The following is a 115343-nucleotide window of genomic DNA, read 5'->3' on the forward strand; positions in this document are numbered from 1 at the left end:
CGACGATTTCCGCGGCGCAACTGGTGAACAGTTCTTTACCGACTTTGACCCGGCACAATTTCGGGTCCAACTGGTCGGCCAGCTTCAGTGCGGCGTCACGGGTAGGAAAATCCAGGGCGACGATGATAGGCGTCTGGCAGGCGGACATGAGTAGGCTCTCAGGCAAGTCGAAATCGGCGCGCATTGTAGCGGAACACAAGCCCCTCCGGGACCCGATGATCGATAAATCATCGCCAACCCTGGCAATTGAGCCGACCGGTGGGGCGATTGTGGCGCATCCGCTGCACTCACGTCCCGCCCACCTTACGCCCTCGCCTACCGCACGCCGATCAGCGTTTGTCTTCCACTTTCGCCTGGCTGTTGCTCCAGTCGTTCAGCAGGCTGTAGGCCACCGCGAGCAGGGTCGGGCCGATGAACAAGCCGATAAAGCCGAAAGCCAGCAATCCACCGAACACCCCCAACAGCACGATCACCAACGGCAAGTTGCCGCCTCGGCTGATCAGGTACGGCTTGAGCACGTTGTCCACGCCACTGATGATGAACGTGCCCCACATGCCGAGAAACACCGCCAGGCCATATTCGCCTTTCCAGACCAGCCAGGCGGTGGCCGGAATCCACACCAGCGGCGGGCCCATGGGAATCAGGCTGAGCAGGAAGGTGACAATACTGAGCACCAGCGCCCCCGGCACACCGGCAATCAGGAAGCCGATCAAGGCCAGGATCGCCTGCGCCGCCGCCGTGCCAATCACGCCGTTGACCACCCGCTGCACGGTGCCGGCCACCAGGTCGATGTAGTAACCGGCGCGCTCACCGATCAGCCGCTCCAGCAGGCGATGGACGAACATCGCCAGGCGCGGGCCATCGCGATAGAAAAAGAACACGAAGACGATGCTCAGGGTCAGCTCAAGCATGCCGCCGCCGATCTGCGCACTGCGCGCCAGCAACCAGTTGCCGACTTGCCCCAGGTACGGTTTGACCGCCAGCATCAGCGCCGCGCCTTGTTCATCGATGCTGTCCCAAAGCCCGACCAGGCGCTCGCCGACCAGCGGCACCCCGGCCAACCATTGCGGTGCTTCGGGCAAGCCATCGACCTGCACATCTTTGATCAGCCCGGTGGCATCGCGCACATGGTCGGCCAGGTTGAACCCCAGCCACACCAGCGGCACCGCCACCAGAATCATCCAGCCCAGGGTCAGGAGCCCGGCGGCCAGGGTTTCGCGACCGTTGAGCACGCGGGTCAGCAAACGCATCAAGGGCCAACTGGCAAACGCCAGTACCGCGCCCCAGAACAGCGCGGACCAGAACGGTGCCATCACCCAGAAGCTGGCACCGAACAACACCAGCAGCAGGATCTGCACCAACAGGCGATCGTTATTGAGCATGTAGAGTCTCGAACAGGGTGTATCGACAAAAAGCATAGGCGAACGGCCAAGGGCACGTTCGCCTGCGGGGGGGGGCGAGTTTAACGCAACCGTTCGATATGCAGGCCCTGGGCCTGCGCACTGCCCAGCTCAATGCGCGCAGCCCGCACGCCCTGGCCGATCAGCGCCTGGCGCCAGGCGTCGGCGTCAGGCCCGGAGATACTGACACGCAAGGTGGTGTCCAGGTTCAGGCCGCGGGACAACAACGTCAGCCACGTCGGCGACGGCGTGCCGCCAAGGCGTGGCAGGTCGAGCACGCCGGTGTCCTTGAGTTGGCGCAGCAAGGTGGCGGAGGTCGGCAACACGTCGCCCAGCGGGGCACTGGCCTGGAACTGTTCGACATGCAAATACGCCTTGCGATTGCCGCGGGTGATGCCGTACAGCGCCACCAACGTGTTGTCCTGTGGTGCCGCGAGTCGCAACAGCAGGTACGCCTGTTGATCGTCGGCACCATAGAGCTTGGCGTTACCGAACACTTCATTGGCCCACAGGCTGCTTTCGCCGCAATCACGGGCCTGGCACCAGAACAGCAGCTCGGCGCCCTGCTTCTGCAACGCTTCGCGGGCAGCGGTGAAGGCTTCTGTGGATGAATGCTCGGGCGGCAACTCGTAGGTCACCGAGGTCACTTGCCCACGGGCAGCGACCTGTCCGTCAAATCGCAACTGCCCGCTGATCTTGCGAATCGAGCCCATGGGGTAGATCCGCTCAAGCTCGGCGGCCGGCCGATAGTCGACGATCTGCGCATCGGCCAGACGCGGCACCAGCGGCAAGTCGTGACTGCCCGGGACGTCGGCAGCGAACACCAGCGGGGAGCACAGACCCAGGACAACGGCGCTTTTGATGAAGCCAGAAAATAGGCTCATCGGATCAGCATGGCCTGGGCACCCTTGACGACATTGGCATCGTCGTTGGGCGGTGGTACCTGCATACCGCGCTGCACGGCCGCGCGGGCCGCCATGGCGGCCATCCAGCGCTGCAAGGCCGGCAAGCCGTCGACCGATACGCCCGCCCACTCATGCTTGCTGACCCATGGGTAGGTGGCGATGTCGGCGATGCTGTAGTCATCGGCCAGAAACGGCACGCTGCCCAGGCGTGTGTCCAGCACCTCGTACAAGCGACGGGTTTCGTGCTGGTAACGGTCGATGGCGCCCTGGAGCTTTTCCGGGAAGTAGCGATAAAACACGTTGGCCTGGCCCTGCATCGGGCCAATGCCGCCCATCTGGAACATCAGCCATTGCATGACGACCGAGCGCCCCTTGGGGTCCTTGGGCAACAGTTGCCCGCTCAGCTCAGCCAGGTAGATGAGGATGGCGCCGGACTCGAACACGACGAAATCATCATTGCCACGGTCGACGATGGCCGGGATCCGGCCATTGGGATTGATCTTGAGAAACGCGGGAGCCTTTTGTTCCTTTTTGTCGAAACTCAGCGCATGCACGGTGTAGGGCATGCCGAGCTCTTCGAGCACGATAGAGACCTTGTGGCCATTCGGGGTCGCAGCGGTGTAGAGATCTATCATGGTTGTCTCCAATTTCAACCCGCCCAGCCTCGACAGTTGCCCGCCTCAAGTCAAGGAATGGCGAAGAAGCGATTGAAACAGTCTGCAACAAGGACCGCGCCGGACTCGTCATTCAAGTGCAGGTGATGGCCGCCAGGCAGTGTTTCGTACTTAAAGGGTAGATTCGCCATCCTCTCGGGACTCTTGGCGAGCATGCCCTCGGCCGCGACCACCAACTGCGCCGGGCACTGGATGCGCTGCACGAACGACAGCGCCTGCTCATCCGACAGGCGCAAAGGCGAGGGCAATGTCAGTCGATTATCGGTGCGCCAGGTGTAGCCGCCCGCCACCGGCATCAAGCCGCGCTGGCCCAGCCGTTCGGCCGCCTGGCGACTGACCGCCACCAGGCCGTGCATACGCGCTTCGATGGCTCGGTCCAGCGTGCTGTAGACCGGCTTGCGCTTTACCCGCAGGTCCAGTTGCGCCTGCAGGGCCTGGCCCATGCGCTCGGCGGCGTTGTCGTGGCTGGCCGTCGGCGGGATCATCCCGTCGATCAACGCCAGGTGCGTCACGCGCTCGGGCATGGCGCCGGCCAGCACCACCGAGACAATCGCGCCCAGGGAATGGCCCAGCAGCGCAAAACGCTCCCAGCCCAGTTGTTCAGCCACTTGCAACACATCATGGGCGTAATCCCACAGCGCATAGCCGGCCCCCGGCGGGCGATGATCGGAATGGCCGTGACCGGCCATGTCCAGGGCAACGATGCGCAGGCCGTGCAGCTTGGGCGCCAGCAACGCGAAGCTATTGGCGTTGTCCAGCCAGCCATGCAGGGCGATGACCGGCAGGCCGTCTTCGGGGCCGAACAAGTGCGCCGCCAGCTCGATGTGCGGCAGGCTCAGGCGGACCTCTTCGACGCCGCTCACGCGCAACTCCGGACGCTGCGCTGCTGCCACTTGTCGAACAGGTCCTTCAACAGGCTGGCCGTGTCCTGCGGGCGCTCCAGCGGAAACATATGCCCGCCCGGCATGCTCAGCGACTCACCGTGCGGCATGCGCCCCACGGCGCTGGTGTGATGGCGCATGACCACCCGGCTTTGCTGGCCGCGCACCACCGCCAGCGGGACTTTCAACTGCCGTACGGGGCCGGGGCTCAAATGCGGAACACCGCGATAGATGCTGATCTCGGTGGCAGGATCAAAGCGCAGTCGCAGGCGGTCACCCACCTGCTGCAAGCCGTGCTGCAGGTAGGCATCGAAGCATTCCGGGTCGAAGCCACGAAACAGGGTCTTGCCGGCGAAGTAGCTGCGCGCCGACTCCAGGTCGGCAAACTCTTCGCGCCGGCCCAGGGTGCGGCCGGCCGGGGTCAAGCGGTCGATGAAGCCAAACTGCTTGGCGGCGCGGATCACCCATCGGTCGGTGCGGGTCAGCACCGGCGAGTCGAGCATCACCACGCCGCGGTACAGCTGCGGGCAACGCAGGGCTGCGTGCAGGTGCAAGACACCGCCGAGCGAATGCCCCACGCCCCATACCGGCTCGGGCTGCTGCTCCAGGTGGTGGATCAGTTCGTCCACCAGGTTGTGCCAGTTATCGTCCGCCGGAAACCGTGGATCGTGGGCATGCTGCTGCAGATGCGCGACCTGATACTCCGGCGCCAGCGCGGCGAACAACTTGCCGTAGGTACCGGAAGGAAAGCCATTGGCATGGGCGAAAAAAATCTGCTGCGACATAACGGCACGTCTCTATACGAAATCAGGTGTTGATTGTCCGTAAGACGCGCACCAACAGCAATGACCGAAACCGCCAGGAAGGGTGACAGTCAGGCCACGGCCGTGCAGAGACTCAGCGCCCCGGCGGGGTCTGCCCCAGCGGCACCACCGCCATGGTCAGTCGTGACACGCAACTGGCCTTGCCTTCATCGCTGCTTAGGCGAATGTCCCAGACGTGGGTGGTACGGCCGATGTGAATCGGCTTGGCGACCGCCGTCACCCGCCCGCTGCGCAGGCCGCGCAGGTGGTTGGCGTTGATTTCCAGGCCCACGCAGTAGAACTGGCTGGCATCGATGCACAGGTAGCTGGCCATCGAGCCGACGCTTTCGGCCAGCACCACCGAGGCGCCGCCGTGCAGCAAGCCATAGGGCTGGTGGGTGCGATGGTCGATCACCATGCTGGCGGTCAGCGACTCGTCGTCGAAGGACTCGAAGCGGATATCCAGCACTTCGCCAATGGTGTTCTTCTGAATCGCGTTCAACTGGTCAATATTCGGTGCGGTACGCCACAGACTCATCGCTTGGTCCTTTGTTGGAGGTGTTCGGGGTCAATCCTGCCACAACACGCCTTCGCTGCGCGCACTCCACTCTTCGAACAGGGCGCCATAAGTCGCCTCGATCACGTTGCGCTTGATCTTCAGGGTCGGGGTCAGGAAGCCGTTTTCCACCGCCCAACTGTCCTTGACCACCACCAACTGGCGCAGGCGCTCGTGCTTATCAAGGGCGCCGTTGACTTCCTGACGCAGGCTTTCCAGGCTCGACTGCAAGGCCTGGCGCGTCGCGCTGCTGGTGTCCTGTGCGCCCACCGTCGACAGCACACACAGCCCTAGCGGCGCGCCGAGGCCATCGCCGACCACACACACCTGTTCGATGCGCGAATGCACCGCCAGGCGATTTTCAATGGGCGCCGGGGCCACGTACTTGCCCTTGCTGGTCTTGAAGATTTCCTTGAGACGCCCGGTCAGGCGCAAATAGCCCTCGGCGTTCTGCTCGCCCTTGTCGCCGGTGCGCAGGAAGCCGTCTTCGGTCAGGGTCTCGGCGGTCTTGCCCGGCTCCTTGAAATAGCCCTGCATGTTCGCGCCACTGCGCACCAGCACCTCACCGGTGTCCTCGATGCGCACCTCGACGGCCGGGCATGGCTTCCCGATCCAGCCAACCCGCTGCTGCCCCGGCAGGGAGACATGGGAGTAGCCGCAACTTTCGGTCATGCCATACACCTCCAGCACGTCCAGGCCCAGTCGCTGATACCAGCGCAACAAGGCCTGGGGCACCGGCGCGGCGCCGGACAGGGCAATGCGCAAGGCATCCAGCCCCAGGCCGGCGAGCACCTTGCGCGCGACCACCTTGCCGATGATGGGCAGGCCAAGCAGCCGGTCCAGGCGCTTGGCCGGGATCTTGGCGTACACGCCCATCTGGAACTTGGTCCAGATCCGCGGCACCCCAAACAATGCGGTCGGCCGGGCACGCTGCAAGTCGGTGAGGAAGGTCTCCAGGCTCTCGGCAAAGAACACCGTCTGGCCGCAATAGATCGAGGCCAGTTCGACGAACATGCGCTCGGCAACGTGGCACAAGGGCAAGTACGACAGCAATCGGTCCGACTCGTTGAGGCCGAACAACTGGCTGCCACTGTTCGCGGCGAACCCGAGGTTGGCGAAGCTGTGCATCACCCCCTTGGGCAAGCCGGTGGTGCCGGAGGTATAGATGATGGTGGCCAAGTCATCGGCACCGGGGGTGGGATTGTCCTGGATCGGCGAGCTGCGCTGCAGGTCGGCCCAAGTGAAATCGAACGTCCCTGGCGGACACAGCGGCAGGCTGATGGTCGGTAGATCCGCCCTGACGCCCCTGGACATGCCCGGCCAGTCGTCCAGCTTGCCGATGAACGCCAGCGCCGCCTCTGAGTGGTCAAGGACCTGGGCCACGGAATCGGCCGTCAGATTGGGGTACAGCGGGACAGACACATGCCCCGCCATCCAGATCGCCAGGTCGGCGATGATCCAGTGCGCGCAGTTCTTCGAGATCAGGGCGATGTGGCTGCCCTGGGGCAACTCGCGGGCACGCAACCAATGGGCAGCGCACCGTGCCTGATGGCCAACATCCGCCCAGGTCAGCGTTTCAACCTGGCCTGCGCCCACAGGCTGAACCAGAAATCGCTGGCGTGGATGGCGAGCTTCTCGCTCATAGAACGCTTGCAGCGGCAAACGAAAAGCGGCGGACATGGGAGGCGCTCCTTCTGGTTCGATATGCCGGCAAGCGTAGACCAACCAAGCGATTGCTTGGTTGGTTATTTCACACAAACAACCGATCCAACTGGGGAGATGAATACACACCCGGCGAACACCACATTGCCTTGTAGGCGCGAGGCTTTCCCGCGAAGCACGACAGCGCGATTCGCCTGCAGGACCGTGGCGCTGGGTTCGCGGGCAAGCCTTAATGCCAGTCAGTTAAGCGAAACCCACGTGGGAGCGAGCCTGCTCGCGATAGCAGTAGGTCAGTCAACGGAGATGTTGGCTGTGTTGCCGTCTTCGCGAGCAGGCTCGCTCCCACAGGTTTGGCGCCTTAACTGACTGGCATTAGGGCAAGCCTCGCTCCTGCAATGGATATAACCGGGCTACGGGTGCTTCACGCTCACCAGCGTCATGGCGCCCGCCAGTGGCAGGTCTGCCTCAAGCTCGGCCAGGCTGGCGGTGCCCATCGGTTGGGGGGCGCGCAAATGGCCGTGCTGCAAGTAGCCGATCAGATTGCCCACCAACGGTTGATGGCTGACCAGCAGCAGATTGTCGACCGAGTCCAGGTGCCGGGCTGCCTCTTGCGGGTCGCTGTCGGGTGTCAGCCACGGCACGGTGCGGATTTGCGGCTCGAAACCCAGGGCCTCGCGCACCAACTGTGCGGTCTGCTGCGCCCGCACATAAGGGCTGGCGAGGATCGCCTGGATCGGTTGGCCGATCAGCTCGGCGGCACTGCGCAACACCTCTTCACGGCCGTGGGCGGTCAACTCTCGTTCGGCGTCGCTGCGGGCATGGGCCTGGGCTTCACCGTGGCGCAACACCCAGAGTTTCATAACTTGGGCTCTTCATCACGCGTCGGGTGTGGCGCCGGCGGTACCGTATGCGGGGCTTCGCCTTCGGGGGCACGGGGCGTCGGCCAGTCGGCGAACGGCCAGGGTTTCTGGTCGCTGTGGAAGCTGCCGAAGCGGCCGATCTGCGCCAGGAACTGGCTGAGGCTGTCACCGAAGTTCATCAAGCTGGCGTTGGGCGCGCCGTAGATCAAGCGATACACCAGCTGCACCAACACCAACGCGCCCAGGATGAACTGCGCGACCTGCCACACCAACACATACACCACCATCCACAGCACGCGCAGAAGGATGGACTCGTATTTGGCTTCTACTTTCGGGTCGTTCATGTCTTGCTCCCTGCCCCTGTCAATTGAGGGCTCAGTTGAATCCGCTGGTGGAGATGAAGTCGACATCGGTTTTCGGCTCACCGCGCATCAAGCGCTCGATCACCTGCTCCAGCGTGCGCCCCTCGAACAGGATGGCGTGCAGGCCGGCGACCAGCGGCATATAGACCTCGACTTCCTCGGCCTTGGCCTTGAGCACCTTGAGCGTGTTGACACCCTCGGCCACTTCACCCAGGCGGGTGACCGCATCTTCCAGGCTCAAGCCCTGGCCCAAGGCAAAGCCGACCTGGTAGTTGCGGCTCTTGGACGAGGAACAGGTGACGATCAAATCGCCCACGCCGGCAAGCCCCAGGAACGTCATCGGGTTGGCACCCTGGTTGACCGCAAAGCGGGTCATTTCCGCCAGGGCCCGGGTGATCAACATGCTTTTGGTGTTCTCCCCCATGCCCAGCGCCACCGCCATGCCGGCGATGATTGCGTAGACGTTCTTCAACGCCCCGCCCAGTTCCACGCCAAAGCGGTCGGCGCTGGCATATACACGGAACGTGCGGCCGTGCAGGACGGCTTGTACGCGCTGGCACAGCGCTTCGTCTTCACTGGCCACCACCGTCGCCGTGAGAGCGTGCTCGGCCACTTCGCGGGCCAGGTTCGGCCCGGACAGCACGCCAATGCGCGCCTGCGGGGCGATCTCTTCGAGGATTTGGCTCATCAACTTGAACGTGTGGGCTTCGATGCCCTTAGTCAAGCTCACCAGCAACTTGCCGCTCAAGCGCGTCGCGTGGGGGGCCAACACCGAGCGCAGCGCGCTGGAAGGCAGCGCAACAAAACACAGGTCGCAATCGGTCAGGGTCGCGAGCAGGTCGGTGACCGGCGTAACACCTGGGTGAACCTTGATGCCCTTGAGGTAGCGCGGATTTTCGCGATTGACCCGGATGGCCTCGGCCTGCTCGGGGTCACGCATCCACTGCCGGACCTGGTGCCCGTTCTCGGCCAGCAGGTTAGCCACGGCGGTTCCAAAACTACCGCCCCCCAGGACCGCAATCGGGCGTTGTTCAGTCATATGCAATCCGTTAATCCATACCAATGGCGATGCCCGCATTATACGGAGCGGCCCCGCCTCGACCAGCCCCCGCGACAATTACCGGCATCGATGCAAAGCCTGGGTACACATTCGTGGAAAATGCACACATCGTGCATGGAAAACCCCACCCGCTCGGTTAACATGCGCGCCAACCAAACTCGATCATGGATGTCCAGTGTCCGCAGGCCCTTCACCTTTAAGCGCTTCGCTCGCCCTGGCGCTGTTGTCCAGCGACCAACTGCTGGCTGACGATCTGTTTCTGGACAACACCCAACTGCCACAAGTGCTAACCGCCACCCGACTCAAACAGTCGCCGGCAGCAGTGCCCGGCAGCATGACGGTGATCGACAGTGAGCTGATCAAGGCCAGCGGCGCCCGGGACATCAGCGAGCTGCTGCGCCTGGTGCCGGGGATGATGGTCGGCAACCTCAGCGGCAATCAGGCCGCGGTGAACTATCACGGCACCAGTGCCGACGAAGCACGGCGCATGCAGGTGTTGATCGATGGCCGCTCGGTGTATCGCGCCGCCCTGGCGACCGTGAACTGGGGCGACATCCCGGTGGCCATGGAAGATATCGCCCGCATCGAGGTGTTCCGCGGACCGAACACGGTCAGCTACGGCGCCAACGCGCTGATGGCGGTGATCAACATCATTACCCGCCCCCCCGCCGACAGCCATGGCACACGCCTCAAAGTCACCCGCGGCCAGCGCGGCATCAACGATTGGTACGCCAGCCACGGCAGCGGCTGGGAAGGTGGCGACCTGCGCCTGTCACTGGCCGGCCAGGAAGACGATGGCTTCGACAGCCACCGCAACGGCGCAGACCTGCGCGACAGCCGGCGCCTGAACCGCTTCAACCTGAGCATGAGCCAGGTCCTGGACGAGCAGCAAAGCATCGACTGGCAGCTCAATGCCAAAGACGGCACCAACCAGCGGCCCTACGCCTACCGCCCGGTCTTCAGCGGCACCACCGCAGGCGGCGACAACGCCGACGTGATCGCCAAGAACTACGCCGGCTCCCTGCGCTGGAACCTGGAGTTCAACCCCGAGCACAGCCTTTATGTGCAGGGCTCGGCACAACACTGGGACCGCCAGCAAACCTGGCGCGCGTGTGACGCCGAGGCGTCATTCAGCCCCCAACTCGGCGAGCTCTGGCAACTTGCCCCGCACTACGCCGAGCGCTTGGTGCGCAACATGGACAGCTTCAGCCAACCCGGGGCGCCGAGCGGCCAACCGGCGCACATGGCCCTGGCCAACCAAGTGCTGGAGCAGTGGAAAGGCGGCGCCCACCAGACCGTCTGCGGTGATATCGACCAAAGTACCCGTGAGACGCGCTATGACCTGGAGCTGCAGGACACCCTGAGCCTCTCGGAGAGCCTGCGCCTGGTCAGCGGCATGAACTATCGTTACGACCGGGCCGACTCCCAGACCTATTTCAATGGCACCCTCGACGACACCATGTGGCGACTGTTTGGCCAGTTGGAGTGGCGCGCCACCGAGCACTGGCTACTGCAAGCCGGGGCCATGTATGAACACACTCGATTGATTGGCGACTCACTCACCCCACGGCTGGCGATCAATTACCTGATCACCCCGCGTCATGGCCTGCGCGCGGTGTATTCGGAAGCGATCCGTTCCCCGGACATGTTCGAAAACAACGTCAGTTGGCGTTACCAGGTCAGCGATCTGCGCCCCAACGCCTACGGCAAGCCCAACGCCCGCTACTTTGTCACCACCCGGGGCCCGGGCAATCTCGATCAGGAACACATGCGCTCGCGGGAACTGGGCTACAACGGTTTCTTTGCCGAGGCCGGCGTCAATGTCGACATCAAGCTGTTCTACGACGAAATCACCGGCCTGATCAGCGAGCCGCTGCGCAACAACCAGTACATCGCCAGCAACGCCAATCACGCCCGCTTCAGTGGCACGGAAACCCAGTTGGACTGGCGCCTGAGCACCGCCGATCGGCTGCGCCTGACGTACGCCTATATCGATGCCCAGGCCAGCAACCCCGATGATCAGCGCTTCACCGCCCGCAACAGTGGCTCGGCGGGCTGGCTGCGTGACTGGGGCCGCGGCTGGAACAGCGCGCTGTTCTACTACGGCGACGACGCACTCAACGGCTACCGTTTCGAACGTATCGACACTCGTATCGCCAAGCGCATCGCCCTGGGCAAGGCCAGCCTGGAGGTGGCCGGCATCCTGCAACAACGCCTCGACCGTCAGCCCACCACCTTCATCGACAACAACTATGACTCGCGCCACGTGCTGTACTTCAGCGCCGAGCTAGCGTTCTGACATGGGCGCACTCCTGACGCGGATCCGTGTCCTGCGAACGCTACCGCCCCGGCTCTGCCTGCTTCTGCTTGTCAGCCTGCTCAGCCTGCCCCTCCACGCCGCTGAAATAGTGCTGACCGCCGCCGAGGACAGTGCCGGCGTACAGGCCTTTACCCGCGCCCTGGCCGAACGCAGGCCAGGCGACAGCGTACGTTTTGTCATGCTGCACACCCTGCCCACACCGTCGGCGCTGGTCGGCGGCACCCGGCTGATCCTGCTGGATCTGCCGAGCCTGGACTGGCGCCTGCAAGATGACCAGGGTCCGTCAACGCTGGTGCTGCGCGTCAGCCGCCTGCAAGCCCACCAGCGCCTGGGCAACCGGCAGCCGGCGCACCTGAGTCTGCTGTGGAGCGACCCCTCCTTGGACCGGCAACTGCGCCTGACCCACGCCCTGCTGCCGCAAGCCAAGCGCGTCGGCGTGCTCTACGGCAAGCACAGCGAGTTTCTGCTCAAGGAATTACTCCCGGCCGCACACCGCCTGGGCCTGCAGATCAACGCTCAACGCTGGGACGACACCCACGACAGCCGGCCACTGCAAGCACTGCTGAGCGTCAGCGATGTCCTGCTCGGCCTCAACGACCCCGCCCTGTATAACCCCATGACGGTCAAGAACCTGCTGCTCAGTAGCTACGGCCAACAACTCGCGCTCATTGGCCCCAACGCCGGGTTCGTCAAGGCCGGCAGCCTGGCCAGCACCTACAGCGACCAGGACGACTGGCTGGCGGTGCTCGACCGCCTGCTGGACCTGCCGCAGGCCAGTTGGCCGCGCAGCCTCTACCCGAGTCGCTTCAAGGTCACCAGTAACCCGCAAGTCGCGCGCTCGCTGGGTATCGAACAGATGGCCCCCGCCGCAGTGGCCGCGCAGTTGGCCGCAGGAGAAGAGCCCTTATGAACTTGCGTCGACACTGGGGCATCAATACCCGCACCCAAGTGATCAGCCTGGGCCCTGCCCTGCTGCTGACATTGCTGTTGATCGGCTTTTTTACCTTCGTGCGGATCCAGGACCTGCGCCAGGAGCTGAACCACACCGGCCAGTTGATCGCCAACCAACTGGCCCCCGCGACCGAGTACGGGGTGATTTCCGGCAACAAGGACGTGCTCGAAAGCCTGATGAGGGCCAGCTTGTCCACGCCCCATGTGCGCTTTCTGCAGGTGCAGGACAATGCCAACAATGTGCTGATGTATGTCGAGCAACCCATGCCGGCCCGAGGCAAGGCGCAACAGATAGAAGTGTTCCAGGCCCCGGTGCGCCTGCAACGGATTCAACTGGGCGATGACTTCCTACAGGGCTCGCCTGCGACGGATAAGACCTCCGAGGACTACTTGGGGCGGGTGGTGGTCGGCATGTCCAGCGATGCCTTCAGCCAGCGCCAGACCGAGATTGTGTTCAAGGCCGCGATCCTCGCGTTGTTCGCCCTGGTCTTCACCTTCCTGCTCGCCCGACGCCTGGCCGCCAGCCTGTCGGAGCCCATCAGCGCGATGGGCAATGCGGTCAAGGCGATCCAGCAAGGCGACTACAACACACCGCTGCCGATCGTCGATGATGCCGAACTGGGCAACCTGTCACGCCATATCAACAACCTGGCCGATGGCCTGGAGCAAGCCAGTCGCGAACAGCAACAGGCCATGGCCCAACTGATCCAGACCCGCGAAGAGGCCGAGAAGGCCAACAGCGCCAAGTCCGACTTCCTGGCCATGATGAGCCACGAACTGCGCACGCCGATGAATGGGGTGCTGGGCATGCTGCAGTTGCTGGAAACCACCGAGATGACCGCCGAGCAGGAGGAGTACGCGGCGCTGGCCTGCGAGTCGACCGAACACCTGCTCAAGGTGATCAACGACATTCTCGACTTCTCGCGCATCGAACGCTCTGCCCTGGACATGGAGCACATCCCGTTCAACCTCGCCGAACTGATCAACAGCTGCGCCCAGGCCTTCGCCCACAGCGCCGTGCAGCGTGGCCTGAACCTGAGCCTGAACATTCCAGAGAGCATGCAGGCGCTGTACGTCAAGGGCGATCCGACGCGCATCCGACAGGTCCTGGTCAACCTGATCGGCAATGCCCTGAAGTTCACCGACCAGGGCCGGGTGTCTATCCAGGCGCAGTGGCAAGCCCTGGACCACGAACTGCTGTGGTTTACCTGCACCGTGCGTGACAGCGGGATCGGCATTGCCGCCGACAGCCTGGAGTTGATGTTCAACGCCTTCCAGCAGGCCGACAGCTCGATCTCCCGGCGCTACGGCGGTACCGGGCTGGGCCTGCCGATTGCCCGCACACTGGCCGAACGCATGGGCGGCACGCTACGGGCGCAAAGCGAGGAAGGCGTCGGGTCGGTGTTCACCCTGGAGATCCCCCTGGCGCTGTCATCGCACACACTGCCGGCCACGGCGGCGAGCCTGGCACTGGGCAACGGCGATGGCGAGGGACGCAACGTGCTGCTGGTCGAGGACAACCCGGTCAACCAGACGGTGGTCGAGGCCATGTTGCGCAGCCTGGGCTTTACCGTGAGCGTCGCCAGCGATGGTGCACAGGCGGTACATCGCGCCAAAAGCCAGATGTTCGAAGCCATCCTGATGGATTGTCGTTTGCCGATCCTCGACGGTTACGAGGCCACCCGGCAGATCCGCCGTCTGCCCGACTGCGCCAATGTGCCCATCATTGCCCTGACGGCCAACGCCCTGCAGGGCGACCGCGAGGCGTGCCTGTCGGCGGGCATGAGCGATTACCTGGCCAAGCCTTTCAAACGTACTGATCTACAGCAAATTCTCCAGCGTTGGGTGAGTTAGTACAGGGCAATCAAGCATCTGCGACTGGCGTGAAAGGCGAAAGTGCGGCAGTCTTAGACACCTCAACAAGCGCGAAATCGGGCTTGAATAATAATTTCAGTGCACAAGTGTACATTCATGTCCCTTGTGCTGTGACTTTCACCACAACGCAATAGTCTATGAGTAGGCTGCTGGTTCAAGGCATGAATGCCTGGATCGGCCGGGAAGATCTACCCCCACCTGCCGCATGGGACTATTGAGGAGCTCGCATGACCAAACAAAACGCCTTTACCCGGGAAGACCTGCTGCGCTGCAGTCGCGGTGAGCTGTTCGGCCCAGGTAACGCGCAACTGCCCGCCCCGAACATGCTGATGGTGGATCGCATCACCCATATCAGCGAAGAGGGTGGCAAGTACGGCAAAGGTGAATTGGTCGCCGAGCTGGATATCACTCCGGACCTGTGGTTCTTCGCCTGCCACTTCGAGGGCGACCCGGTGATGCCAGGCTGCCTGGGCCTTGATGCCATGTGGCAACTGGTCGGTTTCTTCCTCGGCTGGCAAGGCTTGCCGGGCCGTGGCCGCGCCCTGGGTTCGGGCGAAGTGAAATTCTTCGGCCAGGTCCTGCCGACCGCCAAGAAAGTTACCTATAACATCCAGATCAAGCGCGTACTCAAAGGCAAACTGAACCTGGCCATCGCCGACGGTTCGGTCAGCGTTGACGGCCGCGAGATCTACACCGCCGAAGGCCTTCGGGTCGGCGTTTTTACCTCCACTGACAACTTCTAAGGGTTATCCGCATGCGCCGCGTCGTTATCACAGGTCTTGGCATCGTATCGTGCCTGGGCAATGACAAAGAGACCGTCTCCGCCAACCTGCGTGCTAGCCGCCCTGGCATCCGGTTCAACCCGGAATATGCCGAAATGGGTCTGCGCAGCCAGGTTTCCGGCTCCATTGACCTCCCCCTCGAAGAACTGATCGATCGCAAGATCTATCGCTTCGTCGGCCATGCGGCAGCCTACGCCTACCTGGCCATGAAAGACGCCATCACTGACTCCGGCCTGACCGATGAGCAAGTGTCCAACCCGCGTACCGGCCTGATCGCCGGCTCCGGCGGCGCCTCGACCCTGAACCAGATGGAAGCGCTGGATATCCTGCGCGAAAAAGGCGTCAAGCGCGTCGGCCCATACCGCGTCACGCGGACCATGAGCAGCACCGTTTCCGCTTGCCTGGCCACGCCGTTCAAGATCAAGGGCCTGAACTACTCCATCGCCTCTGCCTGCGCCACCAGTGCTCACTGCATCGGTACCGCCATGGAACAGATTCAGATGGGCAAGCAGGACATCGTGTTCGCCGGCGGCGGTGAAGAAGAGCATTGGAGCCAATCGTTCCTGTTCGACGCCATGGGCGCCCTGTCCAGCCAGTACAACGAAACCCCGGAAAAAGCCTCCCGCGCCTACGACGCCAAGCGTGACGGTTTTGTCATCGCCGGCGGTGGCGGCATGGTGGTGGTCGAGGAGCTGGAGCACGCTCTGGCTCGCGGCGCGAAGATCTACGCGGAAATCGTCGGCTACGGCGCGACTTCCGACGGCTACGACATGGTTGCGCCAAGCGGTGAAGGCGCCATTCGCTGCATGCAGATGGCCATGTCCACCGTTGACGCACCGATCGACTACCTGAACACCCACGGCACCTCGACTCCGGTCGGTGACGTTGCGGAAATGAAAGGTGTGCGTGAAGTGTTCGGCGCCAACGCTCCGGCCATCAGCTCCACCAAGAGCCTGTCGGGTCACTCCCTGGGCGCCGCTGGCGTTCACGAAGCGATCTACTGCATGCTGATGATGGAAGGCAACTTCATGGCCGGCTCGGCCAACATCGACGAACTGGACCCGGAAGTGGCTGACATGCCAATCCTGACCAAGACTCGCGAAAACGCCACCATCAACACCGTGATGAGCAACAGCTTCGGCTTCGGCGGCACTAACGCCACCCTGGTCCTGAAGCGCTGGCAGGGCAAGTAACACCCAGCCCTGGCGACACATGAAAAACGCCCCGACTGGTTCGGGGCGTTTTTTATTGGGCGGGGTTTAATCCGCGACCGAGTTGCCTTCAATCGCGAGCAGGCTCGCTCCCACGCTCCGACTGGATGAATGCAGTCAGATGTGGGAGCGAGCCTGCTCGCGAATGGCCCCCCGGTCTACACCGAAAACTTCGCCACCATGCTGTTCAAGTCCACCGCCAGGCGCGACAGTTCCTGGCTCGCCGCGCTGGTCTGGTTCGCCCCAGCCGAGGTCTGCAACGCCAGGTCACGGATGTTCATCAGGTTGCGGTCCACTTCCCGCGCCACCGCCGCCTGCTCTTGCGACGCACTGGCGATGACCAGGTTGCGCTCATTGATCACCGTAAAGGCCGAGGCGATTTCCTCCAGTGCCGTACCAGCGGCCTTGGCCACTTCCAGGGTCGAACGGGCCCGGGTGTTGCTCAACTGCATCGAACTGACGGCCTGATCAGTCCCCTGCTGGATACCGCCAATCATTTGCTCGATCTCCTGGGTTGATTGCTGTGTCCGATGCGCCAGCGCCCGGACTTCATCGGCCACCACCGCAAAACCGCGCCCGGCATCCCCCGCCCTGGCCGCTTCAATGGCCGCGTTGAGCGCCAGCAGGTTGGTTTGCTCGGCAATCGCGCGAATCACATCCAGCACCTTGCTGATGCCATAGACCTTCTGTGCCAGGTCCTCGACCTGGGCCGCGTTCGCCGTCACGTCATCGGCCAGGGACTCGATGGAGGCCACCGTTTGATGCACCTGCTCACGGCCATGCTGGGCGATCCGGTCAGACTCACGCGACGCATCGGAGGTCGCCACCGCGTTGCTTGCCACCTCCTCCACGGCTGCCGTCATCTGGTTGACCGCCGTGGCCGCCTGATCAATCTCCAGGCTCTGCTGATGCAGGCCTCGCGTGGCGTCCTCCGTGACGCTGCTCAACTCCTCCGAAGCCGACGCCAACTGAGTGGAAGAATCGGAGATCCGCCGGATGGTCTCGCGCAGGTTCTGCTGCATGCTTTTAAGGGCCTGCAGCAACCGGGCAGGCTCATCCTTGCCAGTGATCGCAATCTCGCCTGTCAGGTCGCCCCCCGCCACCACCTCGGCCACCTTCAGCGACTGGCTCAGCGGGATCACGATGCTGCGGGTCAGCAGCAGCGCCAGGGCGACGGTAATCAGCGCGGTGACGGCGATCATTCCGATCACCCACACCCGGGCACTGCTGAACGCCGAGCGGGCATGCTCGGTCGCCAGGTTGGCGTTCATACGGTTCAGCTCGATCAGCTCATGCAGGGTGACAGAGAGCTGATCGGCAATCGGACTCATCTCGCCATTGACCAACTTCGTCGCCTCCTCGACCCGGTTCTGGGTCGAAAACGCCATGACTTGCCCCTGGTAATCGAGGTACTTTTTTTCACCGGCCTGAAAGCGCTCGAACAACACTCGCTCCTCGGGCAGGACAATCAGCTTGTCATAGCTGTCCTGCGCAACGCGCAAACCGTCCTTGAGCGCGTTGAGCTTGGTTTCGTTCTGCGCCAGCGACTGGGGGTTGCGGTCGATCAACAAACGCAGCGTCAGGGCACGGATGCGCAACAAGTCCTGATTCATCGTGCCGACATCCATCACACTGGGTAGCCAGTTACTGTCGACCTCCTCAGCCTGCTGGCGCATGTTGGCCATCTGCATCAAGGCAAAACCACCCAGGCAGAACACCATCAATGCCAACAGGCCAAACCCCAAGCCGGCACGCGGGGCAATATTGATACCTCTGAGACTCATTATCCGGTTCCTTCCATAAAGCGCTGCATCGAACGTGCAGCTAGCTGTCTAGACGGTATCGGCCCTGCGGGATTTTGCGTAAGAAGAAAAAGTGATATCAAATTGCCCAAGCAGTCCAAAACCTGAAAACAATCGATTCAGCGAACCGTGAAGCGCTGCTGCGTCAGCAGACGATCGCCTTGAAAGACCATGAAACGCCACTCCCCGGGCACCACTTCGTGGCTCTCGGTGAACTCGTAGGCCATCACATCCTGGGGCGCGCCAGGCACCAGCTTTTGCGTGACCTCAAACTTGTCGTGACGCACACCGTCCGGGGTACGCAGGCCGGGGGTGAGGTACAACAGGGTCAGCGGCTGCCCATCGGCGACCTTGCCCACCAACTGATAGCGCATGCCGAACTTGGTGCCGAGCTTGGCCGGCACCACGTCGGTCTGCTGGATCGCTTCGTTACTGCGGCGCAGTACCCGTTCGCCCGCTTGCAGATCGGCCTTGGGCCCGTCGAACACGCCATACTCCACCGCACCTTCGACATGCACTTCGGCACGGGCCAGGCCGCTGATCAACATCAGTGCCGCCAATGCACTTAAACGAGTGAGGGACATACTGCGCTCCTTGATTGAGATGAGCGCGAGGGTATGACGCCGGGGTGACAGACTGATGACAATCTGCCGCGCACCCCGACAAAGAAAGTGGAACACCCCGCTCGCCGGATGCTCTATAACATCAAGGTCTTTGCCTGACGTTCCTTACCCACTGCCCAAGAGGTTTGCCATGACTATTACCGTCAATACCGAATCCAGCGAAGGTTTGCGTCACACCGTACAGATCGATGACCACCAACTGTTTACCGATGCTCCGGTGGCCGCCGGAGGCGAAGGTTCGGCCCCCGAGCCCCACGACTACTTCGACGCCGCCCTCGGGACCTGCAAGGCGCTGACCCTCAAGCTGTACGCCAGGAAGAAAGGCATCCCGCTGACCGGTGTCAGCGTCGAGGTCACGCGCGACAACAGCCAAGAGCAAAAAGGCCAATACACCCTGCACGTCAACCTGACCCTCAAGGGCGTGCTCACCGATGCCCAGCGCGAGGAGCTGCATCGGGTCGCCGACCGCTGCCCCATCCACAAGCTGATGACCACCAGCGACGTCACCATCGAAACCCACCTGCGCGAAGGCGACGACAGCCAATAGCAGCAAGCCCGGGCGGTGCGAGTTATGCTCTGGAGCATCATTCGTACCGCCTGGAATGCCCCATGAACGATCCGCTCGTCATCCGCCCACGCACCGAAGCTGTCGAAGGCCAACCGATCCTGCGCCCGCTGCCGTCGGCGCAATGCCGCAGCGTCGGGCCTTTTGTGTTCTTTGACCACATGCTTGAGACCCGCTACCCGCCGGGGCGCGGCATGAACATCCGGCAACACCCGCATATCGGCCTGTCGACCCTGACCTACCTGTTCAAGGGCCAGATCCTGCATAAGGACAGCCTGGGTTCCGAGCAGGTGGTGAAGGCCGGCGACGTCAGCTGGATGACTGCGGGCAGCGCCATCGCCCATGTCGAGCGCACACCCGAGGCGTTGTGGGACACCGACTTCACGATGCACGGCCTGCAGATCTGGCTGGCCTCCCCCAAGGCACACGAACAGGGCCCCGGCCATTACAGCCATCACCCGGCCGCCAGCCTGCCGGTCAGTGACAACCTGGGGGTGAAGATCCGCATGATCGCCGGGAATGGCTTTTGCCTGGCGTCACCGGTACCGGTGCTCTCTCCTACGCTGTACGCGGAGCTGGAGCTACAGACTGCCACGACCCTGCTGATCCCGAGCGAACACGATGAGCGTGCGCTGTACGTGCTGGAGGGCGATGCCCAGCTCAATGGTGAGCCCGTCGAGCCCCTGACGCTGGTGGTGTTGCCTTCGGGAGAGGACATGAGCCTGTTCGCTGAAAGCGACTGCCATGCCATGTTGTTCGGCGGCGCCCCGCTGGATGGACCACGGCGGATCAACTGGAACTTCGTCGCCAGCGACCCGGCCACCATCGATCAAGCACGGCGCAAATGGGCGGCCGGGGATTGGCCGACGGTGCCGGGGGAACGTGAGCGGATCGAGTTACCCTGAAATCTTGCGCCCGCCTTCGCGGGCAAGCCCGCTCCCACAAGGGGTTGAGCCCGGACACCGGACTTGTGTTCACCATCGATCAGCGTAGGAGCGAGGCTTGCCCGCGAAAGCGGTCTGTCAGTTGACCTGGATGTTGGCTGACCCACCGCCTTCGCGGGCAAGCCTCGCGCCTACAGGCCTATGTCGTTCTCCTGTAGAACAGACCAGACCCGCCAGCGATAAAGCCTGATCAGGCGCTGAACACTTCTTCCAGCAAGTTGTGCATCGACTTGAACGCCCGGGCCGCGGTCTTGGCGTCGTACATCATCTTGCCAGGCAGGTTGGCGTGGGTATCGGTGAACGAATGCACCGCGCCGCCGTAGCTGAGCAACTGCCAGTCCACACCCGCTGCGTCCATCTCGGCTTCGAAGGCGGGTAGCTGCTCCTTGGGTACAAACGGATCGGCCGCGCCATGCAGCACCAGCACCGAACCCTTGATGTGCTTCGCATCGTTGACGTTGGGGGTGTCCAGCGTGCCGTGGAACGACACCGCGGCTTTCACCGGCACGCCGCTGCGCGCCAGCTCCAGTGCGCAGCAACCGCCGAAGCAGAAACCGAACGTGGCGAGCCTGGTGGTATCGACGTTCGCCTCGGTCTGCGCCTGCAACTGCTCGAACGCCGCCTGCATGCGCTTGCGCAGCAAGGCGCGGTCGTTCTTGAGCGGCATCATCGCCGCGCCCGCCTGGTCATTGTCCTGTGGACGAATGGCCTGGCCGTAGATATCGGCGATCAGCACGACGTAACCCTTGGCAGCCACGTCCTGGGCGATTTTTTCGGCCCCGGCGCTGACCCCCATCCAATTCGGCGCCATCAACAGGCCCGGGCGCGGGCCCGTGTGGCTGGCGTCAAAGGCCACGCGACTCTCGTAAGTCTGGCCATCAAGCTGATAGGTAACGGAACGTACAGTGACTTGGCTCATGGGTGACTCCTAATGTTTAAACAGCAGAATGAAAAAAACCCGCCGAAGCGGGTTTTTCTACAACGCGGTTAAACCGACAGTTCAACCAACAGCTTGTTCAGCCGGCGCACATAGGCCGCCGGGTCCTTCAAGCTGTCGCCGGCCGCCAGGGCCGCCTGATCGAAGAGGATGTGCGACAGGTCGCCAAAACGCTCTTCGCTCTGCTCGCTGTCGAGTTTCTCGATCAGCGGGTGAGCCGGGTTGAATTCGAAGATCGGCTTGGAGTCCGGCACCTTCTGACCGCTGGCTTCCAGGATCTGGCGCATCTGCAGGCCCAAGTCCTGCTCACCGATGGCCAGGATCGCCGGGGAATCGGTCAGGCGGTGGGAAACCCGCACTTGCGCAACCGAATCACCCAGGGCCGCCTTCAGACGCTCAACCAGGCCTTCTTTGGACTTGGCGACTTCTTCTGCGACCTTCTTGTCCTCTTCCGAGTCCAGGTTGCCCAGGTCCAGGTCACCCCGTGCCACATCGACAAAGCTCTTGCCGTCGAACTCGCTGAGGTAGCTCATCAGCCACTCATCGATACGGTCGGTCAGCAGCAGCACTTCGATGCCTTTCTTGCGGAAGACTTCCAGGTGCGGGCTGTTCTTGACCTGAGCGTAGGTTTCGCCAGTCAGGTAGTAGATCTTGTCCTGACCTTCCTTGGCGCGAGCCAGGTACTCGGCCAGCGACACCACTTGCTCGCCCTCTTCACCCTGGGTGGAAGCAAAGCGCAGCAGGCCGGCGATTTTTTCTTTGTTGGCGAAGTCTTCAGCCGGGCCTTCTTTCATGACCTGGCCAAAGTTCTTCCAGAAGCCCTTGTATTGCTCAGGCTCGTTCTTCGCCAGCTTCTCCAGCATGTCCAGGACACGCTTGGTCAGCGCCGACTTCATCGAGTCGATGATCGGATCCTTCTGCAGGATCTCCCGCGACACGTTCAGCGACAGGTCGTTGGAGTCAACCACACCCTTGATGAAGCGCAGGTACAGGGGCAGGAACGACTCGGCCTGGTCCATGACGAACACGCGCTGCACATACAGCTTCAGGCCTTTTGGCGCTTCACGCTGATACAGGTCGAACGGCGCGCGAGCCGGGACGTACAACAGCGAGCTGTATTCCAGCTTGCCTTCGACCTTGTTGTGGCTCCAGGCGAGCGGGTTCTCGAAATCGTGGGCGATGTGTTTGTAGAACTCCTGGTACTCCTCGTCCTTGACTTCAGTACGAGGGCGAGTCCACAGGGCGCTGGCGCGGTTGACGGTTTCCCACTCAACGGCTGGCGTGTCTTCGCCTTCGGCCGCCGTGACCTCCTTGGGCAACTCGATCGGCAGCGCGATATGGTCCGAATACTTCTTGATGATGTTGCGCAGGCGCCAGCCATCGGCGAATTCGTCTTCACCGGACTTCAGGTGCAGGACGATGCGCGTGCCACGGTCAGCCTTGTCGATGGTGGCGATTTCAAACTCGCCCTCGCCTTGGGACGACCAGTGCACGCCTTCGCTTGCTGCGAGGCCGGCACGGCGGCTGAATACTTCAACTTTGTCGGCGACGATGAACGCGGAGTAGAAACCCACGCCAAACTGGCCGATCAGGTGGGAATCTTTCTTTTGATCGCCCGACAGGTTCTTCATGAAGTCGGCAGTGCCGGACTTGGCGATGGTCCCCAGGTGGGTGATCGCATCTTCCCGGCTCATGCCGATGCCGTTGTCTTCGAGGGTGACGGTCTTGGCGTCTTTGTCGAAGCTCACACGGATCTTCAGTTCGGCGCCACCTTCCAGCAACTCAGGCTTGGACAGGGCTTCGAAACGTAATTTGTCGACAGCGTCGGAGGCGTTGGAGATCAGTTCGCGAAGGAAAATTTCCTTGTTGGAGTACAGCGAATGGATCATCAGGTGCAGCAGTTGCTTTACCTCGGTCTGGAAGCCCAGGGTTTCCTTTTGAGTTTCCACGGTCATGGTCATCAAACTCCAATTGGATGGCAGGTGGCCGCGCCCGGAAGGGACGGCGGCGGGATGTCATCAAAGTTGGGGGCGCTGCCGGGGATTTCAAGGGCTGGGGGTCTCTTCAATCTTGAAGTGCCCACGCGCCGTCGCAATCGGCTCGTCCCGCACGCTCTGCCACGCGGTTATCGCCACGTTCGCCACGCGTCGACCCTGACGACACACCTGGCAGGTGGCGTAGGTGTCGCGAAACTGTCCGGCGCGCAGGTAGTCGAGGGAGAAGTCGATAATCTTCGGCACCCCCGGGGACCCGGTAAACACCAGTAAATGCAGGGCCGCCGCCAACTCCATGAAGCCTGCAATCACCCCACCGTGGATCGCCGGCAATATCGGGTTGCCAATGTTGTCCTTGTTGGCGGGCAGGCGAAAAAGCAGTTCGTCGCCCACCCGCGAACACTCGATACCAATCAACTTGGCGTACGGAATCAGGTGCAACACCGAGGCGTAGTCCCCGCGCTCATGGGCTTGCTGCAGTTGCTCTTTGAAGTTGTCGGTCATTTCGCACCACCGCTGATCACACCGCCAAAACCCTTGGTGCCCTTGATGCCCTTGCCCATGCGCATGAAGGTGCCCACCACATGGGCGATGGGTTGCTCGGGGTCATCCTGATAGGCGAAGCCGCGAGTGAAGATCACGTCCGTCGTGACCCGGTAGCACTGGGCAAATCCATGCACGTCCTTGTGGGGTTCAGCCGGGTGCATGTAGTCGATACGCAGGTCCAGGGTCGGGCAGACCTCGAACTCCGGCAGCACGCACAGCGTGGCCATGCCACAGGCGGAATCCATCAACGAGGTGATCGCGCCGCCGTGAATCACCCCTGTCTGCGGGTTACCGACAATCTGCGGGCTGTAGGGCAACGTAATGGTCAGGCCCTCGGCATTGGCGCTGTGTACGCGCAGGCCCAGTACCTGACAGTGGCGCAGCGCCGAGAGAAACCGCACCGCGCGCTCAAAAACAAGGTTGTCCGTCATTGGCTCCAGGCTCTGTTGAGTAACACTGCTTAGCAGTTGTAGGAGTAAGGAAAAGTTCCCATAGGAACAAACTTATATATATGAAAGAAACTTTGAACTTAATCATCAAGACTACGCTCGAAAGGCCAAGTAGATATTTCCACCAGGAGAAACACCCCATGCGTAAGACTTTAGCTATTGCCTTGATGTTGACCGCTTCCCTCGGTCTCGCTGCCTGCGATAAAAAATCCGAGGACAAAGCTCAAGATGCCAACCAACATGCTGAGCAAGCCCAGCAAAAAATGAATGAAGCTCAGGATAAAGTGAACGAGGCCGCCAAGGAAAACGCCGAAGCTGCCAAAGATCAGGTTGAATCGAACAAAGCTGCTGCTGAAGAAGGCGCACCTAAAACCAACTAATGGTTTTCCGTGCTTAAACAATAAAGCCCGCCAAGTGCGGGCTTTATTGTGTCTGCTAGAGCAGTACTGTCCTGAACGTCGGACTCACCATCAACAACAACGAGCACAGTAGGCCGATAAACCACACCAGGCTTCTCTGCCACGCCAAGTCCGCCCAGTAGCACAACAAGAAGATGACCCGCGCAATCACAAAGACGATTGCCAGCCCATCCACCAGCCACCCTGCCGTTTGCGTGGTATGCGCCATCAACACGCCCACCGAGAACAGGATGAAGGCCTCGAAACTGTTCTGGTGCGCCGCCAGCGCCCGGGCCCCGAACCCCGTCAACTGGGCTTGCTGCGCCCGGGGCAAATGATTGTTATAGCCGCCCTGCTCTTTCATGGCCTTGGCCACCGGCATCCGCGCCACAAAAATCAACAACGCACTGATAAACACACACCAGAACGCAATACTCATCAACTGACCTCCTTGTTGGCCTCGGGCAATGGCGCCTCGGTAGGGGTATAGACCATAACCTCCAGCACGTCGGAATGAAACTCGCGGCGATACAACACGAACACCACGCCCGCACTCATCAACATGAACAGCCACGGGCTGACAAACCAGGCGAGCATGGTCATGCCGAAATAGTAAGACCGCAGGCCAAAGTTGAACTGGTTGGCCGCCATGGAAATCACCCGCGCTGCGCGGGCGGCAAAGGCTTTGCGCTCCAACTCGGAAACATGGCGTTCACCGACCATCGGTGCCGAGCCCATCAGGATCGCCGCGAAGTTGTACTGGCGCATGCACCAACTGAACGTAAAGAAGGCATAGACGAACACCATGGCCAGGCACAACAACTTGATCTCCGACATGCCCTGGGACGCCTGCTGCACCATGGGAATGTCCGCCAACAGCGACACCGCCCGCTCCGACGCACCCAACACCGTGAGAATACCGGCCAGGATGATCAACGTGCTGGAGGCAAAGAACGATGCGTTGCGCTCCAGGTTGCCAATCACGCTGGCATCGGCGATGCGGTTGTCGCGCAGCAGCATGCGGCGCATCCAGTCTTCGCGGTACAGGTGCAACACACTGGCCAGGCACGCGGTGTCGCGGCCCTTCCAACTGGCATAACGGGTGTAGCCGCCCCAGCAGATGACGAACCACAGGGCTGCGACGAGATGGATCAGGTTGGCTTGGATAAAGGACATGCGATGGCCGATGGGAAGTTGACGTACTGCTTCGACGTCAACTCAACGCAAAAGGCACGGTATTGACCTCGCGGAAACAAAAATGCCCCGTATCGATTGATACGGGGCATTTCCATTTATTCCGTCAGGCTCGCTTGTGGCGAGCCCGGGAACCTTACGCCAGGGCTGCGCTGCGCTTGCCCAGCACGCGGTCACACACCACCGCGACAACCAGGGTGAACACGCACGGCACCAGCCAGGCCAGGCCTTGCTCGGCCAGCGGCAGATGCGCCAACTGCGTTGGCATCCAGTCACCCAGGCCTGCGCCCTTGAGCGCGTCGATCAGGCCAAACACGAACGACACCAGCATCACTGGGCCAACGATACGTCGCTGATCAATCCAGAAGTCTTTGCAGAAGCTCAGCGCTACCAGCACGATGCACGGCGGGTAAATCGCCGTCAGCACCGGGATCGAGAACGCGATCAGCTTGGTCAGCCCCAGGTTGGATACCAGCAACGAGAAGGCTGCCAGGATCACCACCAGGGTCTTGTAGGACAGTGGCAGGACACGGCTGAAATACTCGGCGCACGCACAGGTCAGGCCTACTGCCGTCACCAGGCAAGCCAGGGAAATCAGCACCGCCAGGAAACCGCTGCCCAGGGAGCCGAACGTGTGTTGCACGTAGGCATGCAGCACCGCCGCGCCGTTGGTCGCACCGGCGGCCACTTCATGGCTGCTGGAGCCCAGGCGGAACAGGCTGATGTACACCAGCGCCAAGCCGACACCGGCAATCAGCCCGGCGATGATCGCGTAGCGGGTGATCAACGCCGGGGACTCGACCCCACGGGAGCGAATCGCATTGACGATGACAATGCCGAACACCAGAGCGCCCAGGGTATCCATGGTCAGGTAGCCATTGATGAACCCTTGGGAGAACGGTGCGGCCACATACTCAGGGGTGGCCTGGCCGATATCGCCAGCCGGCAGGGCAAACGCGGCAATCGCCAGTACCGCCAGCGCGATGATCTTCAGCGGTGCCAGGAAACGCCCCACGGTGTCCAGCAGGCGCCCCGGGTACAGCGAGATGAAGAACACCAGCAGGAAGTACACCGAACTGTAGAGGAACAGTGCCAGCGGGCTCTCACCGGTCAGCGGCGCCAGGCCCACTTCGAAGGACACGGTCGCGGTGCGCGGCGTGGCGAACAACGGCCCGACCGCCAGGTAGGCCGCCGCGGCCAGCACGCCACCGGCGATCTTGCCGATGGGGCTGCTCAACGCGTCCATGCCACCACCGACCTTGGCCAGTGCAACCACGGTGATCACCGGCAAACCGACGGCGGTGATCAGAAAGCCTAGTGCCGCCATCCAGACATGAGGCCCGGACTGCAAGCCGACGATAGGCGGAAAGATGATGTTACCGGCCCCGACAAACAGGGCAAACGTCATAAAACCAAGTGCCAGGATGTCCTGGCCTTTCAACACTTTCATTAAGGAAATACCACACTACTGAATCGGAATTTAGAGGGGAATTGCCCTGTTGGATTAGGGAAATGCTGTCGATCCGTATGGGACTGACCCGTATAACGCGTTGCATGCCTTGTGGGCGGCAGACGCAAAATGGCGGTTAGCCTAACGAATCCGGGCGGCTAGCGCACTGTTACGGGGCGAACTATCCGATATACGACGCTTCCATGTCGCGTTTGTGCATCTAAATGGTTGTCCTCTATAACTCCGCCTTCGCGAGCAGGCTCGCTCCCACCGTTTTGTGAGCACCTGATATCCCGCGTGGGAGCGAGCCTGCTCGCGATGAGGCCCTCATCGCCCGCCTCAAACCCCAGAAACAACAAAGGCCACCCGAAGGTGGCCTTTGTTTGGTGAAGCGTCAGCTAAGCGCGAGGCTTACTTGACAGCCCAACCGGTCAGCTCGGACAAAGCCTTGCCGATGTCTGCCAGCGAACGCACGGTTTTCACGCCTGCGTCTTCCAGGGCAGCGAACTTCTCGTCTGCAGTGCCCTTGCCGCCAGAGATGATTGCGCCAGCATGGCCCATGCGCTTGCCCGCAGGGGCAGTCACACCAGCGATGTAGGAAACAACCGGCTTGGTCACGTGTGCCTTGATGTAGGCAGCCGCTTCTTCTTCAGCCGAACCGCCGATCTCACCGATCATGACGATCGCTTCGGTCTTCGGGTCTTCCTGGAACAGCTTCAGGATGTCGATGAAGTTCGAGCCTGGGATCGGGTCACCGCCGATGCCGACGCACGTCGACTGACCGAAACCGGCGTCAGTGGTCTGCTTGACCGCTTCGTAGGTCAGGGTGCCGGAACGGGAAACGATACCGACCTTGCCTGGCAAGTGAATGTGACCTGGCATGATGCCGATCTTGCATTCGCCTGGAGTGATCACGCCTGGGCAGTTAGGGCCGATCAGGGTGACACCCAGCTCGTCGCACTTAACTTTAGCGTCCAGCATGTCCAGGGTAGGAATGCCTTCGGTGATGCACACGATCAGCTTGATGCCGCCGAATGCCGCTTCCAGGATCGAGTCCTTGCAGAAAGGAGCCGGAACGTAGATCACGCTGGCAGTAGCGCCAGTGGCTGCTACGGCGTCTTTCACGGTGTTGAACACGGGCAGGCCCAGGTGCTCGGTGCCGCCTTTACCAGGTGTTACGCCACCGACCATCTTGGTGCCGTACTCGATGGCTTGCTGGGTGTGGAAACTACCTTGCGAACCGGTAATACCCTGGCAGATAACTTTGGTGTCTTTATTGATCAGGACGCTCATTATTTGCCCTCCGCAGCTTTAACGACTTGTTGAGCAGCGTCGGTCAGGCTGGTAGCAGCGATGATGTTCAAACCGCTTTCTGCCAGTACTTTAGCGCCCAGCTCAGCGTTGTTGCCTTCAAGGCGAACAACAACCGGGATTTTCACGCCGACTTCTTTCACTGCACCGATGATGCCTTCGGCAATCATGTCGCAACGAACGATGCCGCCGAAGATGTTGACCAATACTGCAGCGACGTTAGTGTCGGACAGGATGATCTTGAACGCTTCGGTAACGCGTTCTTTGGTAGCACCGCCGCCCACGTCGAGGAAGTTGGCTGGTTTGCCGCCATGCAGGTTGACGATGTCCATGGTACCCATGGCCAGGCCAGCACCGTTGACCATGCAACCGATGTTGCCTTCCAGCGCTACGTAGTTCAGTTCGAACTTGGCAGCGTGCGCTTCGCGCGGATCGTCTTGCGACGGATCGTGGAAAGTCTTCAGCTTAGGCTGACGGTACATGGCGTTGGCGTCGATGTTGATCTTCGCGTCCAGGCAATGCAGATCGCCGTCAGCCTTGATCACCAGCGGGTTCACTTCCAGCAGAGCCAGGTCGTGATCCTTGAACAGCTTGGCCAGACCTACGAAGATCTTGGCGAACTGGGCAACTTGCTTGCCTTCCAGACCCAGCTGGAATGCCAGCTCGCGACCCTGGAATGGCTGAGCGCCAACCAGTGGATCGATAGTGGCCTTCAGGATTTTTTCTGGGGTTTCGTGAGCGATCTTCTCGATGTCCACGCCACCTTCGGTGGAAGCCATGAACACGATGCGACGGCTCGAACGGTCAACGACAGCGCCCAGGTACAGCTCTTTAGCGATATCAGTGCACGATTCAACCAGGATCTTGGTGACTGGTTGGCCATTGGCATCAGTCTGGTAAGTCACCAGACGCTTGCCCAGCCACTGCTGTGCGAAGGCCTTGGCGTCTTCTTTGCTGCGAACCAGCTTAACGCCGCCCGCTTTACCGCGACCACCGGCGTGAACCTGGGCTTTGACAACCCACTCGGTGCCGCCGATTTTGTCGCAAGCTTCTGCTGCTGCTTCCGGGGTGTCTACTGCGTAACCCTTGGATACTGGCAGGCCGTATTCAGCGAACAGCTGCTTACCCTGATACTCGTGAAGATTCATGCTTATTACCGTCTTCGTTAGGTACTGCGCATTCGGTGCTGCACTGTTGAGTGCCGCACCACCTGTGACTGCTGCTTGCGTCGCCTTACCGGGCATCCGGCTTGGCGACGCAAGACTGCGTCCGGCGGACATTCCGCGGTGAGTCTTGCAGGCAAGGCTCACGACGGGCCACTCCGCCGTGGTTTCTTATTGTCTTAACGCTTCTTGCGGTTGGCGATGTGAATGGCGCCGCCATTCACTGCCAAAGCTGCTTCGTGCAAGGCTTCGGACAGGGTCGGATGGGAGAAAACCATCATGCCCAGGTCTTCAGCGCTGGTGCCGAACTCCATGCCGATCGCGCCCTGCTGAACCAATTCTGCTGCGCTCGGGCCAATCACGTGGACGCCCAGTACGCGGTCAGTCTTGGCATCGGCGATAACTTTGACGAAACCGCCGGTATCGTTGGCTGCCATGGCACGGCCACTGGCGGCGAACGGGAAGGTGCCAACGTTAACTTCAACGCCTTCAGCCTTCAAGGCCTGCTCGGTTTTACCGACCCATGCGATTTCCGGGTGAGTATAAATAACCGAAGGGATCAAGTCATAGTTCATCTGGGCTTTGTGGCCCTTGATGCGCTCGACGACCATGATGCCCTCTTCCGAGGCCTTGTGAGCCAGCATCATGCCGCGAACCACGTCGCCAATGGCGTAGACGCCCGGCACAGTGGTGGCGCAGTGATCGTCAACGTGCACGAAACCGCGCTCGTCGAGGGTCACGCCGCAATCGGCAGCCAGCAGATCAGTGGTCACCGGACGGCGACCAACGGCTACGATCAGCTTGTCAAAGGTGATGGTCTGTTCGCCTTTGGCATCGGTGTAGGTCACGACGACTTCTTCGCCATTGACCTTGGAACCGGTGACGCGAGCGCCCAGCTTGATGTCCAGACCCTGTTTGGTCAGGGTTTTCAGCGCTTCCTTGGAAACGGCAGCGTCGGCAGCCATCAAGAACGTGTCCAGGGCTTCCAGGACAGTCACTTGTGCGCCCAGACGGGACCAGACCGAACCCAGTTCCAGACCGATCACGCCAGCGCCGATCACGCCCAGGCGCTTTGGCACGGACTGGAATTCCAGGGCGCCCGTCGAATCGACGATCACGTTCTGGTCAACCGGAGCCGGTGGAATGTCGATTGGACGCGAACCAGGTGCCAGGATCACGTTCTCGGCTTCGATCACTTCTACCGAACCGTCAGGCTTGGTCACTTCGACTTTCTTGCCAGCCAGCAGCTTGCCGTGGCCCTGGATCGACGTCACGCCGTTGGCCTTGAACAGGGTCGCAACGCCAGAGGTCAGGCCTTTGACGATGTTGGCCTTGCGGCCGACCATTGCTGGCACGTCCATGGTCACGCCAGCGTGGTTGATACCGTGGATCGCGAAGCCGTCCTGGGCTTCGTGGAACTTCCAGGAGCTGTCCAGCAGCGCCTTGGATGGAATGCAGCCGACGTTCAGGCAAGTGCCGCCGAGGGCCAGCTTGCCCTCTTTGTCGGTGTATTTCTCGATGCAGGCGGTGGTGAGGCCCAGTTGGGCAGCCTTGATGGCAGCTACATAGCCGCCAGGGCCAGCACCGATCACTACTACGTCAAATTTCTGCGACATTCGAAAATTCCTCTTTAGCGAAAAGCTTCAAGCCGCACGCCCCAAGCCAAACTGCCAACCTCTGCAGTGTGTAGCCTGGGGCCTGCCGCTGCTTCTATCAGATATCCAGCAACAGACGAGCCGGGTCTTCCAGCAGGTTCTTGATGGTCACCAGGAAGGTCACAGCTTCTTTGCCATCGATCAAACGGTGATCGTAGGACAGAGCCAGGTACATCATCGGACGGATAACCACTTGACCGTTGATCGCCATCGGACGCTGCAGAATGTTGTGCATGCCCAGGATTGCTGCTTGTGGCGGGTTGACGATCGGGGTCGACATCATCGAGCCGAAGGTACCACCGTTGGTGATGGTGAACGTACCGCCGGTCATTTCGTCCATCGACAGCTTGCCGTCGCGAGCTTTCTTGCCGAAAGCAGCGATGCCGCCTTCGATTTCAGCCAGGCTCATCAGTTCGGCGTTACGCAGGACCGGTACTACCAGGCCACGGTCGCTGGATACCGCAACACCCACGTCAGCGTAGCCGTGGTAAACAATGTCGGCGCCGTCGATCGATGCGTTGACTGCCGGGAAGCGTTTCAGCGCTTCGGTGGCAGCCTTGACGAAGAACGACATGAAGCCCAGGCGTACGCCGTTGTGGGACTTCTCGAACAGGTCCTTGTACTTCGAACGCAGGGCCATGACTTCGGTCATGTCGACTTCGTTGAAGGTGGTCAGCATCGCCATGTTCGATTGTGCTTCTACCAGGCGCTTGGCCACGGTAGCGCGAACGCGGGTCATCGGAACACGCTTCTCGATACGGTCGCCGGCAGCGAACACCGGCGCAGCAGCGGCAGGTGCCGCGGCCTTGGCCGGCGCGGCAGCAGGAGCGGCTTTCTTGGCAGCCACGGCAGCAACCACGTCTTCCTTGGTCACACGACCGCCTTTGCCCGTACCGGCAACGGATGCGATGTTGATGCCGTTCTCTTCAGCCAGCTTGCGAGCAGCCGGTGCAGCCACAGGATCGTCTTCGCCAGCAGCAGCCGGAGCAGCCGCTTGTGCAGCGCCAGCAGGTGCAGCGGCAGGTGCGGCAGCAGCGCCGCCCGCTTCGATGGAGCCCAGGACTTCGTCGGACAGAACGGTGTCGCCTTCGTTCTTGACGATAGCGCCCAGGACGCCGTCGGCGGTCGCCAACACTTCCAGTACAACTTTATCGGTTTCGATGTCGACGATCAGGTCGTCGCGCTTGACCGCATCGCCCGGTTGCTTGTGCCAGGTGGCAACGGTGCCATCGGCAACCGATTCCGGGAAAGTGGGGGCTTTGATCTCGATAGCCATTGTCTGTGGTTCCTTAAATTCGGTTTCAGGTGCGCGAAGGCGTTAAACAGTAAAGGCGTCTTGCAGCAGTTTTGCCTGCTGCTCAGCGTGCATCGATGCATAACCACACGCAGGTGCAGCAGAAGCGTCACGGCCCGCGTACTCAAGTACGAGGGATTTGTCGTGACCGCTGATGATGCGGCGCATGTGGTGTTGGCTGCAGTACCACGCCCCCTGGTTCATCGGCTCTTCCTGACACCAAACGATGTGTTTGAGGTTGGAATAAGGCGCCAGGACTTCAATCAAGTCGTCCTCAGGGAATGGATACAGCTGCTCAAGACGCACGATGGCGATGTCGTCACGACCTTCGGCACGGCGTTTTTCCAGCAGGTCGTAGTAGACCTTGCCGCTGCACAGAACGACGCGGCCGACCTTTTTCGGGTCTTGGACGTCGATTTCCGGGATAACGGTCTGGAACGAACCTTCGGCCAGATCTTCCAGGGTCGAGATGGCCAGCTTGTGACGCAACAGCGACTTCGGCGTCAGCACGATCAACGGCTTGCGCAACGGGCGAATCACCTGGCGACGCAGCAAGTGGTAGATCTGCGCCGGTGTCGTCGGTACGGCTACCTGAATGTTGTGCTCGGCGCACAGTTGCAGGTAACGCTCCAGGCGAGCCGAGGAGTGCTCCGGGCCCTGACCTTCATAACCGTGTGGCAGCAACATGGTCAGACCGCACAGACGGCCCCACTTGTGCTCGCCGCTGGTGATGAACTGGTCGATAACCACCTGGGCACCGTTGGCGAAGTCGCCGAACTGGGCTTCCCAGATCACCAGCGCCTCAGGCGTGGTGGTCGAGTAACCGTATTCGAACGCCAGCACGGCTTCTTCGGACAGGAACGAATCGTACAGGTCGAAACGTGGCTGGCCCTGGTACAGGTGCTGCAACGGGATGTAGGTACCCGCGTCTTTCTGGTTGTGCAGCACAGCGTGGCGGTGCGAGAACGTACCGCGACCAATGTCCTGACCCGTCATGCGGATCGGGTGACCTTCGAACGCCAGGGTTGCGTATGCCATGGTTTCGGCATAACCCCAGTTGATCGGCAGGCCGCCGGCTTGCATTTTCTGACGGTCTTCGTAGATCTTCGCGACCTGACGCTGAACCACGAAGCCTTCCGGGATCTCCAGCAGCTTGGCAGACAGCTCTTGCAGGGTCTTGAGGTCGAACGTGGTGTCGTGACGCGCAGTCCAGGCGTGGCCCAGGTACGGACGCCAGTCCACGAACAACTCTTTGTTCGGCTCTTTGACCAGGCTCTTCACGACATGCAGGCCATTGTCCAACGCGTTGCGGTATTCATCGACTTTCGCCTGAACACGCTCTGCGTCGAGCACACCGCCCTGGGTCAGACGATCGGCATACAGTTCACGGGTGGTGCGCTGCTTGGTGATCTGCTGATACATGATCGGCTGGGTGCCGCTTGGTTCATCGGCCTCGTTGTGGCCACGGCGACGGTAGCAGACCAGGTCGATCACCACGTCACGCTTGTACTGCATGCGGTAGTCGATGGCCAACTGGGTCACGAACAACACGGCTTCCGGATCATCACCATTCACATGGAGGATCGGCGCCTGGATCATTTTCGCGACGTCGGTAGCGTACTCGGTGGAACGCGAGTCCAACGGGTTGCTGATGGTGAAACCAACCTGGTTGTTGATCACGATGTGCACGGTACCGCCGGTCTTGAAACCGCGGGTCTGCGACATCTGGAAGGTTTCCATGACCACGCCTTGACCGGCGAATGCCGCGTCACCGTGGATGGAGATCGGCAGAACCTTCTCACCAGTCGGGTCGTTACGACGATCCTGACGGGCGCGAACCGAACCCTCGACCACCGGAGAAACGATTTCCAGGTGGGACGGGTTGAAGGCCATGGCCAGGTGGACTTCACCACCGGCGGTCATGACGTTGGACGAGAAGCCCTGGTGGTATTTAACGTCACCGGAACCGAGCTCGACCTTCTTCTTGCCTTCGAACTCGTCGAACAGCTCGCGCGGGTTCTTGCCGAAGGTGTTGACCAGTACGTTCAGACGGCCACGGTGGGCCATGCCGATGACGATTTCCTTGGTGCCGTAGGAACCGGAACGCTGGATCAACTCGTCGAGCATCGGAATCAGGCTTTCGCCGCCTTCCAGACCGAAACGCTTGGTGCCCGGGTATTTGGTACCCAGGTATTTTTCCAGGCCTTCACCGGCAGTGACGCGCTCAAGCAAATGGCTCTTGATATCGGCGGAGTACACCGGACGACCGCGCACGCTTTCCAGACGCTGCTGGAACCACTGGCGCTGCTCGGAATCGGTGATGTGCGTAAATTCAGCGCCGATGGTGCGGCAATATGTCTGCTGCAACGCTTCGTGAATTTCGCGTAGGCTCGCTTCCTCTTTGCCGATGAACAGGTCGCCGGCACGGAAGATCGTATCAAGATCGGCATTGGTCAAGCCGTAATGATTGATCGACAGGTCTGCAGGTGCAGGACGCTGCCACAGCCCCAGCGGGTCAAGCTGGGCTGCCTGGTGGCCACGCATACGGTAGGCCTGGATCAGTCGCAGCACTTCAACTTGCTTCTTCTCGTGCTCACTGCTCACGCTACCGGCGGAAACCGGTTGGGCGCGGCGCTGGTTCTTTGCCAGCAGCACGAAATGATCGCGAATTGTCGAGTGCGAAACATCAATGGCAGAGTCGCCGTCTGTCGGCAACTTCTGAAAGTAGGTGCGCCACTCTTCTGGCACAGCGTTAGGGTCGTGCAGGTAGAGCTCGTAGAGCTCTTCCACATAGGCAGCGTTACTACCGGATAGGTAGGCGCTGTTCCACATGCGCTGCATCACGCTTTCTTGCATGCTTGGTCACCCTCGGTTAGGGGAACACCATCGACGAAGACACCGAGCAAACTTGCAGAAGTCCGAGTGCAACGACCAAAACAAGCCACTTAGGATCACGCTGATAGTCCGGGTACCAGCCCGGATGCCCCTGCTTGTCTCATTTCTTCAAAGTAAGAGCCGCAGCTTTATGAGCTGCAGCTCGGTGTAGCTACGACGCGGGTTGAAGCCCGCGCCTTAGCCTCTACGGGTACAGCGGTACAGCGTTTACAACAGCTGGATCACACGCCGCTCGAAAGCAACATGTTACGGATGTGACCAATGGCCTTAGTCGGGTTCAGGCCTTTGGGACATACGTTGACGCAGTTCATGATCCCCCGGCAGCGGAATACGCTGAACGGGTCATCCAGGGACGCCAGACGCTCGGACGTCTTGGTGTCACGGCTGTCTGCCAGGAAGCGATACGCTTGCAGCAGGGCAGCAGGACCCAGGAACTTGTCCGGGTTCCACCAGAAGGACGGGCAGGAAGTCGAGCAGCAAGCGCACAGGATGCACTCGTACAGACCGTCCAGCTTTTCACGCTCTTCAGGGGACTGCAGACGCTCGATGGCCGGAGCCGGGGTGTCGTTCTGCAGGTAAGGCTTCACCTTCTCGTATTGCTTGTAGAAGATGCTCATATCGACAACCAGGTCACGGATAACCGGCAAACCTGGCAGAGGACGAACCACCAACTTGTTACCTTTCACGACGGCAGACAGCGGCGTGACGCACGCCAGGCCGTTTTTGCCGTTGATGTTCATGCCGTCGGAACCGCATACACCTTCACGGCAAGAGCGACGATAGGAGAAACCTTCGTCCTGCTCTTTGATCAGGGCCAGTACGTCCAGCACCATCAGGTCTTTACCACCGGTATCGACCGAGAATTCCTGCATGAACGGCGCGGCGTCCTGATCAGGGTTGTAACGATAAACACTGACTTTCAACATGGCAGCCACCCTTAATAAGTCCGAATCTTAGGTTCAAAAGTCGGAACAGTCTTCGGCGAGAAGTTCACGGCACGCTTGGTGACGCGCTTGTCACCCGGGAAGTACAGGGTGTGGCACAGCCAGTTTTCGTCGTCACGATCTTCGAAGTCTTCACGGGCGTGAGCGCCGCGGGACTCTTTACGCACTTCAGCCGCGATGGCGGTGGCTTCGGCCACTTCCAGCAGGTTCTGCAGTTCCAGTGCTTCGATACGCGCGGTGTTGAACGCCTGCGACTTATCGTTGATCTTGACGTTGGCGATACGTACGCGCAGGTCTGCCAACTGGGCAATACCCTTCTGCATGTATTCACCAGTACGGAACACACCGAAGTAGTTCTGCATGCAGTTTTGCAGCTCGCGACGCAGGGTTGCCACGTCTTCGCCGTCGGTACGCTCGTTCAGGGCGGACAAACGCGACAGCGCTGCCGTGATGTCGGCATCAGTTGCGTCGTCGTACTCGATACCGTCAGTCAGCGCTTTTTCCAGGTGCAGGCCAGCAGCACGACCGAATACCACCAGGTCGAGCAACGAGTTACCGCCCAGGCGGTTGGCACCGTGAACCGATACGCACGCCACTTCACCCACGGCAAACAGACCTGGGATGATCGCGTCTACGCCATCGGCACCCTGAGTGATCGCCTGGCCATGAATGTTGGTGGCAACGCCGCCCATCATATAGTGGCAGGTTGGAACAACCGGGACTGGAGCAACAACCGGGTCAACGTGTGCAAACGTCTTCGACAGCTCGCAGATGCCTGGCAGGCGGCTGTGCAGCACTTCCTCACCCAGGTGGTCGAGCTTGAGCATTACGTGGTCGCCGTTCGGACCGCAACCGTTGCCAGCGATGATTTCTTTAACCATCGAACGGGCAACCACGTCACGACCGGCAAGGTCCTTGGCGTTCGGAGCATAACGCTCCATGAAACGCTCGCCGTGCTTGTTGATCAGGTAGCCGCCTTCACCACGGCAACCCTCGGTCACCAGGACGCCGGCGCCGGCGATGCCGGTTGGGTGGAACTGCCACATTTCGATGTCTTGCACCGGAACGCCAGCACGCAGGGCCATGCCAACGCCGTCACCGGTGTTGATCAGGGCATTGGTGGTGGACGCATAGATACGACCAGCACCGCCGGTTGCCAGCACGGTGGCCTTGGCACGGATGTAGCTGGTTTCGCCGGTTTCGATGCAGATCGCGATCACACCGACAAACTCGCCTTCGCCGTTCTTCACCAGATCGACTGCGTAGTACTCGTTCAGGAACACGGTACCGGCTTTCAGGTTGCCCTGATAAAGGGTGTGCAGCAGGGCGTGACCGGTACGGTCGGAAGCGGCGCAGGTACGCGCGGCCTGGCCGCCTTTACCGTAGTCCTTGGACTGGCCGCCGAACGGACGCTGATAGATACGACCTTGCTCGGTACGCGAGAACGGCATGCCCATGTGGTCCAGCTCGTAAACGGCAGCCGGGCCTTCCTGACACATGTATTCGATAGCGTCCTGGTCACCGATATAGTCGGAACCCTTGACGGTATCGTACATGTGCCAGCGCCAATCATCGTTCGGATCAGCAGACGCGATGGCGCAGGTGATGCCGCCTTGAGCGGATACCGTGTGCGAGCGGGTCGGGAAAACCTTGGTGATCACGGCAGTCTTGTGACCGCCCTGCGCCAGCTGCAGCGCAGCGCGCATGCCGGCGCCGCCGCCACCAATGATGATGGCGTCGAAAGAAATCGTTGGAATGTTAGCCATGAATCAGATACCCCAGAGAATCTGTACGCCCCAGACGAAGTAAGCGAACATCGCGACGCCGCATACTGCCTGGAAAAGGAAACGCACTGCAGTCGCGGACTTGCCCAGCGCCATTGGCGTCAGGTAGTCGGTCGCGATGGTCCACATGCCGACCCAGGCGTGAGCGCCCAGGGCAACGAGGGCCAGCAGACTGAAGATACGCATCCCGTTGTGGGAGAACAGTTCATGCCATTGGGCGTAGCCGAGGCCTGGGTTGGCCACGACGTATCCAATCAGGAATATGAAATAAGCCGCGAGAACGACCGCAGACACGCGCTGTGCCATCCAGTCATAGAGGCCCGAACGCGACAGGTTCGTGACGTTAGTTACCATATCCAAACTCCTGCCAGCACGATCACCACCACGGAAACGGCGATAACGATTTTCGAGCCCAGCTTGCCGCCTTCCAGCGTCTCACCGATGCCCATGTCCATGATCAGATGGCGCACACCGGCGACCAAGTGATACAGCAAAGCGGACAGGATGCCCCAAATCACTAGCTTGGCTAGCGGACTGGTCAGACACGCTTTCACCTGGTCGAAACCCTCTTGCGAATCCAGCGACTTGTCCAATGCATAAAGCATGATGGCCAGGCTGACGAAGAGAATGACGCCGGAGATTCGGTGAAGAATCGACGTGTATGCAGTGACTGGGAGTTTGATGGTCCTTAGGTCTAGGTTTACAGGTCGTTGGCTTTTCACGGCTTTTTTCACACTGAAGAGCCCCTAACAATCAGGGCAAAGTTGTTGGGGAGTGCACTGGTCAGGTAACCACCACCCAGGGATGCGACCCCCATTAAATCAGGCCCAAAAGCCCCTGGCGGTCGGAGGCCGAGTATAGACAGTTAGGCTACTAATGACAACGCAAACACCTTCCCCTAATAGCTGATTGCGCAAGCGAGATAAAAGGCGTAAATGGCAGGCAATTTCGAGGAAAAAGTCCGCTTAAAGCCTTCTGGGGCAAGACTTTAGGCAAATTGACATTCGAATTTATCTCACTATAGTGGTGCGGGCCCTGCGTGGGGGGTCTGTCTGATGATTTCAAGCATAAATAGGAGGCCACATGGCTGACAAAAAAGCGCAGTTGATCATCGAGGGCGCAGCCCCCGTCGAGCTGCCCATTTTAACCGGCACCGTTGGTCCCGATGTTATCGACGTTCGAGGCCTGACGGCCACGGGCCGCTTCACCTTTGACCCGGGCTTCATGTCGACCGCCTCTTGCGAGTCGAAGATCACCTACATCGACGGCGATAACGGCATCCTGCTGCATCGCGGCTATCCGATCGAGCAACTGGCCGACAAGTCGGACTACCTGGAAACCTGCTACCTGCTGCTCAACGGCGAACTGCCGACGGCAGAGCAAAAGGCCCAGTTCGTCAGCACGGTCAAGAACCACACCATGGTTCACGAGCAGTTGAAGACCTTCTTCAACGGCTTCCGTCGCGACGCCCACCCAATGGCCGTCATGTGCGGTGTAGTCGGCGCCCTTTCGGCCTTCTACCACGACTCCCTGGACATCAATAACCCGCAGCATCGCGAAATCTCCGCGATCCGCCTGGTTGCCAAGATGCCGACCCTGGCAGCGATGGTTTACAAGTACTCCATGGGGCAACCCATGATGTACCCGCGCAACGACCTGTCGTACGCGGAAAACTTCCTGCACATGATGTTCAACACCCCGTGCGAGATCAAACCGATCAGCCCGGTACTCGCCAAGGCCATGGACAAGATCTTCATCCTCCATGCCGACCACGAGCAGAACGCTTCGACCTCCACCGTGCGCCTGGCGGGCTCTTCGGGTGCCAACCCGTTCGCCTGTATCGCTGCGGGCATCGCTGCACTGTGGGGCCCTGCCCACGGCGGCGCCAACGAAGCCGTATTGACCATGCTCGACGAAATTGGCGATGTCTCGAACATCGACACCTTCATCGCCAAGGCCAAGGACAAGAACGATCCGTTCAAACTGATGGGCTTCGGTCACCGCGTGTACAAAAACCGTGACCCACGCGCCACCGTGATGAAGCAGACCTGCGACGAAGTGCTCAAGGAACTGGGCATCAAGCACGACAAGCAACTCGAACTGGCCATGCGCCTGGAAGAGATCGCGCTGACCGACCCGTACTTCATCGAACGCTCGCTGTACCCGAACGTCGACTTCTACTCGGGGATCATCCTCAAGGCGATCGGCATTCCAACCAGCATGTTCACCGTGATCTTCGCCCTGGCGCGGACCGTGGGCTGGATCTCCCACTGGAAAGAAATGCTTTCCAGCCCGTACAAGATTGGCCGTCCGCGCCAGCTGTACACCGGCTACGAGTCGCGTGACATCACCCGACTTGAAGACCGCAAGTAAGACCTGTCTTGCGATAACGTTTTAAGTTGGACCGAAAACGGCCTCTATCTATATAGAGGCCGTTTTTGTTTGTGTGCCCTCTCAAGTATTGCGGCGCCAGCACTATCGCCTTCGCGAGCAGGCTCGCTCCCACAAACGACGTGCATCGATCTGTGGGAGCGAGCCTGCTCGCGAAGGCACGAACCCCGGCAACACACCTGCCCCCCCAAACAAAAAATGCCCCGGTCTCTCGACCGGGGCATTCAGTGTCAGTGCAGCTTATCTATAAAGCGTTGGAGCCTTAGTGCGAAACCGCCCCACTCGCCCCAAGCCCCGTCTGCGAACGCACGAACTGCGGGAAGAACAGCGCCCGCTCCTTAACTGCCGCAGGTGACTTGTCGGTGATCGAGAAGAACCAGATACCGGCAAACGCGATGATCATCGAGAACAGTGCCGGGTATTCGTACGGGAAGATCGCCTTCTCGTGACCCAGGATCTGTACCCAGATGGTCGGACCCAGCACCATCAGGCCCACCGCGCTGATCAACCCCAGCCAGCCGCCAATCATGGCGCCACGGGTGGTCAGCTTCTTCCAGTACATGGAGAGCAGCAGTACCGGGAAGTTGCAGCTGGCAGCAATGGAGAACGCCAGGCCGACCATGAACGCGATGTTCTGGCTTTCGAACAGAATCCCCAGACCAATCGCCAGTACCGCCAAGGCAATGGTGGTGATCTTCGACACACGGATCTCGTCTTTTTCGTTGGCCTTGCCTTTCTTGATCACACTCGCGTACAGGTCGTGCGACACCGCCGAGGCACCCGCCAGGGTCAGGCCGGCCACCACCGCCAGGATAGTCGCGAACGCTACTGCCGAGATGAAGCCCAGGAAGATACTGCCACCCACCGCGTCAGCCAGGTGCACCGCCGCCATGTTGTTGCCGCCCAGCAGGGCGCCCGCCGCATCCTTGAAGTCCGGATTGGTGCTGACCAACAGGATCGCGCCAAAACCGATGATAAAGGTCAGGATGTAGAAGTAGCCGATGAAGCCCGTTGCGTACAGAACGCTCTTGCGTGCTTCCTTGGCGTCACTCACGGTGAAGAAGCGCATCAGGATATGCGGCAGGCCCGCTGTACCGAACATCAGTGCCAGGCCAAGGGAGAATGCCGAGATCGGATCCTTCACCAGGCCGCCGGGGCTCATGATCGCTTCACCTTTAGGGTGAACCTTGATCGCCTCGGAGAACAGCATATTGAAGTCGAAGTTGACGTGCTTCATCACCATCAGCGCCATGAACGAGGCACCGGACAGCAGCAGCACCGCCTTGATGATCTGCACCCAGGTGGTCGCCAGCATGCCGCCGAACAACACGTACATGCACATCAGGATACCGACCAGAATCACCGCGACATGGTAGTCCAGGCCGAACAGCAGCTGGATCAGCTTGCCGGCACCGACCATTTGCGCGATCAGGTAGAACGCCACCACCACCAGCGAACCGCAGGCAGACAAGGTGCGGATCTGGGTTTGCCCGAGGCGATAGGACGCCACGTCGGCAAAGGTGTACTTGCCCAGGTTACGCAGGCGCTCGGCGATCAGGAACAGGATGATCGGCCAGCCCACCAGGAAGCCGATCGAGTAGATCAGGCCATCGTAGCCGGAGGTGAACACCAGCGCGGAGATCCCCAGGAAGGACGCTGCCGACATGTAGTCGCCGGCAATGGCCAGGCCGTTCTGGAACCCGGTGATCTTGCCGCCTGCCGCATAGTAGTCGGCAGCCGAGTTGTTACGCTTCGAGGCCCAGTAGGTGATGCACAGTGTCGCGCCGACAAAGACCACGAACATCAGGATCGCCGCGATGTTGAGCGGTTGTTTGTGCACTTCGCCCGTCAGTGCTTCGGCTGCCCAGACAGCCGGAGCGAAGGCGGCGATGCCTAACGCTGCTAGTAGACGCCGGATCATTGCTGAGCCTCCTTGAGAATCGCATTGTTCAGGTCGTCGAACTCGCCGTTGGCGCGTCGCACGTAGATAGCGGTCAGGACAAAGGCCGACAGAATCAGCCCGACCCCGATCGGGATGCCCCAGGTAATCGATGACTCAGGGCTGATCTTCGCCCCCAGCACATGCGGCCCGTAGGCAATCAGCAGAATGAATCCGGAATACAGCCCAAGCATGATCGCCGAGAGTATCCAGGCGAACTTTTCCCTTTTACGAACCAGCTCCTTGAAGCGCGGGCTGTTTTGAATAGAGAGGTAAATGCTGTCGTTCATTGTTTTTATCCTCGCAGCACAGATTATTGTTGGAACGGTATCCACTCTGCATGCGGCTGGAGGAGAGGTTCTAGACGACCTTAGTAGTAGAACGACCTGTCCATTTCGCCAACCTTGAACCGTGCGCTGAATAAATGTGGGAGCGAGCCCGCTCGTGAAGACGGCGCGTCAGTCAACATGGATGTCGATTGATCCACCGCCTTCGCGAGCAGGCTCGCTCCCACAAGGAACAGCAAACGCCCTAAAGGCGTACCGGCTAGACGCCTGCGCTCACATCACTTGAGCCATTCAGCGACCCGCTCCGGGTGCTTGGCCACCCAATCCTTGGCGGCGGCATCAGGCTTGGCACCGTCCTGGATCGCCAGCATCACCTCGCCGATTTCATCCTTGGAGGTCCACTGGAAGTTGTGCAAGAACTTGGCAACGTCCGGCGCCTTCTTCGCCAGGCCCAGGCTGCCGATGCTGTTGACGGTCTCGGCGGCGCCGTACACGCCTTTTGGATCGTCGAGGAAGCGCAGCTTCCACTTGGCGAACATCCAATGTGGCACCCAACCGGTTACCGCAATGGACTCCTTCTTATCTTCGGCACGGGTCAGCTCGGCAATCATCGCCGCGCCGGAACTGGCTTGCAGTTTGTAGTCCAGGCCGTAGTCCTTGATCGCCTGGTCGGTCTTGAGCATCACGCCTGAACCGGCGTCGATGCCGACGATTTTGTTCTTGAAGCTGGTGTCGCTCTTCAGGTCGGCGATGGAGATGGCCTTGACGTACTCCGGCACGATCAAGCCGATCTTGGCGTCTTTGAAGTTGGGGCCGTAGTCGACCACCTTGTCCTTGTTCTTGGCCCAGTACTCGCCATGGGTCACCGGCAGCCAGGCCGAGAGCATGGCGTCGAGTTTGCCGGTGGCCACGCCCTGCCACATGATCCCGGTGGCCACTGCCTGCAGCTTCACGTCATAACCGAGCTTCTGCTTGATCACTTCTGCGGCCACGTGGGTCGTCGCCACGCTGTCGGACCAACCGTCGACATAGCCGATGCTCAAGGTTTTACTGTCGGCAAAGGCCGGTGTAGAGCCGATCGCCAGTACCAGGGCGGTACCGGCGCCTAAGAGTCGTCGCATCTTCATCGTTACGTCCCCGAAAGTGCTGCGCCCGACGGATGCCGGGCGGCGTCAACGTAGTGCTATGGTGCGCTGCGCCCCCATCACGCCTCACCGCAAACTCGTTCGAACATCAGCGGAGTACTGATGAATCGATCATCAGCCCCATGGACACCACGACCTGCTCTGTCTGCGACCTCAAGGCAGCGGGAAACGACATCACCCAGCCACTTGCCAAATGCAGGTAAGATGCGCGGCTTTGCTCCCAGACGGTCTGACCATGCCCGCCACCTCACGCTCGCCTTTTTTTGCTTACCTGTTTGCCTGCCTGCTTGGCGTGTTTGCCCTATGCGGTTACTGGTACGGCCTCGGTCAACCGGTCGTGCTGCCGGAGGTCGTCAGCGCCACGCACAAATTGCAATGCGCCTCCTACACCCCGTTCGACAAGGACCAATCCCCGTTCGACCAGCCGTTCAAGCTGCGCCCCGAGCGCATGGACGCCGACCTCGCCCTGCTGGCGACGCGCTTTGAGTGCATCCGCACGTACTCGGTGACCGGCCTTGAAGCCCTGCCCGCCCTGGCGCGCAAACATGGCCTGAAGCTGATGATCGGCGCCTGGGTCAGCAGCGATCCGGTGGCCACCGCCAAGGAAGTCGAACAACTGATCGTCGAAGCCAACGCCAACCCGGACGTGGTCAGCGCGGTCATCGTCGGCAACGAAGCGCTGCTGCGCAAGGAAGTCACCAGCACCCAACTGGTCAAGCTGATCAATCAGGTCAAGAGCCAGGTCAAGCAGCCGGTGACCTATGCCGACGTCTGGGAGTTCTGGCAAAAGCACCCGGAGATCGCGCCTGCCGTTGACTTCGTGACCATCCACTTGCTGCCTTACTGGGGTGATTACCCTTGGGACGTCAACGTGTCCCTGTCACAACTGGCGGCGGTGCACGACTCGTTCAAAGGCATGTTCGCCCCCAAAGATATATTCATCGGCGAAACCGGCTGGCCCAGCGAAGGCCGACAACGACGAAGCGCCGTGCCGAGCCGGGTCAACGAAGCCACGTTCATTCGTGGGTTCGTGGCCATGGCCGAGCAACAAGGCTGGCATTACAACCTGATCGAAGCCTTCGACCAACCCTGGAAACGTGTCAGCGAAGGCGCTGTCGGCGGTTACTGGGGACTGTTCGACGCCGACCGCCAGGACAAAGGCGTGCTGGCCGGCCCCGTGAGCAATGTGCCGCTCTGGCCACAATGGCTGGCCGTGGGTGGCCTGATCTTGTTCGCCACTTTGCTGCTGGGCGGTCGCGTGCGCACGACCCGCGCCGCCCTGGTGCTGCCGCTGCTGGGCGCTGTGGCGGCGTGCTCGATCGGCACCTTTGGCCAATTGACGCATGCAACCAGTCGCTCCGCAGATGAATGGATCTGGGCCGGTGCGCTGATCGCCCTGAACCTGCTGGTCCTGGCCCACGGCGCACTAGCCCTGAGCGCCAGGATCGGCTGGCGTGCACGCGCCTTCGCAGCCCTGGAGCGGCGCGCCGGCTGGCTGCTGACCGCGGCAGGGTTTGCCGGTGCGGTGATGATGCTGGGGCTGGTGTTCGAACCGCGCTATCGCAGCTTCCCCAGTGCCGCGCTGCTGCTGCCGGCGTTGGTCTACCTGCTACGCCCAGTCAACGCGCCACGCCGGGAAATCGCCCTACTGACGCTGATCATCGGCGCCGGCATCGCCCCGCAGCTGTACCACGAAGGCCTGCTCAACCAGCAAGCCTGGGGCTGGGCGCTGGTCAGTGGGTTGATGGTTGCCGCGCTGTGGCGCAGCTTGCGGGTGCGTAAGGGCTGATCTTCAGCCCCCTGAAGGCCCCATCGCGAGCAGGCTCGCTCCCACAGATTTTCGTGACACACCGGTGCGGTGTTCACTGTAGATCCGCTGTGGGAGCGAGCCTGCTCGCGAAAGCAATCAATCAGGCAGAACGACGCGCCCGAACCAACCGCAACCCCGCCAACACCACCGCAAACACCGCCAAGGATGCGTTGTACAACGCCAACGCCGGCAGGCCAAACGCCAACGCCAGCACTGCCAGCCACCCACCAGCGCGCCCCGGCACGACAAAGCCCAGCACCGCCGCCACCAACGCCGCCCAGCCCAGTACCTTGAAGTGAATCATCAAGCCCAGGTTCGAACGTACCTGGCATTCCCAGCGACTGGCTGCATCGACGCAAATGCCAACCCAGCGAGCATCCTCCATAAAGCCATAACGTGCGCCATAACTGGCGGCCAGCCACAGCGGCAGGATGATAAGCAGCAAAATCACGGGAAAACGGCGGGACATGAGGGACTCCGATAGGCAAAAGCGGCGCCCAGCTTAATCCGACCGCAAGCGGACGCAAGGGCGATCAACAGATAAATACTCATCGCTGAGCGCCAACGTGTATCGTCCAGCTACTATTCGCTACTATTCGCTACTATTAGCCACTGTTCGCCACTACTGAGCCTGTTTGGTGCCGACGCATGGCACTAAGGCGCCACCCCCGTGGTCTTAGCCTGCGAACCTCATTAGGCACCATCCTCTAAGGGATTTAGTCATGCTCCGTTCCTTGCGCTTCGCTGCCCTTGTCGGCGGCCTTATTTTGAGTGCGTCCGCACTGGCGGCCGATGTCGATGCCGCCAGCTATGGCTACCCGCTTACCAATCCATTTGAAGCGACCATCGCCACCACGCCGCCGGACCTACGGCCAGAACTGCCCGCCGATGAAGACATCACACAATCGGACCACAGCCTGAACCTGCGCCCCGAGCGCGAATGGCAGTTGCCGGACAACTTCTGGGCCGTGAAGCAGCTCACCTATCGCATCGCCACCCAGGATCACGCGGCGCCACTGATGTTCCTGATCGCCGGCACCGGCGCGCGCTATGACAGCACCCTCAACGAATACCTGAAGCGGCTCTACTACAAGGCCGGCTACCACGTGGTGCAACTGTCCTCGCCCACCAGCTTCGACTTCATCGCCGCGGCTTCGCGCTTTGCCACGCCAGGGGTGTCCAAGGAAGACGCCGAGGACCTGTACCGTGTGATGCAAGCGGTGCGAGCACAAAACCCGAAACTACCGGTCACCGACTTCTACCTCACCGGCTACAGCCTCGGTGCCCTGGACGCCGCGTTCGTCGCCCACCTGGACGAAACCCGGCGCAGCTTCAACTTCAAAAAAGTCCTGCTGCTCAACCCGCCGGTCAACCTCTACACCTCGATCAGCAACCTCGACAAGATGGTGCAGACTGAGGTCAAGGGCATCAACAACACCACCACCTTCTATGAACTGGTGCTGAGCAAGCTGACCCATTACTTCCAACAGAAGGGTTACATCGACCTCAACGATGCCCTGCTCTACGACTTCCAGCAGTCCAAGGAGCACCTGTCCAACGAACAGATGGCCATGCTGATTGGCACCTCGTTCCGCTTCTCGGCAGCCGATATCGCCTTCACCTCCGACCTGATCAACCGCCGCGGCCTGATCACCCCGCCCAAATACCCGATCACCGAGAGCACCAGCCTCACGCCGTTCTTCAAGCGTGCGCTGCAATGCGACTTCGACTGCTACCTCACCGAGCAGGTGATTCCGATGTGGCGTGCGCGCACCGACGGCGGCAGCCTGTTGCAACTGATCGATCAGGTCAGCCTCTATGCGCTCAAGGACTACCTGCGCGCCAGCCCGAAAATCGCCGTCATGCACAACGCCGACGACGTCATCCTGGGCCCCGGCGACCTGGGCTTCCTGCGCACCACGTTTGGCGACCGCTTGACGGTCTACCCTCATGGCGGCCATTGCGGCAACCTCAACTACCGCGTCAATGCTGACGCCATGCTGGAGTTCTTCCGTGGCTAAACAACTTCTGCTGATCGCCGCGCTGCTCTGCACAGGCGTGGCACAGGCCGACAACAGCAAGGCCTACACGCCAACCGTGGTCGACCCGGATGGCTTCACCGAGCCGCTGAGCAAACTCAAGTTCAACCCGGGCCTGGACCAGCGTGAGTTCGAGCGCTCGACCTTGAGCGCCCTGAACGTCTATGACCCGATGGAGTCGTGGAACCGTCGGGTGTACCACTTCAACTACCGCTTCGATCAGTGGGTGGCGCTGCCCGTGGTCGATGGCTACCGCTACGTCACGCCGAGCTTCCTGCGTACCGGTGTCAGCAACTTCTTCAACAACCTGGGCGACGTCGGCAACCTGGTGAACAGCCTGCTGCAATTCAAGGGCCATCGCTCAATGGAAGTCACCGGACGCCTGCTGCTCAACACCACGCTGGGCGTCGGCGGCCTGTGGGACCCGGCCACGGCCATGGGCCTGCCGCGCCAGAGCGAAGACTTCGGCCAGACCCTGGGCTTCTACGGCGTGCCGGACGGCGCCTACTTTGTGCTGCCACTGCTCGGGCCCTCGAACATCCGCGATACCGCAGGCTTGGCGGTGGACTACACCGCAGAGTCGGCGATCAACTTCCTGAACGTCTCGAAAGTCAGCGAAAACCACCCGGAAATCTGGGTCCTGCGCGCGGTCGACACCCGCTACCAGACCCACTTGCGCTACGGCCAGATGAACTCACCGTTCGAGTACGAAAAGGTGCGCTACGTCTACACCGAGGCGCGCAAGCTACAGATCGCCGAGTAACCCCGGCACACACAAAACCTGTGGGAGCGAGCCTGCTCGCGAAAGCGGTGTGACCATCAACGTTGAGGTTGAATGGGCTGCCGTCTTCGCGAGCAGGCTCGCTCCCACAGTGGTTTTGGGGCGTGTCAGTGAGTGCTCGGGCCGCCGCCTGTCCGGCACCAGGTCGCCGCCGGCATTCTTGAGCGCCGCGCGAGCCCGGTGCTACCATGCGACACCGCCAGCATCGGCAAGGAACACCTGGGTTTATGAGCACCATCCGCGAGCGTAATAAAGCACTGATCCTGCGTGCCGCCAGTGAGGAGTTTGCCGACAAAGGTTTTGCGGCGACCAAAACCAGCGACATCGCGGCCAAGGCCGGGTTGCCCAAGCCCAATGTCTACTACTACTTCAAATCCAAGGAAAACCTCTACCGCGAGGTCCTGCAAAGCATCATCGAGCCGATCCTGGCGGCCTCGACGCCGTTCAACGCCGACGGCGTGCCCAGCGAGGTGCTCAGCCGCTACATTCGCTCCAAGATCTGCATCTCCCGCGACCTGCCCTTTGCGTCCAAGGTGTTCGCCAGCGAAATCATGCACGGCGCCCCACACCTGAGCGCCGACCTGGTGGAACGGCTCAACAGCCAGGCCAAGCACAACATCGATTGCATCCAGACCTGGATCGACCGCGGCCAGATCGCCCCCATCGACCCCAACCACCTGATGTTCAGCATCTGGGCCGCGACCCAGACCTACGCCGACTTCGACTGGCAAATCTCCGCCATCACCGGCAAGGCCAAGCTGGACGACAGCGACTACGAAGCCGCGACCCAGACCATCATTCGGTTGGTGCTCAAGGGGTGTGCGCCGGACTGATAGGCCGTAGGCGAATGCATACAGAGTTTCTTCAGCACCGCAAATCCCCTGTGGGAGCGGGCTTGCTCGCGAACGGGACGACTCGGCGCCACTGTCAAACCCAAATCGCATCCCACAACGGATAATCACCCAGCTTCTCAACCAGGCCAGCCCGCAAGGGGTTGGCTACGACATACCGGGCAAGCTTTACCAAGTCCTCCTCCTGCCTCAATGCATGATCATGGAAGCTCTGCTGCCACAGACTGCCTGTCCTGCCCATCGCTACATTAACTGCTCGAGTGCTTAAGGATTTGGTCTGACACATCAATTGACCCAATGAACCTCTGTTCAATTGAATCAACCAATGAAAATGATCAGGCATAACAACAAAGGCTAAGGACTCGACAAACCCATCATTTTGGGCCTGCCTGAATTGACTCACCACTAGCCTGCCCAGTGCGTAATCCACAAAAACAGTCTCCCGCCCAAGCGTGTTGGCGGTCAGTAGATAGATGCGGTTTCGCTCCGAACAACGACCAATGCGTAGGCGGTGTGAAGCTGATAATTCGGGCATTCCGTTGCCCCCTCATGCAAAAGCTCATGGGAAGGCTAGCTCAACAAACCTGATACTGAGAGGCAGACTCTAGCTGGATATGTCTGGAGGATTGCCTTCGCGAGCAAGCCCGCTCCCACAGGGGGCTAGTGGCATTCACACGACATGTGTCCGCCATGCCTCTCCTGCTCGCGAAGGCGCTAGCTCAATTGCCGCCAATCAAGCCACCACCCCCGCATCCGCGCGCAACCCCTGCGCCTCGATCGCGCTGATGGCGCACTGCTCGTCGATGTCCGAGGTGTCGCCGCTGATGCCGATGGCCCCCAGCACGGCGCCACGCTGATCGCGAATCAACACCCCGCCCGGCGCCGGCACGACGCTGCCGTGCCCCAGGCTGTTCAGCGCGGCGATAAACGCGGGGCGCTGTTGGGCGTCCAGGGCCAGTAGCCGCGAGCCTTTACCCAGGGCAATCGCGCCCCAGGCTTTGCCGATGGCGATGTCGGGGCGCAGCAGGCTGGCGCCGTCTTCGCGCTGCAGGCTGAGCAAATGCCCGCCGGCATCCAGTACCGCGATGGTCAACGGTGCCGCGCTGATCGCGCGCCCCGCACTGATGGCCTGGTTGGTCAGGCTGACTGCGACTTTCAAGGTTAAAGCGCTCATGGGTGCCGTCCTTATCTTGTTATGGGAAAGCCGGTTTGGACTCTATGTGCCGCGAATCCAGATGCAGCAAATAGAACACAATATGTTATTTTTTTGTATACAGTAGTTATCGAAAAACGCCACATGCGACGAAACGACACAGTGTTTGCAGGCACTCGTCAAATGAAACAGGCGCTTGAGAAAATGGATTGACCTGCGTCGCCCGCCGTGAATACACTCCGCTCAAAGCAACTTGTATACAATTACAAATATTACGAGGCACAAAACAATGAGCAAAATGAGATCAATCGAAGCCGCCGTTCTGGTGATGCGTCGTGAAGGCGTGGATACCGCCTTTGGCATTCCAGGCGCCGCCATCAACCCGCTGTACTCCGCCCTGCAAAAGGTCGGCGGCATCGATCACGTCCTCGCTCGCCACGTGGAAGGCGCCTCGCACATGGCCGAGGGCTACACCCGCACCAAGGCCGGCAACATCGGCGTGTGCATCGGCACCTCGGGCCCGGCCGGTACCGACATGGTCACCGGGCTCTACAGCGCCTCGGCCGACTCGATCCCGATCCTGTGCATCACCGGGCAAGCGCCGCGGGCGCGCATGCACAAGGAAGACTTCCAGGCCGTCGACATCACCGCTATCGTCAAGCCCGTGACCAAGTGGGCAACCACCGTCATGGAGCCGGGCCAGGTGCCGTACGCCTTCCAGAAAGCCTTTTATGAAATGCGCTCCGGCCGCCCAGGCCCGGTGCTGATCGACCTGCCGTTCGACGTGCAGATGGCGGAAATCGAATTCGACATCGACGCCTACCAGCCGCTGCCACTGGCCAAGCCAAGCGCGACCCGGCTCCAGGTAGAAAAAGCCCTGGCCATGCTGGATAAGGCCGAGCGCCCGTTGCTGGTGGCCGGCGGCGGCATCATCAACGCCGACGCCAGCGAGCTGCTGGTGGAGTTTGCCGAACTGACCGGCATCCCAGTCATTCCGACCCTGATGGGCTGGGGCACGATCCCCGACGATCACCCGCTGATGGTTGGCATGGTCGGCCTGCAAACTTCGCACCGCTACGGCAACGCGACGATGCTCAAGTCTGACCTGGTGCTGGGCGTGGGTAACCGCTGGGCCAATCGTCACACCGGCTCGATCGATGTGTACACCGAAGGCCGCACGTTCATTCACGTCGACATCGAGCCCACCCAGATCGGCCGCGTGTTCACCCCGGACCTGGGCATCGTGTCCGATGCCGCTGCCGCGCTGACGGTGTTCATCGAAGTGGCCCGCGAATGGCAGGCCGCCGGCAAGCTGAAGAATCGCAGCGCCTGGCTGCAAGACTGCCAGCAGCGCAAGGCCAGCCTGCAACGCAAGACCCACTTCGACCACGTGCCGGTCAAGCCGCAGCGCGTGTACGAAGAGATGAACCAGGTGTTCGGCAAGGACACCTGCTACGTCAGCACCATCGGTCTGTCGCAGATTGCCGGCGCGCAGTTCCTGCACGTCTACAAGCCACGGCACTGGATCAACTGCGGCCAGGCCGGCCCATTGGGCTGGACCATTCCGGCGGCACTGGGGGTGGTCAAGGCTGACCCGACCCGCAAGGTTGTGGCACTCTCGGGCGACTACGACTTCCAGTTCATGATCGAGGAGTTGGCGGTGGGCGCGCAGTTCAAGCTGCCGTACATTCACGTCGTGGTGAACAACTCTTACCTGGGCCTGATCCGTCAGGCACAGCGGGGGTTCGACATGGACTACTGCGTGCAGTTGTCCTTCGACAACCTCAACGCGCCGGAACTCAACGGCTACGGGGTTGACCACGTGGCGGTTGCCGAGGGCCTGGGGTGCAAGGCGCTGCGCGTGTTCGAGCCGGGCGAGATCCAGCCGGCGCTGCGCAAGGCCCAGGCGTTGATCGAGGAGTTCAAGGTTCCGGTGATTGTCGAGATTATCCTGGAGCGCGTGACCAACATTTCCATGGGCACCGAGATCAACGCGGTCAACGAGTTCGAAGACCTGGCGCTGGTCGGTAACGACGCACCGACTGCGATTTCGATGCTCGATTGACGATTGATCGTTTCTCCTGGTGGGAGCGGGCTTGCTCGCGAAGGCGGTGCTTCAGTCGACACGGATGCTGAATGTCGGACCGCTTTCGCGAGCAAGCCCGCTCCCACAGGGGACCCAACACATTTACGGGAGACCACCATGCCGCGTTTCGCAGCCAACCTGTCCATGCTGTTTACCGAGCAGGACTTTCTTGCCCGCTTCGAAGCCGCCGCCAAGGCGGGCTTCAGTGGCGTCGAATACTTGTTCCCTTACGACTTCAACAGCGCCGAGATCAAGGCGTTGCTGGATGCCAACGGCCTGACCCAAGTGCTGTTCAACCTGCCGGCCGGTGACTGGGCCAAGGGTGAACGCGGGATCGCCTGCCACCCGGATCGCATGAAGGAATTCCGCGCTGGCGTCGACCTGGCCATCGTCTACGCCCAAGTGCTGGGCAACACCCAGGTCAACTGCCTGGCCGGCATTCGCCCTGAAGGGCTGGACGATGCCACCGTGGAAAAAACCTTCGTCGACAACCTCAAGTACGCCGCCGACAAGCTGCAGGCGAACGGTATCAAGCTGGTGATGGAAGCCATCAACACCCGCGACATTCCGGGTTTCTACCTGAACAACACCGCCCAGGCCCTGGCTATCCGCGAGCACGTGGGCAGCGCCAACCTGTTCCTGCAGTACGACATCTATCACATGCAAATCATGGAAGGCGACCTGGCCCGCACCATGGCCACGTACCTGGACGAGATCCACCACATCCAATTGGCGGACAACCCCGGGCGCAATGAGCCGGGCACCGGCGAGATCAACTACCGCTTCCTGTTCGAACACCTGGACCGCATCGGTTACCAGGGCTGGGTCGGCTGCGAATACAAACCGCTGACCACCACCGAAGCGGGCCTGGGCTGGTTGAAAACCCATAACGCGATTTGACATAGATCCCCCTTGTGGGAGCGGGCTTGCTCGCGAAGGCGGCGTGTCAGTCGACACAGATGCTGAATGCCATACCGCTTTCGCGAGCAAGCCCGCTCCCACAAAGAGCAGCCCTTATTCGTTTCGTTTGAAGCAATAAAAACAAGAGGATTTTCTCATGGCTAAAATCGGATTCATCGGCACCGGCATCATGGGTCACCCCATGGCAGCGAACCTGCAAAAGGCCGGTCATCAACTGTTCCTGTCCCAGCACCACGACAAAGCCCCGGCCGACCTGGTCGCCGCAGGCGCTGTCGCGCTGGCCAACCCCAAGGAAGTGGCCCAGGAAGCCGAGTTCATCATCGTCATGGTGCCAGATACCCCGCAGGTCGATGACGTGCTGTTCCGTGCCGACGGCATTGCGGCGGGCGTGGGCAAAGGCAAGGTGGTGATCGACATGAGTTCGATCTCGCCGACCGCTACCAAGGCCTTCGCCGCGAAGATCAACGCCAAGGGCGCGCAGTACCTCGACGCCCCGGTTTCCGGCGGTGAAGTCGGGGCCAAGGCCGCGACCCTGAGCATCATGATCGGTGGCGACGCCGATGCCTTCGAACGCGCCCTGCCGCTGTTCCAGGCCATGGGCAAGAACATCACCCTGGTCGGTGGCAACGGCGACGGCCAGACCGCCAAGGTGGCGAACCAGATCATCGTCGCGCTGAACATCCAGGCGGTGGCCGAAGCGTTGCTGTTCGCCTCGAAGAACGGCGCCGACCCGGCCAAGGTCCGGGAAGCGCTGATGGGCGGCTTCGCGTCGTCGAAGATCCTCGAAGTCCACGGTGAGCGCATGATCAAGGGCACCTTTGACCCAGGCTTCCGCATCAGCCTGCACCAGAAGGACCTGAACCTGGCCCTGCAAGGCGCCAAGGAGCTGAACATCAACCTGCCCAACACCGCCAACACCCAGCAAGTGTTCAGCACCTGCGCGGCCATCGGCGGCAGCAATTGGGATCACTCGGCACTGATCAAGGGCCTGGAGCACATGGCCAACTTCTCGATTCGCGAGAAGAAGTAAGCCCAGCCCTATCACCATGTGGGAGCGGGCTTGCTCGCGAAAGCGCTAGGTCAGTCAACATCTGTGTTGAATCTGAAGCCGCATTCGCGAGCAAGCCCGCTCCCACACTGGGCCGAGTTGCCCTTCAAACAACAAGAACTTCCGGGAGTCCGCCATGTCGGTTGATCCGCAACACTTCCTGCGTGACCTGTTCGCCACCGCCATCGACGCGGCCCATCCGCAGCATGTGCTCGAACCCCATTTACCCAAGGACCGTACCGGTCGCGTGATTGTCATCGGCGCCGGCAAGGCCGCCGCGGCCATGGCCCAGGTGGTCGAGCGCTGCTGGCACGGCGAAGTGTCGGGCCTGGTGGTCACCCGCTACGGCCACGGTGCGCTCTGCGAGAGAATCGAAGTGGTCGAAGCCGCCCACCCGGTGCCGGATGCGGCCGGACTGGCCGTGGCCAAGCGCGTACTGGCACTGGTCAGCAACCTCAGTGAGGACGATCGGGTGATCTTCCTGCTGTCCGGCGGTGGCTCGGCGCTGCTCGCGCTACCGGCCGAAGGCATTACCCTGGCCGACAAGCAGGCCATCAACAAGGCCCTGCTCAAGTCCGGCGCGACCATCGGCGAGATGAACTGCGTGCGCAAGCACCTCTCGGCGATCAAGGGTGGCCGCCTGGGCAAGGCGTGCTGGCCTGCCACGGTGTACACCTATGCCATTTCCGATGTTCCGGGGGACCTGGCCACCGTGATCGCCTCCGGACCGACCGTGGCCGACCCGAGCACCTCGGCCCAGGCCCTGGACACCCTCAAGCGCTACGCCATCGAGGTGCCGCCGTCGGTGCGGGCCTGGTTGCAAAGCCCCGACTCGGAGACCGTCAAGCCCGGCGACCCGAGCCTGGCCCGCTGCCACTTCCAGTTGATCGCCCGCCCGCAGCAGTCCCTGGAAGCGGCCGCCGTCAAAGCCCGCCAGGCCGGTTTCAGCCCGTTGATCCTCGGCGACCTGGAAGGCGAATCCCGCGAGGTGGCGAAAGTCCACGCCGGCATCGCCCGCCAAGTGGTGCTGTACGGCCAGCCGTTGGCGGCGCCCTGCGTGATTCTCTCCGGTGGCGAAACCACGGTGACGGTGCGCGGCTCCAGCCGTGGTGGGCGCAACGCCGAGTTTTTGCTCAGCCTCACCGACAGCCTCAAGGGCCTGCCCGGTGTCTACGCCCTGGCCGGCGACACCGACGGCATCGACGGCTCCGAAGACAACGCGGGCGCCATCATGACCCCGGACAGCTATGCCCGCGCCGCCGCGCTTGGCCTGTCAGCCAGCGACGAACTGGACAACAACAATGGCTACGGCTACTTCCAGGCCCTGGACGCCCTGATCGTCACCGAGCCGACGCGCACCAACGTCAACGACTTCCGCGCCATCCTGATCCTTGAGAGCTCCAAACATGACGCCTGATAAGAAAGTCAAAATCCTCGCCACCCTCGGGCCCGCCACCGACGGCATCGAAGACATCCGCGAATTGGTGCTGGCCGGGGTCAACATCTTCCGCCTGAACTTCAGTCATGGTGATCACGCCGACCACGCCCAGCGCTACCAGTGGATCCGTGAAGTCGAGCGCCAGCTCAATTACCCGCTGGGCATCCTGATGGACCTGCAGGGGCCGAAACTGCGGGTCGGCAAATTCGCTGACGGCAAAGTCCAACTGGTGCGCGGCCAAGCCCTGCGTCTGGACCTGGACAGCACCCCGGGCGATGAGCGCCGGGTCAACCTGCCCCACCCGGAAATCATCGCCGCACTGGAACCGGGCATGGACCTGCTGCTGGACGACGGCAAGCTGCGCCTGCGGGTGGTCACCACGTACGCCGATGCCATCGACACCACCGTGCTCAACGGCGGCGAATTGTCGGACCGCAAAGGGGTGAACGTGCCGCAAGCGGTGCTCGACTTGAGCCCGCTGACGAGCAAGGACCGCCGCGACCTGAGCTTCGGCCTGGAGCTGGGGGTGGACTGGGTGGCGCTGTCGTTCGTGCAACGCCCGGAAGACATCCGCGAAGCCCGCGCCCTGATCGGCGACAAGGCGTTCCTGATGGCCAAGATCGAGAAGCCATCGGCGGTCGAGCACTTGCAAGAGATTGCCGCGCTGAGTGACGCGATCATGGTCGCCCGGGGTGACCTGGGTGTGGAAGTGCCGGCCGAGAGCGTGCCGCAGATCCAGAAAGACATCATTGCGACCTGCCGCCAACTCGGCAAGCCGGTGGTGGTGGCCACGCAGATGCTTGAATCGATGCGCTTCTCCCCGGCCCCGACCCGCGCCGAAGTGACCGATGTCGCCAACGCCGTGGCCGAAGGCACCGATGCGGTGATGCTGTCGGCGGAAACCGCTTCCGGTGACTACCCGCTCGAAGCGGTGCAGATGATGAGCAAGATCATCCGCCAGGTGGAAAACGGCCCGGACTATCAAGCGCAGTTGGACGTCAGCCGAGCGAAAGCCGAAGCCACGACCTCGGATGCGATCAGCTGTGCGATCCGGCGCATCAGCAACATCCTGCCGGTGGCGGTGCTGGTGAACTACAGCGAGTCGGGCAGCTCCAGCCTGCGCGCGGCCCGCGAACGGCCAGCGGTGCCGATCCTCAACCTGACGCCCAACCTGTCGACGGCCCGCCGCCTGAGCGTGGCGTGGGGCGTGCACTCGGTGGTCAACGACCGCTTGCGCCAGGTCGACGAGATCTGCTCCACTGCGCTGGAGATTGCCCAGGCCCAAGGGCTGGCCCGGCGCGGCGATACGCTATTGATCACCGCGGGTGTGCCTTTCGGGCAGCCGGGGTCGACTAACTCATTGCGTATCGAGACGTTGATCTAGAGCGCCTATATCGGCCTCTTCGCGAGCAGGCTCGCTCCCACATTGGATCTTTGTCCGATCTCTGGATCGGTGAACAACACCAACCCACTGTGGGAGCGAGCCTGCTCGCGAAGGCGGCGACGCGGTTCCACTGACCTTATTGATCTGCCATGCCTGCCAACCACTTCAACACCCACTGCCCGGACTGGGCCGAAGCGCTGCTCAATGGCTTCAGCCAGATATTCCTCCAGCGTCATCCGCTGTGCGGCCTGCTGTGCCTGCTGGCCATTCTGTTCACCGCCCCGGCCTTGCTCGGCGGTGCACTGCTGGGCGGGGTGGCGGGCTTACTCACGGCGCAACGGCGCGGGTATACCAAGGCGGATCGCCAGGCCGGGCTGTTCAGCTACAACGGCGTCCTGCTCGGTCTGCTGCTGAGCCTGTATTTCCCCTGGTCAGCGATGTTGCCCCCGCTGATTCTCGCCGCCGGCGGCCTGAGTGCGATAATCACCCAGCAATGGCTCAAGCGCGTGCGGCTCAGTCAATTCCTGCCCGCCTACACCGCGCCCTTCGTCGGCCTGAGCTGGATTCTGCTGGTCTTCGCCACGCCCTCGACCGAGGCGCACTTGATCGAAGTCAGCACCCTGAACCTGCTCGCCGCCCCCTTCAAAGGCATCGGCCAGGTGATGTTCCTCGGTCATCCGCTGGCCGGGGCGCTGATTGCCGTCGGTTTGCTGATCGCCGATCGCCGCGCGTTCTGCTGGGCGTTAGTGGCGTCTGTCACCGGCATGGCCTGGAGCCTGCTGCACCACGACGTCTATGGTGCCCTGATCGGCCTGGGTGGCTACAACGCGGTACTCGCCGCCCTCGCCTTCAGCTCGCAGCGACGCCAACCGTGGTTGCCGCTGCTGGGGATCGCCCTGGCAATCGGGCTGACGCCGATTTTCGCCGCCCTGGGCCTGCCGACCCTGACCGCGCCGTTCATCCTCGCCTGCTGGCTGCTGCGTAGCGCCACTGGCCTGTGGCGCCAACGCGCCCGCTCCTTGCCAAACCCCGGAGAATCAACCTAGTGTCCTGTCTTGGAAATACGTTACCTTTTTGACGAGCATCTGTTGCTGCCAGGCAAGGCGCCGCGACGAGTCATAGCAGGGCTATGGCGAGGAGTGGCAACGCAGCATGGCGGCGACAGGTGCCGTCAAAAGGGAACAGCTTATTTCCGAGACAGGACACTAGGCTGCGCGGACTAAAAGCTCAAGGCGGCGAAAATGGACAGCAAGGACACGTGGCGCCAGCGCCTGTACGTGATTATTTTTCAGACCGACACGGTCGCGGGCAGACGCTTTGACAGCACCTTGCTGCTGATCATTTTCGCCAGCCTGGTGGTGGTGGTCCTCGACAGCATCGACGACGTCCATCAGCACTACGCCGGCCTGCTGGCGAACATCGAATGGGCCTTCACCGCGATTTTCCTGGTCGAGTACCTGCTGCGCCTGTACTGCTCGCCCAAACCCCTGCGCTATGCCTTCAGCTTCTATGGCCTGGTGGACTTGCTGGCTATCGTCCCGGGGATCCTCGCCCTGTACTACAGCGATGCCCAGTACTTGCTGATCATCCGCATCATCCGCATGCTGCGCATCTTCCGAGTGCTCAAGCTCGCGCCCTACCTCAAGCAAGCCCATTACCTGCTCAGTGCGTTGCGGGGCAGCAAACAGAAGATCCTGGTGTTCCTGCTCAGCGTCTGCACCCTGGTCACGGTGTTCGGCACCCTGATGTATGTGGTCGAGGGCCCGGAGCACGGCTTCACCAGCATTCCCAAAGGCATCTATTGGGCCATCGTTACCCTGACCACCGTCGGCTATGGCGACATCGTGCCCAAGACCGTGCTGGGCCAGATGATCTCCTCGATGGTGATGATCACCGGTTACTCGATCATCGCCGTGCCCACCGGTATCTTCACCGCCGAGCTGACCAACGCCATGCGGGGCGAGAAACAGCAACACGACTGCCCGGTGTGCAGCAAGGATCAACACGAGCCCAACGCCTCGTTCTGTTCACGCTGTGGCAACGCCCTATTTAAGAAAATGGAATAAGCAAAGCACTTTTTAATCTTTATAGAGCTATGCCGTCCCCGGCTATAGTCGACGGCAAATTGCCTTCACTCTCTCGAACAAAAGGAATGTGCAGTGAAAAAGATCTTTGGCGCCTCACTCCTGGCCGCTGGCCTAGCCTTCGCGAGCGTGGCTCACGCCGCGCCGACCTTGCTCAACGTGTCCTACGACGTGATGCGTGATTTCTACAAGGACTACAACGCAGCGTTCCAGAAACATTGGGCAGCCGAGAACAAGGGCGAAGAGATCAAGCTGCAGATGTCCTTTGGCGGCTCCAGCAAACAGGCGCGCTCGGTGATCGACGGCCTGCCGGCCGACGTCATCACCATGAACATGGCCACCGATATCAACGCCTTGGTCGACAACGGCAAACTGGTGCCGGATAACTGGGTGACCCGCCTGCCGAACAACAGCGCGCCATTCACCTCGGCCACCGTGTTCATCGTGCGCAAGGGCAACCCCAAGGCCCTGAAAGACTGGCCTGACCTGCTCAAGGACGGCGTGCAAGTGATCGTGCCCAACCCGAAGACCTCGGGCAACGGCCGCTACACGTACCTCTCGGCCTGGGGCTACGTGCTCAAGAACGGCGGTGACGAGAACAAGGCCAAGGAATTCGTCGGCAAGCTGTTCAAGCAAGCGCCCGTGCTCGACACCGGTGGTCGTGCCGCCACCACCACGTTCATGACCAACCAGATCGGCGACGTGCTGGTGACCTTCGAAAACGAAGCGGAAATGATCGCCCGCGAGTTCGGCCGCGATCAGTTCGAGGTGGTCTACCCAAGCGTCTCCGCCGAAGCCGAGCCGCCGGTCACCGTGGTCGACAAAGTGGTCGACAAGAAAGGCACCCGCGCCGCTGCCGAGGAATACCTGAAGTACCTGTGGTCGCCGGTAGGCCAGGAAATCGCCGCCAACAACTACCTGCGCCCGCGTGATCCCGCCGTGCTGGCCAAATACACCGACCGCTTCCCGAAAGTCGACTTCCTGTCGGTGGAGAAAACCTTCGGTGACTGGCGCACCGTGCAAAAGACCCACTTCAACGACGGCGGTGTCTTCGACCAGATCTACAACGGCCAGTAAATACCGGGCCGGACATGAACAAGGCGGCCTGCTGAGGTTAATGCCCGCCAGTTAAGCGAAACCATGTGGGAGCGAGCCCGCTCGCGATTGCAGTGGGTCAGCCAACGTTAATATTGAACGTGCTGGCCTAATCGCGAGCAGGCTCGCTCCCACAGGTTTAGTGCCTTAATTGACAGGCATCTGCCTGCACAGGTCGCTTTTTTTGTCCCTAGGGAAAGGATCACTGCCTGATCAGCTTGGCCAACGCGGCGTCAGCGAGAAACGAAGAGCGGCTTTTGACGTTGTGTTCGCGCACATAGCGGTCGATGCGTTGGATCACGTACCCCGGCAGTGTCACGTTGACCTTTTCCGTCTTGCCCAGGTAGGGCGCGATGTCCAACTCCAGCATGCCCCAGCCCATCTCGGCAAAGTCCGGGTTATGACGGTGGGTAGCGGTGGGGGTGGGCATGGGGATGTCTTCGCCGCCCGCCGCGATTTCCTGCAGCATGAGGTGAGCCACTTCAACCGCTGCGTTGTAGGCCTCTTCAAACGTATCACCCGCCGTGACAGCCCCAGGAATATCGGGGATCTGAATGCCAATGGCGGTGTGTTCGTCGCCCCACTCGATACAGATGGGATATTGCATTAGGGATCTCCTGCGTAATGGGCTACCGGGTAGTGCAATGCGGCGCGCCGTCTGATGCTTTTGACTGTCCCCAGCGGCAGGTCTTTCTTGGGATGGGGCACAGGTATCGTGTATGGACTGTAAGGGTGAATAAATAGGTGATGACTGCCAGTGACCCGGTCGAGCCTCCAGCCCGCCGCTTCCAACGCTTTAATCAATACCCTGCTTTGCACCACTCGCCTCCTTGCACTGGCCTGGACAAAAATAACTCTAGAGTTACTTTTACTCAAGCACAGAAACGCGATCCGTGACGGGCGGTTGTTTTGCTGAATGTTGAAACGACAACGGCGACCCTGAGGTCGCCGTTGTGCTTATTGCCCGAACTGCTTGCCGAGCCCCGCAGGCACGCCATGGATATCGGTGTCTTCCCATGGCCCATTGGGGCTGATGCTGCGGCTCCAGCCGTTGCTCCAGCGAAAGTAGGTGCGCTGGCGGTAGAAGACGTTGCTCTGGTCATCCAGCACGTAGACCCCAAGCCTGGCGTCCCAATGGCTGTTGCCGCCCGGCGGTGGGGCAAAGGTCGCCGAGGTCCGCGGCAAGGGCTTGCCGGGCTTGTTCGGCGTCACGGGTTTGCCGGGGGGCGTGGACGGCTGGGGCCTGGTCGAAGGGCCTGACGGCGGAATCGGCCGCGCACTCGGTGTGGGTGTCGGCCCCTGGACCGCACATGCGCTCAGCCCCAGGACCAGACTGAGCAGGGTGATACGAGCGATGGCGGTCATGGCGGTCTACCTGATTATTGGTCCGGGCTGTCGATGGTCAGTTGTTGCGGCGCGCTGGTGCTGCTGGCCAGGGGCCCGCTGCGACCGATCCACTCGCCGGCCGTTGGTTTACCGGCACGGGAGATGCGCGCAACCAGTTGGACTTCAGGGAAGTTGGACAGTTTCAATTGCGGCATCATCGCGTCGCCATCCCCCAACTCGACCGTCACGGGCAGGTCGGCCACCGTCAGGCGCTTGGCGGCCAATGGCGCCGGCGGGCCGGACACGGCGCGGGCGAAGATGAACACGCTGTCGCCCGGCTGAACCTTGGCCTTCACGTCGGCGGCCAGGTCGACCGTCACCGTCAGCAACGCCGTTGCCTGGCTCGCAACGACCGGGGCCTTGGCCACGGCGCCACCGCTCTCCTTCAGTTTCTCGGTAGCTCGTTGAATACCACTCTGCAGCGCGCTACGCGAACCGTCTTCGGTGGGCAGTTGGGCCAGCAGGCGATTCCAGTAGTCGATGGCGTCCTGGTAACGCGCCGCTTCAAAGGCAGCGATCCCCAGCAAGCCGAGACTGGTGACTTCTTTCGGATCAGCCTTGAGGGCTTCGTCGGTCAGGGCCTGGACCTTGTCCGACCACTGCTTGTTGTCGGCGAAGTACTGGGCCTGGGCCCATTGCCCGAGCAGTTCAGGCTCGCGACCCGCCAGGGCCACGGTGCGCTCGAAAATTTTCGCGGCATCCGCCGGACGTTCCTGGGCCATGTAGGTGCGACCCAGGAAGTACAAGCCTTCGACGGAGTCCGGCTGCGCGGCGACGGCACGCTCCAGGCGACGGGTCATCTCCTCCATCGACTGTGGCGCCTGGGCGAACTCACGGGTCAACTCGACCTTGTCGCTGGCACCAAAATGCAGGTACAGGCCCAAGCCCAGCACCGGCACCAGGATCGCGGCCAGCAACGGCAGCGGCTTGCCCAGGCGCGATACCCGGCCGGCGTCCGCGCCTTCGGTGTCGGCCAGCAGTTCCCGTGCGGCTTCGTCGCGCCCGGCGTTCATTTGCGTCGCGTCGAGCACGCCTTCGGCCTGCTGCGTTTGCAACTCGGCCACGCGTTCTTGATAGAGCGCCACGTTCAGCGCGGTACGATCCTCTTCACGCTGGGCGCGACGGCCCCGCAGAACCGGGATCAACAGAAAACTCAGGGCAACCAGTAGAAGCAGACCTGCGGCGAGCCAGAAATCAATCATCAGTGTTTTTGTCCAGCAGTTGGTCGAGGCGCGTGCGCTCATCAGAAGAAAGCGTGTCTGTGCCAATGGCTCGTTCGGCGCGACGACGGCGCACGATCAGGGCAATGACCAGTACACCGCCAAGCAGGAGTGCCGCCGGGCCGAACCACAGCACCGCGGTCTTGCCCGTCAGGGCCGGCTTGTAGCGCACGAAGTCACCGTAGCGATCAACCATGAAGTCGATGATCTGCTGGTTGTCCTTGCCCTCGCCGAGCATGCGGAAGATTTCCTTGCGCAGGTCGGCGGCAATCGGCGCGTTGGAGTCGGCAATGTCCTGGTTCTGGCACTTGGGGCAACGCAGCTCCTTGGTCAGTTCGCGAAACCGCTCGCGATCTCCGTCCTTGGCGAACTCGTAGGTGTCGATGGCGGCGTGGGCCATGCCCGCCATGCTCAGCCCCAATACGGCAGCGGCAATCCAGCGCTTCATGGCTTGGCCTCGTCCACCAGCGCCTGGTACTTGGCCGCCAGTTGCTCGCGCCAGACCACGTCGTCGATCACTCCGACGAACTTGTCGCGGATGATGCCCTTGGCGTCGATGAAGAAGGTTTCCGGGGCGCCGTACACGCCGAGGTTCAGGCCCAGGGAGCCGTCCTCGTCGCGGATGTCCAGCAGGTATGGGTTGTGGAAGTCCGCCAGCCATTTCAGGGCTTCGGCGTTATCGTCCTTGTAGTTGACGCCGTAGATCACCACGCCCTGCTGGGCCAGTTTGTTCAGCACCGGGTGCTCGACCCGGCAGGAGATGCACCAGGTGCCCCAGACGTTGACTAGCGCCGGCTTGCCGAGCAGGTCGGCACGGGTCAGGTTTTTGTCGCCCTGCACGTTCGGCAGGGCAAACTCCGGGAACGGCTTGCCGATCATGGCCGAGGGCAACTCGGCTGGATTGAGGTACAAGCCCCGGTAAAGAAACACGGCGACCACCAAGAACAGCGCCAGTGGCAACACCATCAACCAACGTCTCATGCAGTGGCTCCCGACAGGCCCAGCGCTTCACGCACCCGGCTTTTGACTTTGACCCGATAACGCCGATCCATCGCCGCCAGCAAGCCACCGAACCCGGTCAGCAGCGCGCCGAACCAGATCCAGCGCACGAACGGCTTGACGTGCACCCGCACGGCCCAGGCGCCATCGCCCAGCGGCTCGCCGAGCGCGACGTAGATGTCACGGGTGAAGCCGGCGTCGATACCCGCCTCGGTCATCATTGAGTTCTGCACCGTGTACAGACGTTTTTCCGGGTGCAGGACGCTGATTTGCTTGCCGTTGCGGATCACCCGCACGGTGCCTTTGTCGGAGGTGAAGTTCGGCCCCTCGAAGTGCTTGGCGCCGTCGAAAATGAAGTGATAACCGGCCAGGTCCATGGATTCGCCCGGCGCCAGGCGCAAGTCGCGCTCGGCACTGTTCTGGCTCGACAGCACTACGCCCAGGGCGCAGATGGCAATGCCAAAGTGCGCGACCTGCATGCCCCAGTAGCTGCGAGTCAAGCTCGGCAGGCCTTTGATCAGGCCCTTGTGGCGGGTCTTGTCGAAGATGTCGCGGATGCCGGCCAACAGCACCCAGGCCGCCAGCATGAAGGTTGCCAGGACAGCCCAGTTGAAATCGCCGTAGGCAATACCGGCCACCACCGCCAGTGCGGCGCTGCCCAGCAACACTGGGATCAGCATGCCCACCAGCCATTTGACCGGGGTGTCTTTCCAGCGCACCAGTACGCCAACGGCCATCACCACCATCAACAACGCCATCAACGGAATGAACAAGGCATTGAAGTACGGCGGGCCGACCGACAGCTTGGCGCCGGTCATGGCGTCGAGGATCAGCGGATACAAGGTCCCGAGCAGAATCATCGACGCGGCGACGACCAGCACCAGGTTGTTGCCCAGCAACAGGGTCTCACGGGACCAGAAGTTGAATCCCACATGGCTCTTGACCACCGGAGCACGCAGGGCAAACAGCGTCAGCGAACCGCCCACCACGAACAGCAGGAAGATCAGGATGAACACACCGCGCTCAGGGTCCGAGGCAAAGGCGTGCACCGAGGTCAGGACCCCGGAACGCACCAGGAACGTACCCAGCAAGCTCAGGGAGAACGCCGCGATGGCCAACAACACGGTCCAGCTCTTGAACACGCCGCGCTTTTCGGTCACGGCCAGGGAGTGAATCAGCGCCGTGCCGACCAGCCATGGCATGAACGAAGCGTTTTCCACCGGGTCCCAGAACCACCAGCCGCCCCAGCCGAGTTCGTAGTAGGCCCACCACGAACCGAGGGTGATGCCGATGCCCAGGAAGGCCCAGGCGACGATGGTCCACGGACGGGACCAGCGCGCCCACGCAGCGTCCAGGCGACCGCCCATCAGCGCGGCGATGGCGAATGCAAAGGCTACCGAGAACCCGACGTAGCCCATGTACAACATGGGCGGATGCACGATCAGGCCGATATCTTGCAGCAACGGGTTAAGGTCGGCGCCGTTGGTGGGCATCTGCGGCAGCAGGCGCTTGAACGGGTTGGAGGTCATGATCAGGAACAGCAGGAAGCCGGTGCTGATCATGCCCATCACCGACAGCACGCGCGCCAGCATGACTTGGGGCAACTGCCGGGAGAACACCGACACCGCGAAGGTCCAGCCTCCCAGGATCAACGCCCACAGCAGCAAGGAACCTTCGTGGGCACCCCACACGGCGCTGAACTTGTAGTACCAGGGCAAGGCCGTGTTGGAGTTGTTGGCAACATACGCGACCGAAAAGTCATCGATCATGAAGGCGTAGGTCAGGCACCCGAAGGAGAACGCCAGGAAGGCGAACTGGCCCCAGGCGGCCGGCTGGGCCAGGCTCATCCACAGGCGATCACCGCGCCAGGCACCGAGCAATGGGATGATGGCCTGCACGATGGCAAAGCACAGGGCGAGGATCATCGCCAGGTGGCCCAATTCAGGCATAAACAGTGTGGCGGTCATCGATCAACCCTCCTTCACAGGTGTCGGAGCGGATTGACCGCTTTCTTTGAGCGCCTTGGTCACTTCAGGCGGCATGTATTTTTCGTCGTGCTTGGCCAGGACTTCGTCCGCCACCACCACGCCGTCGGCATTGAGCTTGCCCAGGGCGACAATGCCCTGCCCTTCGCGGAACAGGTCCGGGAGGATGCCGCGGTAGGTAATGGTCACGGACTTGTTGAAGTCAGTGACGACAAATTTCACGTCCAGCGAATCGCCGAAGCGCTGCAGGGAGCCGGCCTCGACCATGCCGCCGGCGCGGATGCGCGTGTCCTGCGGCGCTTCGCCATTGGCGATTTGGGTCGGGGTATAGAACAGGTTGATGTTCTGCTGCAGGGCGCTCAAGGCCAGGCCGACGGCAGCGCCGACCCCCACCAGGATCGCGAGGATGATGATAAGACGCTTCTTGCGCACAGGATTCACTTGCTGTTCTCCCGGCGCAGACGACGCGCCTCTTGTTGCAGATAACGCTTGCGGGCCAGGATCGGCGCAGCCACGTTGAGGGCCAGTACCGCCAGGCAGATGCCATAGGCCGACCAGACATAAAGACCGTGATGGCCCATGGCGAGGAAGTCGCCAAATGAAGCAAAACTCATGAAGTGCCCTCCAGGCTGTTTTGCACTTCGGCTTTCACCCAACTGGCACGGGCTTCGCGCTTGAGCACTTCAAGGCGCATGCGCAGCAGTAATACGGCGCCGAAGAAACAGTAAAAACCCAGCACCGTGAGGAGTAGCGGCAGCCACATCTCCACGGGCATCGCCGGCTTTTCGGTGAGGGTGAACGTCGCGCCCTGGTGCAGGGTGTTCCACCACTCCACCGAGTACTTGATGATCGGGATGTTGATCACGCCGACAATCGCCAGCACCGCGCAGGCCTTGGCGGCGCTGTCGCGATTGCTGATGGCGTTGCCCAGGGCAATGAGCCCGAAGTACAGGAAGAGCAGGATCAGCATCGAGGTCAGGCGCGCATCCCACACCCACCACGAACCCCAGGTCGGCTTGCCCCAGATGGCGCCGGTGACCAGCGCCACGGCCGTCATCCAGGCACCGATCGGCGCCGCGCATTGCAGGGCGACGTCGGCCAGCTTCATCTTCCACACCAACCCGACAATGCCGCAGACCGCCAGCATCACGTAGACGGACTGCGCCAGCATCGCGGCGGGCACGTGGATGTAGATGATGCGAAAGCTGTTGCCCTGCTGGTAGTCCGGCGGCGCGAACGCCAGGCCCCAGGCCACACCGACACCTATCAGTAGCAACGCGGCGACGCTCAGCCAGGGCAGCAGTTTGCCGCTGATGCCGTAAAACCACTTAGGCGAGCCGAGCTTATGAAACCAAGTCCAGTTCATTACTGTTTCCATCACGGTTGCTGCCCACTATCGCAGGCAGTCCAGGGTCCGACTTCCCTCACAGGAAGCGATCATTTTTTGATCAGACCCCATTATTATTCGCCGACGCTAATCTTCAGGCCAGCGGCTATTGCAAAGGGTGTCAGGGTTATCGCCAGGGCAGTCAGGCTCCCAAGCCACAGCAGATAACCTGTCGCCGGCATGCCCTGGAGTGCCGCCTGCAAGGCGCCACTGCCGAGAATCAAGACCGGGATGTACAACGGCAGGATCAACAGTGCGAGCAACAAGCCGCCGCGCTTCAAACCTACCGTCAGCGCCGCGCCCACCGCACCGAGCAAACTCAGTACCGGTGTACCCAGCAACAACGAAAGCAGCAATACCGGCAGACAGGCGGTGGGTAAACCGAGCATCAATGCCAGCAGTGGCGCAAGCAAAACCAGGGCCAATCCGGAAAACGCCCAGTGTGCCAGTACCTTGGCCAAAACCAGAAGAGGCAGGGGGTGCGACGAAAGGACCCACTGCTCAAGGGATCCATCCTCGAAATCACTGCGGAAAAGCCCGTCCAGCGAGAGCAAAACCGATAAAAGGGCGGCGACCCACACCAAGCCCGGCGACAAGGTTTGCAACAATTTGGTCTCGGGTCCGACCGCCAATGGGAACAATGCGATGACGATGGCGAAGAACACCAGAGGATTGGCCAACTCCGCCGGACGCCGGCACAACAACCGCGCTTCACGGGCGACCAACAACGCGAACACACTCATACGGCCCACCGCGCCAAGTCGATATCACGATAGCCGGACGGCATTCGGCTCAGGGTGTGGTGAGTGGTCAACACCACCATGCCGCCCTGTTCGCAGTGCGCGGCCAGGTGCTCTTCCAACTGGGCGACGCCTTGTTTGTCCAGTGCGGTAAACGGCTCATCGAGAACCCACAGCGCCGGACTGTCCAGGTACAAGCGCGCCAGTGCCACGCGGCGCTGCTGGCCAGCCGACAGGGTGTGACACGGAACATCTTCAAAACCGCGCAACCCGACGGCCGCCAGCGCCTGCCAGATCGCCTGCGGGGTAGCGGGCTGGTGCAAGGCGCACAGCCAGCTGAGATTCTCTTCGGGGGTCAGCAAATCCTTGATTCCGGCGGCATGGCCGATCCACAACAGGTTGTGCGCCAGTTCCGTACGCTGAGTGTTCAGGGGTTGACCGTTGAGCAGCACCTGGCCGCTGGTCGGTTGCATCAAGCCGGCCAACAAGCGTAAAAGGCTGGTCTTGCCGCTGCCATTGGGGCCGCTGATCTGCAACATGTCACCGCTGCCCAGACGCAATTCGAGGTTTTCGAAGAGCATCCGCCAGTCTCGCTCACAAGCGAGCGCTACGGCTTCTAGTAGTGGGATGGTCAAGAGATCGCGGGCCTTTACGGTTCAAGTCGGCAGTGGATCGGCCGTTAAAGTGGTGCAGCATAGATGCATCGACGGCCTGTTTCAGAGAGCTGCGTCAAACATTTGTGATGTTTTAACCGCCCTGGAGACAACGGGGCCGCATTATACATGTCATGTCCTACTCTCAAGAGGGCAATTTCAGACAGGGTGTGACCTGATGACCGGTGAGATCAACATCCTTCCCCTGCCGCCCACCGTCCCGACCACGCCACGCCTGCCGTCCGCCGGGGAATTGCTCAAGCTATTGACGCCCATGGAGGGCTTGATCGCGCCAGGACAAAGCGCCAAGGCTGAAGTGCTGTCACTCAAGCAGAGCGAGCAGGTTTTTCAACTCCTGCTCAAGGTCACCCTCGACAGCGGCCGCCAGACCACGGTGCAAGCCACCAGCAACCAGCCGCTGGCCCTGGGCACCAGCGTCGCGATCACCCAGCCGTCGGCCAACAACCTGGCCATTACGGTGCAACAGATCCTGGCCTCCAACACCGCCACCCTCACCCGCCTCGACACCACCCAACTTCCGGTCGGCACGCTGCTGCAAGGCAAGGTGCTGACCAGCCAGCCCTTGCCACCGATACCGGGGCAACCGACGGTGCATCGCTCGATGGTGAGTTTGCTCAATACCGCGCTGAGTGGCAGCACCTTGAGCATCGACAGTCCACAGTCCCTGCGTATTGGCATGATGCTCAGTGCGATGGTCCAGGATGCCGACACCCTCACGTTCGTGCCGCTGAGCAGTCGCCAGGATCAACTGGCCGTGGCCCAGCAATTGAACACCCAACAAAGCCGCCAGGGCTCGCTGGACGTGTTGGTCAAGGCCCTGCAAACCCTGCCCGCCAACACCCCCGACGGCGAGCTGCGCGCAACGGTCGATAAATTGCTGGCCAGCCTGCCCGACATCCAGCAACTCAGCTCACCCAAGGGCCTGGCGTTGGCGCTGGCCAGCAGCGGCCTGTTCCTGGAGAGCAAACTGCTGGCCGGGCTTGATCCCAACCTGGCAGCCGACACCAAAGGCAACCTGCTGCGCCTGATCGCCCAACTGGCACCCGGCCTGCCGGGCAACACCACCTTCAACGCCGCCATTGCCGCCAACACCATGGCCCAGGCCCTGCCCAGCTTCGTGCGCAGCGCCCTGGGCATGCTCGGGCAAGTCAGCACAAAACCCACACCGGGTGGCTTTCCCCTGCCCTCGCGCCTGTTGCAGAGCCTGGAGGGCGAAGGCGACCTGGAACACCTGCTGCGCCTGGCCGCCGCCGCCGTGTCACGCCTGCAAAGCCATCAGCTGTCGAGCCTGGAGCAGACCGGCATGACCGAGGATGGCCGCCTGCAAACCACCTGGCAGCTGGAAATCCCCCTGCGCAACCTGCAAGACGTGGTGCCGTTGCAGGTCAAGTTCCAGCGCGAAGACACACCGCCCCGGGAAAACCCCGAGAAACCCAGCGAGCGCGAACCCAAGCAGCGCCTATGGCGAGTCGAGCTGGCCTTCGACATGGAGCCCCTGGGCCCACTGCAAGTCCAGGCACAACTGGCGTCGGGCACGCTCTCCAGCCAACTCTGGGCCGAGCGCCCCTACACCGCCAGCCTGATTGAAAACCACCTGAGTGGCTTGCGTGCGCAACTGCAGTCTTGCGGGCTCAATGTCGGTGACCTGGACTGCCACCTCGGCAAGCCGCCCCAAGGCAATCAAACCCGCCTCGAACAACGCTGGATCGACGATACCGCATGAAAAACCCCAACCCACCGCGCCAGGCCATCGCCCTCAAGTACGACGGCGCCCACGCGCCGACCCTCACCGCCAAGGGCGACGACGCCCTGGCCGAGGCGATCCTGAAGATTGCGCGCGACTATGAAGTACCGATCTATGAGAACGCCGAGTTGGTGCGGCTGTTGGCGCGCATGGAGCTGGGGGACAGCATCCCGCAAGAGTTGTACCGCACGCTTGCCGAGATCATCGCCTTTGCGTGGAACCTGAAGGGCAAGTTCCCGGCGGGGCATGATCCGCAGACAGGGATGGTGGAGAAGGATGTGACAGCACGCGGGGATGACTATTGAGGGGCGTCTCGATACCGAGGACACATCCGTGACGAGCAAGCTCGCTCGCCACGGATTGTTTGAATGTTGACGTGACCCGCATCACGGTGTGGGAGCGAGCCTGCACGCGAACAACCCTCTCAGTTGAGGTGAAAACTCAGTTCTTGTGCATCTTGCGCATCAACTCCGCCTCAGCCTGGGTCAACCCACAGGACTGGGTCAGCTCATCGACGCTGGCGCCCATGCCCACCAGGCGAGCAGCCTGGGCGAACGACAGACTCGAAGGATCGCGCTGCTCCAGTTGCGCCAGCTTGTCCGGCAATGGCCCGACCACCGCACGCAGCTCGTGCAAGTCTTCACCCATGCGCACGCTGCCGGCCTGGTAGTTGTCGAGACGGCGGTTCAGCTCCTTGATGCGCTGGTCACGCACCCCATCAGCCTCGGCCTGCACCACCGCCAGCTCGCGCTGTTTGCGGGTATAAACCAGAAACATCGCCAGGGATCCTGCCCACAGGAGCCCCAGCACAATGACAGCAACCTCGAGAATCAATCAGATACTCTCCAGTTCCGACCATTCTTCTTCGCTCATCATCTTGTCGAGCTCGACCAGGATCAGCAGTTCGTTGTTCTTGTTGCACACGCCCTGGATGAACTTGGCCGACTCATCGTTACCGACGTTAGGCGCGGTTTCGATTTCCGACTGACGCAGGTAAACCACTTCCGCCACGCTGTCGACCATGATCCCGACCACTTGCTTGTCGGCTTCGATGATCACGATACGGGTGTTGTCGCTGATCTCGGCGTTCATCAGGCCGAAGCGCTGACGGGTGTCGATCACGGTGACCACATTGCCGCGCAGGTTGATGATGCCCAGCACGTAGCTCGGCGCGCCTGGCACTGGCGCGATTTCGGTGTAGCGCAGGACTTCCTGAACGCGCATCACGTTGATGCCGTAGGTTTCGTTGTCCAGCTTGAAGGTGACCCATTGCAGGATCGGATCCTCGGAACCCTTTGCAGCCGTCGCGTGACTATTCATACCCTGACCCCTCGAAAAGCCGCCTGTGGCGGTGTGTGTTCTACCCCGCCGCCCATGCAGGCGGCCGGTTGTCTGTTATGTCGGTGTGTGGGCCGGCTTGACGCTACCCAAGTGCTTGGTGCCGCCGCTGGCGATCAACGCTGCCAGCTCCGAGACATCCAGCAGCGCGCACATATGCTCGATCACCGTGCCGGCCAGCCATGGCCGTTGCCCACGATGACTGCGCCATTTGATTTCATTGGGGTTCAGGCGCAACGAGCGGCTGACCTGATGCACCGCCAGCCCCCACTCATAGCCCTGCACCGAGATCACGTATTGCAGGCCCTGGCGGAAGTCATCGCGATAGCGATCTGGCATCACCCAGCGTGCGGTATCCAGCACTTTCAGGTTGCCCGCCTGGCTCGGCAGAATCCCCAGGAACCAGTCCGGCTGGCCGAACAGCGGCGTCAGTTCATGCCCGGCCAGTGGATAAATCGACCCCAGGCACACCAGCGGCACGGCCAGCGTCAAGCCGGCTACGTCGAACAGCAGGCACTCGAACGGCTCGGCGGCCCAGCTCGGGCGACCGTCAAGTGCAACCGGTGGTGGTGTGTTGCTGGGTGCCCGATGGACTTCGGCGACCGGCTCGACCAACACCTGCAGCAGTGGCGCGACCGTGGAAACCGGGGCCACCACCATCGTTGCCGGCGCCTCGACCACCAGCGCCGGGGCACTGAACGACGGACTTGGCGCCAGTACGTCTTGGTGCGCATCGCGCGCCTGCTCTTCGAGAACCGCCGCCTGGAATTCGTCCAGCGCCCCCTCGGCCTCGATCACGTCAAGGACTTCAATAACGTCCAGCACCTCGGGTGCCCGTTCCTCGGTCGCGTCCTGCAGCAATGCATCCAGATAGGATTGCAGCGCCAGTTGCGGGCGGGAGGTGATCACTACCGGGCGGTTCATCGCAGCACGCCCCATTGCGGTAGAAAGGTCATCTTCACGCCACCTGCGCCACAAGTTGCTGGGCCAGCAGGTGCTTGAGCAACGACCGATACGCCAACACCCCACGGCTCCTGCCGTCGAACTGCGACGGCGTCAAACCGGCGCGGCTGGCATCGCGCAGCCGGGTATCGACCGGGATATAGCCTTGCCAGATATCTTCCGGATACAGGTCACGCAAGACTCGCAAGGTGCCCAGCGAAGCCTGGGTACGGCGGTCGAACAAGGTCGGCACGATGGTGAATGGCAGCGCCTGCCTGCGAGACCGGTTGATCATCGCCAGGGTATTGACCATTCGCTCCAGGCCTTTGACGGCCAGGTGCTCGGTCTGTACCGGGATCACCAATTGCTGGCTTGCCGCCAAAGCATTGACCATCAACACGCCCAATAGGGGCGGGCTGTCGATCAGCGCGTAATCGAAGTCCTGCCACAACTGCGCCAGGCTCTTGGCGATCACCAGGCCCAGGCCGCTCTGCCCCGGAGACTGGCGTTCGAGGGTGGCCAGGGCGGTACTGGAAGGCAATAGGGAAATACGTTCATCACTGGTGGACAGCAACAGTTGCCCAGGTAAGCCCTGGGGCACGCTGCCCTTGTGCAGGAACAGGTCGTAGCAGCTGTGTTCCAGGCTATCGGGGTCGTACCCGAAGTAGCTCGTCATGGAGCCATGGGGGTCGAGGTCGACCACGACCACGCGCTTGCCCGCCTCGGCCAGTAATCCGGCTAGAGCGATGGAGGAAGTGGTTTTACCAACACCACCCTTTTGATTGGCAACTGCCCAGACTCTCATTCTGATCGTTCCTCCCGGCCCAATGGATGCACCGAGAAATAGCTCAACGTATTAAGCCGGGTGGCGGAGAATTGACGGCGCTCGCGCTCCCCGGCGACTTGACGGGGGGCGGTGCAGTTTGTGTGCCAGCGCGCTTCAACGCGGCGTCCGGTTTTGCATGGGCCGCTCCGGTGCCCGTCAGGCTGCGGCGCACATCGAGGTTACGCGAGACCACCAACACCACTCGCCGGTTACGCGCCCGACCTTCGGCGGTCGCATTGTTGGCCACCGGCTGGAACTCACCGTAGCCCACCGAGGCCAGCCGTCCCGGGTTCACACCCTGCATGGCAAGCATGCGCACGATGCTCGACGAACGGGCTGACGACAGCTCCCAGTTGGTCGGATACTGGGCGGTCCGAATCGGCTGATCGTCGGTGAAACCTTCGACGTGAATCGGGTTGTCGAAGGGCTTGAGGATTGCCGCGACCTTGTCGATGATGCTGAACGCGATGTCGCTGGGCATGGCATCGCCACTGCCGAACAACAGGCTGGAGTTGAGTTCGATCTCGACCCACAACTCATTGCCGCGCACGGTCATCTGGTTGGAACTGATCAGGTCGCCGAACGCTGCGCTGATGTCGTTGGAGATGCTCTTGAGCGGATCGTTGCTGGCCTGGGCGATGCCCATGTCGATCTGCTCGCTGTCCTTGACCAGGGGCTGGGCCGGGGTCACGGTCTTGGGGCGCTCATCACCAATGGGGATCGGCATCAGAGCGCGGTCGGAGTTGGTGAACACCCCGATCAACGCTTCGGACACTTCCTTGTACTTGCCTTCATTGATCGAGGAGATGGAGTACATCACCACGAAAAACGCGAACAGCAAGGTGATGAAGTCCGCGTAGGACACCAGCCAACGTTCGTGATTGACGTGTTCGTCGTGCTGACGGCGACGTGCCATGAGGTTAGTCCCTTATTCCATGAAGCCCTGAAGCTTCAACTCGATGGAGCGTGGGTTTTCACCTTCGGCGATCGACAAAATACCTTCCAGCAACATTTCTCGATAACGCGACTGGCGCAAGGCTATGGATTTGAGTTTGCTGGCAACCGGCAGCAGTAACAGGTTGGCACTGGCCACGCCGTAGATCGTCGCGACGAAGGCCACGGCGATACCACTGCCCAGTTGCGAGGGATCACCCAGGTTGCCCATCACGTGGATCAAGCCCATTACCGCGCCGATGATGCCGATGGTCGGCGCGTAGCCGCCCATGCTTTCAAACACCTTGGCCGCCTCGATGTCGCGACTTTCCTGGGTGTAGAAGTCCACTTCCAGGATGCTGCGGATCGCTTCCGGCTCGGCGCCATCGACCAGTAACTGCAGGCCCTTGCGCGAATAGCTGTCAGGTTCGGTGTCGGCCACGCCTTCGAGGCCCAGCAGGCCTTCCTTGCGCGCCGTGAGGCTCCAATTGACCACGCGGTCGATGCCACCAGCCAAGTCGATGCGCGGCGGAAACAGGATCCACACCAGAATCTGCATGGCGCGCTTGAAGGCACTCATGGGCGACTGCAACAGCGCCGCGCCAACGGTCCCCCCCAGCACGATCAAGGCCGCCGGGCCGTTGGCCAGGGCACCCAGGTGCCCGCCTTCGAGGTAGTTGCCACCGATGATGGCGACAAACGCCATGATGATGCCGATCAGGCTTAGAACGTCCATCAGATGCACGCCCCGACCAGGTGTTTGCCGATCTCGTCGAGATCGTAGATCGCGTCCGCCAGGTTGGCTTTGACGATGGCCATGGGCATGCCGTAGATCACGCAACTGGCCTCATCCTGGGCCCAGATCGAGCTGCCACTCTGCTTGAGCAGACGCGCGCCTTCACGACCGTCGGCGCCCATGCCGGTGAGGACCACCGCCAGAACTTTGTCACCGTAGGACTTGGCCGCCGAACCGAAGGTGATATCCACACACGGCTTGTAGTTCAAACGCTCGTCGCCGGGGAGGATTCTCACCGCGCCCCGACCGTCGATCATCATTTGCTTGCCACCCGGCGCCAGCAACGCCAGGCCCGGACGCAAGATGTCACCGTCCTCGGCTTCCTTGACGCTGATGCGGCAGAGCTTGTCCAAACGCTCGGCGAACGCCTTGGTGAAGGCGGCCGGCATGTGCTGGACCAGTACGATGGGGGCGGGAAAATTGCTCGGTAATTGTGTCAGTACACGCTGCAAGGCAACCGGACCGCCGGTGGACGTACCGATGGCCACCAACTTGTAGGATTTACGCTTGGGTGCCGGCGACGACGGGCTGGCCGCTGGTGTGCGCACAGGCGCAGCAACAGGCGCCGGGCGTGCCGGGGCCGGGCTGGCGAAACTGCTGGCGCTGGTCGCGGCTGGCGCGGGTGCTGCTACCGGGGCCGGGGCACTGTAGGTGCTCAGGCGACGGTTACTGCGCGAGATACTGTGGACCTTCTCGCACAGCAGTTGCTTGACCTTCTCGGGGTTGCGCGAGATGTCTTCGAAATTCTTCGGCAGGAAATCCACCGCGCCAGCGTCCAGCGCATCGAGGGTGACTCGAGCGCCTTCGTGGGTCAGCGAGGAAAACATCAATACCGGGGTCGGACAGCGCTGCATGATGTGCCGCACCGCCGTGATGCCATCCATCATCGGCATCTCGTAGTCCATGGTGATCACGTCCGGCTTGAGGGCCAGGGCCTGATCGATCGCCTCTTTACCGTTGGTGGCCGTACCGACCACCTGGATATTCGGGTCCGCCGAAAGAATTTCCGAGACGCGGCGGCGGAAAAAACCAGAATCATCCACCACCAGGACTTTGACTGCCATAAACACTCCGTTAGATGCAGCGCGGCGACAGTCGCCGCGCTGCATCAAAATCAAATACGCCGTGCGGCGTAACGCTTGAGCATGCTCGGTACATCGAGAATCAAGGCGATGCGACCGTCACCGGTAATGGTGGCGCCCGACATGCCCGGGGTTCCCTGGAGCATCTTGCCCAATGGCTTGATGACCACTTCTTCCTGGCCCACCAGTTGGTCGACGACAAAGCCGATCCGCTGCGTGCCCACCGAAAGGATCACCACATGGCCCTCACGCTGCTCTTCATGAGCGGCAGAGCGGACCAGCCAGCGCTTGAGGTAGAACAATGGCAACGCCTTGTCCCGCACGATGACGACTTCCTGGCCGTCGACCACATTGGTGCGCGACAGGTCGAGGTGGAAGATCTCGTTGACGTTGACCAGCGGGAACGCGAACGCCTGGTTGCCCAGCATGACCATCAGGGTCGGCATGATCGCCAGGGTCAGCGGCACCTTGATCACGATCTTCGAACCCTGGCCCTTGGTCGAATAGATGTTGATCGAGCCGTTGAGCTGGGAAATCTTGGTCTTGACCACGTCCATGCCCACGCCGCGCCCGGACACGTCGGAGATCTCGGTCTTGGTCGAGAACCCCGGGGCAAAGATCAGGTTGTAGCACTCGCTGTCGCTCAGGCGGTCGGCGGCGTCCTTGTCCATCACTCCGCGCTTCACTGCGATGGCGCGCAGCACGTTCGAATCCATGCCCTTGCCGTCATCGGAGATCGACAGCAGGATGTGGTCGCCTTCCTGCTCGGCGGCCAACACCACCTTGCCGCCCCGGGACTTGCCCGAGGCCTCGCGCTCTTCCGGCGACTCGATACCGTGGTCGACGGCGTTGCGCACCAAGTGGACCAACGGGTCGGCCAGGGCCTCGACGAGGTTCTTGTCGAGGTCGGTTTCTTCGCCGACCAGTTCCAGGTTGATCTCTTTCTTGAGCTGGCGAGCCAGGTCGCGAACCAGACGCGGGAATCGGCCGAAGACTTTCTTGATCGGTTGCATGCGGGTCTTCATCACCGCGGTTTGCAGGTCGGCCGTCACCACGTCGAGGTTCGACACGGCCTTGGACATGGCTTCATCGCCGCTATTGAGGCCCAGGCGCACCAAGCGATTACGCACCAGTACCAGTTCGCCCACCATGTTCATGATTTCATCAAGGCGCGCAGTGTCCACGCGCACAGTGGTCTCGGCTTCGCTGGCCGGCTTTTCCGCAGCGGGCGCAGCGGCACGCGCCGGGGCTGGGGCTGGGGCGGCCCGAGGCGCCTCGACCTTGGCCACGGCCTTGGGTGGAGCAGCCGCCACTGGCGCTGCTGTCGCGGTACCGGATGAGGCGGTGCCCGGAGTCTGGAACTTGCCCTTGCCGTGCAGTTCGTCGAGCAGCGATTCGAATTCGTGATCGGAAATCAGCTCGCCGCCCGCCGCCACCGCGCTCGGCGCAGCAGGTACCGGAACCGAGGCGATGGCCGACTCCAGCGCGTCGACGGCAAAGTTGCCCTTGCCATGAAGTTGGTCGAGCAACGCTTCAAATTCGTCGTCGGTAATATCGGTGCTGGCCGGCGCTTGTGCCGGGGCAACGGGTTCGGACGGCACTGCGAGGGCATCGACAGCGAACTGGCCTTTACCGTGCAGTTGGTCAAGCAACGACTCGAACTCGGCATCGGTGATGTCATCACCCGCGGCCGCTGGCGCCTGGGCCACCGGCGCTTCGGCCTGCGCCTTGACGGCATTGAGCGAGTCCAGCAGCAGTTCAAATTCGTTGTCGGTGATGTCACCCGAGTCGACGACCTCAGGCTCGGCCGCTGCTTCGACGATTGGCGCCACAGCCTCCGCCGCTTGCGGTTCCGCCAGGCGCGCCAATGCCGCCAATAGCTCGGGGGTCGCAGCCGTGACCGGTGCCCGCTCCCGGACTTCGCCAAACATGCCATTGACGGCGTCCAGCGCTTCGAGCACCACGTCCATCAACTCCGAATCGACGCGACGTTCACCCTTGCGCAGGATGTCGAACACGTTCTCGGCGATGTGACAGCACTCCACCAACTCGTTGAGTTGGAGGAAGCCGGCGCCCCCTTTTACAGTGTGAAAACCGCGAAAAATTGCATTGAGCAGGTCCGCATCATCCGGTCGGCTTTCCAGCTCGACCAACTGCTCGGACAGTTGCTCTAGAATCTCGCCGGCCTCAACCAGGAAATCCTGAAGGATCTCTTCATCGGCGCCGAAGCTCATGAATGGGTGCTCCTAAATAGGGCTGAACCTAGAAACCTAGGCTGGAAAGCAAATCGTCCACGTCATCCTGACCGGACATCACGTCATCACGTTTATCGGCATGAATCTGTGGACCTTCACCCTGCGCCAGATGTTTTTTCGGATCTTTTTCAGCGAGGATCGATTCGCGGTCATGTTCGATGCCCGCGAAGCGGTCGACCTGGCTGGCCATCAACACGAGTTTGAGCAGGTTGCTCTCGACTTCGGTGACCAGTTGAGTCACACGCTTGATCACCTGGCCGGTGAGGTCCTGGTAGTCCTGGGCCAACAGAATATCGTTGAGATTGCCCGCAACGACCTGGGTCTGCTCGGCGCTGCGCGCCAGGAAACCGTCGACACGCCGGGCCAGTTCACGGAACTCTTCGGCCCCCACTTCACGCCGCATGAAGCGGCCCCAGTCGGCGCTCAACGCCTGGGCGTCAGTGCTCAGGCCGTTGACCAGCGGTGTGCTGTTCTCGACCAGGTCCATGGTCCGGTTGGCCGCCGCCTCGGTCAGCTTGACCACATACGACAGGCGCTCAGTGGCATCGGTGATCTGCGAGACTTCCTCGGCTTGAGGCATGTGCGGGTCAATCTGAAAGTTGACGATCGCACTGTGCAACTCGCGAGTCAGCTTGCCGACTTCCTGGTACAGGCCGCGGTCACGGGTCTGATTGAGCTCATGGATCAGTTGCACGGCGTCGCCGAACCGGCCTTTCTCAAGGCTTTTGACCAATTCGACCGCATGTTTTTTCAGGGTCGATTCAAAATCAGCCTGTGATGTTTCTCGTTGCTCCATAGCTCCCCCGTGGCGCAGTGGCTGCGCGCATCAGCCGATGCGTTCGAAGATTTTCTCGATCTTGTCTTTCAACGCCTGGGCTGTGAAAGGCTTGACCACATAGCCGTTTACACCGGCTTGAGCGGCCTCGATGATCTGCTCACGCTTGGCTTCGGCGGTGACCATCAACACCGGCAGGTGCTTGAGTTTTTCATCGGCACGCACGTGGCGCAGCAGGTCGATACCGGTCATGCCCGGCATGTTCCAGTCCGTTACCAGAAAGTCGATGCTGCCGCTGTTGAGCACAGGGATGGCGGTAGTGCCGTCGTCTGCCTCGACCGTGTTGGTGAACCCGAGGTCACGCAACAGGTTTTTAATGATCCGCCGCATCGTTGAGAAGTCATCAACGATGAGGATTTTCATGTTCTTGTCCAATTCGACCTCCAAGCAGTCTTAAACGCGCCCAGCACCTGGACACGCCATTCAATCAATTCGGCAGAGCACTCAACGACGGTTTGGAGCACAACGAATGAGCACCGGTGCAGCCTTCGCGGCACGGGTGTCGTACGCAGTGTCCCCACACTGCTGTCAGCGCGCTCGCCACTCCCCCAAACGCCCCCGCAAACGGGCTGCGCACTGGCTGTGTAACTGGCTGACCCGCGATTCGCTGACCCCCAGGACCTCACCGATTTCCTTGAGGTTCAGCTCTTCGTCGTAGTACAGCGCCAACACCAGTCGCTCACGCTCCGGCAAATTGGCAATCGCGTCCGCCAACGCAGCCTGGAAGCGCTCGTCTTCCAGGTCACGCGACGGCTCAAGATGAGCACTCGCGCCATCCTCGTGCAGCCCTTCGTGTTCGCCGTCCTGCAACAGGTCGTCGAAACTGAACAGGCGACTGCCCAAGGTGTCGTTCAAAATCCCGTAATAATCGTCGAGACTCAATTGGAGTTCGGCCGCAACCTCGTGATCTTTAGCGTCACGTCCGGTTTTAGCTTCAATTGAGCGAATAGCGTCACTGACCATCCGCGTATTGCGATGGACCGAGCGTGGCGCCCAGTCCCCTTTGCGAACCTCATCGAGCATCGCGCCGCGGATACGAATCCCGGCGTACGTCTCGAAACTGGCCCCCTTGCTCGCGTCATACTTGGTCGACACTTCAAGCAGGCCAATCATCCCCGCCTGGATCAGGTCTTCGACCTGCACGCTGGCCGGTAGACGCGCCAGCAGGTGGTAAGCAATGCGTTTTACCAGCGGCGCGTAACGCTCGATCAGCTCGTACTGCGCGTCACGCGCCGACTTCTTGTACAGGTTGTAGCCGCTGGCTGTCATAGCACGGGACCCGCCGTCTGTTGCACCAGGCGCTCGACGAAAAACTCCAGGTGCCCACGCGGGTTAGCCGGCAGTGGCCAGGTATCGACCTTCTGCGCGATGGCCTTGAACGCCAGTGCGCATTTTGAACGGGGAAAGGCTTCATACACCGCGCGCTGCTTCTGTACCGCCTTGCGCACGCTTTCGTCGTACGGGACCGCGCCGACGTATTGCAAGGCAACATCCAGGAAACGATCGGTAACCTTGGTCAACTTGGCGAACAGGTTGCGCCCTTCCTGGGGACTTTGAGCCATGTTGGCCAGGACGCGGAAGCGATTCATCCCGTAGTCGCGGTTCAGCAACTTGATCAGCGCATAGGCGTCGGTGATGGACGTCGGCTCATCGCAGACGACCAGCAATACTTCCTGTGCCGCGCGCACGAAACTGACCACCGACTCACCGATACCGGCCGCCGTGTCGATCACCAACACATCCAGGTTGTCACCGATGTCGCTGAACGCCTGGATCAGGCCCGCGTGCTGGGCCGGACTCAGGTGCACCATGCTCTGAGTACCGGAAGCTGCCGGCACGATGCGAATACCGCCCGGCCCCTGCAGCAATACGTCGCGCAGTTCGCAGCGGCCCTCGATGACATCCGCCAGCGTACGCTTGGGCGTGAGCCCCAGCAGCACGTCAACGTTGGCCAATCCCAGGTCGGCGTCCAACAGCATGACGCGTCGGCCAAGCTCTGCCAGGGCCAGGGACAAATTCACTGACACGTTAGTCTTGCCGACGCCACCTTTGCCGCCGGTCACCGCGATCACCTGTACGGGATGCATGCTGCCCATGTGCTTTCTATACCTTGTCTTACTTAGACGCGGGCTACATGACTGGCTGCGCGTTCATTACCGAACAATGCATGGCAGGCCATCGATGTAGATACAAATCTAGTCATTAATACCTCAGCCAACCCGTTTGGATGGGCTGTGGTAGAGATCAGCGAACATGTCAGCCATGGCTTCTTCGCTGGGTTCTTCCTGCATCTGCACGCTCACGGCGCGGCTGACCAACTGGTGGCGGCGCGGCAGGTGCAAATCGTCTGGGATCCTCGGCCCATCCGTCAAATAGGCGACGGGGAGTTCGTGGCTGATGGCCAGGCTCAATACCTCACCCAGGCTCGCTGTTTCATCGAGTTTAGTCAGGATGCAGCCGGCCAGCCCACAACGCTTGTAACTATGGTACGCGGCACTCAGCACCTGCTTTTGACTGGTGGTCGCCAGTACCAGGTAATTCCTGGCCTTGATGCCGCGTCCAGCCAGGCTTTCGAGTTGCATACGCAAGGCCGGGTCGCTGGCCTGCAAGCCCGCGGTGTCGATCAACACCACGCGTTTGCGCAGCAATGGGTCGAGCGCCTGGGCCAGCGATTGGCCGGGATCAACGTGGGTCACCGAGACATTGAGGATACGCCCCAGGGTCTTGAGCTGCTCCTGGGCGCCGATGCGGTAGCTGTCCATGCTGACCAGGGCGATGTTCTGCGCGCCGTACTTGAGCACGTAGCGCGCGGCCAGCTTGGCCAGCGTGGTGGTCTTGCCCATGCCGGCCGGGCCGACCATGGCGATCACACCGCCCTCTTCGAGCGGCTCCAGCTCCGGGGTGACGATCATGCGCGCCAGGTGCGCGAGCAACATGCGCCAGGCCTGGCGGGGCTCTTCAATGTCGACGGTCAGTTCCAGCAGGTCACGGGACAACGGGCCTGACAGGCCGATGCGTTGCAGGCGGCGCCAAAGGTTGGCCTGCTGCGGGCGGCTGCCTTGCAGCTGGTTCCAGGCCAGCGAGCCGAGTTGCACTTCCAGCAGTTCACGCAGGCCATTGAGTTCCGAGCGCATCGAGTCATACGCACGCAGGTCGACGCTGGCGGCCACGCTCGGTGCTGGCGCAGGACGTGGCGGCTCGGACAGGGTCGGCTCGATCAACGGCTCGGCCGCCGTCAGCGGCAGGCCGGCAAACAGTTGTCGACTGGCGTTGCTGATGCTCACGCTATCGCCATCGCCCCGCAGGCTCAGCTCGGCCTGGGCAGTAACGATGCGCGACTGGGTCTTGCGCAGTTCGTCTTCGAGCTCGATGTTCGGCACCCGCGGTGCCAGCGCCGACAGCTTGTAGTCCAGCGCAGCCGTCAGTTCGACACCCCCGGCAATTCGGCGATTGCCAATAATGGCGGCGTCAGCACCCAGCTCATCACGAACCAGTTTCATGGCCTGACGCATATCGGCGGCGAAAAAACGCTTAACTTGCATAAACCACTACCTCAGCCGTTGGGCCCTACTGTCGCAACGATGGTCACTTGCTTGTTGTCAGGAATTTCCTGGTAAGCCAACACATGCAACCCCGGGACTGCCAGACGTCCGAACCGCGAGAGCATCGCGCGAACCGGACCTGCTACCAACAGAATCACCGGATGACCTTGCATCTCCTGACGCTGCGCCGCGTCGATCAACGAACGCTGCAGTTTCTCGGCCATGCTTGGCTCCAGCAAGACGCCCTCATCGGCCCCTTGCCCTGCCTTCTGCAGACTATTGAGCAATATCTGTTCCAACCTTGGCTCCAAGGTGATCACAGGCAGCTCAGACTCAGTACCTACAATGCTTTGCACGATTGCGCGAGACAAGCCGACGCGCACCGCCGCCACCAGCGCGGCAGTATCTTGACTCTTGGAGGCGTTGTTCGCGATGGCTTCGGCGATGCTGCGAATATCGCGTACCGGCACCTGCTCGGCCAGCAGCGCCTGCAACACCTTGAGCAACTGCGACAGCGACAACACCCCTGGGACCAACTCTTCAGCCAGCTTGGGCGAGCTTTTGGCCAGCAATTGCATGAGTTGCTGGACTTCTTCGTGACCGAGCAGCTCGCTGGAGTGTTTGTACAGAATCTGGTTGAGGTGCGTCGCCACCACGGTACTGGCGTCGACCACGGTATAGCCCAGCGACTGTGCCTGGGAGCGCTGACTGACTTCGATCCACACCGCCTCCAGGCCAAAGGCCGGATCTTTGGCGGTTATGCCATTAAGCGTGCCGTATACCTGCCCCGGGTTGATCGCCAACTCGCGATCCGGGTAAATCTCCGCCTCAGCCAGGATCACCCCCATCAGGGTCAGGCGGTAGGCACTCGGCGCCAGGTCGAGGTTGTCGCGGATGTGCACGGTCGGCATCAGGAAGCCCAGGTCCTGGGACAGCTTCTTACGCACCCCCTTGATCCGCGCCAGCAACTGGCCACCCTGGTTGCGATCCACCAGCGGGATCAAGCGGTAGCCGACCTCCAGGCCGATCATGTCGATTGGCGTGACGTCGTCCCAACCCAGCTCCTTGGTTTCCATCGCGCGCGCTGGCGACGGCAACAGTTCCTGCTGGCGCTTGACCTCTTCCAGCGCCTGCACCTTGACGATGTTGTGCTTGCGCCAGAACAGGTAGGCACCACCCGCCGCCAATGCCGCCATGCTCAGGAACGCGAAGTGCGGCATGCCCGGCACCACGCCCATCACCGCCATCATCCCGGCCGCAACCGCCAAGGCCTTGGGCGAGGCGAACATCTGCCGACCGATCTGCTTGCCCATGTCTTCGGAGCCCGAAGCTCGGGTCACCATGATCGCGGCGGCGGTGGACAACAGCAGTGATGGCAATTGCGCCACCAAACCGTCACCGATGGTCAGCAGCGCGTAAACCCGGCCAGCATCACCGAAGGTCATCCCGTGCTGGAAGATACCGACCGCCATGCCGCCAATCAGGTTGATGAACAGAATCAACAGGCCGGCAATGGCATCACCGCGCACGAACTTGCTGGCACCGTCCATCGAACCGTAGAACTCGGCCTCCTGGGCCACTTCGCTACGGCGGGACTTGGCCTGGGCTTGATCGATCAGGCCGGCATTGAGGTCGGCGTCGATGGCCATCTGTTTGCCGGGCATCGCGTCGAGGGTGAAACGCGCGCTCACCTCGGAAATCCGCCCGGCGCCCTTGGTCACTACCACGAAGTTGATGATCATCAGAATCGCGAAGACCACGATACCGACCACGTAGTTACCGCCGATCACCACCTCGCCAAACGCCTGGATCACCTTGCCGGCGGCCGCGTGGCCGTCCTGGCCATGGAGCATCACCACCCGCGTGGAGGCTACGTTTAGCGCCAGCCGCAACAGGGTCGCCACCAGCAAAATGGTGGGGAACACCGCGAAGTCCAGCGGCCGCAGGGCGTACACGCAGACCAGCAGTACCACGATGGACAGGGCAATGTTGAAGGTAAAGAACACGTCGAGCAGGAACGGCGGGATCGGCAACATCATCATTGCCAACATCACCAGCAGCAACAGCGGCACCCCCAGGTTGCCCCGACTGAGGTCCGCCAGGTTATTGCGAGCGTTGTTGACTAACTGAGAGCGATCCACCGGTATTCCCCGTTCCTTTGAAGCAAAACTTTGACGCCTGAAGCGGGCGCAGAGCGGCTACTGCAAGAAGCTTTCCAACTTTTGCCGAGGCTGGGAATACAAGAAATTGGAAGGACGTGGATCGGTACACCCGCAGGAGACTGGTCGACTGGTGAGCGACCTCTGCGAGCAAGCTCGGCCCTACCATTTGGATCGATGTACACCGACTGGAAATGAGCCTATCAAGAGTCGCGGCGCAGTTCCGGCGGGATCGGCACCTCATCCTTGAACGGCTCCGGGCGCGTGCCCTTGCCGGCGCGGTACTGACGGATCTGGTAGACGTAGGCCAGGACCTGGGCCACCGCCAGGTACAGCCCGCCGGGGATTTCCTGCTCCAACTCGGTGGAGTAATAGATCGCCCGGGCCAGGCCGGGCGATTCGAGCAGGAGGATGTCGTTGGCCACGGCGATTTCGCGGATCTTCAAGGCCGTAAAATCGCTGCCCTTGGCCAGCAGCATCGGCGCCCCCCCATTGTCCGGATCGTACTTGAGGGCCACGGCGTAGTGGGTCGGGTTGGTGATGACCACGTCGGCGTCGGGAACGGCCGCCATCATCCGTCGCTGGGACATCTCCCGCTGTAGCTGGCGTATGCGCTGCTTGACCTCGGGCCGACCCTCCTGGTCCTTGTGTTCGTCGCGCACTTCCTGCTTGGTCATCAACAGCTTTTTATGGCTCTGGTAGAGCTGCACCGGCACGTCGACGGCCGCGATCAGGATCAACCCGCAGGCCACCCACAAGGCACTCCAACCCACCAACTGCACACTGTGGATGATCGCCTGCTCCAGCGGCTCGTGGGCGATGCGCAGCAGATCGTCAATGTCCGCCTTGAGCACCGTCAGCGCCACAAACAGAATCAGCAGGAACTTGGCCAATGCCTTGAGCAGCTCGATGAGAGCGGTCGAGGAGAACATGCGCTTGAGGCCACTGGCCGGGCTCATGCGGCTGAACTTGGGCGCCAGGCTGCCCGCTGCGAACAGCCACCCACCCAGGGAGATGGGGCCGATGACCGCCGCCAGCAGCAAGGTGATCAGCACTGGCTGCACCGCGATGATCGCGATCTTGCCCGAGTGCAGCAGGTACAACCCCATGGCCCCGGGACTGAGCAGCACCTCGCGCGGCAGGCTGAAGTTCAGGCGCATGATTTCCATCAGGTCCTGCGCCAGGCCGGCGCCATAGACCAACAGCGCGCCGGCACCTGCCAGCATCACCGCCAGGGTATTGAGTTCCTTGGACCGGGCAATCTCGCCCTTCTCCCGGGCGTCCTTTTTCTTTTTGTCCGTGGGGTCTTCTGTCTTGTCCTGACCGCTATCGCTCTCGGCCATGGCTTAGCGCGCCTGTGCCATATCGCGTAGCAACTGCAAAGCCTCGGTGGCCAGCGGTTGATACTGATTGAGGACATCGCCCAGGCCAACCCAGAAAATCACCAAGCCCAGAACCAACGTCAGTGGGAAGCCGATGGAGAAGATGTTCAACTGCGGCGCCGCGCGCGTCATCACGCCGAAGGCCACGTTGACCACCAGCAACGCCGTGATTGCAGGCAACACCAGCAACAACGCCGATCCCAGCACCCAGCCCAATTTGTTGGCAACTTCCCAGAAGTGGTTGGTCAACATTGCGGTGCCCACCGGCAAGGTGGTGAAGCTTTCGGTGAGTACCTCGAACACCACCAGGTGGCCGTTCATCCCCAGGAACACCAGCGTGACCAGCATCGTCAGGAACTGCCCGATGGTTGCCGTGGACACACCGTTGGCGGGATCGACCGTGGACGCGAAGCCCATGCCCATCTGGATCGAGACAATCTGCCCCGCCACCACGAAGGCCTGGAAGAACAACTGCAAGGAAAACCCCATCAGCCCACCGATGAGGATCTGCTCGGCAATCAGTAGCAAACTACTGAGGTCCAGGGCATTGACCGGCGGCATCGGCGGCAGGCTGGGCATGATCACCACGGTGATCGCCAGGGCGAAGTACAGGCGAATGCGCTTGGGCACCAGGCTGGTACCGAAGATCGGCATGGTCATCAGCACGGCAAGAACCCGAAACATCGGCAGCACGAAGCTGGCCACCCAGGTACTGATCTGCGTGTCGGTCAGCGCCAGCAACGACATGGCTTAGCCGATCAACTGCGGAATACTGCCGTACAAACGCAGGATGTATTCCATGAAGGTTTGTACCAGCCAGGGGCCGGCCACGATCAGGGTGACCAGCATCACCAGCAGGCGCGGGAGAAAGCTCAGGGTTTGTTCGTTGATCTGGGTGGCCGCCTGGAACATCGCCACCAGCAGGCCCACCAACAAGCTCGGCACCACCAGGACGGCGACCATCAGGGTGGTCAGCCACAGCGCTTCACGGAACAGGTCTACCGCTACTTCAGGCGTCATATCGCGCTACTCGCTCGTGCTGGACTAAACGCCACCAAAACTGCCCGCCAACGTACCGATGATCAACGCCCAGCCATCCACCAGCACGAACAACATGATCTTGAACGGCAGGGAAATGATCAGTGGCGAGAGCATCATCATGCCCATGGCCATCAGCACACTGGCCACCACCAGGTCGATGATCAGGAACGGGATGAAGATCATGAAGCCGATCTGGAACGCGGTCTTGAGCTCCGAGGTGACGAAGGCTGGCACCAGGATGGTCAGCGGCGCCTGATCCGGCGTGGCGATGTCAGTGCGCTTGGACAGGCGCATGAACAGCTCAAGGTCGCTGCTGCGGGTCTGCGCCAGCATGAAGTCCTTGATCGGCACCTGGGCCTTGGCGACCGCGTCCTGGGCGGTCATTTTCTCGGCCAGGTAGGGCTGCAAGGCATCCTGGTTCACCCGGTCGAACACCGGCGCCATGATGAACATCGTCAGGAACAGCGCCATGCCCGTGAGTATCTGGTTCGACGGCGTCTGCTGCAGGCCCAGGGCCTGGCGCAGGATCGAGAACACGATGATGATCCGGGTAAAGCTGGTCATCAGCATGACGAACGCCGGGATGAAACTCAGCGCGGTCATGATCAGCAGAATCTGCAGGCTGACCGAGTATTCCTGCGCGCCATCGGCGTTGGTGCCCAGGGTGATCGCTGGAATCGACAGCGGGTCGGCCGCGAACGCCAGCGGGGCAGCCAGCATCAAGACCAGCGTCAGGAGGATGCGCAAGGGCATTACTTCTTATCCTTCTCTTTACCCAGCAACTCCATCAGGCGCTGGGCAAACTCGGGGGTGGCCTGCTCGGTGCTCGGCACCGACACGGGCTCCTTGAGCACATGCAGCGCAGTGATCGTGCCGGGAGTCAGGCCCAGCAGGATCTGCTCGCTGCCGACTTGCACCAACACCAGGCGATCACGCGGGCCGAGGGCTCGGGAGCCAATCATTTCGATCACCTGCCCTTTTGCGCCAGGCCCAGCCTGCTGCACCCGGCGCAACAACCAGGCGAGGAAGAAGATCAACCCCAGCACCAGCAACAGCCCCAGCACCAACTGGGTCAATTGCCCGGCCACGCCACTGCCGGCCGCCGCCGGCGTGGCCACGGTCGCTACCGGTTCGGCGGCCATGACGCTAAGGGGTAAAACCAGCAACATCGCGAGTAGCTTGTTCACTTAGCGCAGCTTCTTGATACGTTCGCTTGGACTGATCACGTCCGTCAGGCGGATGCCGAACTTCTCGTTGACCACCACCACTTCACCGTGGGCAATCAGGGTGCCGTTGACCAGCACGTCCAGCGGCTCACCGGCCAGGCGGTCGAGTTCGATCACCGAGCCCTGGTTGAGTTGCAGCAGGTTGCGGATGTTGATGTCGGTGCTGCCCACTTCCATGGAGATCGACACCGGGATATCGAGGATCACGTCCAGGTTGGGACCATCAAGGGTCACCGGCTCGTTGCTTTTGATCGGCGAGCTACCAAACTCTTCCATCGGCAAGCGATTGGAGCCTGCGCCGGCCATGTCGGCTGCCAGCAGCGCGTCGATGTCGTCTTGCGAGGCATCACCGGTCTCTTCCAGGGCCGCAGCCCATTCATCGGCCAAAGCCTGGTCGTCCTGGGTATTCATGTCGTTAGCCATCCTGTGTCCTCGGCGGGCAACCCATCAGAGGGCGCCGTCAGTTAAAAGCGAATTAGGGCAAGCGCTGTCAACGGCGCTCGATCGGTTCGATCACCTGCAACGCGAGGTTGCCTTTGTGCGAGCCCATCTTGACCTTGAAGGCCGGCACGCCGTTGGCGCGCATGATCATCTCTTCCGGCATTTCCACCGGAATCACGTCCCCCGGCTGCATGTGCAAGATGTCGCGCAGGCGCAACTGGCGACGGGCGACCGTGGCACTGAGCGGTACGTCAACGTCCATCACGTCCTGGCGCAAGGCGTTGACCCAGCGCTCGTCCTGGTCGTCGAGGTCGGACTGGAAGCCGGCGTCGAGCATTTCGCGAACCGGCTCGATCATCGAGTACGGCATGGTCACGTGCAGATCGCCACCGCCGCCATCGAGTTCAATATGGAAGGTGGACACCACCACCGCCTCGCTCGGGCCGACGATGTTGGCCATGGCCGGGTTCACTTCCGAGTTGATGTACTCGAAATTGACTTCCATGATCGCCTGCCAGGCCTCCTTCAAGTCGATGAAGGCCTGCTCCAGCACCATGCGCACAACGCGCAATTCGGTGGGCGTGAACTCACGGCCTTCGATCTTGGCGTGACGCCCGTCGCCGCCGAAGAAGTTATCCACCAGCTTGAACACCAGCTTGGCGTCGAGGATGAACAGCGCGGTACCGCGCAGCGGCTTGATCTTGACCAGGTTGAGGCTGGTGGGCACGTAGAGCGAGTGCACGTACTCACCGAACTTCATCACCTGCACGCCACCCACCGCCACATCCGCCGAACGGCGCAGCATGTTGAACATACTGATGCGGGTGTAGCGGGCGAAGCGTTCGTTGATCATTTCCAGGGTCGGCATGCGACCCCGCACGATCCGATCCTGACTGGTCAGGTCATAACTTTTGACGCTACCGGGTTCGGCAGCGTTGTCGGTCTGTACCAGACCATCGTCGACACCATGCAACAGCGCATCGATTTCATCCTGGGACAGCAGGTCCTGCACGGCCATGTCGTGTTCCTACTGCAGTACGAAATTAGTAAAGAGCAACTGCTCGACCACTACTTTGCCGACCTCTTTCTGCGCCACTTCCTGCACACTGGCAGTGGCTTTCTGACGCAGCATTTCCTGGCCGACCGGGGTCGCCAGGGTGTCGAAATCCTGTCCGGAAAACAGCATGACCAGGTTGTTGCGAATGACCGGCATGTGCACTTTCAAGGCATCCAGGTCAGCCTGGTTGCGCGCCTGCAGGGTAATACTCACCTGCATGTAGCGCTGACGGCCGTTCTGGTTGTAGTTGGCGACGAAGGCCGGCGCCAAGGGTTCGTAGATGGCTGCAAGCTTGACGTTGCCGGCCTCTTGCGGGGTAGACGCAGGCTTGCTCTGGGCGTTGTGCATGAAATACCAGGTCGCCCCTACGGACAAACCGATCGCCAGCAGCAATGCCGCCACGATCACCAGGATCAGCTTTATTTTGCCTTTTGCGGCCGGGTCTTTTACTGCTGCGTCGCTCTTCGCCATGCCAATAATCCGTCACTAATCGGGTTTTCACAGTCGCACGGCAAGGCAAGAGCAAGTGTTATGCCAGAAGTGTCGGGAAGGCCGAGAGTGACGAGCGAACTGAACGCAGATCGCTTGTGGGAGCGAGCCTGCCGGAGCGATGCACCGGCGAGACGACGGCGCGCCTCTTCACCGGCAAGCCGGTCTCGCGCCCACAGCGAATGTACTGCACAGAGGCGTTGAATCAGGCGTAGTAGTCGACCGCACTCGAACCAATGATGCTGGTGGCGCTGGCTGCCACTTCGGCCACGCTCGGCGCCTGCGGTTCATCGGCTGCCGAATCCAGGCGACCACCATTGGCCGAGGTGCGCGCACCCTGCCCTTGCCCTTGTTGCGCCTGATCCTGGGAGCCACGGGACTGGTCAGACACGTTGACGTCGACCTGGCCCATGCCCTGCTGGACGAACATCTCGCGCAAGCGGTGCATCTGGCCATCCAGCGCCTCCCGAACCCCGACGTGGGCGCTCATGAAGGTCACCTGGGTCTGCTGGTCCGGAATCATGTTGACGCGAATATCCAGGCGCCCCAGCTCAGCCGGCTGTAGCTGAATGTCGGCCGCCTTGAGGTTGGCGCTCGACAAGTACATGACCCGATTGACCACTTCCTCGGTCCAGCCGCTTTGATGCATGGCGATCGGCTGGTTGACCGGCAGCGCATTGGCCGTTTTCGGTGTGGCGGCCTGGGTCAGCGCGGCGAGGCGGTTGGCAAAGTCATCGACGCGGGTATCGCTGGTGGCCGACTTGAGGTCCTTGAGCCCGTCGTCAATCAGCCCGCTGAAGGCCTTCTCACCACCCTGGCTGGTGCTGTCCTTGCTGGCTTGCAGGTCGAGCATACCGGCCATGCCGGCGGTGAAGACCTGTGCAGACGTCGACTCGCTGTCAGCTTGATGCTGAGCCTGGGTCGGGGCGGTCTTGGGCTGGCTGGACGCCGACACGTGACCACTTTGCTCCATGGCCAGGCGCACTGCAGGCAGCGCATCCAACGGATCGGCCTCAGGATCGAACGCCGGATCAGTGGCGGCCGGCGGCGCCACAGCCACAGCCGCAGCCATAACAACCTCAGGGCCCGACTGCGCCGTTACGACGACCGGCGCAGTGGTTACGGTAGGCGACGCTGTCGGTTGAGCGATTTGTGCCAGTACCTGCATCGCCGGGTCGAGCGCCGGATCGACCGGTGGCGCATCGACCACTGGCGTCAAGCTATCGTCGGTGGTCGTGTCGCCAGTGGCCACGCCTTCTGCCGGCGCCGGCTTCTCGGCGGGCAAGGTTTTGCCGCTATCGGCAACCACCGGGGCGGAAGCGGCAGACGTGTCGCTGACGGCATCCTTTTTGGCGGGGCTGTCCGGGGCCTTGTCCCGGGCGGCCTTGGCCGGTACATCGGCCGACGCTTGAGGTTTTCCCTGAGCCTGATTGGCGAACACTTGGGCAAAGCCGGGCGCCTTGTCCCCAGTCGCCACAGGCGATACCGGGGCATTGGCCGCCTTGACCTGAGTCTGGGCCTGGGCGTTAGCCTGAAGCAGTGTGTTGGGGGAAAAGGGCATAGCTGTCTCCGCTGCGATGGGATCATCGATACAGTTGAGCCATTTGACTGCAAGGGGCGGGCCAGGTTTGTCTAATCGCCTGCGAGGACCGGTTGCGCCCACCCCCTCAACGATGAAAGCGCTGGCGTTCGGCCTGGTAGTGCGGCCGCACCCGCGCAAACTCGCAGTCAATCGCCCTGACCAGCTGCTTGAGGGTGGCCGGGCCGGTCTCCCTGGCTCGCTGCTCCAGCTCATGGCACAACTGGGCCAGGCGCACAGCCCCCATATTACTGCTGCTGCCCTTGAAGCTATGGGCCGTATCGATGAGCTGCGAGGCATCGCCCGCCTCGTGCAAGGCCTGCAAACGCTCTTCGGAGTCCTTGAGAAACGTGTCCAGCAGTGCCGGATACTCGTCCGCCATGAACTCTCGCAATGCGCTTAGAACGTTAAAATCTAGATGCTTTTCAATCACTTGTTCGCTCCATGATCAAGAATAGGCAGGATTATGCCTGAGCCTCCCAGGAAAACTCCACGCGAGCCCGACGGCCGTCATCGGACCAACTGGCGCCGCGACTCAATTGACGGATCAGGCTCACACCTCGCCCCGACAAGCGCCCACTGTCCGGCAGCCTGGCCATGACACGTTGCACGTCAAACCCCAAGCCGCTGTCCTCAACGTCTATGACCAGGTTGCCGCCGTCGCCCAAGGGCGACACCTGCAGATGCACCCGCAGGTAGCCCTCTTGCAGTTGTTCCAGCCGCTCGTTGCGTTGCTGATAATACTCGGCAAATCCCGAGGCGCTGCGCTTGATACTTGAATCCAGGCCCAACACCCCATGCTCCAGGGCATTGGAATACAACTCGACCAACACGCTATAGAGCGCCCCGCTCTGCGCCCGCAACCCATGCACCTCCAACAACAGTTGCAGCAGGTACGGCAATGGATTGAAGCGCTTGAGGGTGGCGGCGCGGAACTCGAAACTCACCGACCAGTCCAGTGGGCACGACTGGCCGCTGTCGGAGTACACCATGGCCGGCGGACTGATCTGCTCGGGTGCCAGCAGGCTAATCTCGACCAGGCTGACGTCATCACGCGCCTGGCCACGAAAATCGTCCAGCGCGTGCTCAATCTCTTCGAACAGACGATCAGGTGCGCGGTTGTCGGCAAACACCTGCTGCAAGCGCTCGACGCCGAACAACTGCTCATCGCCATCAGCGGTGTCGATCACCCCGTCGGACAACAGGAACACCCGATCCCCCACCGCCATGGGAAACATCTCGGTGCAGTCGTCAAACACTTCAGGGCTGAGCACGCCCAATGGTAGGTGCCGCGAGACCAGTGGCCTGTGCTTGCCACTGGCCATTTCATGCAGATAGCCGTCCGGCATCCCACCATTCCAGACCTCCACCGAACATCGCTGAAAACTCAAGGACAGCAGCGTCGCACAGCAGAACATATCCACCGGCAGGATGCGCTTGAGCTTGGCGTTCATTTCCCGCAGGGTTTCCGCCAGGCCGTAGCCCTTGGCCGTCATGCCGTAGAACACTTCCGCCAGGGGCATGGCACCCACCGCCGCCGGCAGGCCATGGCCGGTGAAGTCGCCGAGCAGGACATGCATGTCCCCGGCCGGGGTGAATGCGGCCAGCAGCAAGTCACCGTTGAACAGCGCGTAAGGCGACTGGGCGTAACGAATGTTTGGCGAGCTGAGGCAACCGGAATGGGCGATCTTGTCGAACACCGCCTTGGCCACCCGCTGTTCGTTGAGCAGGTACTCATGGTGCCGGGCAATCAGATCGCGTTGTTGCAGCACAGTGGCCTGCAACCGACGCAAGCGGTCCATGGCCTTGATCTTGGCCGCCAGGATCACTTGGTTGTAAGGCTTGGCCAGGAAGTCGTCGCCGCCCGCCTCCAGGCAACGCGCCAGGCCTTCGCTTTCGCTCATGGCGGTAAGGAAGATGATGGGCACCAGGGTTTCGCCCGCCAGCAGCTTGATCTGCCGCGCGGCTTCGAAGCCGTCCATCACCGGCATCATTGCGTCCATCAACACCAATTGCGGGAGTTGCTGGCGGTACATCTCGACCGCCTCCGCGCCGTTGGCGGCCGTCAACACCTCATGTCCCTGGCGGCGAACGATAGCCGACAGCAGCATGCGGTCGGCGGCACTGTCTTCAGCGATCAGCACCCGCAGCGATTCGGACGACGGCGCCATGACGATCAAGTAATGTCGAACAGCTTGTCGAAGTTGGAGATGGCGAGGATCTTGCGCACGTCAGAACTGCTGTTGATCAGGCGCACATCGGCAGCCTCGCCCCCCACATGGTCCCGCAGCAGCAGCAACATCCCCAGCGCCGAGCTATCGAGGTAGGTGGCGTCCTTCAGGTCGACCACGACCGCATTACGCACGTCAGTGGTTTCGTAGGACTCGCGAAACTCACGGTGCTTGGCAAAATCAAAGCGCCCCTTGATCGATATCGTCAGCTTCTGCCCATCCGGCGAGACTTCGGTAATGACTGACATGCTAAAGCTTCCTTGTCATTGGCGAACATGTACAAGGTTTAGCAGCTGTACAGGTCTCGAGCAAGGCACGCTGTCGGTGAGAGGCCTTCATCAATAGGGGCTTTCACGGGGCAAACGCTGGGAAAGCTCGTCCAGCAGTTTCTGTTCGCGCTTGTCTTCGAGCTGGCGAGCTTCATCGATGTAGCGCTGCACCAACTTGCGCAACCCTTCGACTCGGGCAAAGGCTTGTTGCCATGCGTCACGCGCCTTGTTCAGGTTGTTCTGGTGCCAGGCCAGACTTTGCCGCTGCTGATCGATCGCCGTGCCCAACTGCACCAGAAAGCCCTGATAGCCAAGCAACCACTGCCCGGACACACCCTCACGACCGCGCTCGACCCAGCGCTCCAGGTATTCAAGACGAAAGCCGTCGAGGTCAGTGAGTTTGTTCTCGGCCAGGCGCACCTGGCCCTGGAAATACCCGAGGCGCTGGGCAGCGGTCTTTTCGGCTTTTTCGGCCATATCGACCACCGGTGCCAGGCGGGTCGCTCGAGTCTGGGCCATGAACGATCAGCCTCCGACTGCCGGGGCAAAGATCGTTTCCAGGTGCGCATCGCTTTCACCCAGGCCAACGTTGTCGTTGAGGCCCTGGCGCAAGTACTGGACCATCGTCGGTTGCAGGGCAATGGCAGTGTCGGTCTCGCGGTCACCGCCGGCGACGTAGGCCCCGACGCTGATCAGGTCGCGGCTTTGTTGATAGCGCGACCACAACTGCTTGAAGTACTGGGCGCGGCGCATGTGCTCGGGCGAGACTACCGACGGCATGACCCGGCTGATGGACGCCTCGATATCGATGGCCGGGTAATGCCCTTCTTCGGCCAGGCGCCGGGACAGTACGATGTGCCCGTCGAGCACGCCCCGCGCGGCGTCGGCTATTGGGTCCTGTTGGTCGTCGCCTTCGGACAAAACGGTGTAGAACGCGGTGATTGAACCACCGCCCGCCTCGGCATTGCCGGCGCGCTCGACCAGCTTCGGCAACTTGGCGAACACCGACGGTGGATAGCCCTTGGTGGCCGGTGGCTCGCCGATGGCCAGGGCGATTTCTCGCTGGGCCTGGGCGAAACGGGTCAGGGAGTCCATCAGCAGCAGGACATTCTTGCCCTTGTCGCGAAAGTACTCGGCGATACGGGTGCAATACATGGCGGCGCGCAGGCGCATCAGCGGCGCATCATCGGCCGGAGACGCCACCACCACCGAACGCTTGAGGCCTTCTTCACCGAGGATATGCTCGATGAACTCTTTAACTTCCCGACCCCGCTCGCCAATCAGCCCGACCACGATAATGTCGGCCTCGGTGAAGCGGGTCATCATGCCCAGCAGCACGCTCTTGCCCACGCCGGTACCGGCAAACAACCCCAGGCGCTGGCCGCGCCCCACCGTCAACAATCCGTTGATGCTGCGTATACCAACGTCCAGCGGCTGGCTGATGGGGTCGCGGTTGAGCGGGTTGATGGTCGGGCCGTCCAGCGGCACCCAGTCTTCGGCTTTCATGCCGCCCTTGCCGTCCAGCGCACGACCGGCACCGTCAAGCACCCGGCCGAGCATGCTCATGCCCATTGGCAAGCGACCGTTGTCGGCCAGAGGCACCACCCGGGCACCCGGCGCGATGCCGGCGACGCTGCCCACCGGCATCAGGAATACCTTGCTGCCGGAGAACCCCATGACCTCGGCCTCGACTTCGACCGGGTGGTAGCTGTTGTCGTTGATCACCCGGCAACGGCTGCCCATGGCCGCGCGCAAGCCCTCGGCTTCAAGTGTCAGGCCAACCATGCGCAGCAGGCGACCCTCCAGGACCGGCTGCCCCGGCAGCTCGACGGCACTCGCGTAGGAACCCAGGCGCTTGCCGAAGCTGGTGCGTTCAAGGCGCATCGGGGATGTCCGCCGGCGCTGGCGTGCTTGAAAGGTCCAGGCTCAAGTCCGCCTCGGCCGGATGCAGCGACTGCTCGTGCAATTGATCGAGCAACTGCGCCGTGGACTGGGCGATGCGGGTTTCGACCGTCGCATCGATGCGGCTGTGCTCGGTCTCGACGCGGCAACCACCCGGCAACAGGGCCTCGTCTTCGACGATGCGCCAGGTTTCCTCGTGGCGTTCGCGCAAGGCTTTGACCTGTTGGAAGTCCTGGGGATTGATGTACAGGCGCACGTTGTCCACCCCCAGCGGCAAGAGCTTGAGCGCCTCACGCATGACCTGTTCGATTTGCCTGGAGTCGATGGCCAACTCGCGCTGAATCACCTGTTTGGTGATGTGCTGCACCAGGACCACCAGACCCTTTTCGATTTGCGTGTCCTGCTCGGCGATCGGCTCGAACAGGTTGGCCATCAGCGACTCCAGACTGGCAAGCTTTGCCGTGAGCGCCACGTCCGCTTCCTGGCGAACCTTGAGCGTCGTGCTGTGAAAGCCTTCTTTCTCACCGACGGCAAACCCTTCGTTGTAGGCTTCCTGGCGAATGCTTTCGAGCTCTTCGAGGGTCAATGGCTGGACTTCTTCCAGCGGCACTTCCTCCATCTCCGGCGGCTCGGGTTCCGGCTCGGGCTCAGGCTCCGGGACATACGGGTCGAAGCTGGGCAACGACCAGAGATCGAGCGCGCCGACATCACGCGCACGGATCAGGTCAGTGGGCGACTCATCACTCTTGGAAGCCATAGGGTCAGATCATTTCTTCGCCGCCCTTCCCGCCGAGAACGATTTCTCCGGCTTCGGCCATACGGCGGGCAATGGTGAGGATTTCTTTTTGCGCGGTCTCGACGTCGCTGACACGCACCGGCCCCTTGGCCTCCAGGTCGTCGCGCAACAGTTCGGCAGCACGCTTGGACATGTTCTTGAAGATTTTCTCCTTGACGCCTTCGTCCGAACCCTTGAGGGCCAGCACCAGCACGTCGGAGGACACTTCGCGCAGCAACGCCTGGATCCCGCGATCGTCGACGTCGGACAGGTTGTTGAACACGAACATGAGATCTTCGATCTGACCGGACAGGTCTTCGTCGACTTCGCGAATCGAGTCCATCAACTGGCCTTCGATGGAGCTGTCGAGGAAGTTCATGATGTCCGCCGCACGCTTGATACCACCCAGGGTGGTGCGCGAGGCATTGGAGTTGCCGGAGAACTGCTTCTCCAGGATCTGGTTCAGTTCCTTGAGCGCGGCCGGCTGCACGGTGTTGAGCGACGAGACGCGCAGGATGATGTCCAGGCGCACCTTGTGGTCGAAGTTGCCCAGCACTTCGCCGGCCTGGTCCGGATCCAGGTAAGCGACGACGATGGCCTGGATCTGCGGGTGTTCATAGCGGATCACGTCCGCCACGGCACGCGGCTCCATCCACTTGAGGCTGTCCAGGCCGCTGGTGTTGCCGCCCAGCAGGATGCGGTCGATGAGGCCGTTGGCCTTGTCCTCGCCCAAGGCCTGGGTGAGCATCTTGCGAATGTAGCCATCGGAGCCAACGCCCAGGCTGGTCTGGTCGCCGACGATGTCGACGAACTCGCTCATCACCTGCTCGACCTGCTCACGGTGCACGTTGCCCATTTGCGCCATGGCCACGCCCACTTTCTGAACCTCTTTGGGGCCCATGTGGCGCAGCACTTGTGCGGCATCGGTTTCACCCAGGGACAGCAGCAGGATCGCGGCTTTGTCGACCCGGCTGAGTTTGGCGATAGCGGCTCGGTTCTCACTCATCTGCGTTAATCCACTCTTTCACGACCTGGGCCACGCGACCCGGGTCTTCGGCCACCAGGCTCTTGATTGCGTTCAACTGTGCGTCATAGCCTTCGCTCGGGCTCGGCAGCAGGATACTTTGCGGGCCGCCGAGGCTGACGCGGTCGCTGCCCAGCTCATCCAGGCCGCCCATGCCGCCCAGCTCGGAATCATTGCCGATGCCTGCCAACTGCCGGTTCTTGCCGCCACCGGTGATGTTGTTGAGTACCGGTCGCAGCACACCGAAGACCAGCACCAGAATGAACAGCACGCCCAGCACTTGCTTGACGATGTCCCAGAACCACGGTTGCGAATAGAACGGGATCTCCGCGATCACTTCGCCGCGCTCGGCGGAGAACGGCATGTTGATCACGCTGACGCTGTCGCCACGACTGGCATCGAAACCGACGGCGTCCTGCACCAGGCGAGTGAAGCGCGTCAATTCATCGGCGCTCCACGGGGCACGGGTGGTTTCGCCATTGGCCGGGTTGATCTTGACCTGGTCATCCACCACCACCGACACCGACAGGCGATTCAGGCGACCCTGCTGCTGCTTGGTGTGGCTGATGGAGCGGTCAAGTTCAAAATTCTTGGTGGATTGTTGACGCTTGTCGGCCGGGTACGGCGCGAGCATCGGCTGGCCGGTGGCCGGATCCATGATCTGCTGGCCGTTGGCATCCAACAATGGCTGGCCGGGCTGCACCATGCCCGCTTGCGCCGTGGCGCCGCCGGTGGTTTGCGGTGCCGAGGCCGGCGCAGGCGGCTGGTTGCTCAAGGCCCCCGGGACACCCTGCGGGCCATTGCTCGCGGTGCGTTGCTCGGACGTCGATTGCTCGCTGCGCAGCGCCGGCTGGTCGGGGTTGAACTGCTCGGAAGTAGACTCGACGGCACTGAAGTCGATGTCGGCGGAAACTTCAGCCTTGTAGCGGTCATTGCCCAGCACTGGCTGCAGGATGTTATGCACGCGCTGGGTGAGCATGCTTTCCATGCGGCGGCTGTAGTCGAACTGCTTGCCAGCCATGGTCAGCGCGGAAGTCTCTGCCTGGTCGGAGAGCAAGGTGCCCTTCTGGTCGACCACGGTGATTTGCGACTTGCTCAGTTCGGGAACGCTGGTTGCCACCAGGTTGACGATGGCCAGCACCTGACCTGGCTCCAATGAGCGGCCGGCGTAGAGTTCCACCAGAACCGAAGCACTTGGCTTGCGCTCATCGCGCACGAACACCGAGCTTTTCGGAATCGCCAGGTGCACCCGGGCACCCTTGACGTTGTTCAGGCTGGAAATGGTGCGGGCCAACTCACCTTCAAGGCCGCGACGATAACGGGTCGCTTCCATGAACTGGCTGGTACCCAGGCCCTGGTCCTTGTCGAGGATTTCAAAGCCGATGTTGCCGTCAGTGGGCGTGACACCCGCAGCGGCCAGTTTCAACCGCGCCCGCGACACGTCATCGGCCTTGACCAGCAAGGCTCCGGAGTTGGGTTCGACGGTGTACGGAATGTCGGCGGTGGCCAGGGTTTCCATGACCTGCTTGGCGTCCATCCCGGCGAGGCTGCCGTACAGGGGCCGGTAATCAGGCTGCTGTGACCACAGCACCACGGCAAAGCCAATCGCTACGCTGGCAGCCAGGCCGACCAACAGGCCTACCTGACGCAGCATCGTCATCTCGGAGAGGTTTTCCAGGAAGGATAACCCAAACAGCGGCGGTTTGCCGTCTACGGGGGTGGTCTTGGCCGGGATGTTATCGGCGACTGCTTCTGCCATGACTCAATTCGTCCTTAAACCGGCATCTGCATGATGTCTTGGTAAGCCTGAACCAGCTTGTTACGCACTTGCGTCAGGGCCTGGAAAGAGACACCGGCTTTTTCCTTGGCGATCATCACGTCGGTCAGGTCGACACCGCTTTTGCCGATTTCGAAGGCGGTGGACAGCTGGGAAGACGCCTGCTGCGTATCGTTGACCTTGTTCACAGCCTGGCCGAGCATGTCGGCAAAGCTGCTGCCCGCCAGTTCCGGCACGGCCGCACTGGCTTTAGGTTGAGCCATGGCGTCCATTTGCATGGCGCGCATGTCCAGCATCAACCGATTGAATTCAATACCTTGGCTCATGGACTACTCTCTTGGGCGACCCGCAATTTTTTGACACTCACTCAGCGGATAGACTGATTGTTAGCAACAAGGGTGCCAGCTCCATGGCCACGTTTGACAAAAAGCCCCTCCTGGACTTTCTCGCGCAGACACCTACGTCGCAAACAAATAGGCTTCGACATCCATTCCGGCGTCACGCATCTGCGCCAGCTTGTAGCGCAGGGTCCGCGGACTGATGCCCAGGCGCTCGGCCGCTTCTTTGCGCCGCCCGCGCTCGGCGCGCAGGGTGTCGATGATCATCTGGAACTCACGACGACGCAGGTCGTCACCCAACGCACCGGCTGTTTCACCTTGCGGCACTTCAACCGCCGACACTCGGACAGCCGGCACCGGCAAGGGCGCGCAGGCCACCGCACCGCTCAGGCAGAAATCCGGAGGCTCGATCATCCCGCCCTGCTGCAGGATCAAGGCCCGCTGAATGGCGTTATCCAACTCGCGCACGTTGCCCGGCCACGGGTAGCCGATCAGGCACGCTTGAGCCTCAGGCGAAAGCCTGGCCGCAGCGTGCTTCATTTTATTGACGTGTTTGGCCAGCAGGCGCTCGGCCAGCGGCAGAATATCGGCGGTGCGCTCACGCAGCGGACGCCAGGCCAGAGGGAAAACCGACAGGCGATAGTAAAGGTCTTCACGAAACCGCCCCGCCGCCACTTCGCCGGCCAAGTCACGGTTAGTCGTCGCGACCACGCGAATGTCCAGCGTGATCGGCTTGCGCGCGCCCACCCGCTCGACCTCTCGCTCCTGCAACACCCGCAACAGCTTGGCCTGCAAGCCCAAGGGCATCTCGGAAATCTCGTCCAGCAGGATGGTCCCGCCATCAGCCTGTTCGAACTTGCCTGCCTGCGCGGCGATTGCCCCGGTGAACGAGCCTTTCTCATGACCGAACAAGGTCGCTTCGAGCATGTTGTCCGGAATGGCCGCGCAGTTGATTGCGATGAATGGCTGGCTGGAACGATGTGAATGCTGATGGATGTAGCGCGCCAGCACTTCCTTGCCGGTCCCGGACTCGCCGGAGATCAACACCGTGGAATCACTGCGTGCCACCCGCACCGCCAATTCCAGCAACTGGGCACTGGCAGGCTCGAATGCCACCGGACCCTCGCCGTCGGCGCTGCCCACGTCGCCCAAGGCATGCTGCGCCACCAAATCGAGCAACGCCTTGGGCTCGAATGGCTTGACCAGATAATCCGCCGCCCCCTGGCGCATCGCGTCCACGGCACGCTCGACGGCGCCATGGGCCGTCATCAGCAACACGGGCAATTGTGGGTAACGGGCGCGCAACGCGCTGAGCAGTTGATGACCGTCCATGCCCGGCATATTGACGTCGCTGACCACCAGATTGAACGGCTCACCGGCCGCAGCGTCCAGCGCGTCTTCGGCCGAGCTGACCGCCGTGTAGTCGTGGCCTGCCAGTAACAGCGTATCGGCCAGAGCCTCGCGTAATGCACGGTCGTCTTCGACCAATAGAATCTTGATAGCCATCGTCCTTACTCTATTGCGTGCCGAGCACTGGAAAACAACGGCAGGATCAGCGTGGCACACGTGCCGCGACCCGGCCGCGAGCGCAACTGCAATTGTCCCTGATGGGCTCGTGCCACTGCCTTGACCACGGTCAGGCCAAGACCAGTGCCGGTGGTCTTGGTGGTGAAAAACGGCTCGCCCAGGCGTTCCAGTACTGCCGCATCAATGCCAGCGCCGCTATCGCTGACGCTCAACCGCAGGCTGTCGCCCCGGGTATACAGGTGCACTTTCAGACGAACATCACTGCCGCTGGCCTGAATGGCGTTTTCAATCAGATTGAGGATTGCCCCCACCAGGGTGTCGCGATTGCACAGCAGCTCGCCGACATGACTGTCGCACTGCCAGCGCATCGGTAAGCCCTGGACATGCGTCAACGCCGCCGCCTGCAGCGATTGCAGGAGGACCTTGGGCGTCACGCGGTCGGTCAGCGGCAATTCGCCTCGGGCGAATACCAACATGTCGCGCACCTGATGCTCTAGCTCGTGCAGCCGCTCCTTCAAGCGTCCGGCAAAACGCTGCTGGGTCGCCACAGGCAGCTCCTGCTCGGTCAAATGGCTGGCATAGAGCAAGGCGGCCGAGAGCGGCGTGCGAATCTGGTGCGCCAGGGACGCGACCATCCTTCCCAAAGAAGACAACCGTTCGTGACGGGCCAACTGATCTTGCAGGTGTCGGGTTTCAGTCAGGTCGTTGAGCAGCACCAACTGCCCCGGCTCGGCGTCCAGCGAGCGGGTAGCAATCGACAGGCGTCGACCGTTCTTCAGGGAGATTTCATGGCCGTCGTCTTCACGGGGAGCAAAGCAACGGGTAATGACATGGCGCCACAGCTGACCTTCCAGCGGCAGGCCGAGCAGCTCGCAAGCGGCCGGATTGGCTTCGCGCACCATGCCATGGCCGTCGATCACGATGACCCCGCCCGGCAGCAGGTCCAACAGGTTTTGCAGACGGTTGGCCAGGCGCTCTTTTTCGGCCAGCTCTTGCATGCGCTGGGCACTGACGACCTCCAACTCCCCCTTAAGCTCGGTGACCCGCGCTTCGAGCATGCTGTAGGAGTCAGTAAGTTGGCTCGACATCTGATTGAACAGTGCGAACGCCTGTTCGAGGCCAAGCCGACTCGCCGGCTCTACGGAAGGCGTGTCGGGGGCTGGAGTCATCTGGGCGGCGTGGGGCATCGTGCTCTCTCGCTTGGCTGACCGTCAGTGAAACGGAACGTTGCGAGGGATGTAGCAATACTCGTGCCTAAAAAAAACTATCGATTATTCAACGAGTTGAAAAACAGGCGTCAATCGTCTGCCTGTTCCTCACCGTCTCGACGACTCATGCCGTACTTGCGCATTTTCTCCACCAGGGTGGTACGACGAATACGCAGGCGCTCGGCTGCACGCGCCACGATACCATTGGCATCGTCCAGCGCTTGCTGTATCAGCCCTTGCTCCAGGCCACCGAGGTAATCCTTGAGATCCAGGCCTTCGGGCGGCAGCAGGGCACTGGCGGTGAAGTCAGGGGCATGACCGTTGATGGCCACCCGCTCCTCCAAGTCGCTGCGCAGCCTGTCCACCAACTGTTCGTCTTCATCGTCGACGTAGCGAAACTTCTTCGGCAACTCGACCACGCCAATCACCCCGTACGGATGCATGATCGCCATGCGCTCCACCAGGTTGGCCAGTTCGCGGACATTGCCCGGCCAGCCGTGACGACACAGCGACATGATCGCCGCGGAGTTGAAACGAATGGAGCCGCGCTTCTCGTGCTCCATGCGCGAGATCAGCTCGTTCATCAGTAGCGGGATGTCCTCGACACGCTCGCGCAGCGGGGCCATTTCAATCGGGAACACGTTGAGGCGGTAATACAGGTCTTCACGGAACGTGCCGACCTCAATCATGCTTTCGAGGTTCTTGTGGGTCGCCGCAATGATGCGCACATCGACGCTTTGGGTCTTGTTGCTGCCGACGCGCTCGAACGTACGCTCCTGCAGCACACGCAGCAGCTTGACCTGCATCGGCAGCGGCATGTCGCCGATTTCGTCGAGGAACAGCGTGCCGCCATTGGCCAACTCAAAACGCCCGGCACGACTGGTGATCGCTCCGGTAAAGGCACCCTTCTCATGACCGAACAGCTCGCTTTCGAGCAACTCGGCCGGGATCGCCCCACAGTTGACCGGAACGAACGGCGCATCACGGCGCTTGGAGTGATAGTGCAGGTTACGCGCGACCACTTCCTTGCCCGTGCCCGACTCACCGAGGATCAGCACACTGGCATCAGTATCCGCCACTTGCTGCATCATCTGACGGACGTGCTGAATCGCCCGGCTGGTGCCGACAAGACTGCGGAAAAGATTGGGCTCACGGTGCCGACCACGCTCGCGGGCCTGGTCATACATCTCGCGATAGACCTGGGCACGGTGCAGGGAGTCAAGCAGCTTGCTGTAGCTGGGCGGCATTTCCAGGGTGGAAAGCACGCGACGACGTTGGTCTTCGGGCAGATCGAGGGAAGAATTATCCCCCATCAGCAAAACCGGAAGGAACTCATCCCAGGTCGAGAGTGTCTTTAGCAGACCCAACAACGCGCCAGGTGCATTGACCGTCCCGATCAGGACACAAATGACTTCACGACTAGATGACAACGAAGCAACAGCCTGCTGCCAGTCATGGCTTCCACAGGGTAAATTTTCTTCACCGAGAAAATTTAAAATCACCGCCTGGTCGCGGCGGCGGACGCTATCGTCATCGATTAGCAGAATTTTGGTTTCACGCCACATGCAATAGCAACTTCCCTGGTCAACTCATATGCCCGAAATGAGAGGGCAATCTAGGCACTCAACGGCACACGCTAGCCTGTTGGACGCCTGACATCTGAAATCAGCCACTAGTAAAGTCAAAAAAACGTGCACAGTCAAATTTATGGCGCGCTACGCTCGGAATAACTGAATATTAACCGAACAAATCGTAAACCTTTGCCGCATTTTTCGCTTGGTTGACCTGAGTCATCTCATCAACGATTGCCTGGCGCTCGCCTGTCGTTACTTCCACAAGTTGGCGATAGACTGCCAACAAGCCCTCCAGTTTTTCACGCAAGAGATCTTCGTCCATTGAAGCCTCGCTCAACACGTCGTCGATGCAGGCGCGACAGGTCTCATCAAGCTTGCCGATGGCCTCCCAGTCGCGCTCGAGCAGCGCGCCCATCAATGCCTCACGGGTTTGTTCGATTCGCTGCAATACAAGACTCATGACGACCTCCTTAGAACTGCGGAACAGGAGTACCGATGGCATCCCAGCCATCCTTGACTGTACGAATCAAGCCAGCGACCTCGTCGAGGATGACCGGACTGCTCTTGGCATTCGCTTCAAGCAGGCGCGTCATCATGTAGGCGTAGAGACTGTCCAGCTCACCTACCAGGTCAGCCTGGTTCTCCAGGTCAAGCCCCTCGCGCAAACCACCAATGATGTCGATGGCCTTGCCAATCAGCATACCTTTGCTGGCGATATCTCCTCGATCCAGCGCACCCTTGGCCTGGGCGATACGGTCAAGGGCACCTTCCATCAACATCTGGACCAGACGATGAGGGCTGGCCTCGGAGGTCTGCGCCTGGGCGCCAATCTTCTGGTATTGGCGAAGGGCTAACATTGGATTCATGTTCTACCTCATCAAAAATCTGTGAATCGTATAAACCAATGTATCGACGAAACGTCAATAAACTTTAGGCCCAAAAAACCAAAAGCCCGGAGCGAGGAAACGCTGCCGGGCTTTTGGCACTTTCAGCTATCAGCCTTTCTTCTGTGCGTTCATCGCATCGAACATCGAGGTGATATTACTGGCCGTCGCTTTCAGCTTGCCGACTAGCGTATCCATCGCGTTGTACTTTTTGGTCAGCATGTCGGTCAGGGATGCGATCCGACGATTCAAGGCCATCTGGTCGTTGTCGAGCCTGGTCTTGGTTTTGGCCAGCGCCGTGTTTCGGGTATCGAGAATGCCGCCAGTCTGGGTGTAAGGCGCGATTACCTTATCCATGCGAGCGAGCAGACCGTTCTCGCCGGAAAACAGATCCTGCACCTCTCCACCGAGTTTCTTGTCGTTCATTGCCGCATTGAACTTGGTGGAATCGAAGTTCAACGCACCGGTTTTCTGATCGGTGGTGATCCCCAACTGAGAGAGCACGGTGAGCTTGTCGCCATTACCCGTCTCGGCCAGCGGACCACGGATTGCCGCCAGGAGCGCACGCGGCATGGCATCGCCGGTCAATGCAGCGGGAATGGTCGGATTACCGTCATCATCGAGTGAGGGCTTGGTCAGCGACGTGATGGAATTAGCCACCGCATTGTAGGCATCGACGAACTTCTGGATTGATGCTTTCAAACCATCGTTATTACCCGTCACCAGCACTTGGGTTTTCCCCGTGCTGAGCAAGTTCATCGACAACCCGGAAAGCGTGCCGTCCAGCTTGTTGGTCGGACTGCTAACCGACAGGCCGTCGAGGGTGAACAACGCATCGAGAGCGAGCGAGCCAACAGAACCCGCCGACGCCTTGGTCGAGGTAGCGGGAATAACCTTCGTACCATCGACATCCAGGCCGACACCGCTGAGCGAAAGATCGGAGCCCTTGCCCGTATTCACCGAACTGACCATCAGGCGGGAGCCGAAGTTATCCGTCACCACGTTAGCGCTCAAGCCACTGAACTGATACTTGTCGTTCAGGGCCTTGGCAACAGATTCCAAGGTGGAACCGTCCGGTATATCGAGGTCGTAGGTTTTAGCGGGGCCGCCAGCGGGATCACCCTGGGAGATTTTCAGAACCCCACTAGCGCCGCCGTTGACGAGCGCCTTGGGGCCACCATCGAACGCGGCAGTAGCAATCTTGGACCCCGTCGCGAGTTGCGAGACGTCGAACTTGTAAATGCCGTTGACTGCCGAATTATTGGCAGTCGCGGTGAGCACCTTCGGATCGGAAGAGGACGCGACAAAGCCCGCGAACTGAGGCTCAATCGTGTTGCCCAGCGACTTCAACGAAGCCTGAAACGTGGCGAGCACCGAACGCAGGCTACCGATACCGGATATCGATGACGTGTTGGTCTTGAGGCCGCGATCAATCTGGCCCTGCTTGGCCGACTTGTCAGCATTAACCAACGCCTCGACGATAGCACCTGTGTTAAGGCCGGAACCTAAACCCAAGCCCGGTAAAATTATACTCGCCATCTTGATCTCCCTTCAGTGTCTCGCTGGTCTTTTGACCACTACAACGCGCAAAAAACTACAGCATCAAATGTCATGCCAGCCGTCAGACTCTGGCGCTGAATAGCAGGCTGCTCGCGTCATTCAAGCTATTGGCCAGCTTAAGGACTTCTTCATTGGGGATCTGACGAACGACCTCACCGGAGTCACTGGCAATGACTTTGACGACTACTTTGCCTGAAGGCTCGTCGATAGAGAACTCCAGATTACGCTTGACCGACTGGACGAACTTTTCAATTTCTTGAACGGCCATCTTCAGCTTGTCTTGCTCACTTGCTACATCCTTGGGCTCATCCTTGACCAATGCTACTGACGCGGCATCGGCTCGAGGCTTTTCCGCGGCGGCTTCAGCAACAGGGGTTGCCGGCTTCGCCGCAGGATAAGACAAGTTCAGCTTCACGCTCATATCCATGTCCATCACCTCTGAAATCAAAAAAACGAGAGAGCGTGACAAGCACGCTCCCCCGTCAAAAACTCATCAGCTATTACTGAAGCAGTTTCAGTACAGCGGATGGCAGTTGGTTGGCTTGAGCCAGTACTGCGGTGGAAGCTTGTTGCAGAGTTTGTTGCTTGGTCAGCTGTGCAGTTTCAGAAGCGAAGTCGGTATCTTGTACGCGACCACGAGCTGCTTCAGCGTTCTCGTTGATGTTTTGCAGGTTGTTGATGGTGCTGGTCAGACGGTTCTGGGCAGCACCCAGGTCAGCACGCACGCCGTTGATGGTATCCAGGGCGGCATCAATTGCACCCATCGCGGCGCTGAAAGTCTTCTGGGCGTCCGAGCTAACAGCACCCGAAATAGTCTGGGTGGCCAGGGCGCTCAAAGAACCGGAAGCCAAAGAGCTCAGGCCTTTCGACATGTCGATGGTGATCTGGTTCTGGGTGCCAGTGTTGGAACCAACCTGGAAGACCATCGAGCCAGCGCTACCGTCGAGCAGGTTCTTACCGTTCAACTGGGTGCTGTCTGCGATACGGCCGATTTCGCTGATCATTGCCTTGAACTCTTTGTCCAGGGCATCACGGTCCAGCTTGCTGTTCGAGTCGTTCACCGACTGCAGGGCCAATTCACGCATGCGCTGCAGAATGTTGGTCTGCTCCTGCATTGCGCCTTCAGCGGTCTGGGCAATCGAGATACCGTCGTTGGCGTTTTTGATCGCCATGGTCTGACCGCGGATCTGCGAAGTCATGCGGGTAGCGATCTGCAGGCCAGCAGCGTCGTCTTTAGCACTGTTGATTTTCAGGCCCGAGGACAGACGGGTCATCGAAGTGCTCAGAGCGTCGGAGGAACGGTTCAGGTTTTTCTGAACGCTCAGAGACGTGACGTTGGTGTTTACGGTTAATGCCATGACGAATTCCTCGTTGGATGGAGACTACGGCTTCCGGCCCTGGCATCCGCCGGGTGTGGCCTAGAGAACCTTCGTAATGGTTATCGTCGGGAACTCAGGTTGCTTTAGGGCTTATTTGAGATTTTTTTACTGGCCCCTAGCCATCCCAATAAAACCAACGACTTGAGACCGCTTGGAACAGACCTTGCTTAAAGGCTTCCACTCTTCCATGGCCGGCATTTTCCCGTCGTCGCGCCAACTCTACCCACAACGGTCCGCGTGCTGGACCGGACCCAACGGAGCTTTCAATGAACCTTTGGCAAGACTTTCTCACCAATGATGATCGGCTGATCCACAAATGGACTCATTACTTTCCGATCTATGAAAAGCATCTGATGGAGTGGCGTAACAAATCCATCACGGTTCTGGAAATTGGTGTTTCCAAGGGGGGGTCACTGCAAATGTGGAAGCGCTTCTTCGGACCGCTCGCCACCATCGTCGGCATCGATATAGAGCCAAAATGCAAAGCCCTGGAAGAAGACGGTATCCATGTGCGCATCGGCGACCAATCGGACCCTGCATTCCTGCAAGGGCTGATCAACGAATTTGGCAACTTTGATATCGTTCTGGATGACGGCAGTCATCAAATGGAGCACATCCGCAAGACGTTCGAGTTTCTCTATCCCACAGTCTCGAAGAACGGCCTGTACATCGTCGAAGACCTGCACACAGCGTATTGGCCAGAATACGGTGGCGGCAAGGATAACCCTGAAACGTTCATCAACATCAGCAAGCAGTTCATCGATGACCTGAATGCCGACCATTCCCGCGGAACCATCGAGCCGAACTTTATAACCCGCTTTACATTCAGCATTAGTTACTACGACAGCGTCATCGTTTTCCAGAGAGGCTGTATCCCTCTGAAGAAAGCACCGCAGACGAGTGTCAAAAATCTTGCTACACGCTTGCTGAGTGTCGACATGAGCTGATTGCCTATCTAGACAGATCCTTTGCACGAGGGTCTGTCTAGATGACAACAGATTAGGGTTATACCCGCTCTATAATCGCAGAGCCCCACGACAACCCGACACCAAAACCGCTCAAGGCAACACGTTTGTGCTGCGAGCCGATCACGTGTTTCTCCAGCAACAGCGGAATACTGGAAGATACGGTATTACCAGTCTCAGCCATATCCTTGACAAATTTGGCGGGCTCTTCTTCAAAGCGTCGAGCTACGGCATCGACAATCGCCGCACTCCCCTGGTGAATGCAATACAGATCGATATCGTCTGCGACCAACTGGCTCGCCTCGATCAGCTCGTGCAGGTGTGCAGGGACTTTGAGCAACGCAAAGTTGAAGACCTGACGACCGTTCATGAAGAACACACCGTCATTGACCTTAAGAAATTCGGCGCCGCTGCCATCAGTGCCGAAGCGCGACTTACCCAACTGCCAGTCGGCCCCCTCGCCCATCCACGTGACCGTCGCGGCATCACCAAAGAGCATGGTGGTATTGCGGTCTTCGGGATCGACAATTTTTGAATAGGGATCGGCGGTGATCAACAGGCCATTCTTCAACCCAGTGGCTTCCAGGAAGCCTTTCATGGCGTAAAGGCCATAAACATAGCCGGAGCATCCCAGGGAAATGTCGAACGCTGCAATCTGGGTGGAGAGGCCTAGCTTGTGCTGCACAATGGCGGCTGTATGGGGCAGGCCTTCGGCATCGCCATTCTGGGTTACGACGATTAGCGCATCGATTGACGCCGGATCCAGCGACGGGTTGGCGGCGAAAAGAGCATTCACTGCCTCCACACAAAGGTCCGACGTTTCCTGGCCTGCATCCTTGCGCGGCAGGAAGGTAGAACCGATCTTGCCGAAAATGAAATCCTGATCCTTGCCGAATTTCGCACCCTGGGCGTAATTATCGACGCCCTCGACAGGTACGTAACTCGCGATACTTTTGATGCCAATCATTGTGGCTTCCCGATAGATATGGCGGAATTTTCAGGGAGGCAGGAACCCTGGCTACAGGAATTCGCATACCGCTGCGACCTCGCCGCCGCTGACTCAATAGCTTAGAGATGCGCGTTTCGACTGCCAAGTCACGCTTGCAACGCCGAACCGCATCAGGAAGTGCCATCAATGACTCAAAAAGCGCCATACAGGCCGCAGCCAAAGGCCCAGACGACTGCCGCCCCACAGCGTCCGCCCAGAAAAATAAAACCCCAGACCGCACGAGTGAGGCCTGGGGTCGATCGCCACATCGGCGCCAGTCGCCTGGACACCGCCGCAGGGTTGGCGCTTTTTCAGAGCACCGGATTGATGTAGTAGTTTCCCGTCCAACTGAAGAATTCACTGCGGAAATCTTCGTTCTCAGGCTCAAGTATCAATGCCTGGCGCAAGAACTCGACACTTTCATACTCGTCCCCCAACTCACGGCTCAGGCACGCGGCAAGGTGAAGTTTTACTGGATCAAAGAAGTCATACGACAACGAGACCTTGAGCATGACCAACGCCTCGCCCAGTTTTCCCGCGTTGTATTGCTTGGTGAACTCTTGCGCAAACGCGTCACTGTCAGCCCAGCGGGACCCGGACAGGCCGTCGAACTTGCGCAAGACAATCGTGTGACCGTTACCCACTTTACTGTCGGTTTCTTCAATGCACTCGATGTACCAGCTACCCAGCTCATTGGTATTCAGGTAGTTGATGACTTTGAGCATGCTCTGCAAGGAAAACACATGGTAATGCTCACGCCAGTCCGTTTCCGGCATCCCATGAATGTCCAGCTCTTCCTCGAACGCCTGAATCAGCAAAGACAGAGGGGCCAGCGCACGCAGGGCATCCGTCGCAGCGGCAATACGCTTGGGGAAAATGCAGAAGAACACACCAAAATTCTTCAGGACACGCGACGACTCGACGAACGCCGCCAAGGTGTTCGGCGCATGCTCAATGACATGGGAGCTGACAAGGTAATCAAAGGCCTGGTCGGGGCACTTAATGGATTGGAAGTCACCCACCAAGTCTACCGGCAGCACGGTCCCGGTACGTTGAAGTTGCGCATCACGGTACTTGATGTAATCCGCCAGATCACGTTCATGGACATAGTCCGTACCGTTACTGGGGGCTACATTGAGGCAGTCAGGCAAATAAAATGCGTTGTGCGCTGCCGCCCCAAGTTCGATCCCGCGCCCCAGGCAGTACTTATGCGCAAGGGGCATACCCTTTAATTTTTCACCGTTCATCGCTCATCCCTCAAAATCCAATAATTCGGTCAACCCGGCTTCGCGACTATTGAACAATCGCCGCAAAGCTAGCCAATCGTGGCGAGCGATCACGACACCTGATCAACTCACCACCTACTTGAAACATTTACTGTAATGAATGGCGAACAGGCGCCTGGTCCACGTTGCTTATTGAGCTACGAACACCTTATGTATCGATCTCGTCTAACCACTGTGACAAATCGCTATCGCCCTCGCGTTGACGGGAAAACGCCATCGGCCATTGTTCGAACAACCACTGGACTTGCTCTTCGGTCACTGTCGGCACCGCCTCATCGGATAGGTGTGCATGGGGCGAGCTAAGTACCAACAGGCCGGCTTCAGCAACACGTAGGCACAGATCAATGTCCGCACCGCCGGTCATCGGCAACGTTGCGCATTGCTCGAAGACATCACGCCGCACCATCAAACAATCTGCCGAAACCGCCTGGCACCTGCGCACTTCACGCGAGCCCAATTGGCGGGCGGTCGCCTGCTTCAATCCAAACCAGGTGGAATGCACCTCGCGACTGGCCAGCAACTCATAACCGGCATGACTGATCGCGCCATTGCTTGCCAGCAAACGCGCACCAACAACGCCGACCTCTGGACGCTCTGCCTGATTCAGCAGTGCCTCGATCCATGCCGGTGTCACCACTTGGCAGCGACTGGAGAGAAACACCAGGTAATCGCCACGCGCCTGGGCGGCAGCTTCTTTAAGCAACTCGCTTTCTGTGCCGCCACACTCCACGCCCAACAGGCGGACTTTCGGACCAAAGCCCTGCAGGGCTTGCGTGCAGCTTTCAACGGTGTCCGACGTACACGCCACCAGCACCTCATAGCGCGGGTAACGGCTACGCTGGATCACACTGGTAAGACACGTCTGGAGTTGCGATAAATCACTACCCGCGCTGACCAGAATACTCACCAGCGGTGTTGTTGAATGGCGAAAATCAATATGTAACCGACCTTCGCCCTGATCACTGACCTGGCCTCGATAGCCCAGTTGGGCGAGGTGGCGATTGAGGCTCGACAACGCGTGATCCGTCATCCCCGCTTCGCTTTGTTGCCCGATCACCAGGTACTCATCAAGATGCGACAAGCATGCCGGCCCCCAGGTCTCGACCAGGCGCAAAAGCACATCGAACCCCAGTGCCCGTCGATAGACCTCGCTGTACCCACCGACATCCAGCACCGCCTGACGCTTCATCAGCCAGTGCCTGGACATGACGTCAGGGCGGCTGCGTAGCAGATCAATATCGGCACCCGGGCGCACGATGCTGATCAAGCGGCCACCCGCATCACGCTGCACCTCGTTGGCGGCAATGGCCAGGCACTCCGGCTCCGCGCCGAGTTCCACCTGCAAGCGCAACATCCCTCCGGCGCAGAACAGGTCACCGGCATCCAGCAGGATGTACCAGTCGCTGGACAACTGACGCAGAACTTGATTCAAGTGCGGCACTTGGTTCTCGGCTGTCACCTTGACGAAGTGCAACGTGTCACGCTCGGAGGTAATGGCCGGCAACTTGCCGCTCTTGAGCACCACAATGCGAAAGCGCTGCAGACCGCTGGCCAATATGCTGTCAAAGGTGCGTTGCAGGGCGTAGTTGTTGTCATCCGTGTCGAAAATCACCAGCGCGATTTCCGGCGCCTGACGACTGGCTAGATGCCGTGCAATACGCTGTTTCCCAGCGGTATCTGGCGTTGCCGCCCTGATTGCGTCAAGAATCCTTCCCGAAGGCGTCAGTGCCAAGCGCGACTCAACGTCGACAGGCACTACTCGCTCAAGGCGGGCCAGCCACGCGTGCAGCTCCTCCGCATGCGCTTCATCACTACTGCTCGTGAGTGTTGCCAGCAACAGGCGGCAGACATGCGGGCTGAATCGATACAAAGCCAACGCCTGGCGGTAACGATGCTGAAGACTCTCGGCAGTGTCACTGGCTTGGGATTGCAGTAAATCGTGCAACTGTACCCACGCACCCTCCAGTGCCTGGATGTGATGACGTCCCACCGGCCAAGCATGAAGAAAGAACTCCAGTGCCGTCAGTTGCTTGAACAAGCGCGCGTTGTAGTAAGGCAACTCGACAAACTGGCGCGGTTCGAAACGACGCTCCGGCTCAGAGCCAATACTGTTCCATGACGAGGTGAACACATGGACCGTATGACCGCCCGGGTAGGTGTTGTGGATGAAGTTTCGCAAAATGACAAAGCCGTCATCGTCAGCACACACAGCTTGCCGCTCAGCGTCCCAATGTCGAACAGTACGAACCAGGTCCGCCAGCGCCTGTTCACGGGCCACCTGATCGGGCGCATCGGGGGCACACTCAATCAACACACTGGTGCAGTCCAGCACTTTGGCCGATCCGCCTGCCAGCAGCGCATATGACAGTGCAACCAAGCACTCGTCGAACGCCAGTGCAGGAGGTAACGACGCGAGCGCGATGCCAAACGCTTCACGTCGAACCACCGCACGCCAAGCGTGCAAGCCGCTGGTGGCATGGCGATCAATGCGCGCTCGTGGATCTGCGCCGGCATCATCCGACACTGCTTCGCCGAGCTTGTAGTACGTTACAACACTGTTATCCGGTCGATAACCCAGCGCATAACCTTGCGCCATTTGCTCGGTGGGATGCTCCTGCAGCCAATTAGCCGCTGCATGGAGCGCATCCGCCAACAACACATCACTCTCCTGAGCCAGCACCAAGTAGGCCGTATCGACCTCTTGCAGCGCGTGGCGCAGCGCGGACTGGACATCATCGCCAGCACGCGATTCAACAGCAAGCCAACGGATGTCCTGCGCATCATAGAAGCGGGTTACGCGTGCCCGGTAAGCCTCGTCTTCGTGCCCGAGCAACACCACTGTCACATCACTCAGTGGCGGCTTTTTTTCGCTTGTATGTTCACCCATAGCACACCC

The 115343-nt window shown here is 61.0% G+C and carries 113 protein-coding genes and 1 pseudogene (1 of these 114 running past the window's edge); 24 read left to right on the plus strand and 90 right to left on the minus strand.

Going from position 1 to position 115343, the window contains the following annotated elements; translation table 11 throughout:
* The 11 genes from pyrF to BMW74_RS08715 form a co-directional block, all read right to left on the minus strand.
* A protein-coding gene (gene pyrF, locus BMW74_RS08665) for an orotidine-5'-phosphate decarboxylase (protein ID WP_175479178.1) crosses the window boundary here: on the minus strand, positions 1-148 show its 5' portion. It extends 551 nt beyond the left edge of the window; the window shows 148 of its 699 coding nt (coding positions 1-148); its start codon is at positions 146-148; its stop codon lies beyond the left edge, outside the window.
* A gap of 181 nt (positions 149-329) precedes the next feature.
* Complete coding sequence (locus BMW74_RS08670; protein ID WP_093416742.1) at positions 330-1382, minus strand: AI-2E family transporter; 1053 nt, start codon at positions 1380-1382, stop codon at positions 330-332.
* 80 nt (positions 1383-1462) lie between these two features.
* Complete coding sequence (locus tag BMW74_RS08675) at positions 1463-2284, minus strand: DUF4892 domain-containing protein (protein WP_371911744.1); 822 nt, start codon at positions 2282-2284, stop codon at positions 1463-1465.
* Positions 2281-2940: a glutathione S-transferase family protein gene (locus BMW74_RS08680; RefSeq protein WP_093416748.1), complete on the minus strand. Its 660-nt coding sequence runs from the start codon at positions 2938-2940 to the stop codon at positions 2281-2283. The genes BMW74_RS08675 and BMW74_RS08680 overlap by 4 nt, the downstream gene beginning before the upstream one ends.
* Positions 2941-2990: 50 nt before the next feature.
* Positions 2991-3842, minus strand: a complete 852-nt coding sequence (locus BMW74_RS08685) for an alpha/beta hydrolase (protein WP_093416753.1) — start codon at positions 3840-3842, stop codon at positions 2991-2993.
* Positions 3839-4645: an alpha/beta fold hydrolase gene (locus tag BMW74_RS08690; RefSeq protein ID WP_093416756.1), complete on the minus strand. Its 807-nt coding sequence runs from the start codon at positions 4643-4645 to the stop codon at positions 3839-3841. Before BMW74_RS08690 ends, BMW74_RS08685 begins: the two co-directional genes overlap by 4 nt.
* 112 nt (positions 4646-4757) lie before the next feature.
* Positions 4758-5201: a hotdog fold thioesterase gene (locus BMW74_RS08695; RefSeq protein WP_093416760.1), complete on the minus strand. Its 444-nt coding sequence runs from the start codon at positions 5199-5201 to the stop codon at positions 4758-4760.
* A 30-nt stretch (positions 5202-5231) separates the two neighbouring features.
* Complete coding sequence (locus BMW74_RS08700; protein WP_093416765.1) at positions 5232-6899, minus strand: AMP-binding protein; 1668 nt, start codon at positions 6897-6899, stop codon at positions 5232-5234.
* A gap of 392 nt (positions 6900-7291) precedes the next feature.
* Entirely contained in the window at positions 7292-7741 is a 450-nt protein-coding gene (gene sixA, locus BMW74_RS08705) for a phosphohistidine phosphatase SixA (protein WP_093416770.1), read from the minus strand.
* Complete coding sequence (locus BMW74_RS08710; RefSeq protein WP_093416775.1) at positions 7738-8085, minus strand: DUF4389 domain-containing protein; 348 nt, start codon at positions 8083-8085, stop codon at positions 7738-7740. The genes sixA and BMW74_RS08710 overlap by 4 nt, the downstream gene beginning before the upstream one ends.
* A gap of 31 nt (positions 8086-8116) precedes the next feature.
* Positions 8117-9142: an NAD(P)H-dependent glycerol-3-phosphate dehydrogenase gene (locus tag BMW74_RS08715; protein ID WP_093416780.1), complete on the minus strand. Its 1026-nt coding sequence runs from the start codon at positions 9140-9142 to the stop codon at positions 8117-8119.
* Positions 9143-9338: 196 nt separating this feature from the next.
* Between BMW74_RS08715 and BMW74_RS08720 the strand changes: the two genes are divergently transcribed.
* The 5 genes from BMW74_RS08720 (at position 9339) to fabB (ending at position 16284) form a co-directional block, all read left to right on the plus strand.
* Positions 9339-11462, plus strand: coding sequence for a TonB-dependent receptor plug domain-containing protein (locus BMW74_RS08720; RefSeq protein ID WP_093416784.1), 2124 nt, complete (start codon positions 9339-9341; stop codon positions 11460-11462).
* A 1-nt stretch (position 11463) separates the two neighbouring features.
* A complete protein-coding gene (locus BMW74_RS08725; RefSeq protein ID WP_093416788.1) occupies positions 11464-12393 on the plus strand; it encodes an ABC transporter substrate-binding protein in 930 nt (309 codons plus the stop codon).
* Positions 12390-14288 (plus strand): ATP-binding protein, encoded by a 1899-nt coding sequence (locus tag BMW74_RS08730; RefSeq protein WP_093416793.1) that lies wholly within the window; start codon positions 12390-12392, stop codon positions 14286-14288. Before BMW74_RS08725 ends, BMW74_RS08730 begins: the two co-directional genes overlap by 4 nt.
* A 248-nt stretch (positions 14289-14536) precedes the next feature.
* Positions 14537-15052, plus strand: coding sequence for a 3-hydroxyacyl-[acyl-carrier-protein] dehydratase FabA (gene fabA / locus BMW74_RS08735; protein WP_010211704.1), 516 nt, complete (start codon positions 14537-14539; stop codon positions 15050-15052).
* Positions 15053-15063: 11 nt separating this feature from the next.
* A complete protein-coding gene (fabB, locus tag BMW74_RS08740; RefSeq protein WP_093416798.1) occupies positions 15064-16284 on the plus strand; it encodes a beta-ketoacyl-ACP synthase I in 1221 nt (406 codons plus the stop codon).
* A gap of 176 nt (positions 16285-16460) precedes the next feature.
* Here the strand turns inward: fabB and BMW74_RS08745 are convergent, their stop codons facing one another.
* Together BMW74_RS08745 and BMW74_RS08750 are read right to left on the minus strand one after the other, a co-directional pair.
* Entirely contained in the window at positions 16461-18086 is a 1626-nt protein-coding gene (locus BMW74_RS08745) for a methyl-accepting chemotaxis protein (RefSeq protein ID WP_093416801.1), read from the minus strand.
* A gap of 137 nt (positions 18087-18223) precedes the next feature.
* Entirely contained in the window at positions 18224-18688 is a 465-nt protein-coding gene (locus tag BMW74_RS08750; protein WP_093416806.1) for a DUF3859 domain-containing protein, read from the minus strand.
* 169 nt (positions 18689-18857) lie between these two features.
* Between BMW74_RS08750 and BMW74_RS08755 the strand changes: the two genes are divergently transcribed.
* Positions 18858-19274 carry an OsmC family protein gene (locus BMW74_RS08755; protein WP_093416810.1) on the plus strand — a complete coding sequence of 139 codons (417 nt, stop codon included), beginning with the start codon at positions 18858-18860 and terminating at the stop codon, positions 19272-19274.
* Positions 19275-19336: 62 nt separating this feature from the next.
* Positions 19337-20197: a pirin family protein gene (locus BMW74_RS08760; protein WP_093416815.1), complete on the plus strand. Its 861-nt coding sequence runs from the start codon at positions 19337-19339 to the stop codon at positions 20195-20197.
* Between the two features lie 229 nt (positions 20198-20426).
* On the opposite strand, the gene BMW74_RS08765 is transcribed toward BMW74_RS08760, so the two are convergent.
* The 4 genes from BMW74_RS08765 to BMW74_RS08780 all read right to left on the minus strand — a co-directional run bounded on the left by BMW74_RS08765 (position 20427) and on the right by BMW74_RS08780 (position 24144).
* Positions 20427-21155 carry a dienelactone hydrolase family protein gene (locus BMW74_RS08765; protein ID WP_093416819.1) on the minus strand — a complete coding sequence of 243 codons (729 nt, stop codon included), beginning with the start codon at positions 21153-21155 and terminating at the stop codon, positions 20427-20429.
* Positions 21156-21223: 68 nt separating this feature from the next.
* A complete protein-coding gene (gene htpG, locus BMW74_RS08770) occupies positions 21224-23128 on the minus strand; it encodes a molecular chaperone HtpG (protein WP_093417392.1) in 1905 nt (634 codons plus the stop codon).
* 90 nt (positions 23129-23218) lie between these two features.
* Complete coding sequence (locus BMW74_RS08775; protein WP_093416822.1) at positions 23219-23671, minus strand: PaaI family thioesterase; 453 nt, start codon at positions 23669-23671, stop codon at positions 23219-23221.
* On the minus strand, positions 23668-24144 hold the full coding sequence (locus BMW74_RS08780) for a PaaI family thioesterase (protein ID WP_093416826.1): 477 nt from the start codon (positions 24142-24144) through the stop codon (positions 23668-23670). The genes BMW74_RS08775 and BMW74_RS08780 overlap by 4 nt, the downstream gene beginning before the upstream one ends.
* A gap of 158 nt (positions 24145-24302) precedes the next feature.
* Between BMW74_RS08780 and BMW74_RS08785 the strand changes: the two genes are divergently transcribed.
* A complete protein-coding gene (locus tag BMW74_RS08785; RefSeq protein ID WP_093417397.1) occupies positions 24303-24542 on the plus strand; it encodes a hypothetical protein in 240 nt (79 codons plus the stop codon).
* Positions 24543-24597: 55 nt separating this feature from the next.
* Here BMW74_RS08785 and BMW74_RS08790 read toward each other — a convergent pair whose 3' ends face one another.
* From BMW74_RS08790 to sdhC, 12 genes are all read right to left on the minus strand, one after another.
* Positions 24598-24999 carry an MAPEG family protein gene (locus BMW74_RS08790; RefSeq protein WP_093416831.1) on the minus strand — a complete coding sequence of 134 codons (402 nt, stop codon included), beginning with the start codon at positions 24997-24999 and terminating at the stop codon, positions 24598-24600.
* Positions 24999-25736: a DUF599 domain-containing protein gene (locus tag BMW74_RS08795; RefSeq protein ID WP_093416836.1), complete on the minus strand. Its 738-nt coding sequence runs from the start codon at positions 25734-25736 to the stop codon at positions 24999-25001. The genes BMW74_RS08790 and BMW74_RS08795 overlap by 1 nt, the downstream gene beginning before the upstream one ends.
* Positions 25737-25890: 154 nt before the next feature.
* A complete protein-coding gene (gene brnQ / locus BMW74_RS08800) occupies positions 25891-27204 on the minus strand; it encodes a branched-chain amino acid transport system II carrier protein (protein WP_093416840.1) in 1314 nt (437 codons plus the stop codon).
* 411 nt (positions 27205-27615) lie between these two features.
* Complete coding sequence (sucD, locus tag BMW74_RS08805) at positions 27616-28497, minus strand: succinate--CoA ligase subunit alpha (RefSeq protein WP_010166265.1); 882 nt, start codon at positions 28495-28497, stop codon at positions 27616-27618.
* Positions 28497-29663, minus strand: a complete 1167-nt coding sequence (gene sucC / locus BMW74_RS08810) for an ADP-forming succinate--CoA ligase subunit beta (RefSeq protein WP_093416844.1) — start codon at positions 29661-29663, stop codon at positions 28497-28499. Before sucC ends, sucD begins: the two co-directional genes overlap by 1 nt.
* A 194-nt stretch (positions 29664-29857) precedes the next feature.
* A complete protein-coding gene (lpdA, locus tag BMW74_RS08815; RefSeq protein WP_093416848.1) occupies positions 29858-31294 on the minus strand; it encodes a dihydrolipoyl dehydrogenase in 1437 nt (478 codons plus the stop codon).
* Positions 31295-31391: 97 nt separating this feature from the next.
* Positions 31392-32609 carry a 2-oxoglutarate dehydrogenase complex dihydrolipoyllysine-residue succinyltransferase gene (odhB, locus tag BMW74_RS08820; protein WP_093416853.1) on the minus strand — a complete coding sequence of 406 codons (1218 nt, stop codon included), beginning with the start codon at positions 32607-32609 and terminating at the stop codon, positions 31392-31394.
* Positions 32610-32651: 42 nt separating this feature from the next.
* Entirely contained in the window at positions 32652-35483 is a 2832-nt protein-coding gene (locus BMW74_RS08825) for a 2-oxoglutarate dehydrogenase E1 component (protein ID WP_093416858.1), read from the minus strand.
* 260 nt (positions 35484-35743) lie between these two features.
* On the minus strand, positions 35744-36448 hold the full coding sequence (locus tag BMW74_RS08830) for a succinate dehydrogenase iron-sulfur subunit (RefSeq protein WP_093416861.1): 705 nt from the start codon (positions 36446-36448) through the stop codon (positions 35744-35746).
* Positions 36449-36459: 11 nt separating this feature from the next.
* Entirely contained in the window at positions 36460-38232 is a 1773-nt protein-coding gene (sdhA, locus tag BMW74_RS08835; protein ID WP_093416864.1) for a succinate dehydrogenase flavoprotein subunit, read from the minus strand.
* Between the two features lie 3 nt (positions 38233-38235).
* Positions 38236-38604, minus strand: coding sequence for a succinate dehydrogenase, hydrophobic membrane anchor protein (gene sdhD / locus BMW74_RS08840; protein ID WP_093416867.1), 369 nt, complete (start codon positions 38602-38604; stop codon positions 38236-38238).
* Positions 38598-38984 carry a succinate dehydrogenase, cytochrome b556 subunit gene (gene sdhC / locus BMW74_RS08845; protein WP_175479179.1) on the minus strand — a complete coding sequence of 129 codons (387 nt, stop codon included), beginning with the start codon at positions 38982-38984 and terminating at the stop codon, positions 38598-38600. Before sdhC ends, sdhD begins: the two co-directional genes overlap by 7 nt.
* 349 nt (positions 38985-39333) lie before the next feature.
* Between sdhC and gltA the strand changes: the two genes are divergently transcribed.
* Positions 39334-40623, plus strand: coding sequence for a citrate synthase (gene gltA, locus BMW74_RS08850; RefSeq protein WP_093416870.1), 1290 nt, complete (start codon positions 39334-39336; stop codon positions 40621-40623).
* Between the two features lie 280 nt (positions 40624-40903).
* Here gltA and BMW74_RS08855 read toward each other — a convergent pair whose 3' ends face one another.
* From BMW74_RS08855 to BMW74_RS08865, 3 genes are all read right to left on the minus strand, one after another.
* Positions 40904-42562: a cation acetate symporter gene (locus tag BMW74_RS08855; RefSeq protein WP_093416874.1), complete on the minus strand. Its 1659-nt coding sequence runs from the start codon at positions 42560-42562 to the stop codon at positions 40904-40906.
* The gene (locus BMW74_RS08860) at positions 42559-42870 is read right to left on the minus strand and encodes a DUF485 domain-containing protein (RefSeq protein ID WP_093416878.1); all 312 of its coding nucleotides are present in this window, start codon (positions 42868-42870) and stop codon (positions 42559-42561) included. The genes BMW74_RS08855 and BMW74_RS08860 overlap by 4 nt, the downstream gene beginning before the upstream one ends.
* 275 nt (positions 42871-43145) lie before the next feature.
* Complete coding sequence (locus BMW74_RS08865) at positions 43146-43994, minus strand: glycine betaine ABC transporter substrate-binding protein (RefSeq protein WP_093416881.1); 849 nt, start codon at positions 43992-43994, stop codon at positions 43146-43148.
* A 211-nt stretch (positions 43995-44205) separates the two neighbouring features.
* On the opposite strand from BMW74_RS08865, the gene BMW74_RS08870 reads away from it, so the two are divergent.
* Positions 44206-45801 (plus strand): glycoside hydrolase family 17 protein, encoded by a 1596-nt coding sequence (locus tag BMW74_RS08870; RefSeq protein ID WP_093416886.1) that lies wholly within the window; start codon positions 44206-44208, stop codon positions 45799-45801.
* A gap of 121 nt (positions 45802-45922) precedes the next feature.
* Here BMW74_RS08870 and BMW74_RS08875 read toward each other — a convergent pair whose 3' ends face one another.
* Positions 45923-46291, minus strand: coding sequence for a hypothetical protein (locus BMW74_RS08875; RefSeq protein WP_093416889.1), 369 nt, complete (start codon positions 46289-46291; stop codon positions 45923-45925).
* 253 nt (positions 46292-46544) lie between these two features.
* Between BMW74_RS08875 and BMW74_RS08880 the strand changes: the two genes are divergently transcribed.
* The 3 genes from BMW74_RS08880 to BMW74_RS08890 all read left to right on the plus strand — a co-directional run bounded on the left by BMW74_RS08880 (position 46545) and on the right by BMW74_RS08890 (position 49475).
* Entirely contained in the window at positions 46545-47843 is a 1299-nt protein-coding gene (locus tag BMW74_RS08880) for a serine/threonine protein kinase (RefSeq protein ID WP_093416893.1), read from the plus strand.
* Entirely contained in the window at positions 47836-48624 is a 789-nt protein-coding gene (locus BMW74_RS08885; protein ID WP_093416897.1) for an MlaA family lipoprotein, read from the plus strand. Before BMW74_RS08880 ends, BMW74_RS08885 begins: the two co-directional genes overlap by 8 nt.
* A gap of 245 nt (positions 48625-48869) precedes the next feature.
* On the plus strand, positions 48870-49475 hold the full coding sequence (locus BMW74_RS08890) for a TetR/AcrR family transcriptional regulator (protein WP_093416901.1): 606 nt from the start codon (positions 48870-48872) through the stop codon (positions 49473-49475).
* A 94-nt stretch (positions 49476-49569) separates the two neighbouring features.
* Here BMW74_RS08890 and BMW74_RS08895 read toward each other — a convergent pair whose 3' ends face one another.
* Positions 49570-50028, minus strand: a complete 459-nt coding sequence (locus BMW74_RS08895) for an REP-associated tyrosine transposase (RefSeq protein WP_093416906.1) — start codon at positions 50026-50028, stop codon at positions 49570-49572.
* Between the two features lie 198 nt (positions 50029-50226).
* Complete coding sequence (locus tag BMW74_RS08900; protein WP_093416911.1) at positions 50227-50667, minus strand: GlcG/HbpS family heme-binding protein; 441 nt, start codon at positions 50665-50667, stop codon at positions 50227-50229.
* Between the two features lie 268 nt (positions 50668-50935).
* Here BMW74_RS08900 and gcl point away from each other — a divergent pair, with 268 nt between their 5' ends.
* The 8 genes and pseudogenes from gcl (at position 50936) to BMW74_RS08950 (ending at position 60684) form a co-directional block, all read left to right on the plus strand.
* Positions 50936-52711, plus strand: a complete 1776-nt coding sequence (gcl, locus tag BMW74_RS08905) for a glyoxylate carboligase (protein ID WP_093416916.1) — start codon at positions 50936-50938, stop codon at positions 52709-52711.
* Between the two features lie 138 nt (positions 52712-52849).
* Positions 52850-53632 (plus strand): hydroxypyruvate isomerase, encoded by a 783-nt coding sequence (hyi, locus tag BMW74_RS08915; protein WP_093416925.1) that lies wholly within the window; start codon positions 52850-52852, stop codon positions 53630-53632.
* A 157-nt stretch (positions 53633-53789) separates the two neighbouring features.
* Positions 53790-54683 carry a 2-hydroxy-3-oxopropionate reductase gene (locus BMW74_RS08925; protein WP_093416935.1) on the plus strand — a complete coding sequence of 298 codons (894 nt, stop codon included), beginning with the start codon at positions 53790-53792 and terminating at the stop codon, positions 54681-54683.
* Positions 54684-54837: 154 nt separating this feature from the next.
* Positions 54838-56118: a glycerate kinase type-2 family protein gene (locus BMW74_RS08930; RefSeq protein ID WP_093416939.1), complete on the plus strand. Its 1281-nt coding sequence runs from the start codon at positions 54838-54840 to the stop codon at positions 56116-56118.
* On the plus strand, positions 56108-57523 hold the full coding sequence (pyk, locus tag BMW74_RS08935) for a pyruvate kinase (protein WP_093416944.1): 1416 nt from the start codon (positions 56108-56110) through the stop codon (positions 57521-57523). The genes BMW74_RS08930 and pyk overlap by 11 nt, the downstream gene beginning before the upstream one ends.
* 149 nt (positions 57524-57672) lie before the next feature.
* Positions 57673-58567: pseudogene (locus tag BMW74_RS08940) on the plus strand (urea transporter); the annotation flags it as partial.
* 197 nt (positions 58568-58764) lie between these two features.
* Positions 58765-59589 carry an ion transporter gene (locus tag BMW74_RS08945; protein ID WP_093416954.1) on the plus strand — a complete coding sequence of 275 codons (825 nt, stop codon included), beginning with the start codon at positions 58765-58767 and terminating at the stop codon, positions 59587-59589.
* A 93-nt stretch (positions 59590-59682) separates the two neighbouring features.
* Entirely contained in the window at positions 59683-60684 is a 1002-nt protein-coding gene (locus tag BMW74_RS08950; RefSeq protein ID WP_093416959.1) for a sulfate ABC transporter substrate-binding protein, read from the plus strand.
* 220 nt (positions 60685-60904) lie between these two features.
* Here the strand turns inward: BMW74_RS08950 and BMW74_RS08955 are convergent, their stop codons facing one another.
* From BMW74_RS08955 to ccmA, 12 genes are all read right to left on the minus strand, one after another.
* Positions 60905-61309: a type II toxin-antitoxin system HicB family antitoxin gene (locus BMW74_RS08955; RefSeq protein WP_093416965.1), complete on the minus strand. Its 405-nt coding sequence runs from the start codon at positions 61307-61309 to the stop codon at positions 60905-60907.
* Complete coding sequence (locus BMW74_RS08960; RefSeq protein WP_093416970.1) at positions 61309-61521, minus strand: type II toxin-antitoxin system HicA family toxin; 213 nt, start codon at positions 61519-61521, stop codon at positions 61309-61311. Before BMW74_RS08960 ends, BMW74_RS08955 begins: the two co-directional genes overlap by 1 nt.
* Positions 61522-61659: 138 nt before the next feature.
* Entirely contained in the window at positions 61660-62067 is a 408-nt protein-coding gene (locus BMW74_RS08965; RefSeq protein ID WP_093416975.1) for a hypothetical protein, read from the minus strand.
* A gap of 14 nt (positions 62068-62081) precedes the next feature.
* Positions 62082-63290, minus strand: a complete 1209-nt coding sequence (gene ccmI, locus BMW74_RS08970) for a c-type cytochrome biogenesis protein CcmI (RefSeq protein ID WP_093416979.1) — start codon at positions 63288-63290, stop codon at positions 62082-62084.
* The gene (locus tag BMW74_RS08975) at positions 63283-63756 is read right to left on the minus strand and encodes a cytochrome c-type biogenesis protein (protein ID WP_093416982.1); all 474 of its coding nucleotides are present in this window, start codon (positions 63754-63756) and stop codon (positions 63283-63285) included. Before BMW74_RS08975 ends, ccmI begins: the two co-directional genes overlap by 8 nt.
* Entirely contained in the window at positions 63753-64289 is a 537-nt protein-coding gene (locus BMW74_RS08980) for a DsbE family thiol:disulfide interchange protein (RefSeq protein ID WP_093416985.1), read from the minus strand. The genes BMW74_RS08975 and BMW74_RS08980 overlap by 4 nt, the downstream gene beginning before the upstream one ends.
* Positions 64286-66274: a heme lyase CcmF/NrfE family subunit gene (locus BMW74_RS08985; RefSeq protein WP_093416988.1), complete on the minus strand. Its 1989-nt coding sequence runs from the start codon at positions 66272-66274 to the stop codon at positions 64286-64288. The genes BMW74_RS08980 and BMW74_RS08985 overlap by 4 nt, the downstream gene beginning before the upstream one ends.
* 3 nt (positions 66275-66277) lie before the next feature.
* Positions 66278-66733 carry a cytochrome c maturation protein CcmE gene (gene ccmE / locus BMW74_RS08990; protein ID WP_093416991.1) on the minus strand — a complete coding sequence of 152 codons (456 nt, stop codon included), beginning with the start codon at positions 66731-66733 and terminating at the stop codon, positions 66278-66280.
* Entirely contained in the window at positions 66730-66906 is a 177-nt protein-coding gene (gene ccmD / locus BMW74_RS08995; RefSeq protein ID WP_019692354.1) for a heme exporter protein CcmD, read from the minus strand. The genes ccmE and ccmD overlap by 4 nt, the downstream gene beginning before the upstream one ends.
* On the minus strand, positions 66903-67658 hold the full coding sequence (locus tag BMW74_RS09000; protein WP_093416994.1) for a heme ABC transporter permease: 756 nt from the start codon (positions 67656-67658) through the stop codon (positions 66903-66905). The genes ccmD and BMW74_RS09000 overlap by 4 nt, the downstream gene beginning before the upstream one ends.
* Positions 67659-67753: 95 nt before the next feature.
* On the minus strand, positions 67754-68422 hold the full coding sequence (gene ccmB / locus BMW74_RS09005; protein WP_093416997.1) for a heme exporter protein CcmB: 669 nt from the start codon (positions 68420-68422) through the stop codon (positions 67754-67756).
* Positions 68419-69000 (minus strand): cytochrome c biogenesis heme-transporting ATPase CcmA, encoded by a 582-nt coding sequence (gene ccmA, locus BMW74_RS09010; RefSeq protein ID WP_256562550.1) that lies wholly within the window; start codon positions 68998-69000, stop codon positions 68419-68421. Before ccmA ends, ccmB begins: the two co-directional genes overlap by 4 nt.
* A gap of 250 nt (positions 69001-69250) precedes the next feature.
* Here ccmA and BMW74_RS09015 point away from each other — a divergent pair, with 250 nt between their 5' ends.
* Together BMW74_RS09015 and BMW74_RS09020 are read left to right on the plus strand one after the other, a co-directional pair.
* The gene (locus tag BMW74_RS09015; RefSeq protein ID WP_093417003.1) at positions 69251-70816 is read left to right on the plus strand and encodes a flagellar hook-length control protein FliK; all 1566 of its coding nucleotides are present in this window, start codon (positions 69251-69253) and stop codon (positions 70814-70816) included.
* Positions 70813-71142 carry an EscU/YscU/HrcU family type III secretion system export apparatus switch protein gene (locus tag BMW74_RS09020; RefSeq protein WP_093417006.1) on the plus strand — a complete coding sequence of 110 codons (330 nt, stop codon included), beginning with the start codon at positions 70813-70815 and terminating at the stop codon, positions 71140-71142. Before BMW74_RS09015 ends, BMW74_RS09020 begins: the two co-directional genes overlap by 4 nt.
* Before the next feature lie 136 nt (positions 71143-71278).
* Here the strand turns inward: BMW74_RS09020 and BMW74_RS09025 are convergent, their stop codons facing one another.
* The 40 genes from BMW74_RS09025 to BMW74_RS09220 all read right to left on the minus strand — a co-directional run bounded on the left by BMW74_RS09025 (position 71279) and on the right by BMW74_RS09220 (position 109187).
* The gene (locus BMW74_RS09025) at positions 71279-71671 is read right to left on the minus strand and encodes a DUF2802 domain-containing protein (protein ID WP_093417009.1); all 393 of its coding nucleotides are present in this window, start codon (positions 71669-71671) and stop codon (positions 71279-71281) included.
* Positions 71672-72157, minus strand: a complete 486-nt coding sequence (locus BMW74_RS09030) for a chemotaxis protein CheW (RefSeq protein WP_093417012.1) — start codon at positions 72155-72157, stop codon at positions 71672-71674.
* Between the two features lie 75 nt (positions 72158-72232).
* Entirely contained in the window at positions 72233-73099 is an 867-nt protein-coding gene (locus BMW74_RS09035) for a CheW domain-containing protein (protein WP_093417015.1), read from the minus strand.
* Between the two features lie 34 nt (positions 73100-73133).
* Entirely contained in the window at positions 73134-73922 is a 789-nt protein-coding gene (locus tag BMW74_RS09040; RefSeq protein WP_093417019.1) for a ParA family protein, read from the minus strand.
* A gap of 43 nt (positions 73923-73965) precedes the next feature.
* Positions 73966-74859, minus strand: coding sequence for a flagellar motor protein MotD (gene motD / locus BMW74_RS09045; RefSeq protein WP_093417022.1), 894 nt, complete (start codon positions 74857-74859; stop codon positions 73966-73968).
* Positions 74860-74871: 12 nt separating this feature from the next.
* Complete coding sequence (locus tag BMW74_RS09050; protein WP_093417025.1) at positions 74872-75612, minus strand: flagellar motor protein; 741 nt, start codon at positions 75610-75612, stop codon at positions 74872-74874.
* A complete protein-coding gene (locus BMW74_RS09055) occupies positions 75612-76736 on the minus strand; it encodes a protein-glutamate methylesterase/protein-glutamine glutaminase (RefSeq protein ID WP_093417028.1) in 1125 nt (374 codons plus the stop codon). Before BMW74_RS09055 ends, BMW74_RS09050 begins: the two co-directional genes overlap by 1 nt.
* Before the next feature lie 50 nt (positions 76737-76786).
* Positions 76787-78988: a chemotaxis protein CheA gene (locus BMW74_RS09060; protein ID WP_093417031.1), complete on the minus strand. Its 2202-nt coding sequence runs from the start codon at positions 78986-78988 to the stop codon at positions 76787-76789.
* A 28-nt stretch (positions 78989-79016) separates the two neighbouring features.
* Positions 79017-79805: a protein phosphatase CheZ gene (locus BMW74_RS09065; RefSeq protein WP_093417034.1), complete on the minus strand. Its 789-nt coding sequence runs from the start codon at positions 79803-79805 to the stop codon at positions 79017-79019.
* Between the two features lie 30 nt (positions 79806-79835).
* Positions 79836-80207 (minus strand): chemotaxis response regulator CheY, encoded by a 372-nt coding sequence (locus tag BMW74_RS09070; protein ID WP_024012118.1) that lies wholly within the window; start codon positions 80205-80207, stop codon positions 79836-79838.
* 165 nt (positions 80208-80372) lie between these two features.
* Positions 80373-81113 carry an RNA polymerase sigma factor FliA gene (fliA, locus tag BMW74_RS09075; RefSeq protein ID WP_007894214.1) on the minus strand — a complete coding sequence of 247 codons (741 nt, stop codon included), beginning with the start codon at positions 81111-81113 and terminating at the stop codon, positions 80373-80375.
* The gene (fleN, locus tag BMW74_RS09080) at positions 81110-81940 is read right to left on the minus strand and encodes a flagellar synthesis regulator FleN (protein ID WP_093417037.1); all 831 of its coding nucleotides are present in this window, start codon (positions 81938-81940) and stop codon (positions 81110-81112) included. Before fleN ends, fliA begins: the two co-directional genes overlap by 4 nt.
* 114 nt (positions 81941-82054) lie before the next feature.
* Positions 82055-83386: a flagellar biosynthesis GTPase FlhF gene (gene flhF, locus BMW74_RS09085; RefSeq protein ID WP_093417041.1), complete on the minus strand. Its 1332-nt coding sequence runs from the start codon at positions 83384-83386 to the stop codon at positions 82055-82057.
* A gap of 11 nt (positions 83387-83397) precedes the next feature.
* Positions 83398-85527: a flagellar biosynthesis protein FlhA gene (gene flhA, locus BMW74_RS09090; protein WP_093417045.1), complete on the minus strand. Its 2130-nt coding sequence runs from the start codon at positions 85525-85527 to the stop codon at positions 83398-83400.
* 221 nt (positions 85528-85748) lie between these two features.
* The gene (flhB, locus tag BMW74_RS09095; RefSeq protein WP_093417050.1) at positions 85749-86888 is read right to left on the minus strand and encodes a flagellar biosynthesis protein FlhB; all 1140 of its coding nucleotides are present in this window, start codon (positions 86886-86888) and stop codon (positions 85749-85751) included.
* Positions 86889-86891: 3 nt separating this feature from the next.
* Positions 86892-87674 (minus strand): flagellar biosynthetic protein FliR, encoded by a 783-nt coding sequence (gene fliR / locus BMW74_RS09100; protein ID WP_093417055.1) that lies wholly within the window; start codon positions 87672-87674, stop codon positions 86892-86894.
* A 3-nt stretch (positions 87675-87677) separates the two neighbouring features.
* Entirely contained in the window at positions 87678-87947 is a 270-nt protein-coding gene (gene fliQ, locus BMW74_RS09105; protein WP_093417060.1) for a flagellar biosynthesis protein FliQ, read from the minus strand.
* A 24-nt stretch (positions 87948-87971) separates the two neighbouring features.
* Entirely contained in the window at positions 87972-88721 is a 750-nt protein-coding gene (gene fliP, locus BMW74_RS09110) for a flagellar type III secretion system pore protein FliP (protein WP_093417065.1), read from the minus strand.
* The gene (gene fliO / locus BMW74_RS09115) at positions 88721-89155 is read right to left on the minus strand and encodes a flagellar biosynthetic protein FliO (RefSeq protein WP_093417070.1); all 435 of its coding nucleotides are present in this window, start codon (positions 89153-89155) and stop codon (positions 88721-88723) included. The genes fliP and fliO overlap by 1 nt, the downstream gene beginning before the upstream one ends.
* A complete protein-coding gene (gene fliN, locus BMW74_RS09120; RefSeq protein ID WP_093417074.1) occupies positions 89156-89617 on the minus strand; it encodes a flagellar motor switch protein FliN in 462 nt (153 codons plus the stop codon).
* A 67-nt stretch (positions 89618-89684) separates the two neighbouring features.
* On the minus strand, positions 89685-90653 hold the full coding sequence (gene fliM / locus BMW74_RS09125) for a flagellar motor switch protein FliM (protein WP_093417080.1): 969 nt from the start codon (positions 90651-90653) through the stop codon (positions 89685-89687).
* Between the two features lie 9 nt (positions 90654-90662).
* Positions 90663-91163, minus strand: a complete 501-nt coding sequence (gene fliL / locus BMW74_RS09130) for a flagellar basal body-associated protein FliL (protein ID WP_093417084.1) — start codon at positions 91161-91163, stop codon at positions 90663-90665.
* Between the two features lie 223 nt (positions 91164-91386).
* Complete coding sequence (locus tag BMW74_RS09135; RefSeq protein WP_093417089.1) at positions 91387-92742, minus strand: flagellar hook-length control protein FliK; 1356 nt, start codon at positions 92740-92742, stop codon at positions 91387-91389.
* 106 nt (positions 92743-92848) lie between these two features.
* Entirely contained in the window at positions 92849-93193 is a 345-nt protein-coding gene (locus tag BMW74_RS09140; protein ID WP_093417092.1) for an Hpt domain-containing protein, read from the minus strand.
* A 31-nt stretch (positions 93194-93224) separates the two neighbouring features.
* Complete coding sequence (locus tag BMW74_RS09145) at positions 93225-94931, minus strand: fused response regulator/phosphatase (RefSeq protein WP_093417095.1); 1707 nt, start codon at positions 94929-94931, stop codon at positions 93225-93227.
* A gap of 5 nt (positions 94932-94936) precedes the next feature.
* Positions 94937-95239: an STAS domain-containing protein gene (locus BMW74_RS09150; RefSeq protein WP_093417099.1), complete on the minus strand. Its 303-nt coding sequence runs from the start codon at positions 95237-95239 to the stop codon at positions 94937-94939.
* A 90-nt stretch (positions 95240-95329) separates the two neighbouring features.
* Complete coding sequence (gene fliJ / locus BMW74_RS09155) at positions 95330-95779, minus strand: flagellar export protein FliJ (protein WP_093417102.1); 450 nt, start codon at positions 95777-95779, stop codon at positions 95330-95332.
* A gap of 6 nt (positions 95780-95785) precedes the next feature.
* Positions 95786-97144, minus strand: coding sequence for a flagellar protein export ATPase FliI (fliI, locus tag BMW74_RS09160; protein ID WP_093417105.1), 1359 nt, complete (start codon positions 97142-97144; stop codon positions 95786-95788).
* A complete protein-coding gene (gene fliH, locus BMW74_RS09165) occupies positions 97134-97919 on the minus strand; it encodes a flagellar assembly protein FliH (protein WP_093417108.1) in 786 nt (261 codons plus the stop codon). Before fliH ends, fliI begins: the two co-directional genes overlap by 11 nt.
* 4 nt (positions 97920-97923) lie before the next feature.
* The gene (gene fliG / locus BMW74_RS09170; RefSeq protein ID WP_093417111.1) at positions 97924-98943 is read right to left on the minus strand and encodes a flagellar motor switch protein FliG; all 1020 of its coding nucleotides are present in this window, start codon (positions 98941-98943) and stop codon (positions 97924-97926) included.
* Positions 98936-100720, minus strand: coding sequence for a flagellar basal-body MS-ring/collar protein FliF (fliF, locus tag BMW74_RS09175; protein ID WP_093417114.1), 1785 nt, complete (start codon positions 100718-100720; stop codon positions 98936-98938). The genes fliG and fliF overlap by 8 nt, the downstream gene beginning before the upstream one ends.
* A gap of 14 nt (positions 100721-100734) precedes the next feature.
* Positions 100735-101064 carry a flagellar hook-basal body complex protein FliE gene (gene fliE, locus BMW74_RS09180; RefSeq protein ID WP_093417116.1) on the minus strand — a complete coding sequence of 110 codons (330 nt, stop codon included), beginning with the start codon at positions 101062-101064 and terminating at the stop codon, positions 100735-100737.
* 132 nt (positions 101065-101196) lie between these two features.
* Complete coding sequence (locus BMW74_RS09185) at positions 101197-102582, minus strand: sigma-54-dependent transcriptional regulator (protein ID WP_093417118.1); 1386 nt, start codon at positions 102580-102582, stop codon at positions 101197-101199.
* A 5-nt stretch (positions 102583-102587) separates the two neighbouring features.
* On the minus strand, positions 102588-103790 hold the full coding sequence (locus BMW74_RS09190) for a sensor histidine kinase (RefSeq protein ID WP_093417122.1): 1203 nt from the start codon (positions 103788-103790) through the stop codon (positions 102588-102590).
* A gap of 110 nt (positions 103791-103900) precedes the next feature.
* Positions 103901-105376: a sigma-54 dependent transcriptional regulator gene (locus BMW74_RS09195; protein WP_093417125.1), complete on the minus strand. Its 1476-nt coding sequence runs from the start codon at positions 105374-105376 to the stop codon at positions 103901-103903.
* Positions 105377-105548: 172 nt separating this feature from the next.
* Positions 105549-105845, minus strand: a complete 297-nt coding sequence (locus BMW74_RS09200) for a flagellar protein FliT (RefSeq protein ID WP_093417128.1) — start codon at positions 105843-105845, stop codon at positions 105549-105551.
* Positions 105846-105855: 10 nt separating this feature from the next.
* Positions 105856-106251, minus strand: a complete 396-nt coding sequence (fliS, locus tag BMW74_RS09205) for a flagellar export chaperone FliS (protein WP_093417131.1) — start codon at positions 106249-106251, stop codon at positions 105856-105858.
* Between the two features lie 129 nt (positions 106252-106380).
* A complete protein-coding gene (gene fliD / locus BMW74_RS09210) occupies positions 106381-107808 on the minus strand; it encodes a flagellar filament capping protein FliD (RefSeq protein WP_093417134.1) in 1428 nt (475 codons plus the stop codon).
* Between the two features lie 82 nt (positions 107809-107890).
* Positions 107891-108256 (minus strand): flagellar protein FlaG, encoded by a 366-nt coding sequence (locus tag BMW74_RS09215; RefSeq protein WP_093417405.1) that lies wholly within the window; start codon positions 108254-108256, stop codon positions 107891-107893.
* A 73-nt stretch (positions 108257-108329) separates the two neighbouring features.
* Positions 108330-109187 (minus strand): flagellin domain-containing protein, encoded by an 858-nt coding sequence (locus tag BMW74_RS09220; protein ID WP_093417137.1) that lies wholly within the window; start codon positions 109185-109187, stop codon positions 108330-108332.
* A gap of 287 nt (positions 109188-109474) precedes the next feature.
* Here BMW74_RS09220 and BMW74_RS09225 point away from each other — a divergent pair, with 287 nt between their 5' ends.
* The gene (locus tag BMW74_RS09225) at positions 109475-110155 is read left to right on the plus strand and encodes a class I SAM-dependent methyltransferase (protein ID WP_093417142.1); all 681 of its coding nucleotides are present in this window, start codon (positions 109475-109477) and stop codon (positions 110153-110155) included.
* A gap of 58 nt (positions 110156-110213) precedes the next feature.
* Here the strand turns inward: BMW74_RS09225 and BMW74_RS09230 are convergent, their stop codons facing one another.
* The 3 genes from BMW74_RS09230 to BMW74_RS09240 all read right to left on the minus strand — a co-directional run bounded on the left by BMW74_RS09230 (position 110214) and on the right by BMW74_RS09240 (position 115334).
* The gene (locus tag BMW74_RS09230; RefSeq protein WP_093417147.1) at positions 110214-111140 is read right to left on the minus strand and encodes a ketoacyl-ACP synthase III; all 927 of its coding nucleotides are present in this window, start codon (positions 111138-111140) and stop codon (positions 110214-110216) included.
* A gap of 332 nt (positions 111141-111472) precedes the next feature.
* Complete coding sequence (locus BMW74_RS09235) at positions 111473-112408, minus strand: methyltransferase domain-containing protein (RefSeq protein ID WP_256562551.1); 936 nt, start codon at positions 112406-112408, stop codon at positions 111473-111475.
* 187 nt (positions 112409-112595) lie between these two features.
* Positions 112596-115334 carry a glycosyltransferase gene (locus BMW74_RS09240; RefSeq protein ID WP_093417151.1) on the minus strand — a complete coding sequence of 913 codons (2739 nt, stop codon included), beginning with the start codon at positions 115332-115334 and terminating at the stop codon, positions 112596-112598.
* Positions 115335-115343: the final 9 nt, after the last annotated feature.

The organism is Pseudomonas sp. ok272 (assembly GCF_900109995.1).
Classification (GTDB): domain Bacteria; phylum Pseudomonadota; class Gammaproteobacteria; order Pseudomonadales; family Pseudomonadaceae; genus Aquipseudomonas.

Bases quoted from the DNA above. Each gene is read 5' to 3' on its own strand.
- BMW74_RS08670 (WP_093416742.1), bottom strand. From the start codon at position 1,382: ATGCTCAATAACGATCGCCTGTTGGTGCAGATCCTGCTGCTGGTGTTG.
- BMW74_RS08675 (WP_371911744.1), bottom strand. From the start codon at position 2,284: ATGAGCCTATTTTCTGGCTTCATCAAAAGCGCCGTTGTCCTGGGTCTG.
- BMW74_RS08680 (WP_093416748.1), bottom strand. From the start codon at position 2,940: ATGATAGATCTCTACACCGCTGCGACCCCGAATGGCCACAAGGTCTCT.
- BMW74_RS08690 (WP_093416756.1), bottom strand. From the start codon at position 4,645: ATGTCGCAGCAGATTTTTTTCGCCCATGCCAATGGCTTTCCTTCCGGT.
- BMW74_RS08695 (WP_093416760.1), bottom strand. From the start codon at position 5,201: ATGAGTCTGTGGCGTACCGCACCGAATATTGACCAGTTGAACGCGATT.
- BMW74_RS08700 (WP_093416765.1), bottom strand. From the start codon at position 6,899: ATGTCCGCCGCTTTTCGTTTGCCGCTGCAAGCGTTCTATGAGCGAGAA.
- sixA (WP_093416770.1), bottom strand. From the start codon at position 7,741: ATGAAACTCTGGGTGTTGCGCCACGGTGAAGCCCAGGCCCATGCCCGC.
- BMW74_RS08710 (WP_093416775.1), bottom strand. From the start codon at position 8,085: ATGAACGACCCGAAAGTAGAAGCCAAATACGAGTCCATCCTTCTGCGC.
- BMW74_RS08715 (WP_093416780.1), bottom strand. From the start codon at position 9,142: ATGACTGAACAACGCCCGATTGCGGTCCTGGGGGGCGGTAGTTTTGGA.
- BMW74_RS08725 (WP_093416788.1), top strand. From the start codon at position 11,464: ATGGGCGCACTCCTGACGCGGATCCGTGTCCTGCGAACGCTACCGCCC.
- BMW74_RS08730 (WP_093416793.1), top strand. From the start codon at position 12,390: ATGAACTTGCGTCGACACTGGGGCATCAATACCCGCACCCAAGTGATC.
- fabA (WP_010211704.1), top strand. From the start codon at position 14,537: ATGACCAAACAAAACGCCTTTACCCGGGAAGACCTGCTGCGCTGCAGT.
- fabB (WP_093416798.1), top strand. From the start codon at position 15,064: ATGCGCCGCGTCGTTATCACAGGTCTTGGCATCGTATCGTGCCTGGGC.
- BMW74_RS08745 (WP_093416801.1), bottom strand. From the start codon at position 18,086: ATGAGTCTCAGAGGTATCAATATTGCCCCGCGTGCCGGCTTGGGGTTT.
- BMW74_RS08750 (WP_093416806.1), bottom strand. From the start codon at position 18,688: ATGTCCCTCACTCGTTTAAGTGCATTGGCGGCACTGATGTTGATCAGC.
- BMW74_RS08755 (WP_093416810.1), top strand. From the start codon at position 18,858: ATGACTATTACCGTCAATACCGAATCCAGCGAAGGTTTGCGTCACACC.
- BMW74_RS08760 (WP_093416815.1), top strand. From the start codon at position 19,337: ATGAACGATCCGCTCGTCATCCGCCCACGCACCGAAGCTGTCGAAGGC.
- BMW74_RS08765 (WP_093416819.1), bottom strand. From the start codon at position 21,155: ATGAGCCAAGTCACTGTACGTTCCGTTACCTATCAGCTTGATGGCCAG.
- htpG (WP_093417392.1), bottom strand. From the start codon at position 23,128: ATGACCGTGGAAACTCAAAAGGAAACCCTGGGCTTCCAGACCGAGGTA.
- BMW74_RS08775 (WP_093416822.1), bottom strand. From the start codon at position 23,671: ATGACCGACAACTTCAAAGAGCAACTGCAGCAAGCCCATGAGCGCGGG.
- BMW74_RS08780 (WP_093416826.1), bottom strand. From the start codon at position 24,144: ATGACGGACAACCTTGTTTTTGAGCGCGCGGTGCGGTTTCTCTCGGCG.
- BMW74_RS08785 (WP_093417397.1), top strand. From the start codon at position 24,303: ATGCGTAAGACTTTAGCTATTGCCTTGATGTTGACCGCTTCCCTCGGT.
- BMW74_RS08790 (WP_093416831.1), bottom strand. From the start codon at position 24,999: ATGAGTATTGCGTTCTGGTGTGTGTTTATCAGTGCGTTGTTGATTTTT.
- BMW74_RS08795 (WP_093416836.1), bottom strand. From the start codon at position 25,736: ATGTCCTTTATCCAAGCCAACCTGATCCATCTCGTCGCAGCCCTGTGG.
- brnQ (WP_093416840.1), bottom strand. From the start codon at position 27,204: ATGAAAGTGTTGAAAGGCCAGGACATCCTGGCACTTGGTTTTATGACG.
- sucD (WP_010166265.1), bottom strand. From the start codon at position 28,497: ATGAGCGTCCTGATCAATAAAGACACCAAAGTTATCTGCCAGGGTATT.
- sucC (WP_093416844.1), bottom strand. From the start codon at position 29,663: ATGAATCTTCACGAGTATCAGGGTAAGCAGCTGTTCGCTGAATACGGC.
- lpdA (WP_093416848.1), bottom strand. From the start codon at position 31,294: ATGTCGCAGAAATTTGACGTAGTAGTGATCGGTGCTGGCCCTGGCGGC.
- odhB (WP_093416853.1), bottom strand. From the start codon at position 32,609: ATGGCTATCGAGATCAAAGCCCCCACTTTCCCGGAATCGGTTGCCGAT.
- BMW74_RS08825 (WP_093416858.1), bottom strand. From the start codon at position 35,483: ATGCAAGAAAGCGTGATGCAGCGCATGTGGAACAGCGCCTACCTATCC.
- BMW74_RS08830 (WP_093416861.1), bottom strand. From the start codon at position 36,448: ATGTTGAAAGTCAGTGTTTATCGTTACAACCCTGATCAGGACGCCGCG.
- sdhA (WP_093416864.1), bottom strand. From the start codon at position 38,232: ATGGCTAACATTCCAACGATTTCTTTCGACGCCATCATCATTGGTGGC.
- sdhD (WP_093416867.1), bottom strand. From the start codon at position 38,604: ATGGTAACTAACGTCACGAACCTGTCGCGTTCGGGCCTCTATGACTGG.
- gltA (WP_093416870.1), top strand. From the start codon at position 39,334: ATGGCTGACAAAAAAGCGCAGTTGATCATCGAGGGCGCAGCCCCCGTC.
- BMW74_RS08855 (WP_093416874.1), bottom strand. From the start codon at position 42,562: ATGATCCGGCGTCTACTAGCAGCGTTAGGCATCGCCGCCTTCGCTCCG.
- BMW74_RS08860 (WP_093416878.1), bottom strand. From the start codon at position 42,870: ATGAACGACAGCATTTACCTCTCTATTCAAAACAGCCCGCGCTTCAAG.
- BMW74_RS08865 (WP_093416881.1), bottom strand. From the start codon at position 43,994: ATGAAGATGCGACGACTCTTAGGCGCCGGTACCGCCCTGGTACTGGCG.
- BMW74_RS08870 (WP_093416886.1), top strand. From the start codon at position 44,206: ATGCAGGTAAGATGCGCGGCTTTGCTCCCAGACGGTCTGACCATGCCC.
- BMW74_RS08875 (WP_093416889.1), bottom strand. From the start codon at position 46,291: ATGTCCCGCCGTTTTCCCGTGATTTTGCTGCTTATCATCCTGCCGCTG.
- BMW74_RS08880 (WP_093416893.1), top strand. From the start codon at position 46,545: ATGCTCCGTTCCTTGCGCTTCGCTGCCCTTGTCGGCGGCCTTATTTTG.
- BMW74_RS08890 (WP_093416901.1), top strand. From the start codon at position 48,870: ATGAGCACCATCCGCGAGCGTAATAAAGCACTGATCCTGCGTGCCGCC.
- BMW74_RS08895 (WP_093416906.1), bottom strand. From the start codon at position 50,028: ATGCCCGAATTATCAGCTTCACACCGCCTACGCATTGGTCGTTGTTCG.
- BMW74_RS08900 (WP_093416911.1), bottom strand. From the start codon at position 50,667: ATGAGCGCTTTAACCTTGAAAGTCGCAGTCAGCCTGACCAACCAGGCC.
- gcl (WP_093416916.1), top strand. From the start codon at position 50,936: ATGAGCAAAATGAGATCAATCGAAGCCGCCGTTCTGGTGATGCGTCGT.
- hyi (WP_093416925.1), top strand. From the start codon at position 52,850: ATGCCGCGTTTCGCAGCCAACCTGTCCATGCTGTTTACCGAGCAGGAC.
- BMW74_RS08925 (WP_093416935.1), top strand. From the start codon at position 53,790: ATGGCTAAAATCGGATTCATCGGCACCGGCATCATGGGTCACCCCATG.
- BMW74_RS08930 (WP_093416939.1), top strand. From the start codon at position 54,838: ATGTCGGTTGATCCGCAACACTTCCTGCGTGACCTGTTCGCCACCGCC.
- pyk (WP_093416944.1), top strand. From the start codon at position 56,108: ATGACGCCTGATAAGAAAGTCAAAATCCTCGCCACCCTCGGGCCCGCC.
- BMW74_RS08945 (WP_093416954.1), top strand. From the start codon at position 58,765: ATGGACAGCAAGGACACGTGGCGCCAGCGCCTGTACGTGATTATTTTT.
- BMW74_RS08955 (WP_093416965.1), bottom strand. From the start codon at position 61,309: ATGCAATATCCCATCTGTATCGAGTGGGGCGACGAACACACCGCCATT.
- BMW74_RS08965 (WP_093416975.1), bottom strand. From the start codon at position 62,067: ATGACCGCCATCGCTCGTATCACCCTGCTCAGTCTGGTCCTGGGGCTG.
- ccmI (WP_093416979.1), bottom strand. From the start codon at position 63,290: ATGATTGATTTCTGGCTCGCCGCAGGTCTGCTTCTACTGGTTGCCCTG.
- BMW74_RS08975 (WP_093416982.1), bottom strand. From the start codon at position 63,756: ATGAAGCGCTGGATTGCCGCTGCCGTATTGGGGCTGAGCATGGCGGGC.
- BMW74_RS08980 (WP_093416985.1), bottom strand. From the start codon at position 64,289: ATGAGACGTTGGTTGATGGTGTTGCCACTGGCGCTGTTCTTGGTGGTC.
- BMW74_RS08985 (WP_093416988.1), bottom strand. From the start codon at position 66,274: ATGACCGCCACACTGTTTATGCCTGAATTGGGCCACCTGGCGATGATC.
- ccmD (WP_019692354.1), bottom strand. From the start codon at position 66,906: ATGAGTTTTGCTTCATTTGGCGACTTCCTCGCCATGGGCCATCACGGT.
- BMW74_RS09000 (WP_093416994.1), bottom strand. From the start codon at position 67,658: ATGAACTGGACTTGGTTTCATAAGCTCGGCTCGCCTAAGTGGTTTTAC.
- ccmB (WP_093416997.1), bottom strand. From the start codon at position 68,422: ATGAGTGTGTTCGCGTTGTTGGTCGCCCGTGAAGCGCGGTTGTTGTGC.
- ccmA (WP_256562550.1), bottom strand. From the start codon at position 69,000: ATGCTCTTCGAAAACCTCGAATTGCGTCTGGGCAGCGGTGACATGTTG.
- BMW74_RS09015 (WP_093417003.1), top strand. From the start codon at position 69,251: ATGACCGGTGAGATCAACATCCTTCCCCTGCCGCCCACCGTCCCGACC.
- BMW74_RS09020 (WP_093417006.1), top strand. From the start codon at position 70,813: ATGAAAAACCCCAACCCACCGCGCCAGGCCATCGCCCTCAAGTACGAC.
- BMW74_RS09030 (WP_093417012.1), bottom strand. From the start codon at position 72,157: ATGAATAGTCACGCGACGGCTGCAAAGGGTTCCGAGGATCCGATCCTG.
- BMW74_RS09035 (WP_093417015.1), bottom strand. From the start codon at position 73,099: ATGAACCGCCCGGTAGTGATCACCTCCCGCCCGCAACTGGCGCTGCAA.
- BMW74_RS09040 (WP_093417019.1), bottom strand. From the start codon at position 73,922: ATGAGAGTCTGGGCAGTTGCCAATCAAAAGGGTGGTGTTGGTAAAACC.
- motD (WP_093417022.1), bottom strand. From the start codon at position 74,859: ATGGCACGTCGCCGTCAGCACGACGAACACGTCAATCACGAACGTTGG.
- BMW74_RS09050 (WP_093417025.1), bottom strand. From the start codon at position 75,612: ATGGACGTTCTAAGCCTGATCGGCATCATCATGGCGTTTGTCGCCATC.
- BMW74_RS09055 (WP_093417028.1), bottom strand. From the start codon at position 76,736: ATGGCAGTCAAAGTCCTGGTGGTGGATGATTCTGGTTTTTTCCGCCGC.
- BMW74_RS09060 (WP_093417031.1), bottom strand. From the start codon at position 78,988: ATGAGCTTCGGCGCCGATGAAGAGATCCTTCAGGATTTCCTGGTTGAG.
- BMW74_RS09065 (WP_093417034.1), bottom strand. From the start codon at position 79,805: ATGGAGCAACGAGAAACATCACAGGCTGATTTTGAATCGACCCTGAAA.
- BMW74_RS09070 (WP_024012118.1), bottom strand. From the start codon at position 80,207: ATGAAAATCCTCATCGTTGATGACTTCTCAACGATGCGGCGGATCATT.
- fliA (WP_007894214.1), bottom strand. From the start codon at position 81,113: ATGACAGCCAGCGGCTACAACCTGTACAAGAAGTCGGCGCGTGACGCG.
- fleN (WP_093417037.1), bottom strand. From the start codon at position 81,940: ATGGGCAGCATGCATCCCGTACAGGTGATCGCGGTGACCGGCGGCAAA.
- flhF (WP_093417041.1), bottom strand. From the start codon at position 83,386: ATGCAAGTTAAGCGTTTTTTCGCCGCCGATATGCGTCAGGCCATGAAA.
- flhB (WP_093417050.1), bottom strand. From the start codon at position 86,888: ATGGCCGAGAGCGATAGCGGTCAGGACAAGACAGAAGACCCCACGGAC.
- fliR (WP_093417055.1), bottom strand. From the start codon at position 87,674: ATGTCGTTGCTGGCGCTGACCGACACGCAGATCAGTACCTGGGTGGCC.
- fliQ (WP_093417060.1), bottom strand. From the start codon at position 87,947: ATGACGCCTGAAGTAGCGGTAGACCTGTTCCGTGAAGCGCTGTGGCTG.
- fliP (WP_093417065.1), bottom strand. From the start codon at position 88,721: ATGCCCTTGCGCATCCTCCTGACGCTGGTCTTGATGCTGGCTGCCCCG.
- fliN (WP_093417074.1), bottom strand. From the start codon at position 89,617: ATGGCTAACGACATGAATACCCAGGACGACCAGGCTTTGGCCGATGAA.
- fliM (WP_093417080.1), bottom strand. From the start codon at position 90,653: ATGGCCGTGCAGGACCTGCTGTCCCAGGATGAAATCGATGCGCTGTTG.
- fliL (WP_093417084.1), bottom strand. From the start codon at position 91,163: ATGGCGAAGAGCGACGCAGCAGTAAAAGACCCGGCCGCAAAAGGCAAA.
- BMW74_RS09135 (WP_093417089.1), bottom strand. From the start codon at position 92,742: ATGCCCTTTTCCCCCAACACACTGCTTCAGGCTAACGCCCAGGCCCAG.
- BMW74_RS09145 (WP_093417095.1), bottom strand. From the start codon at position 94,931: ATGGCGCCGTCGTCCGAATCGCTGCGGGTGCTGATCGCTGAAGACAGT.
- BMW74_RS09150 (WP_093417099.1), bottom strand. From the start codon at position 95,239: ATGTCAGTCATTACCGAAGTCTCGCCGGATGGGCAGAAGCTGACGATA.
- fliJ (WP_093417102.1), bottom strand. From the start codon at position 95,779: ATGGCCCAGACTCGAGCGACCCGCCTGGCACCGGTGGTCGATATGGCC.
- fliI (WP_093417105.1), bottom strand. From the start codon at position 97,144: ATGCGCCTTGAACGCACCAGCTTCGGCAAGCGCCTGGGTTCCTACGCG.
- fliH (WP_093417108.1), bottom strand. From the start codon at position 97,919: ATGGCTTCCAAGAGTGATGAGTCGCCCACTGACCTGATCCGTGCGCGT.
- fliG (WP_093417111.1), bottom strand. From the start codon at position 98,943: ATGAGTGAGAACCGAGCCGCTATCGCCAAACTCAGCCGGGTCGACAAA.
- fliF (WP_093417114.1), bottom strand. From the start codon at position 100,720: ATGGCAGAAGCAGTCGCCGATAACATCCCGGCCAAGACCACCCCCGTA.
- fliE (WP_093417116.1), bottom strand. From the start codon at position 101,064: ATGAGCCAAGGTATTGAATTCAATCGGTTGATGCTGGACATGCGCGCC.
- BMW74_RS09185 (WP_093417118.1), bottom strand. From the start codon at position 102,582: ATGGCTATCAAGATTCTATTGGTCGAAGACGACCGTGCATTACGCGAG.
- BMW74_RS09190 (WP_093417122.1), bottom strand. From the start codon at position 103,790: ATGCCCCACGCCGCCCAGATGACTCCAGCCCCCGACACGCCTTCCGTA.
- BMW74_RS09195 (WP_093417125.1), bottom strand. From the start codon at position 105,376: ATGTGGCGTGAAACCAAAATTCTGCTAATCGATGACGATAGCGTCCGC.
- BMW74_RS09200 (WP_093417128.1), bottom strand. From the start codon at position 105,845: ATGAGTCTTGTATTGCAGCGAATCGAACAAACCCGTGAGGCATTGATG.
- fliS (WP_093417131.1), bottom strand. From the start codon at position 106,251: ATGAATCCAATGTTAGCCCTTCGCCAATACCAGAAGATTGGCGCCCAG.
- fliD (WP_093417134.1), bottom strand. From the start codon at position 107,808: ATGGCGAGTATAATTTTACCGGGCTTGGGTTTAGGTTCCGGCCTTAAC.
- BMW74_RS09215 (WP_093417405.1), bottom strand. From the start codon at position 108,256: ATGGATATGAGCGTGAAGCTGAACTTGTCTTATCCTGCGGCGAAGCCG.
- BMW74_RS09220 (WP_093417137.1), bottom strand. From the start codon at position 109,187: ATGGCATTAACCGTAAACACCAACGTCACGTCTCTGAGCGTTCAGAAA.
- BMW74_RS09225 (WP_093417142.1), top strand. From the start codon at position 109,475: ATGAACCTTTGGCAAGACTTTCTCACCAATGATGATCGGCTGATCCAC.
- BMW74_RS09230 (WP_093417147.1), bottom strand. From the start codon at position 111,140: ATGATTGGCATCAAAAGTATCGCGAGTTACGTACCTGTCGAGGGCGTC.
- BMW74_RS09235 (WP_256562551.1), bottom strand. From the start codon at position 112,408: ATGAACGGTGAAAAATTAAAGGGTATGCCCCTTGCGCATAAGTACTGC.
- BMW74_RS09240 (WP_093417151.1), bottom strand. From the start codon at position 115,334: ATGGGTGAACATACAAGCGAAAAAAAGCCGCCACTGAGTGATGTGACA.